The sequence below is a fragment of the Streptomyces sp. WAC 06738 genome (genome assembly GCF_003945505.1).
In the GTDB taxonomy this organism is placed as follows: Bacteria; Actinomycetota; Actinomycetes; order Streptomycetales; family Streptomycetaceae; genus Streptomyces.
This window is the reverse complement of record NZ_CP029618.1, coordinates 6,257,283-6,372,625: the sequence shown is the minus strand read 5'-3', so window position 1 is coordinate 6,372,625 and position 115,343 is coordinate 6,257,283. Positions and strand designations below refer to the sequence as shown.

Here is a 115,343-nt window from a genome sequence, read left to right as displayed (position 1 = left end):
CGGCGGCAGCCGGATGTCGACCACCGCCACGTCCGGCCGCTCGGCGCGCAGCGCCGCCAGCAGCTCGTCCCCGGACTCGACCGCCGCGCAGATCTCCATGCCGTGCGCCTGGAGCAGCCGCGTCAGCCCGTCCCGCAGCAGGTACTGGTCCTCCGCCAGGACGACTCGCACTGTCCCGCTCCTCTCCGCCCCGTCACCCGGGACGGCCGCGCGTCCCCCCGTCAACACCGCTGCGCCGAGCCGGTCTTCCGCCACCGCCGCAGCAGCGGCGGCACCCCGCTCAGACCCAGCGCCACCATCGCCAGCACCGTCGGCCAGCGCAGCGGCTCCGGCATGTACAGCGCCAGGAACCACGACCTGTTGTCCGTGCCGAAGATCAGCAGCAGCCCCGCGACCAGCCCCTGCGGGAACAGCGCGACGGAACACAGTACCGGTGCCAGCGCCGTCAGCCACAGCTCCCCGCGCCCGGCGGCCGCTCCCCGCGCCGCACCCGGAGCGGCGTCGTCCGGCTCGCAGCACTCCTCCCCCAGCGGGCAGGGGATCTCCACCGCGACCGTCGTCGGCCCGCCCTCGGGGCTGCTGATCGCCAGCACCCCGTCGAACGGCTTGATCCGCCGCTCCACGCCCCGCAGCCCGCCACCCGTCACCGGCAGCGCGCCCCCGCGCCCGTCGTCGGTGACCGTCGCACGCAGCACGCCGTCGCGGTGCCACAGGTCGATGTCCACCCGGTCCGCGCCCGCGTGCTTGCCCGCGTTGGCGAGAAGCTCCGCCACCGCGAAGTACGCCGCCGACTGCACCGGGTCCGGCAGTTGCCCGCGCAGGTCGACCTCGACCCGTACCTCCAGCGCGCTGTCCAGCGCCAGCGCCCGTACGGCGTCGCCCAGCCCCCGCTCCGCGAGCACTGGCGGGTGGATGCCCCGTACGAGACCGCGCAGCTCCTGCAGCACCATGGACGACGACTCCTGCGCCTGCCGCAGCAGCGCCTTCGCCGCCGCCGGGTCGTCGTCGACCAGCTCCTCCGCCGCCGAGACCGTCATGCCGAGGGCGACGAGCCGGGCCTGCGGCCCGTCGTGCAGGTCCCGCTCGATGCGCCGCACCTCCGCCGCCTGCCAGTCGGTGGCCGCCGTACGCTTCCGGTCCAGCTCGGCGACCTGCAGCGCCAGCTCGGACGCCCGCGTCGGCGCCAGCAGCATCCGCGTCCAGCGCGCGTGCAGGGCCATCGACCGCGGCCCGGCCCACAGCCCGAGCACGAAGAGCGCCGTGCCCACGGGCACGAGCGCCAGGGCGGTGCCCTGCGAGGCGACCTCGACGCCCGCGTAGTGCCCGAGGGTGTCCCCCGGGTACGACGGGTCCCACAGCAGCGGCAGCGCCATGCCGGCCAGCCCGTAGCCGACGGCGAACAGCGGCAGCGCCGCCATCGCGAACCCGACGACCGGGTCGGCGACCAGCCACAGCGTGTCCCGCCAGGTCGCGCGGTCGGAGAGCAGCCGGTGCACGCGCTCGAAGAACTCCGGCAGGGCGGGGCTGCGGTAGCTGATGCCCAGGTGGCGGTAGCGCCCGTCGGGACCGGGCCGCGGATGCGGCGGCGCGGGCAGGTACGGCGTGGGGATCGGACGTCCCGTCCAGCGGCCGTGCACGGCCCGCGCCAGGTTGGCGACGCCGCGGGTGAGGCCGACGGCCCAGGGGAAGACGAACATCAGCCCCAGGCCGAAGGCGAGCACGAGCGAGGCGAGCATGACGGCCTGCACCAGGGTCACCAGCGGGGCGAGCGCCACCAGCACGAGGGCGCGCCCCAGCGCGGTCGCGTACCGCCGTGGCCTGCCCATCCCGCCTCCTTCTTCCGTCCTCATCATGCCGCCCATCGTGTCCCGGGCGGCAGCCCGGGCACCGCCCCCGCAGCCCCCGGACCAGGGTGGGCCTATCCCCACCCGGTACGCCGGGGGCGTACGCCCCGCGCCTGGCACGATGGGTACGTGCCCGAAGGAGACACCGTCTGGCGCACCGCCCGCCTGCTGCACGAGGCGCTGGCGGGCCGCCGGCTGACCCGCTGCGACCTGCGCGTGCCCACGCTCGCCACGGCCGACCTCACCGGCCGCGAGGTCACCGAGGTCGTCCCGCGCGGCAAGCACCTGCTGACGCGCGTCGAGGGCGGCCTCACGCTCCACTCGCACCTGCGGATGGAGGGCGCCTGGATCACGTACGCGGACGGGGAGCGGTGGCGCGGCGGGCCGGGCCACCAGATCCGGGCCGTCCTCGGCAACGCCGACCGCACCGCGGTCGGCTACCGCCTGCCCGTGCTGGAGCTGCTGCGCACCGCCGCCGAGGACCGGATCGTCGGCCACCTCGGCCCCGATCTGCTCGGCCCCGACTGGGACCCGGCCGAGGCGGAGCGCCGGCTGCTCGCCGACCCCGCCCGCCCGCTCGGCGAGGCCCTGCTCGACCAGCGCAATCTCGCCGGGATCGGCAACGTCTACAAATCGGAGCTGTGCTTCCTCGCCGGCGTCAGCCCGTACGCACCGGTCGCCGCGCTCCCCGAGCCCGCCCGGCTCATGGCCGCCGCGCGGCGGCTGCTGGAGGCGAACCGGGACCGCGTGGCCCGGACGACGACGCCTTCCCGGCGCCCCGACCGGCGGCTGTGGGTCTACGGCCGCGGCGGGCGGCCGTGCCTGCGCTGCGGGACGGCGGTGCGCAAACGGGCGCAGGGGGAGACGGCGGACGAGCGCGTGACGTACTGGTGCCCGCGCTGCCAGCCGGGCGGGTGACCGCGGCCACGGCCCGTACGCCCGCGCACGCAAGCCGAGAGCCCGGCTCCGCCGACGGCGGGCCGGGCTCTCGTGCCAGGCTCTCTACGCTCAGGCCGCGACGGGGTCGGGCTCTTTCGGCGCCTTGATGGTGACTCGCTCGTCGGGCATTCCCGTCACCGAGGTCACGGTGAACGACCGCACGGGGGCGGGAATCGGCTCGGTGGCCGCCGCGGACTGGGCCAGCTCCGCGAGGGCGAGCTCGCCGCTCACCTCGCGCATCAGCTCGGACATCCGGACGTCCAAGGCTTCACAGATGGAGTTCAGCAGCTCGGAGGAGGCTTCCTTCTGACCGCGCTCGACCTCCGACAGATAGCCGAGGGAAACACGTGCTGACGAGGAAACCTCGCGCAGCGTCCGGCCCTGGCGCTGTCGCTGCCGGCGCAGCACGTCACCCAGCAGGCGACGGAGCAAAATCATGCGTGGCTCCCTCCTAGGACCTCGGATCCGGATCCTCTCTGCTCCACCGTACCGCCTCGGACCGTGACAGTGCGGCGACGGAAGTCATCTTCACCGTTCGCCAAGCGAGGAATACGGGGCCTCCTGATCAGGATTTTCCGGGTATTTCCGCCCGTCTTGCCCCTTCGGTGCCGCGTCCAGATGCCGCCGGAGGAGCGTCAGCGCCTCCCCCACGGCCGCCGTGCGGATCTCCGTGCGAGAGCCCGTCAGGTTCAGCGACCGCGTCTCGCTCCGCCCCTCGGGACCGGCCACGGCCACGAAGACGGTACCCGGCTGCTGGCCGTCCTGCGGATCGGGTCCCGCGACGCCCGTCGTCGCCACCGCCCAGTCGGCGCCGAGCCGCCAGCGCACCCCGGCGGCCATCTGCCTGGCGACCTCGCCGTCGACGGCGCCGCGCTGGGCGAGCAGCGAGCTGTCGACGCCGAGCACATCGCGCTTGAGGTCGGTCGCGTACGCGATGACGGCGCCCCGGAACGCCTGGGAGGCGCCGGGCACCGCGGTGATCTCGGCGGCGAGGAGGCCGCCGGTGAGGGATTCGGCGACGGCGAGGGTGATGCCGCGCTCGTCGCAGAGGGCGAGCAGGCCGGCCGCGGCCCCGTCGGTGTTCTGTGTGGTCACTGGACTCTCTGCTCCCGTTCGGCGGCCAGCCCCCTGCGGCGGAGCACGATCGCCTGCTTGACGTAGTCCAGGCCGGTCGCCACGGTCAGGACCACGGCCGCGGCCATGATCCAGAAGCGCAGCGTGGCGAGCGGTCCGGTGAGGGTGAGGATGTACATGCCCACGGCCACGCCCTGGGCCAGGGTCTTGAGCTTCCCGCCCCGGCTGGCCGGGATCACACCGTGCCTGATCACCCAGAACCTCATGAGGGTGATGCCGATCTCCCGCGCCAGGATCACGATCGTCACCCACCAGGGCAGGTCGCCCAGCGCCGACAGGCAGATGAGCGCGGCACCCATGATCGCCTTGTCGGCGATGGGGTCGGCGATCTTGCCGAAGTCGGTGACGAGGTCGTAGCGGCGGGCCAGCTCCCCGTCGAAGAGGTCGGTGATCATGGCGACCGTGAAGGCGGCCCATGCGAACGAGCGCCAGGCCGGGTCATGGCCGCCGTGGGCGGCCATGAGCAGCACGAACGCCGGTACGAGCAGCAGCCGCACCATGGTGAGGACGTTGGCGATGTTCCACAGACCGGCCTGGCCGACGGCCGGGGCGGGGCTCATCTCGCGGCCTCCTCGGCCGGCTCCCCGGGCCGCCGCCGATCGGGCTCACCTATCGGCTCCGCCACCAGGTCCACGCCTTCGCTCGCCACCACCTTGGCGGTGACCAGCGCCCCCGGCGCCGCCTGCCGCGCGGTCCCGCCGGCCAGCAGCGTCACGCCGTCCGTCTCCGGCGCCTGGTGCGCCGCGCGGCCGGCGACCTCCCCGGCGTCCGCGACGGGGTCCGCACCGGGCTCCTCCACCGCGTCCACCAGGACCCGTACCGTCTCCCCCACCCGCTCCTCGGCCCGCTGCGCCGTCAGCTCCTCCGCCAGCCGCGTCATGTGCGCCAGCCGCTCCGCGACCGCCTCCGGCGCGACCTTCGACCCGTACGTCGCGGCCTCCGTGCCCTCCTCGTCGGAGTAGCCGAAGATCCCCACGGCGTCGAGCCGCGCGGCGGTGAGGAAGCGCTCCAGCTCTTCCACGTCCCGCTCGGTCTCGCCCGGGAAGCCGACGATGAAGTTCGACCGCGCGCCCGCCTCCGGCGCCCGGGAGCGGATCTCCGCCAGCAGTTGCAGGAACCGCTCGGTGTCCCCGAAGCGGCGCATCGCGCGGAGCACTTCGGGGGCGGCGTGCTGGAAGGAGAGGTCGAAGTACGGCGCCACCTTCTCCGTCGACGTCAGCACGTCGATGAGCCCGGGGCGCATCTCGGCGGGCTGCAGATAGCTGACCCGGATCCGCTCGATGCCGTCCACGGCGGCCAGTTCGGGCAGCAGCGTCTCCAGCAGCCGCACGTCGCCGAGGTCTTTGCCGTACGAGGTGTTGTTCTCGGAGACGAGCATGATCTCCCGTACGCCTTGCCCGGCCAGCCAGCGGGTCTCGCCGAGGACGTCGGAGGGGCGGCGGGAGACGAAGGAGCCGCGGAACGAGGGGATGGCGCAGAACGTACATCGGCGGTCGCAGCCGGAGGCCAGCTTGACCGAGGCGACGGGGCCCGAGCCGAGCCGGCGGCGCAGCGGCGGCCGCGGCCCGGAGGCGGGGGCGACCCCGGCGGGCAGATCGGCGGGGGCGGCGGCCGCCGCGTCTGCCGGGTCTTCCGGATCGGCCGGATCGGCCGGGTCCGCGGCGCCCGGGTCGCCGTGGCCCGGCAGCGCCGCCGCGCCGCGGGCGGCGGCGTCCTGCCGCTCCGCGGGGCTGATCGGCAGCAGCTTGCGGCGATCCCGCGGGGTGTGGGCGGCGTGGCCGCCGCCGGAGAGGATGGTCTGCAGCCGCGCCGAGATGTCGGCGTAGTCGTCGAAGCCGAGGACGCCGTCCGCCTCCGGGAGCGCGTCGGCCAGCTCCTTCCCGTACCGCTCGGCCATGCAGCCGACGGCGACGACGGCCTGCGTACGGCCGGTGTCCTTGAGGTCGTTGGCCTCCAGCAGGGCGTCGACGGAGTCCTTCTTGGCGGCTTCGACGAACCCGCAGGTGTTCACGACGGCGACGTCCGCGGCGGCGGCGTCCGTGACGAGGTCCCAGCCGTCCGCCGCCAGGCGGCCCGCAAGCTCCTCGGAGTCCACCTCGTTCCGGGCGCAGCCAAGCGTGACGAGGGCGACGGTGCGGCGTTCTGGCATGGGCTCAGCCTACTTCGTCCCGCGCCCGCAAACCGCCGCCGACCAGCCGCCTTCCGCACGCCTGCGCGAAGCACGGGAGAGCGAGGGCACGGACGTACGAGCCTTGCCGCAGGCGGGGCCCGCGCCGCCGCCCGGCGGGGCAGGTCAGCCCGCCTCGGGATCGCCCTTGGTGTACGTCAGCCGCTCGACCTCGCCGGGCTGGAAGTCCTCCGCGATCTGCTTGCCGTTGACGAACAGGTCGACGCCGCCGGCATTGCCGAGGACGAGGTAGATCTTCTCGCTGTCGGTGACGGTGACGGAGTCGCCCTGGGCGAGCACGCCCTCCTCCAGCTCGCGCCCGTCGGCGCCCTGCGCGGAGATCCAGCTCTGCCCGTCCGCCGCGACGATCCGCAGCGTCACCTTGTCCGGCGGGGCACCCGCCACCGCGCTGTCCGAGGGCTGCGGGCTCTGCCTGTCCTCGGCGCCGTCCTTGCCGGAGTCGCGGTCCTTCGGCTTCTCCGATCCCTGCGTCTCCCCGGCCACCGAGGAGCCGTCCGGCTCGTCCTCGTCGCCGCCGCTGAAGACGGTGAACCCCACGAAGCCGACGACGGCGACGATCGCGGCGACCATGGCGGCGGTCCAGTTGGGGCGGCGCGGCTCGGGGCGGATGCGCTCGGCCTCGAACATCGGGGCGGCGGGTGTCGGCTCGGGCCGGCCGCCGTGCTCCGCGTCGTACTGCGCGACGAGGCCCTCGGCCTCCAGACCGACCGCCCGCGCAAGGGTTCGCACATGGCCGCGGGCGTAGACGTCGCCGCCGCAGCGAGAGAAATCGTCCTGTTCGATGGCATGGATGATCGGAATGCGCACACGCGTGGTCAAGCTGACCTGTTCGACGGACAGCTTGGCATCAAGGCGGGCCTGCTGAAGTGCGCGACCGACGGAAGGGCGGTCGCCTGTGGGGGAGTTGCCGAGGGACACGTGGGCGCCTTTCGGGGTGAGCCACCTGCCGGGTGTTCAGTCTAGGGGGGTTGTAAAAGGATCGGCCAACCGGTCGAGCACACTTAATGGGCCATCGGGATAGACGTACTGCCCGACCGCGGGATCACCCGCCCGGCCCATTGATGTGACGCATCAGGCGCCGAACCGGTTGCCCTGGTCGCCGTTACGGATGATCCTGCCCCCGCAACTGGGCGAGCACTCCGTCCATTTCATCCGGTTTGATGAGTACGTCCCGGGCCTTCGAACCCTCACTCGGACCGACGATCCCGCGCGACTCCATCAGGTCCATCAGCCGCCCCGCCTTGGCGAACCCGACCCGCAGCTTGCGCTGGAGCATCGACGTCGAGCCGAACTGCGTGGAGACCACCAGCTCGGCCGCCTGGCAGAGCAGATCGAGGTCGTCGCCGATCTCCTCGTCGATCTCCTTCTTCTTCGCCCCGCCGACCACGACGTCCTCGCGGAAGACCGGCGCCATCTGGTCCTTGCAGTGCTGCACGACCGTGGCGATCTCGGTCTCCTCGATGTACGCGCCCTGCAGCCGGACCGGCTTGTTCGCGCCCATCGGCAGAAACAGCCCGTCGCCCTTGCCGATCAGCTTCTCGGCGCCGGCCTGGTCGAGGATGACGCGGCTGTCGGCGAGGGAGGACGTGGCGAAGGCCAGCCGGGACGGCACGTTCGCCTTGATGAGCCCGGTGACGACGTCGACGCTGGGGCGCTGGGTGGCGAGCACCAGGTGGATGCCGGCGGCGCGGGCGAGCTGCGTGATCCGTACGATCGCGTCCTCGACGTCCCGCGGCGCGACCATCATCAGGTCCGCCAGCTCGTCGACGATCACCAGCAGATACGGGTACGGGGCCAGCTCCCGCTCGCTGCCGGGCGGGGCGGTGGCCTTGCCGGAGCGGACGGCGGCGTTGAAGTCGTCGATGTGGCGGTAGCCGTACGCGGCGAGGTCGTCGTAGCGCAGGTCCATCTCGCGGACGACCCACTGCAGGGCCTCGGCGGCCCGCTTGGGGTTGGTGATGATCGGCGTGATCAGGTGCGGGATGCCCTCGTACGCGGTCAGCTCGACCCGCTTCGGGTCGACGAGCACCATCCGCACGTCCTCCGGCGTGGCCCGCGCCATGACGGAGGTGATCAGGCAGTTGATGCAGGAGGACTTGCCGGAGCCGGTGGCGCCGGCGATGAGGATGTGCGGCATCTTGGCGAGGTTCGCCGAGACGTAGCCGCCCTCGACGTCCTTGCCGAGGCCGACGAGCATCGGGTGGTCCTCGCCGGCCGCGTCCGCGGACCGCAGCACGTCGCCGAGCTTGACCATCTCGCGGTCGCTGTTGGGGATTTCGATGCCGACGGCGGACTTGCCGGGGATGGGGCTGATGATGCGCACGTCGGGGCTGGCGACGGCGTAGGCGATGTTCTTCGTCAGCGCCGTGATCCGCTCGACCTTCACGGCCGGGCCCAGCTCCACCTCGTACCGCGTGACGGTCGGCCCGCGGGTGAAGCCGGTGACGGCGGCGTCGACCTTGAACTCGGTGAAGACCTGGGTGAGGGAGGCGACGACGGCGTCGTTGGCGGCGCTGCGCGTCCGGCCCGGGCCGCCGCGCTCCAGGATGTCGAGGGACGGCAGCGCGTAGGTGATGTCGCCGGAGAGCTGGAGCTGTTCGGCGCGGGGCGGCAGGGCGGCGGGGCCGGGCTCGGCGGCCTGCTTGGTGAGGTCGGGGACCGAGTGTTCCTGCCGGCTCCCGGAGCGCACGGCCTCCTCGGCGCCCGACTCCTCGCGCGCCGCCGGCACGCCCCCGGTGCGCTCGGCGACGCCGTGGGTGAGGTTGGCGAGGAGCGGGGAGGGCTGGACGCCGTGGAGCACGGCGCCGTCGAGGTCGGTGGCCGCGGCGGCGGCCGCGTCGATCGGGTCCATGCCGCCGTAGTCGCGGTCGGCCGCCGCGCGCCGCGGGGGCGCGGGTGCGGCCGGCGCGGCGGGGGCCTTGCGGGTGCGGCGGCGGCGCGGGGGCGGCGGGGGCTCGTCGTCGGGGTCGTCCTCGTCCGTACGCACCAGGCCGTCGCGCCAGTCGTCGTCGAACTCCTCCGCCTTGGCCGCGGCCGCCGGATCGGGCCGCGGCTGTACGAGCCCGAGCCGCACCCCGGCGGAGTGGATCCGGTCCGGGATCGCCGCGACGGGCGTGGCGGTGACGACGAGCAGCCCGAAGACGGTGAGCAGCACCAGCAGCGGCAGCGCGAGCACGTCGCCGAGGGTGGTGACCAGCGGCCGGGACACCGCCCAGCCGACGAACCCCCGGAGTCCCTGATGGTCTGCGTGCCCTCGCCGCGTCCGGGGGTGCCGCAGGCCAGGTGCACGAGCCCGAGCACGCCGATCACCAGCGCGGACAGACCGATGACGATGCGGCCGTTGGCCTCGGTCTGCTCGGGGTGGCGGATGAGGCGTACAGCGATGGTGGCCAGCAGGATCGGCACGAGCAGGTCGAGGCGGCCGAAGGCGCCGGTGATCAGGATCTCGACCAGCTCGCCCACGGGGCCCTTGAGGTTCGACCAGGTCCCGGCCGCGACGATCAGGGCGATGCCGAGCAGCAGCAGCGCGAGCCCGTCCTTGCGGTGGGCCGGGTCGAGCCCCTTGGCGCCGCGCCCTATCCCGCGGAAGAGCGCGCCGACGGTACGGGCGAGGCCGAGCCAGATCGCGCGCAGCAGCCGCAGCACACCGCCGGTCGGCGAGGGGGCGGGCTTCTTGGCCGGCGCCTTGGCCGCGCCGCCGGACTTCTTCTGCGGCGGCTTCTTGGCGGGTGCCTTCTTCGCGGGCGCCTTCTTCGCCGCGGGCTTTTTGGCCGTGCTACCTCCGGACCGCTGCCGGGAGTTGCCGCTGCCAGAGGTACGTGAGGCCATACGTGCGAGGTTACCGGCAGCGCCCGCGCGGGACAGGTAGGACGTGCAGGTACGCGTCCTCCGCGCACCCGCGCCCCGCCGGGCGGGCCCGGCTACTCCGCGTCGGGGCGGGAGCCGGGCTCCAGGGCGTCGATCGCCTTGCGCAGCCCGGTGAGTTTCCGCTCCAGGTGCGCGGCGGTGGCGACGACGGCGGACTCCGCGTTCGCCCCGCTGAGCTGCTTCGACAGCGCCTCGGCCTGCTCCTCCGCGGCGGCGAGCCGGGCGGACAGCTCGGCGAGCAGCCCGGTCTGCGCGGCCCCGTCGCCGTTGCCCTTCTGGGCGCCTTCGAGCTGGAGCCGCAGCAGGCCCGCCTGCTCGCGCAACTGCAGGTTCTTCATGTACAGCTCGACGAAGACCGAGACCTTCGCCCGCAGCACCCAGGGGTCGAACGGCTTGGAGATGTAGTCGACGGCCCCGGCGGCATAGCCCCGGAACGTGTGGTGCGGGCCGTGGTTGATGGCCGTGAGGAAGATGATCGGGATGTCGCGGGTGCGCTCGCGGCGCTTGATGTGCGCCGCGGTCTCGAACCCGTCCATGCCCGGCATCTGCACGTCGAGCAGGATCACCGCGAAGTCCTCGGTCAGCAGCGCTTTGAGCGCTTCCTCCCCGGACGACGCCCGGACCAGGTGCTGATCCAGCGCGGAAAGGATGGCCTCCAGCGCCAGCAGATTCTCCGGCCGGTCATCGACCAGGAGAATCTTGGCCTTCTGCACCATGGCCTGCCCTCCTCGCCCCGGCGGTGTGCCGGTCCTCGTCGCCAAAGACGCGCCCACCGTGCCGCCCGCCCTCGTGCCGGTCATCGTATCCACACCCCGAGACTCGCCACACCCTGTCACCGAGTTGTCACTGCATACACAGCGACAACGCGCCTGCGATCAGTTTGGTTCCCGGAATCCCGCGTTCTCACACGCAATTGGCCACACTGAGTCATCAAAGAGCAGGAATTCACGGCGATTTGATTACTCTCCGCTCATCCAACCGGTCATTACGGCCAGCAATCGGTCGGTATCCACCGGCTTGGTCACATAGTCCGATGCGCCCGCTTCGATGCTCTTCTCCTTGTCGCCCTTCATCGCCTTGGCCGTCAGGGCGATGATCGGCAGCCCGGCGAACTGGGGCATCCGGCGGATCGCCTCGGTCGTGGCGTAGCCGTCCATTTCCGGCATCATGATGTCCATCAGCACCACGGCCACGTCCTCGTGCTGCTCCAGCACCTCGATGCCCTCGCGGCCGTTCTCCGCGTACAGCACCGCGAGCCCGTGCTGCTCCAGCACGCTCGTCAGCGCGAAGACGTTGCGGATGTCGTCGTCGACGATGAGCACCTTCTCGCCGCGGAACGTGCCCTTGAAGCGCGGCGACGCCGACCGCTGCGGCGCCGCCTGCTCGGCGCCCCCGTTCACCGAGAGGGCGCCGGAAAGGGCTCCAGACGCCCCCGAGGCGTCCCGCGCGCCCGTCTCGCCCGTCGTGGGTCCCGCGGGCAGCTCCGGGGCGCCTGAGCGCCCGTCAGGGGACTTTCCCGTACGCCCGGAAGGCAGCGCCTCGACGTCGGCCGCGGCGGCGGCCTTCGCCGCCTCCGCCTGTTCCAGGCCCGCCGCGAGCGCGCCCGTGACGGCGCCGCCCGTGCCCGGCAGCCCGGGGGCCGGCAGCTCGGTCGGGTGCAGCGGCAGGTACAGCGTGAACGTCGAGCCGCGGCCCGGCTCGCTGTCGACGTGGATCTCGCCGCCCAGCAGCCGGGCGATCTCCCGGCTGATCGACAGCCCGAGGCCCGTGCCGCCGTACTTCCGGCTCGTCGTGCCGTCGGCCTGCTTGAACGCCTCGAAGATCACGCCCATCTTGTTCGACGGGATGCCGATGCCGGTGTCCGTGACCGAGAACGCGATCAGCTCGGCGTCCGGGTCGCGCAGCGCGCCCTGCTCGAGCAGTTGCTCCTTGATGGCCTGCGGCACGTCGTCCTTCGCGGTGCGGATCAGCAGCTCCACCGCACCGCTGTCGGTGAACTTCACCGCGTTCGACAGCAGGTTGCGCAGCACCTGGAGCAGCCGCTGCTGGTCGGTGCTGAGCGTCGCCGGCGGGTCCGGCGAGACCCGTACCGAGAAGTCCAGGCCCTTCTCCGCCGTCAGCGGCCGGAACGTCGCCTCCACGTAGTCGACGAGCTGCACCAGCGCGATCCGGGTGGGGCTCACGTCCATCTTGCCCGCCTCGACCTTCGACAGGTCGAGGATGTCGTTGATCAACTGCAGCAGGTCCGAGCCCGCGCCGTGGATCGTCTCGGCGAACTCCACCTGCTTCGGCGTCAGGTTCCCGTCGCCGTTGTCCGCGAGCAGCTTCGCCAGGATCAGCAGCGAGTTCAGCGGCGTGCGCAGCTCGTGCGACATGTTCGCCAGGAACTCGGACTTGTACCGCATCGAGACCGCGAGCTGCTCCGCCCGCTCCTCCAGGCCCTGCTTGGCCTCCTCGATCTCGACGTTCTTGATCTCGATGTCGCGGTTCTGCCGGGCCAGCAGCTCGGCCTTCTCCTCCAGCTCCGCGTTCGACTCCTGGAGCGCCTTCTGCCGCACCTCCAGCTCGCCCTGCCGGTCGCGCAACTGCGCGGCCAGCTCCTGGGACTGGCTGAGCAGCACCTCCGTCTTGGAGTTGACGCTGATCGTGTTGACGCTGGTGGCGATGACCTCGGCGATCTGGCCGAGGAAGTCCTTCTGGATCTGGGTGAACGGCTGGAACGACGCCAGCTCCACCACGCCCAGCACCCGGCCCTCGAAGATCAGCGGGAGCACGATGACGTGCGCCGGCGGCGCCTGGCCGAGCCCCGAGGCGATCTTCAGATAACCCTTGGGGACGTTCTCGACGACGATCGGGCGCCGCTCCTGCGCGGCGGTGCCCACCAGCGTCTCGCCGGGCCGCAGGATGTGTGGCAGCTCGTTCCCGGAGTGCCCGTACGAGCCGATCATGCGCAGCTCGTACGCGTCGTCCCCGCTGGCCGCGCCGATCTCGACGACCGCCTCGGCGCCGGTGCGCTGCACGAGGAAGAACGCGCCGTGCTGGGCGGCGACCACCGGGGTGAGCTCGCTCATGATCAGCCGCGCCACGTCGGCGAGGTCGCGGCGGCCCTGCAGCAGGCCGGAGATGCGGGCGAGGTTGCCCTTCAGCCAGTCCTGCTCCTTGTTGGCGATGGTCGTCTCGCGGAGCTTCACGATCATCGTGTTGATGTGGTCCTGCAGCTCCATCATCTCGCCGTAGGCGTCCACGTCGATCTTGAGGTTCAGATCGCCGCGGGTCACCGCCGTGGCCACCTGGGCGATCTGCCGCACCTGACTGGTGAGGTTGTTCGCCATCAGGTTGACCGACTCCGTGAGGTCCTTCCAGATCCCGGAGACCCCGGGCACCCGCGCCTGCCCGCCGAGGCGGCCCTCGGTGCCCACCTCGCGCGAGACCCGGGTCACCTCGTCACCGAAGGACGAGAGCTGGTCGACCATCGTGTTGATCGTGGTCTTCAGCTCCAGGATCTCGCCCTGCGCGGCCACGTCGATCTTCTTCGACAGGTCGCCGCTGGCCACGGCGGTGGTCACCATGGCGATGTTGCGCACCTGGTTGGTGAGGTTGGACGCCATCGAGTTCACGGACTCGGTGAGGTCCTTCCACGTACCCGAGACGCCCGGCACGCGGGCCTGGCCGCCGAGCCGGCCGTCCGTGCCGACCTCGCGGGCGACGCGGGTGACCTCGGCGGCGAACGACGACAGCGTCTTGACCATGGTGTTGACGGTGGCCGCGAGCTGCTGGACCTCGCCGCGGGCCTCGACCGTGACCGTACGGGTCAGGTCGCCGTTGGCGACGGCGGTGGCGACCTGGGAGATGTTGCGCACCTGGCTGGTCAGGTTCACCGCCATCTGGTTCACGTTGTCGGTGAGGTCCTTCCAGATGCCCGAGACCCCGCGCACCCGCGCCTGGCCGCCGAGCTGGCCCTCCGTGCCCACCTCGCGCGCCACCCGCGTGACCTGCTCGGCGAACGACGACAGTTGGTCGACCATCGTGTTCACCGTCGTCACGAGTTCGAGGATCTCGCCCCGCGCGTCGACGGTGATCTTCTTGGACAGGTCGCCGCGCGCCACCGCGGTGGTGACCTCGGCGATGCTGCGCACCTGGTTGGTGAGGTTGTTCGCCATCGAGTTGACGGACTGGGTGAGGTCCTTCCACGTACCGGAGACGCCCTGCACCTCCGCCTGGCCGCCGAGCTTGCCCTCGGTGCCGACCTCGCTGGCGACCCGGGTCACCTGGTCCGCGAAGGACGAGAGCTGGTCCACCATCGTGTTGATGGTGTTCTTCAGCTCCAGGATCTCCCCGCGCGCGTCCACGTCGATCTTCTGCGAGAGGTCACCGCGCGCGACCGCCGTCGCGACCTGGGCGATGTTGCGGACCTGGCCGGTCAGGTTGCCGGCCATGAAGTTGACCGAATCGGTGAGGTCCCGCCAGACGCCGGCGACGCCCTGCACCCGGGCCTGCCCGCCGAGACGGCCCTCCGTGCCCACCTCGCGCGCCACCCGCGTGACCTGCTCGGCGAAGGACGAGAGCTGATCGACCATCGTGTTGACGGTGTTCTTCAGCTCCAGGATCTCCCCGCGGGCGTCGACCTCGATCTTCTGCGAGAGGTCACCGCGCGCCACGGCCGTCGTCACCTGGGCGATGTTGCGGACCTGACCTGTCAGGTTGCTCGCCATCGAGTTGACGGAGTCGGTGAGGTCCTTCCACGTACCCGAGACGCCCTCGACGCGCGCCTGGCCGCCGAGACGGCCTTCCGTGCCCACGTCCCGCGCCATCCGCGTCACCTGGTCGGCGAAGGAGGACAACTGGTCCACCATCGTGTTCACGGTGTTCTTGAGCTGGAGCATCTCGCCGGAGACGTCCACCGTGACCTTCTGCGACAGATCGCCGTTCGCGACCGCCGTCGTCACCTGCGCGATGTTGCGGACCTGACCGGTGAGGTTGCGGAACGCCGTGTTGACCGAGTCGACCAGGTCCTTCCACGTGCCGGCGGCCCCGGCCACCTGCGCCTGCCCGCCCAGTTCGCCCTCCACGCCGACCTCGCGGGCGACCCGCGTGACCTCGGCGCCGAAGGACGACAACTGGTCGACCATGGTGTTGACCGTGTTCTTCAGCTCCAGCATCTCGCCGGAGACGTCCACCGTGACCTTCTGCGACAGATCGCCGTTGGCCACCGCCGTCGTCACCTGCGCGAACTCGCGCACCTGCCGGGTGAGGTTGGAGAAGGCGGTGTTCACCGAGTCGGTGAGGTCCTTCCAGATCCCCGCCGCGCCGGGCACCTGCGCCTGCCCGCCCAGCCGGCCCTCCGCGCCGACCTCGCTGGCCACGCGCGTCACCTCGCCGGCGAAGGTGCGCAGCGTCTCGGTCATCGTGTTGATCGTGTCCGCGAGCTGGGCGACCTCGCCGCGCGCGCTGACGGTCACCTTCTGCGACAGGTCGCCGTTGGCGACCGCGGTGGTGACCTGCGCGATGCCGCGCACCTGGGCGGTCAGGTTGCCCGCCATCAGGTTCACGCTGTCCGTGAGGTCCTTCCACACCCCGCCGACGCCCTCGACCTGTGCCTGCCCGCCCAGCTCGCCCTCGGTGCCCACCTCGCGGGCCACCCGGGTCACCTCGGAGGAGAACGCGGAGAGCTGGTCCACCATCGTGTTGACGGTGTTCTTCAGTTCCAGCATCTCGCCGTCGACGTGCACGGTGACCTTGCGGGACAGGTCGCCCTTGGCGACCGCCGTGGTCACCAGGGCGATGTCGCGGACCTGGGCCGTCAGCCGGTACGCCATGGTGTTCACGGAGTCCGTGAGGTCCTTCCAGGACCCGGACATCCCGCGCACCTTCGCCTGGCCGCCGAGCTTCCCCTCGGTGCCGACCTCGCTGGCGACGCGGGTCACCTCGTCCGTGAACACGGAGAGCTGGTCCACCAGCCCGTTGACCGTGCGGCCCATCTTCAGCACCTCGCCGCGCAGCGGGTGCGGTGCGCCGTCCTGGCCCTGCGGCCGCAGGTCCATGCGCTGCTGCAGATCGCCTTCCGCCACCGCGGTCAGCACCCTGCCGACGTCGGCCAGGGGGCGTACGAGGTCGTCGACGAGCGCGTTCGACGCGTCGACCGCCGCCGCCCACGACCCCTCGCAGGGTCCCGCGGACAGCCGCTCCGCGAGCTTGCCCTCGCGGCCGACCATGCGCCGCACCCGCGACAGCTCGCCGGTGACGTGCAGATTACGCTCCGCGACCTCGTTGAAGACCTCGGCGATCTCCGACATCACGCCGTCGCCGCCGACCCGCAGACGCTTGCGGAAGTTGCCATCGCGCATCGATTCCAGGGCGCCGAGCAGGCGATACAGCGAGGCCGTATCGACCTGTGTGGTCCCGGAGGGCGTCCGGGAGCGCCCGCCCTTCGTGCGCGGACTCACGCCCGGCGCGCTCGCGTCAGACTCCACTGTGTCCCTCCCGCAGGGTCGACGTTCGCCTCGGGCTCCCTCCGAAGCCTTCCCAGTGTTTCACCCCGGCCCTGGCAGGCCATAACAGTTCGGCGGCTAAGGCGCACTTTCCGAGTGTTAAGAGAAGGATCCGGCATCTGTCCGCAGGGTGAAGGTAAGTACCCTGGCATCCGCCGTCCATCCCTTCAGCCGGGAGAGTGGCACATCGAGAGGAGAGCTGGTGACCACCGCGCGGGCTGCGGCCACCTTCGAGCCGGTCGGGCGCTCCGTCGCCGCGGCCAGGACCTTCGTCCGCGACACCCTCCAGGGCTGGGGCTATCCCGAGGCTACAGACGACGCCGTCGTACTGACCAGTGAGCTTGTGACGAACGCCATAATTCATGCGGGTACGGCCGTAGACGTCCTTTGTGTCCGAATGGCAGACGCGGTACGGGTCGAGGTCGCCGACCGGCACGCCGAGCGCGAGTTGCCGCTGCACAGCCCGCAGCTCCAGCCCACGCCCCTCGACCGCGAAGGCGGCCGCGGCCTGATGCTCTGCGCCGCCCTCGCCAGCCGCTGGGGCGTCGACTACACCGCGGAGCACAAGCGCGTCTGGTTCCAGCTCTCCGTCGCGGAACCACCCGCGGGCACCCGGGCCGCCGGCCCGGAGCTGCCCGTCGACGAGCTGCCGCTGGCCGAGGAGCGCATCCGCGTCGCCGTCGTCCGCATCGACCGCGGCGGCCTCGTCAGCGAGTGGAACGACGACGCCCACGACCTCTTCGGCTACGAACCGGAGAAGGTCATCGGCAAGCCCCTCGGTGACCTCGCCGCCTGGCCGCACACCCCCGGCACCGGCACGGGACTGGTCGAGGCGCTCCAACTCTCCCGCTGGGAGGGCTCGTACGGCATCCGCTGCAACGACGGGCGCGTCACCCCCGTCTACGCCTCGCACATGCGCCTGCGCGACTCGGCCGGCGACCCGTCCACGATCTGCCTCATGGTCCGCGACCGCGAGCGCGCCATCCTGCAGACCCCGCTGCGCGTCCCCGCGGGCGACAGCGCCGGCAGCGAGGGCCACGCCGGGGGCTTCCCCGGCGGCAACTCCTTCGAGGCGTTCATCGGCACCCCCTCGCCCGACGACCTCGACGGCCTGCTCCAGCGCACCGTGGAGCGCGCCCGCGACATGCTGGCCGGCGACGCCGCGTACCTGCTGCTCGCCACCGACGACGAGACCGAGCTGGAGGTACGGGCCTCCACCGGGCTGCCCTCCGCCCGCCAGCGGTTCGCCCGCGTCCCCGTCGAGACCGGCACCGGACGCTACGGCTCCGCCCGCCTCCCGTCCGTCCACGAAGACCTCATGGCCGACCCCGACGCCGTACCGCTGCTGGCGACCACCGGCATGCGCTCCGTCGTCTCCGTACCCCTGAAAGTCGAAGGCCGCCTCACCGGCTCCCTCGGCGTCGCCGCCGAGATGCCCGGCCGCTACACCAACGAGGAGGCGCTACGCCTCCAGTTCGCCGCCGACCGCATCGCGCTCGCCGTCGAGTCCGCCCGCCTCGGCGAGCTGGAGCGGCTGCGGCGCGGCTCCCTGTCCTTCCTCGTCGAAGCCTCCGACCTGCTCGCCGGCACCCTGGACCGGGACCAGACTCTGGCCCTCATGGCCCAGATGATCGTCCCCACACTCGCCACCTGGTGCGCCGTCTACACCCTGCCGGAACAGGCCGAGCCCGAACTCAGCTACGTCCTGCACGAGGACGAGGACCGCATCGACGACCTGCGCGCCCTCCTCTCCCGCATCGACCCGCCCGACGCCGTCCTCGTCCCCGGCGCCCGCCAGTGGCGCGGCCCGGGCGACGCGGCGCACACGCTGGCGATGCGCAGCTCGTTCCTCAGTCTCAGCATCGCGGGCAACACGACCCTCGCCGAGGACGCGGAGACCTCTCTGGCCACGGCGGCGACCGTCGGTGGCGAAACCGTTGTGCTGCCGCTCGTCGCCCGCAACCGCGTCATCGGCATGCTCGTCCTCGGCAAGCCGACCGACGAGCACTTCCGCCAGGAGATCCTCGAACTCGCCGAGGACCTCTCCCGCCGGGCGGCCCTCGCCCTCGACAACGCGCGCCTCTATTCCGAGCGCACCACCATCAGCCAGTCCCTGCAGCGCAGCCTCCTGCCGCCGGGCCTGCCGGACATCCCCGGCGTCGAGGTCGAGGTCATCTACCGCCCCGCGGGTGAAGGCAACGAGGTCGGCGGCGACTTCTACGACCTCTTCGAGATCCGGGACGGCACCTACGGCTTCGCCATCGGAGACGTCTGCGGTACGGGCCCGGAGGCCGCCGCCGTCACGGGCCTGGCCCGTACGGCACTGCGCCTGCTGGCCCGCGAGGGCTTCGGCGGCCCGGCGGTACTGGAGCGCCTCAACGCCGCCATCCTCGACGAGGGCGCACGCGGCCGCTTCCTGACGCTCCTCTACGGCGAACTCTGGCCCCAGCCGGACGGCAGCGCCGTCCTCAAGACCGTCTGCGCCGGCCACCCGCCCCCGCTCCGGCTGCGCCCCGACGGCACGGTGGAACAGGCCACGGAATCCCAGCCGTTGCTGGGCGTCCTGGACGACCTGGAGCTCCACAGCGAAGAACTGGTCCTCGACCCGGGCGACGTCCTCCTGTGCGTCACGGACGGCGTGACGGAACGCCGCGAGGGCACCCGCATGCTCGGCGACGAGGGCCTGATCGACGTCCTCACGACATGCACGGGTCTCACCGCGGGCGCGGTGGCAGCACGGGTGCTGCGCACGGTGGAACGCTTCGCGGCGGAGCCGGCGTCGGACGACATGGCGATCCTGACGATGCGGGTGCCGGGCCAGATGAACGGGAACGGCGAGTAGGAGACAGGGCCCTGGGAAAGGGCCCTGAAATGACTCAACCCCCGGACGGTGTCCGGGGGTTGAGTACTAAAGATTGTTCGGCGGTGACCTACTCTCCCACACGGTCCCCCATGCAGTACCATCGGCGCGGTCGGGCTTAGCTTCCGGGTTCGGAATGAGACCGGGCGTTTCCCCAACGCTATGACCACCGAAACACTATGAAACTATCCCCCACACCCCGTACCAGACCGGTACAGGTTGTGTGGGCGGGTTGTTGTTTCAGAACCCGCACAGTGGACGCAAGCAGCTATGGACAAGCCCTCGGCCTATTAGTACCGGTCACCTCCACCCCTCACAGGGCTTCCAGATCCGGCCTATCAACCCCGTCGTCTACAGGGGGCCTTAACCCCTTCATGGGGGTGGGAGTCCTCATCTCGAAGCAGGCTTCCCGCTTAGATGCTTTCAGCGGTTATCCCTCCCGAACGTAGCCAACCAGCCATGCCCTTGGCAGAACAACTGGCACACCAGAGGTCCGTCCGTCCCGGTCCTCTCGTACTAGGGACAGCCCTTCTCAAGACTCCTACGCGCGCAGCGGATAGGGACCGAACTGTCTCACGACGTTCTAAACCCAGCTCGCGTGCCGCTTTAATGGGCGAACAGCCCAACCCTTGGGACCGACTCCAGCCCCAGGATGCGACGAGCCGACATCGAGGTGCCAAACCATCCCGTCGATATGGACTCTTGGGGAAGATCAGCCTGTTATCCCCGGGGTACCTTTTATCCGTTGAGCGACGGCGCTCCCACAAGCCACCGCCGGATCACTAGTCCCTGCTTTCGCACCTGCTCGACCCGTCAGTCTCGCAGTCAAGCTCCCTTGTGCACTTACACTCACCACCTGATGACCAACCAGGCTGAGGGAACCTTTGGGCGCCTCCGTTACCCTTTAGGAGGCAACCGCCCCAGTTAAACTACCCACCAGACACTGTCCCCGATCCGGATCACGGACCCAGGTTAGACATCCAACACGACCAGAGTGGTATTTCAACGACGACTCCACAACCACTGGCGTGGCCGCTTCACAGTCTCCCACCTATCCTACACAAGCCGAACCGAACACCAATATCAAGCTATAGTAAAGGTCCCGGGGTCTTTCCGTCCTGCTGCGCGAAACGAGCATCTTTACTCGTAATGCAATTTCACCGGGCCTATGGTTGAGACAGTCGAGAAGTCGTTACGCCATTCGTGCAGGTCGGAACTTACCCGACAAGGAATTTCGCTACCTTAGGATGGTTATAGTTACCACCGCCGTTTACTGGCGCTTAAGTTCTCAGCTTCGCCACCCCGAAGAGTGACTAACCGGTCCCCTTAACGTTCCAGCACCGGGCAGGCGTCAGTCCGTATACATCGCCTTACAGCTTCGCACGGACCTGTGTTTTTAGTAAACAGTCGCTTCTCGCTGGTCTCTGCGGCCACCCCCAGCTCCCCGTGTAAAACGGATCACCGGAAGCGGCCCCCCTTCTCCCGAAGTTACGGGGGCATTTTGCCGAGTTCCTTAACCATAGTTCACCCGAACGCCTCGGTATACTCTACCTGACCACCTGAGTCGGTTTAGGGTACGGGCCGCCATGAAACATCGCTAGAGGCTTTTCTCGACAGCATAGGATCATCCACTTCACCACAATCGGCTCGGCATCAGGTCTCACCCTCATGTTGCGCGGATTTACCTGCACAACGGGCCACACCCTTACCCCGGGACAACCACCGCCCGGGCTGGACTACCTTCCTGCGTCACCCCATCACTCACCTACTACAAGCTCGGATCACCGGCTCCACCACACCCATCCTCACCCGAAGGATCAGACAGGGGGCTTCACGGGCTTAGCATCACCTGATTCGATGTTTGGCGCTTCACAGCGGGTACCGGAATATCAACCGGTTATCCATCGACTACGCCTGTCGGCCTCGCCTTAGGCCCCGACTTACCCTGGGCAGATCAACTTGACCCAGGAACCCTTAGTCAATCGGCGCACACGTTTCCCACGTGTGTATCGCTACTCATGCCTGCATTCTCACTCGCGAACCGTCCACACCTCCCTTACAGGGATGCTTCACCCGGCACACGACGCTCCCCTACCCAACAACACACCCGTTAAGGCTATCTGTGCTGCTGACACGACTTCGGCGGTACGCTTGAGCCCCGCTACATTGTCGGCGCGGAATCACTTGACCAGTGAGCTATTACGCACTCTTTCAAGGATGGCTGCTTCTAAGCCAACCTCCTGGTTGTCTCTGCGACTCCACATCCTTTCCCACTTAGCATACGCTTAGGGGCCTTAGTCGATGCTCTGGGCTGTTTCCCTCTCGACCACGGAGCTTATCCCCCGCAGTCTCACTGCCGCGCTCAACTTACCGGCATTCGGAGTTTGGCTAAGGTCAGTAACCCGGTAAGGCCCATCGCCTATCCAGTAGCTCTACCTCCGGCAAGCAACACACGACGCTGCACCTAAATGCATTTCGGGGAGAACCAGCTATCACGGAGTTTGATTGGCCTTTCACCCCTAACCACAGGTCATCCCCCAGGTTTTCAACCCTGGTGGGTTCGGGCCTCCACGACCTCTTACAGCCGCTTCACCCTGCCCATGGCTAGATCACCCCGCTTCGGGTCTAGAGCGTGCAACTCACTCGCCCAGCTAGGACTCGCTTTCGCTACGGCTACCCCACACGGGTTAACCTCGCTACACACCGCTAACTCGCAGGCTCATTCTTCAAAAGGCACGCAGTCACGACCGAAGTCCCCGAAAGAACAACGGCGACGCTCCCACGGCTTGTAGGCACACGGTTTCAGGTACTCTTTCACTCCGCTCCCGCGGTACTTTTCACCATTCCCTCACGGTACTATCCGCTATCGGTCACCAGGGAATATTTAGGCTTAGCGGGTGGTCCCGCCAGATTCACACGGGATTTCTCGGGCCCCGTGCTACTTGGGTGGTTCACAACGAGCCGCACACATTTCGACTACGGGGGTCTTACCCTCTACGCCGGGCCTTTCGCATGCCCTTCGTCTACATGCACGGTTTCTCACTCGCCGACCAGCCGGCAGACCAGTCACGTAAACTCCCACAACCCCGCCTGCGCAACCCCTGCCGGGTATCACACACAAACGGTTTAGCCTCATCCAGTTTCGCTCGCCACTACTCCCGGAATCACAATTGTTTTCTCTTCCTGCGGGTACTGAGATGTTTCACTTCCCCGCGTTCCCTCCACACCGCCTATACATTCAGCAGCGGGTGACAGCCCATGACGACTGCCGGGTTTCCCCATTCGGACACCCCCGGATCACAGCTCGGTTGACAGCTCCCCGGGGCCTATCGCGGCCTCCCACGTCCTTCATCGGTTCCTGGTGCCAAGGCATCCACCATGCGCCCTTAAAAACTTGGCCACAGATGCTCGCGTCCACTGTGCAGTTCTCAAACAACAACCCATAAGAGAAACAGGTGCTTTACGCCCGTACTCTCAGACACCCAACAGTGCGCCAGGCAGAACCCAAAGCTCAGGCTCTGCCGTAATCGATGTTCCACCCATGAGCTGGCCGTGCAAGACACTTGCTTGCATGCGGCGCTGTGCTCCTTAGAAAGGAGGTGATCCAGCCGCACCTTCCGGTACGGCTACCTTGTTACGACTTCGTCCCAATCGCCAGTCCCACCTTCGACGGCTCCCTCCCACAAGGGGTTGGGCCACCGGCTTCGGGTGTTACCGACTTTCGTGACGTGACGGGCGGTGTGTACAAGGCCCGGGAACGTATTCACCGCAGCAATGCTGATCTGCGATTACTAGCGACTCCGACTTCATGGGGTCGAGTTGCAGACCCCAATCCGAACTGAGACCGGCTTTTTGAGATTCGCTCCACCTTGCGGTATCGCAGCTCATTGTACCGGCCATTGTAGCACGTGTGCAGCCCAAGACATAAGGGGCATGATGACTTGACGTCGTCCCCACCTTCCTCCGAGTTGACCCCGGCAGTCTCCCGTGAGTCCCCACCACCCCGAAGAGCGTGCTGGCAACACAGGACAAGGGTTGCGCTCGTTGCGGGACTTAACCCAACATCTCACGACACGAGCTGACGACAGCCATGCACCACCTGTACACCGACCACAAGGGGGACCGTGTCTCCACGGTTTTCCGGTGTATGTCAAGCCTTGGTAAGGTTCTTCGCGTTGCGTCGAATTAAGCCACATGCTCCGCCGCTTGTGCGGGCCCCCGTCAATTCCTTTGAGTTTTAGCCTTGCGGCCGTACTCCCCAGGCGGGGCACTTAATGCGTTAGCTACGGCACGGACGACGTGGAATGCCGCCCACACCTAGTGCCCACCGTTTACGGCGTGGACTACCAGGGTATCTAATCCTGTTTGCTCCCCACGCTTTCGCTCCTCAGCGTCAGTATCGGCCCAGAGATCCGCCTTCGCCACCGGTGTTCCTCCTGATATCTGCGCATTCCACCGCTACACCAGGAATTCCGATCTCCCCTACCGAACTCCAGCCTGCCCGTATCGAATGCAGACCCGGGGTTAAGCCCCGGGCTTTCACATCCGACGCGACAAGCCGCCTACGAGCTCTTTACGCCCAATAATTCCGGACAACGCTTGCGCCCTACGTATTACCGCGGCTGCTGGCACGTAGTTAGCCGGCGCTTCTTCTGCAGGTACCGTCACTCTCGCTTCTTCCCTGCTGAAAGAGGTTTACAACCCGAAGGCCGTCATCCCTCACGCGGCGTCGCTGCATCAGGCTTGCGCCCATTGTGCAATATTCCCCACTGCTGCCTCCCGTAGGAGTCTGGGCCGTGTCTCAGTCCCAGTGTGGCCGGTCGCCCTCTCAGGCCGGCTACCCGTCGTCGCCTTGGTAGGCCATCACCCCACCAACAAGCTGATAGGCCGCGGGCCCATCCTGCACCGCCGGAGCTTTCCACCAACAGGCATGCGCCCGAAGGTACTATCCGGTATTAGACCCCGTTTCCAGGGCTTGTCCCAGAGTGCAGGGCAGATTGCCCACGTGTTACTCACCCGTTCGCCACTAATCCCCGGCCGAAACCGGATCATCGTTCGACTTGCATGTGTTAAGCACGCCGCCAGCGTTCGTCCTGAGCCAGGATCAAACTCTCCGTAAATGCATACAAGACGCAATCACAGAAACGAGTCTGCCTCGCTATAACTGTGTCACTACATCAAACACTTGGCATCGATTACTTGGCACACTGTTGAGTTCTCAAAGAACGGACACTACCTTCAAAACCCTCTCGGGCCTCTCCGGGCGTTTCCCTTCGGTGTGTTCCAACCCTAACAGCTTCCTGTGGGTTGAAATGACCGCCCCTCGGCCCCAGTTGAGCGGGCACGACGGCCCTCGGGCTCATCGGGCGGTGTCGTCAACCTACTGGACGTTCGGTCCTCGTGCAAATCGGCTCCGGCCCCAACCCCCGCCTGGGGCAATGTCCGAGGCGGGGGTTGGGGCCGGGTCGGGGGCAACGGGGCGTCTCCCGTGGGGTGTCAGACCTCGACGACGACCGGGAGGATCATCGGGCGGCGGCGGAAGGTGTCGGAGACCCACTTGCCCACCGTGCGCCGGACCAACTGCTGGAGCTGGTGCGTCTCGGCGACGCCGTCCGAGGCGGACTTGGCGAGGGCTTCCTCCAGCTTCGGGATGACGGCCCGGAACGCCCCGTCCTCGATGCCGGATCCGCGGCTCTGGACGTGGGGGCCGCCCACGATCTTCCCCGTGGTGCTGTCGACCACGACGAAGACGCTGATGATGCCCTCCTCGCCGAGGATGCGGCGGTCCTTGAGCGAGGATTCCGTCACGTCGCCGACGGAGAGGCCGTCGACGTACACGTATCCCGCCTGGACCTTGCCGGAGATCTTGGCGACCCCGTCGACCAGGTCGACGGCCACGCCGTCCTCCGCGATGACGATGCGGTCCGCGCGGACGCCCGTCGCCGCCGCGAGTTCGGCGTTGGCGCGCAGGTGGCGCCATTCGCCGTGGACCGGCATGACGTTGCGGGGTTTGCAGATGTTGTAGAAGTACAGCAGTTCGCCGGCCGAGGCGTGGCCCGAGACGTGGACCTTGGCGTTGCCCTTGTGGACGACGTTGGCGCCCCAGCGGGTGAGGCCGTTGATCACGCGGTAGACCGCGTTCTCGTTCCCGGGGATGAGGGACGAGGCGAGGATGACGGTGTCGCCGGCGACGATGCGGATCTGGTGGTCGCGGTTGGCCATCCGGGACAGGGCGGCCATCGGCTCGCCCTGCGAGCCCGTACAGACCAGGACGACCTCGCGGTCCGGCAGGTCGTCGAGGGTCTTCACGTCGACGACGAGTCCCGCGGGCACGCGCAGGTAGCCGAGGTCGCGGGCGATGCCCATGTTGCGGACCATGGAACGGCCGACGAAGGCGACCTTCCTGCCGTACGCGTGCGCCGCGTCCAGGACCTGCTGGATGCGGTGCACGTGGCTCGCGAAGCTCGCGACGATGATCCTTCGCTGCGCCGCCGCGAACACCCCGCGCAGCACGCCTGAGATGTCCTTCTCCGGGGCCACGAACCCCGGGACCTCGGCGTTGGTGGAGTCCACCAGCAGCAGGTCGATGCCCTCCTCGCCGAGGCGCGCGAACGCGGGCAGGTCGGTGAGGCGGCCGTCGAGGGGCAGTTGGTCCATCTTGAAGTCGCCGGTGTGCACGACGACGCCCGCGGGGGTGCGGACGGCGACGGCCAGGCTGTCCGGGATGGAGTGGTTGACGGAGACGAACTCGCAGTCGAAGGGCCCGATGCGCTCCCTGCCGCCCTCGGCGACCTGGAGGGTGTACGGGCGGATGCGGTGCTCCTGGAGCTTGGCCTCGATGAGGGCGAGGGTCAGCTTGGAGCCGATCAGGGGGATGTCCGCCTTCTCGCGGAGCAGGTACGGCACGGCGCCGATGTGGTCCTCGTGGCCGTGCGTGAGGACGATGCCCTCGATGTCGTCGAGGCGGTCCCTGATGGTGGAGAAGTCGGGAAGGATCAGGTCGACCCCGGGCTGCTCCTCCTCGGGGAAGAGGACGCCGCAGTCGACGATCAGCAGGCGGCCGCCGTATTCGAAGACGGTCATGTTGCGGCCGATCTCGCCGAGTCCGCCGAGCGGCGTGACGCGCAGGGCGCCCTCCGCGAGTGCGGGGGGTGGGCCGAGTTCGGGATGGGGATGGCTCAAAGGTGTCTCCTCACCATGCGCACCGGCCGGGTCCCGGCGGCGGGCCCGGGCGGGGCGCACATGGATGCGTGCGACGGCGGCTTCCCTGAAGCCGCGCCGCGGATTTCTCGGTATGCGGTTGTGACGTCTCTACGGCGGTGAGGACGGCGGTGGTGCGACGCGTACGGCCGGGCGCGTACGGCTACACGTGCACGCCGCCGCCCTTGAGGTCCCGCTTGAGCTGCTCGGTCTCCTCCGGCGAGAGTCCGACGAGGGGCAGCCGCAGCGGGCCGCCGGGCATCTGCCGCAGGGTGAGCGCCGCCTTGACGGTGATGACGCCCTGGGTGCGGAACATGCCGGTGTAGACGGGGAGCAGTTGCTGGTGCAGTTCGGTGGCCTTGGCCACGTCCCCGCCGGTGTACGCCTCGATGAGGGCGACCAGTTCGGGGGTGACGAGGTGGCCGACGACGGAGACGAAGCCGACGCCGCCGACGGACAGCAGCGGCAGGTTCAGCATGTCGTCGCCGGAGTACCAGGCCAGGCCCGTCTGGGCGATGGCCCAGCTCGCGCGGCCGAGGTCGCCCTTGGCGTCCTTGTTGGCGACGATCCGGGGGTGCTCCGCCAGCCGGACCATGGTCTCGGTGTTGATCGGGACGCCGCTGCGGCCGGGGATGTCGTAGAGCATCACGGGCAGGTCGGTGGCGTCGGCGATGGCCGTGAAGTGGGCGTAGAGGCCCTGCTGCGGCGGCTTGCTGTAGTACGGCGTGACGGCCAGCAGGCCGTGGGCGCCGGCGTCCTGGGCGGCGCGGGCCAGCTCGACGCTGTGCCGGGTGTCGTTCGTCGAGGCTCCGGCGACGATGTGGGCGCGGTCGCCGACGGCGTCCACCACGGCCCGTACGAGCTGGGCTTTCTCCGCATCGCTCGTGGTGGGGGACTCACCGGTGGTGCCGTTGAGCACCAGCCCGTCGTTGCCTGCGTCGACGAGGTGGGCGGCGAGTCGCTGGGCGCCGTCGAGGTCGAGGGCGCCGTCGGGGGTGAACGGCGTGACCATGGCGGTCAGCATCCGTCCGAAGGGCGTCTGCGGGGTGGATGTCGGAGCCATGAGTGACACGCTACTCGTAAGAATGCCCGGAGTGCGCGCTTGGGTGGCGTGCGGTTGCGGCAGTCGCGGGAGAACCCGGCACTGCCTGCTCGGGGGTTCAAGCAGTACCGGGTTCGTATCCTCAGCCTAGGCGAACTTCGCGATAACCACCATTCCAGACAATTCGCAGCGCCTTTCGAGCGCCCCCGGCCCCGGCAGCCCGCCGGGTGCCCGCTACGGCCGGGTATCTTTGAGAGGTATTCGGCACATGGCCCTGGATCTGGGCACTTTACGGGACGTTCCGACGTTGCCCGGATGGCAGGAGTCAAGTCGACAAACCCACGAGCCCTGAGGTGGTGCCCCGCATGCTTCGCCGTCGGCGTGAGCCCGTTCCGTTCGCCTTCGTAGCGGAGGCCGACCGCTTCCGCAGCGACGTCCCCGTGCCGCCCCCCGTGAAACGCGCCGGGATCGGCGAGATCGCCGGCCGGGCGCTGGTGGGAGTGCTGATAGTGGCGGGGCTCGTCGGCGCGGTGGTGTTCGGCATCCCGGCCATGGAGCTCACCGACGACCCGGGGTCCGCGCAGCACACCCCCTGACGCCGCCCGCGGCACCCCTGTCACCGTCGTCACGGCCGCCCCGGTTGCCCCGTCCGCACCCCCGGGGTGGTGGGCCCGCCGGGGCCTCGCTAGCCTCGCAGGCGTGCCACTGCCCTTTCTCACCGCCGACCGCGACTTCGGAGACGTCGCCGGCGACGCGCCCCTCCCCTACGCCGACCGCGACCGCTGGCGCCGGCCGTACCGTCCGGGACCCTGGCGGGTGCTCATGGCGGCCATCGAGCTGCTGCTCGCCTCGTATCTCCTCTTCGCGACCGTCATCATGCTGCTCGCGGACTCGGTCACGGGCGCGCTGACCTGCGCGGGCGTGGCGGGGGGCATCATCCTGGCGGCGCTGCGGCTGCTGCGCGTCGGGGTGTGGGTGAGCGCGCACGGACTGCGGCAGGTGCATCTCCTCCGCACCGTCACCCTGGCGTGGGACGAGGTCGCCGCCGTACGGACCGTGCAGCAGCCGGTGAAGTGGCTCGGCCTGCCGCGTACGGTGCAGGGGCAGGCGCTCCTCGTGGTCCCGGGAGCGCGGCGGGGGCGGGGCGGGGACTCGGCGCCGCTGCGGCCGCTGCTGACGGACTCCAACGCCGACTTCCTGAGCCGCCCCGAGGCGTTCGACCGGGCGGCCGACACCGTCGAGGCGTGGGCGACGGAGCTGCGCTGACGCTCCCGTGGCGCCGCCGGCGGCGCCCGCCCGCGTACGGCCCCGCTACCCCGCCGCCCGGCGCAGCCTGATCGCCTGCTGCATCGCCTTGCGCGCCCGCGGGGTGTCGCGCGCGTCGTGGTACGCGACCGCCAGCCGGAACCAGCTCCGCCAGTCCTCGGGCGCCGCCTCCGTCTCGGCCTTGCGGCGGCGGAAGACGGCGTCGGCCGAGTCGCGGTCGATACGGCCGCTCGGGGTGCGCTTCAGCTCGTCGACCGGCAGCCCGCCCTCGGCGTCGAGCTCCCGCGCCAGCGCGCTCGCGGCGCGGGCGAAGGCGGTGGTGTGCCAGAGGAACCAGATGCCGATGGCGGGGAGCACGAGCACGGCGACGCCGAAGGCGACGGTCAGCGGCGTGCCCTCGCGCAGCAGGTACCAGCCGCGGGTGCCGGCGAGGAAGAAGTACACGACCAGCACGGCCGACAGCACGATGTACGTGATCTTCGAGCGCATGAGCGGATTCCCGGAGGCGGCGTCAGCCGAGGTCGAGGAAGTGTTCCAGGCCGACCGTCAGGCCCGGGGTCACGGGCACCCGGCGGGCGGCGAGCAGGATGCCCGGCATGAAGCTGCTGTGGTGCAGCGAGTCGTGCCGGATGGTGAGGGTCTCCCCCGTGTCGCCGAGCAGCACCTCCTGGTGGGCGAGGAGTCCGCGGAGGCGTACGGCGTGCACGGGCACCCCGTCGACGTCGGCGCCGCGGGCGCCGGGCAGGGCGGTGGCGGTGGCGTCGGGCTGCGGCGGCAGGCCGGCCTCGCGGCGGGCCTCGGCGATGAGGCGGGCGGTGCGGGTGGCGGTGCCGGACGGGGCGTCGGCCTTGTTCGGGTGGTGCAGCTCGACGACCTCGGCGGACTCGAAGAACCTCGCGGCCTGCCGGGCGAAGTGCATGGTGAGGACGGCGCCGAGGGAGAAGTTCGGGGCGATGAGCACGCCGGTGCCGGGGCTTTCCGCGAGCCGGGTGCGCAGCGCGGCGAGGCGGTCGTCGGTCCAGCCGGTGGTGCCGACGACGGCGTGGATTCCGTGGCGTACGCAGAAGTCGACGTTGGCGGGGGCGGAGTCCGGGTGGGTCAGCTCGACGGCGACCTGGGCGCCGGCCCGGGTCAGTTCCGCGAGGTCGTCGTCGCGGTCGACGGCGGCGACGAGGTCCATGTCCTCGGCGGCCTCGACCGCCCCGGCGGCCTCGGAGCCGATACGGCCGCGGGCGCCGATGACGCCGACCTTGAGCTGGGTGGTCATGCGCGTACTACCTCCGGTGTCGATGGGTTGCTCCGGGAGGGGGCGTCGCCGCGGCCGCGGGCACGCGCCCACGTTACGCCGTGTCCCCGCGGCACCCGCGCCCCGCTCCCTCAGGCCACCGCCGCCCGCAGCGCGGTGGCCTGGCGGTCCGTGACCGGGCCGATGACGGACAGGGACGGGCGGCGGCCCAGGACGGTCGCGGCCACCTCGCGGACGTCGTCGGGGGTGACGGCGCGGATACGGGCCAGGATGTCGTCGACCGACATCTGCTCGCCCCAGCACAGCTCGCTCTTGCCGAGCCGGTGCATCAGCGCGCCGGTGTCCTCCAGGCCCAGCACCAGGGAGCCGCACAACTGGCCGACGGCGCGCGCGACCTCGTCGTCGGGCAGGCCCTTCTTGGCGACGAGCGCCAGCTCCTCGCGGCAGAGCTTGAGCACGTCGGCGGCCTGCGCGGGGCGGCAGCCCGCGTAGACGCCGAAGAGGCCGCAGTCGGCGAATCCCGAGGTGTACGAGTACACCGAGTAGGCCAGGCCGCGCTTCTCCCGGATCTCCTGGAAGAGCCGGGAGCTCATGCCGCCGCCGAGCGCCGCGGACAGCACGCTGAGCGCCCAGCGGCGCTCGTCGTGCCGGCCGACGCCGGGGGCGCCGAGGACGAGGTGGGTCTGCTCGGTGCGGCGCTCCTGGAGTTCGAAGCGGCCCGCGGTGCGCAGCGCGCGGCTGCCGGCGCGGGGGCCGTGCGGGGCGGCGCCGGTGGCGTCGAGCGCGCCGGCGCGGTCGAAGGCGGCGGCCACCCGGCGTACGACGTCGTCGTGGTCGACGTTGCCCGCGGCGGCGACGACGAGCCGGGTGGGCACGTAGTGGCGCTGGTAGAAGCGGGCGACGCGGTCGCGGGTGAGGGCCGTGACGGTCTCGACGGTGCCGAGGACGGGGCGGCCGAGGGGGGTGTCGCCGAGCATCGTGCGGGCGAAGAGGTCGTGGACGCAGTCGCCGGGGTCGTCCTCGGTCATCGCGATCTCTTCGAGGACGACGCCGCGTTCGGCCTCGACGTCCTCGGCGCGGATGACGGAGCCGGTGAGCATGTCGCAGACGATGTCGATGGCCAGCGGCAGGTCCGTGTCGAGGACCCGCGCGTAGTAGCAGGTGTACTCCTTGGCCGTGAACGCGTTCATCTCCCCGCCGACCGCGTCGATGGGCGCGGAGATGTCGAGGGCCGAGCGCGTCCTCGTGCCCTTGAAGAGCAGGTGCTCCAGGTAGTGCGTGGCGCCGCCGAGCGCGGGGGTCTCGTCGCGGGAGCCGACGTGCGCCCAGATGCCGAAGGTCGCGGAGCGGACGGCGGGCAGCCTCTCGGTGAGCACGCGCAGCCCGCCGGGCAGCACCGTCTTGCGTACGGTGCCGGCACCGTCCGGGCCGGCGGAGCCGCCGGCGCCTGCGAGGAGCGTCGCGGTCGTGGAGCGCGGACGGGGGACGGCCCGCCCCCGGTACGGGGGGCGGGCCGCCTTCCGACTGCTGCGGGGGAGAGTCACTTCGCGGACTCGTCCTCGGACTTCCCGGCGTCGTCGCCGTCCTTCTCCTCGTCCTCCAGGACGGGGATGAGGGACAGCTTGCCGCGCTGGTCGATCTCGGCGATCTCGACCTGGACCTTCTGGCCGACGCCGAGGACGTCCTCGACGTTCTCCACGCGCTTGCCGCCGGCGAGCTTGCGGATCTGCGAGATGTGCAGCAGACCGTCCTTGCCGGGGAGCAGGGAGACGAAGGCGCCGAAGGAGGTGGTCTTCACGACCGTGCCCAGGTAGCGCTCGCCGACCTCGGGCATCGTCGGGTTGGCGATGCCGTTGATGGTCGTACGGGCGGCCTCGGCGGCCGGGCCGTCGGCGGCACCGATGTAGATCGTGCCGTCGTCCTCGATGGTGATCTCGGCGCCGGTGTCCTCCTGGATCTGGTTGATCATCTTGCCCTTGGGGCCGATGACCTCGCCGATCTTGTCCACCGGGATCTTGATGGTGATGATCCGCGGGGCGTGCGGGGACATCTCGTCCGGCCGGTCGATGGCCTCCATCATCACGTCGAGGATGTGCAGCCGGGCGTCGCGGGCCTGCTTCAGGGCCGCGGCCAGCACGGAGGCGGGGATGCCGTCGAGCTTGGTGTCGAGCTGCAGGGCGGTGACGAACTCCTTGGTGCCGGCGACCTTGAAGTCCATGTCGCCGAAGGCATCCTCGGCGCCGAGGATGTCGGTCAGCGTCACATAGCGCGTCTCGCCCTCGATCTCCTTGGAGATCAGGCCCATGGCGATGCCGGCGACCGGGGCCTTCAGCGGCACACCGGCGTTCAGCAGCGACATCGTCGAGGCGCAGACGGAGCCCATGGACGTCGAGCCGTTGGAGCCGAGGGCCTCGGAGACCTGGCGGATCGCGTACGGGAAGTCCTCGCGGCTGGGCAGCACCGGCACGATGGCGCGCTCGGCGAGCGCGCCGTGGCCGATCTCGCGGCGCTTCGGGGTGCCGACGCGGCCGGTCTCGCCGGTGGAGTACGGCGGGAAGATGTAGTTGTGCATGTAGCGCTTGCGCGTCACCGGGTTGAGGGTGTCGAGCTGCTGCTCCATGCGGAGCATGTTCAGCGTCGTCACGCCCATGATCTGGGTCTCGCCGCGCTCGAAGAGCGCCGAGCCGTGCACCCGCGGGATCGCCTCGACCTCGACGGCCAGCGGGCGGATGTCGGTCACGCCGCGGCCGTCGATACGGACCTTCTCGCGGATGACGCGCTCGCGCACCAGCTCCTTGGTGAGCGCGCGGTACGCCGCGGAGATCTCCTTCTCGCGGCCCTCGAACTGCGGCAGCAGCTTCTCGGCGGCGACGTCCTTGACGCGGTCCAGCTCGGCCTCGCGCTCCAGCTTGTTGCTGATGGTGAGGGCCTGGGCCAGCTCGTCGCGCACGGCCTGGGTGAGCGCCTGGAGCACGTCGTCCTGGTAGTCGAGGAAGACGGGGAACTCACCGGTCGGCTTGGCGGCCTTGGCGGCGAGGTCGGCCTGCGCCTTGCAGAGGGTCTTGATGAAGGGCTTGGCGGCGTCCAGGCCGGCGGCGACGACCTCCTCGGTCGGCGCGGTGGCGCCGCCCTTGACCAGCTCGACGGTCTGGTCGGTGGCCTCGGCCTCGACCATCATGATCGCGACGTCGCCGTCGTCGAGGACGCGGCCGGCGACGACCATGTCGAAGACGGCCTCCTCCAGCTCGGCGTGGGTGGGGAAGGCCACCCACTGGCCGCGGATGAGGGCGACGCGGGTGCCGCCGATGGGACCGGAGAACGGCAGGCCCGCCAGTTGGGTGGAGGCGGAGGCGGCGTTGATGGCGACCACGTCGTAGAGGTGGTCGGGGTTGAGCGCCTCGATCGTGGCGACGATCTGGATCTCGTTGCGCAGGCCCTTCTTGAAGGAGGGGCGCAGCGGCCGGTCGATGAGCCGGCAGGTGAGGATGGCGTCCTCGCTGGGGCGGCCCTCGCGGCGGAAGAAGGAGCCGGGGATCTTGCCGATGGCGTACATGCGCTCTTCGACGTCCACCGTCAGGGGGAAGAAGTCGAGCTGGTCCTTGGGCTGCTTGGAGGCGCTGGTCGCCGCGAGGACCATGGTCTCGTCGTCGAGGTAGGCGACGGCGGAGCCGGCGGCGAGCCTGGCGAGCCGGCCGGTCTCGAAGCGGATGGTGCGGGTGCCGAACGAGCCGTTGTCGATGACGGCCTCGCTGTAGTGGGTTTCGTTCTCCACCAGGAAATTCTCCTCGTCTGCGCCCACGCCCGTGTGGCGTGGGCGGTGAGCGGTGGAGCACCCGCGCGGCAGGCTCGGGCCCGGATGAGCGGCTGTAGGCCGGGCCGGTCTTCGATCGAAGCCACCGGGGTGCGCGCTCTCGCGTGCTCCGAAGGCCACTACCGAGGACCGGCGCCCGCTGTCGGCACTGTCCGGCGGCTGCGGGCGGTTGCTCCCCGTATTCACTCTGTGCTGATGTCCTGCCGACCAGAGTACAAGTCCCCCTGGCGGCGTCTCGACGGCTGGCTGGCAACCGTTCGGTAAGGGTCCGTACGGACGGACCGGCCCGGCGTCCGGGCGAAACCGGAGCGCTGCGGGCATACGCCGAGGGAGCGGCTCCCGGTGCGGGAACCGCTCCCTCGTACGGGGCTAGCGGGCGCCGGCGGCGCCGCGGCGGATGCCGAGGCGGTCGACCAGCGTACGGAAGCGGGCGATGTCCTTCTTCGCCAGGTACTGCAGCAGCCGGCGGCGGCGGCCGACGAGCAGGAGCAGACCGCGGCGCGAGTGGTGGTCGTGCTTGTGGGTCTTCAGGTGCTCGGTGAGGTCGCTGATGCGCTGGGTGAGCATCGCCACCTGGACCTCGGGCGAGCCGGTGTCGCCTTCCTTCGTGGCGTACTCGGCCATGATCTTCTTCTTCGTCGCGGTGTCGAGCGACATGCTTTCCCACTCCTCGGATCGGCGCCGCCGAGCGCCCCTGGTTTTGGTCACAGGGAATCTGCGGTGACTCGGCAGGCGGGGCGGTCGCGGCGCCTCACCCGTGGGATACGGGGGCGCTCACGCGAACCGTCCGTCAGCCTATCAGCCGCACGGCGGCCCGAGGACCGCCGTCCGGCGCCGCCCGGCGGGGCCGGGGGTGCGGGTCAGATCTTGACGCCGTGCTTGCCGAGGAACGCGACCGGGTCCACGGCGGAACCGTAGTCGGGGGTGGTGCGGACCTCGAAGTGCAGGTGCGGGCCGGTGGAGTTGCCGGTCGTGCCGATCTTGCCGATCAGCTCCTTGGCGTTGACCTTCTCGCCCACGTTCACGTCGATCTTGGACAGGTGGGCGTACTGGGTGTAGACGCCCTCGCCGTGCTTGATCACGATGTTGTTGCCGTAGGCGCCGCCCCAGCCGGCCGTGACGACGGTGCCGTCGCTGGCCGCCTTCACCTTCGTGCCCGTGGGGGCGGCGAAGTCCTGGCCGCTGTGCTTGGCGGCCCAGCGGGCACCGCCCTGGTTGTACTGGCCGGTGACGTCGTAGTCGGCCGTGACGGGCTTGACCCAGTCGGGCTTGCTGTCGGCCGTGGCCACCCCGGAGCCCAGGGCGAGAACCATGCCGCCGCCGGCGGCGAGCATCGCGGTGGTGGCTATGGGGGCGGTGAACTTGGCGTGCTTGAACATTCTCTGAATTCCCTCCAGAAAGGTTTCGACCCCGGCTGCGCTCCGAGGTCGCATCACCTTGGTAACGCGTCGGATCGGGACGGACAAGGACCCTTGGTACGAGCCGGGGTCGTAGCGGCGAGTCGGGTTTTTCTGCCCCTTGCGGACGTTCCGAGAAGGCCCGGGAGAACGCCCCCGGACGGCGCACGGGAGGGCTGCCGTAGGCCATATATGCAGGTCAGAGCGGTTCGCGTGGGCCGTGTCCACAAGTCCGGCGGACTCCCCTGCCAAAAGTCAGGTGACTACAGGGGCTAAAGTCCCGGACCCTCGTCAGATTCCGCTACTACCGCTTTTAGGATTCCTTCAGAGGCATGTGGTGCACGCCACTTCCCGATAAGAATCCGCGGCGCTCGCGCGGGACTTTCTCCCCTGCCGCGCGGGACCAATTACCCCCCGCCCGGCACGGAGCCCGGCCGTCCCCGGTAGGCTGCGTGCGGCCAGTTCCTAGGAGGGGGTATGGAACCGCTGCGACTCGACGACCCCGAGCAGTTCGGGGCGTACCGGCCGGTGGGGCGTCTGGACACGGACGCGGGCGAGATGCGCGCGCCGGCCGCGCGCTACATCGCGCAGGCACCGGGCGGCGAACGCACAGTATTGATCACCGCACCGCGCACCGAGGCGACGGCCGCCGACCACGGCCACGCCGGGCGCTTCCACGCCGCCGCCGCCGAGGCCCAGCGCCTCGGCGGTACGGGCGGCCCGTGGCTGGCGCCGGTGAGCGAGCTGTCGACCGCGGGACCGCCGTGGTGGGCGATGCCGTACCGGCCCGCGCTGCCGCTGCCCGCCGCGCTGGACGCCCAGCAGGGCCCGCTGCCCGAGCGCACCGTGTACGCCGTGGGCGCCGCGCTGGCCGAGACGCTGGCCGCGCTCCACGCCGCGGGCATGGCGCACGGCGGGCTCGACCCGACGGCCGTGCTGCTCACCGGTGACGGGCCGCTGCTCACCGGCTACGGCACGGTGAGCGCGGCGGGCGCCGACGGCAGCCCGCGCGAGAGCCTGGCCGGGCTGATACCGGAGTTCCTGCCGCCGGAGCAGGCGGCGGGCGGGCGGCCGCGGCCGCTGGGGGACGTGTACGCGCTGGCCGCGGTGCTCCTGTACGCCGCCACCGGGCTGCTTCCCGGCGACCAGGCGCAGGCCGCGGACCCGCAGGCGGGGGGCTTCGGCGACCCGCTGACGGACCCGCTCACCGGCGATCCCGGATACGGCCCGGACCCGTACGCCGCGGACCCGTACGCCACCGGCGCCTACGGCACCCCCGCGAACCCGCTGGACCTGCTCCAGCCCCCGCTCCGCGCCGTCCTGGAGCCCTGCCTCCACCCCGACCCGGCCCGCCGCCCCACCGCCGCCGCGCTGCTGCCCGAACTGCTGCACGCCGCGGCACCCGGCCACTCCGCGGCCCCCGGCATGGGCGCGGCCGCCCCCGGGACCGTGCTCGACGCGGCGACCACCCGCTCCGGTGCCGCGCTGGCCCCCGGCTGGCTGCCCCGCCGGGTCAGCGCCGCGCTCGCGCTCCAGGCCGCCGACGTGCTCGCCGCCGAGACCGAGCCGGACCCCGCCTTCCTCGCGGCGCCGGCCCCGGGCCCCGGCACGCCGGACCCGGTCGGCGGCACCACCGTCATCGGCCGTCCCGCCACCCGCCGCGCCCTGATCGCCGGCATCGCCGGCGGGGCGGTGGGCGTCGCGGCCGGCGGCGCCGCCGCCTGGGCCGCGACCACGGAGGACCCGCCTCCGCCGCCGACCACCGCGGAGCGGCTGGCCGCACGCACCACCGGCAGGAAGCGGCTGAACGGCGCCCCGCCCCCCGTGCTGTGGGGCAAGGGCCTCGGCAAGGTGGAGCCGGTGGGACCGCCGGCCGTCGCCGCGGGCACCACCGCGCTGGTCGTCGCGAAATCCGGCGTCTTCGCGCTGGACCTGCGCACCGGCGAGGAGCTGTGGGAGCAGTCGGACGTCCGCGCGTCGGCGCCCGCGGTGCCGCTCGCCGACGGCATGGTGCTGGTGCCCGGCAAGGACCTGACGGTGCTCGACGCCGCGAGCGGCTCGGTGGCGTGGACGTCGGAGAAGTTCCGCCGCGGCGGCAAGACGCCGTACGGCGCGCTGCTCGGCGTGGCCGGCGACACGGCCGCGTTCACCGTCGAGGAGGGCGGCGAGCTGACCGTCGTCGGCTTCGACCTCGCCGAGCGCCGCGAGCTGTGGCGCTCGCCCGGCTCGGCCGCCGCGACCGCCGCGCTCTTCCTCGGCGGCTCGGTCGTCCTGGTGCCCGAGGCCGACGAGGACGCCAGGCACCGCGACAAGCCGGCCGCGGTCTCCGCGCTCGACCTCGGCAGCGGCGAGGAGCGGTGGGCGCAGGAGTACGCCGGGATGGCGGGCGGCCACTGGGCCGCGGCGGGCAAGGACCTGCTGGTCGCCACCGCCGGCAAGACGATGCGCGGGTACGACGCGAGCGGCGGCGACGAGGTGTGGAGCGTGACCGCGGAGCCGTGGGACGAGGACATGGAGAGCACCAACCCGCAGAACTTCGGCCCGCCCGCCGTACAGGGCGAGATAGTCCACGCCCTCGACACCTTCCGCGCCGTGCACTCCGTGGCGCGGGACTCGGGCGAGGAGCAGTGGAAGCGCAACCCGCAGCTCGCCTACGTCGGGGTGCTCGTCCAGGCGCCGCCGCTGCACGTCACGCCCGACGAGAAGGTCCTCATCGCGGGCGACGACACGCAGGTGCTGGCGTACGACGCGGACGGCGGCGACCTGCTGTGGCGGTTCACCGACATGCGGCCGGGCAAGCCGAAGTACGCACACCGGCGCCGGGTGGCGGTCGGCAAGGACACGGCCGTGATCGCGAGCGGGAGCAGCGTGTACGCGCTGCCGCTGGACTGAGCGCGCGGCGGCAAGGGGGATTGTTCGTATGCAGACGTTGACCGGCTCAGGCGGTCACACCGGCGGCGCGACCGGCACCACCGTCGGCGGCCAGGAGAGAGTGGGCCCGCACCGGATCGTCGCGCCGCTGGGCACGTCCGGTCCCGAAGGGGGGTCCGCCGCCGACGGGCCGCGGTTCCATCTGGCGTACAGCGAGCCGCTCGGCCGGGTCGTGGTGCTGATGACGCCGCCCGAGGCGCTCGCCGCCGACCCGGGCTTCCGGGTCCGGTTCGCCTCCGAGGCCGGCACGTCCGCGCGGCTGGCCGGTCCTGCCGCCGCGCCGGTGGCCGGGGTGGCGCCGCAGGACGAGGAGCCGTGGGTGGCGTACGACTGCGCGCCCGCACTGCCGCTGCCCGCGGCGCTGGCGGCGCAGGGCGGTCCGCTGCCGGTGCCGTACGTCTGCCAGTTGGGCGTGTCGCTGGCCGCCGCGGTGCTCCAGGCGCACACGCAGGGCCTGGTGTACGCGGGGCTGACGCCCGCCGCCGTGCTGCTGACGGCGGCCGGGCCGCGGCTCGTGGCGTACGGCGCGGTACGGGCCGCGGCGCCGGGCGACGGGCCCCGTACGGCGGTGCCCGGGCTGCCGCCCGCGTGGCTGCCCCCGGAGCAGCACGCCGGCGGGGTGCCGCGACCGCTGGGCGACATCTACGCGCTGGGCGTGGTGCTGGCGTACGCCGCCACCGGCGCCCACTCCCCCGACCCGGCCGCGCTGCCCGAGCCGCTGGCCTCCGTCCTCGCCGGCTGTCTGGCCCAGGATCCGGCGCAGCGCCCGCGCGCGGACGCGCTGCTCCAGCAGCTCCAGCAGGCGCAGCAGGCCCTTCCCGCGGAGCCGGGGCAGGAGCAGGTGCCCGGCGCCGTCGCCGCGGCGCTGACCGCGCAACTGCCGTCGCTGCCCGCGCAGGGCCCGCTCACGCCGCCACCGGGCCCCGGCGAGCCCGGCGGCCCAGGCGGGCCGCCCGCCCCCGGGCAGACGCCGGAGACGTCGGCCGGGGCGGGCGCCGGGGAGACCTCCGTGCCCCCGCCGCGGCCGGGCCGCCGCGCCCTGCTGCGCGGCCTCGCCTTCGGCGCCGCGGGCCTCGCGGTCGGCGGGGGCGGCGTCTACGCGTACCGCCGGGCGACCGAGGAGGATCCGCCGGTCTACCGCACCACCCCCGCGAAGGGCGCCGCGCCCACGCCGCTGTGGCACTACTCGCTGCAGGGCCAGGAGGCCGACTCGGTCAGCCTCGTCGGCAAGATCGCCGTCGTGGAGACGATGGGCGCGCTCACCGCGGTGAACGTGCGCACCGGCAAGAAGGCGTGGGACTCCGACGTCTTCGCGGACGGGGGCCTGATCGATCTCGGCCGCGGCCAGGTGCTCCTGATTCCGACGTTCGGCGCCATGGAGGTCGTCGAGCTCGCCGGCGGCAAGTCGAAGGGCGCCGTCGAGGACTACTCGGCGAACAGCAAGCTGTCCTTCCAAGCAGCCGTCGGCGCGGTCGACGGGATCCTCTACTTCCTGGCCACGCGGGGCTCCGACATGGAGGAGTTCTCCATGGTCGCGTACGACACCCGCAAGCGCGCAGAGGTGTGGAACAAACCGCTGCCCAAGGGCTACGGCGCCTTGGGCGACCCGCTCAGCGACGGCGAGAAGATGAAGGTCCGCGGGCGCGAGCTGCTCATCCCCAGCGCCCCCACCTCCGGCTCCGCCTTCACCTACCTCGCACTCGACCGGCGCAGCGGAGAGAAGGCGTGGGAGCAGAAGTACGAGGGGATCGAGGACTACGACGGCCCCAGCACCTTCCTCACCGAGGCCGGGATACTCGTCAGCCCCAGTAACGACGCCGACATGCTGCGGGGCTTCGAGACGCGCGGCGCCAAGAAGGTGTGGGAGCAGCCGATGAAGGAGCATTTCTTCTCGGAGCTGACCGACACGCGCTCGCGCGTGCTGTACGGGACGCAGGGCGCCGAGGTGACGGCACTGTCGGTGAAGAACGGCAAGCCGGTGTGGCGCACACCGGTCTACTCCGGCGGCCGGTTCGACGTCACCAACGTCGTCCTCAGCGGCACCGGCGGCACCCTCTTCTACAGCAACGACGCCGAGGTACAGGCGTTCGACACCCGCGACGGCGCCCCGCTCTGGCGGTTCGCCACGGTCAGCGAGGGCGGCGGCTCCTCCGGCGACGGCACGGGCATCTCCGGCCGCGTGCTCGCCGCGGACGACGGCATCGCCCTCGTCCTGTCCAAGGACGCCCTCTACGCACTCCCGGTGGACTGATCCCATGGCTACGCCCCTCACCCACGACGATCCGCAGCAACTGGGCCCGTACCGGCTGGTCGCCCGCCTCGGCAGCGGCGGCATGGGCACCGTCTACCTCGCCCGCTCCGCGGGCGGGCGCACCGTGGCGCTCAAGACCATGCACGCCGACCTCGTCAGCGGCGAAGCCGGCACCGCGGGCGCCGAGTTCCGCACCCGCTTCCGGCTGGAGACCGACGCCGCCCGGGTCATCGGCGACCACTACGGCGCCGAGGTCGTCGACGCCGACCCGCTGGCGGAGACGCCCTGGCTGGCGACCGAGTACGTGCTCGGCCCGCCGCTGGACGAGGCGGTGGCCGTGTCGGGGCCGCTGCCCGAGACGACGACGCGCGCGCTGGGCGCCGCGCTCTGCGAGGCGCTGGGGCAACTGCACCGCTCCGGCGTCGTCCACCGCGACCTGAAGCCGTCGAACATCCTGCTGACGGCGGCCGGGCCCAAGGTCATCGACTTCGGCATCGCCCGCGCGGCGGGCGACGACCACCTGACCCGTACCGGCACCGCCGCGGGCACGCCCGCCTTCATGTCGCCCGAGCAGGCGTCCGGCGTCGAACACACGCCGGTCGGCGACGTGTTCGCGCTCGCCGGGGTGCTGGTCTTCGCCTGTACCGGCCACGGCCCCTTCGGCGGCGGGCAGGCCGCGGACCTGCTGTACCGGGTGCGCTACGGCGAGGCCGACCTGTCCGGCGTGCCCGCCGGGCTGCTGCCGCTGCTCCAGCGCTGCCTGGCCAAGGAGCCCGAGACCCGCCCCGGCACCGACGAGCTGGCGATGCTGCTCGCCGAGGGACTGCCGGACGGTACGGCCGACTTCGCCGACCACCTCCCGGACGCGCTGCACGCCGACATCCTGCGCCGTGCCGCCGTCGCCTGGCAGCCGCAGCCGCCGCGGCTGCCCTCGCCGCATCAGGCCGCCATGGAGACCGAACTGGGCGCAGGCTCCGGCCCGTCGCGGCGCAAGGTGCTGGCGCTGGCGGGCGCGGGCGCGGTGGCCGTCGGCGGCGCGGGTGTGGGGGCGTGGGCGTACCTCCGCGACGACGAGAAGGAGCCGGCGGCCAAGCCGAAGGCGAAGAAGCCGAAGGCGCCGAAGGAGCTGTGGACGCGCCCGGTCGTCGGCGGCGGCGGCGCGTTCAGCCTGGCGACCGGCGGGAACTACGTGCTGCTCCTCACGACCACGGGCGGCGGGCAGTTCGTCGACGCGCGCAACGGCAAGCTGCGCGGCGTCAGCCAGGTCCTCAGCCCGTCGCTCGGCATCATCGGCGACGACTCCGGGTTCTACACCGTCGGCAGCCGCAGCGTCTCGGGCGAGGGCACGCACGCGCTCTTCACCAACGATCCCGAGACGGGCGACTCCGAGGAGGACGTCGTCCTCAACGGCGCGGACGTCAGGGGCACGGCCATCGAGGCCGCCGAGAACGGCATCGTGCTGCTGCGCGCAAGCACCCGCTGGGTGACCCGCGTCTACCGCGACAAGAAGACGAAGAAGAAGATCGTCGAGAAGACGCCGTGGACCTCGCAGTTCGTGGCGGCGGACATGAAGACCGGCGAGCTGCTGTGGGGCTTCGACAACAAGTCCCCCGACACCGGCCCCTCGTACGCCACCGCGCTGACGAAGAACGAGGCGCTCATCCGCGTCGAGTCCACCCTGACGTGCATCGACGCCAGGAGCGGCGAGGTGCGCTGGACCTGGAAGGCGCCGAAGGAGGACCGCGAGTCGCTGGCCGGGCTGCAGCAGTTCCCGACCGCGAAGGGCCACGTCCTCCTCGGCCTGCGCGATCTCACCGCGCTGCGGCTGTCGGACGGCGAGGTGGGCTGGTCCGTCGGCGAGGGCCGCGAGGCGCGCGCCGCGCTCGGCCCGGACACCCGGCTCTACGGCACCCCCGCGGTCAAGGACGGCAAGGTCTACGTCGTCGAGAACGGCAACGGGCTCATCGCCATCGACGGCGCCAGCGGCGAGGTCGAGTGGGAGGCCAAGGCGGACTGGGCCGGGCCGCAGGCGTTCATCGTCGCGCCCGTGGTCGGCGAGAAGTACGCGTACGTGGGCACCGGCGGGCGCGACTGGGTCCGGGCCGTCGACCTCGAGGAGCACAAGACGGCCTGGTCGTACCGGGGGCCCGAGGACAACGAACGCCCCATGGTCCTCGCCCAGGACGACGCCAAGGTCGTCCTCGTCGTCACCGCGGCCGACGTGCGCGGGCTTCCCCTTCAGTAGGAACTTCCCCCAGGAGCGGTACGTCCATGAAACCCCTCGGCACCGGAGACCCGCTGCGCCTCGGCCCGTACCGCCTCATCGGCGTGCTCGGCGCCGGCGGCATGGGCAAGGTGTACCTCGGCCGCGACTCCTCGGGGCGGCCCGCCGCGATCAAGGTGCTCCGGCCCGAGCTGGCCCACCAGTCGAACCTGGCGCAGCGCTTCGTCCGCGAGGCGCACGCCGCGCAGGCGGTGCAGAGCCCCGGCGTGGCGCGGGTGCTGGGCGCCGAGACGGAGGGCGGCCGGCCGTGGATCGCCTGCGAGTTCCTCGCCGGGCCGACCCTCGCCGAGGCCGTCGAGCGGTACGGGCCGCTGGACGGCACGGCGCTGCGGGCGGTCGGCGCGGCGCTGGCGAACACGCTCACCGACATCCACGCGGCGGGCCTCGTCCACCGCGACGTCAAGCCGCCGAACATCGTGCTGACCGCGACCGGGCCGCGCATCATCGACTTCGGCATCGCCCGCCCCGAGCACGGCCTCACCCTCACCAGCACCGGCGAGGCCCCCGTCACGCCCGGCTACGGGCCGCCGGAGCAGGTGCTCGGGCAGCGCGTGGGCCCGCCCGCGGACGTCTTCGCGCTCGGCGCGGTGCTCACGCTGGCGGCGACGGGGCAGGCGGCGTACCAGGGCAGCCACGTGGCGGCCGTGCAGTACGAGGTGGTGCACGGCGAGCCGCGGCTCGAAGGGCTGCCGCCCGACCTCTACCCGCTGATCGCGCCGTGCCTGGCCAAGGACCCCGCGTACCGGCCCACTCCACCGCAGATCGCCGCCGCCCTCGCCCCACCGCCCGGCGCGGCGGCCGTCTGGGAGCAGGGCCCGCTCGCGCAGGACATCGGGGGCCGCGAGCAGGAGGCGGCGCGCCTCGCCGCGCTCCCCGCGGCCGGCGACACCCAGGTGCCGGGGCCCTCGCGGCGGCGGCTGCTCGTCGGGCTCGGCGCCGGCGGCGCGGTGCTGGCCGCGAGCGCGGGCACGGCGGCCTGGTGGTGGCTGGGCAAGGACGACGGCGGTACGACCGCGGCGCCCCAGCGCGACCCGTGGGCGGCGCAGCCGCTGAAGAGCTACAGCTCCGACAACGCCCCCGCGGCGCTCTGGGGCCCGGTCGGCGGGCTCAACTCCGATATGCCGATGCTGCTTCCGCTGCGCGAGACGCTGGTCGCCGCGATGGCCGACGGCAGCATCGCGGGCCTGGACATCCGTACCGGCAAGGAGAAGTGGCGCCAGAAAGACGCCACGGCGGCGTCCCGCGCGGCGGCGCTCGACCAGAACACCTTCGCCGCGGCGGACGCCGAAGGGGTGCTGTACGGGCTGCGCGGCCGGGACCGGCGCGAGCAGTGGTCGGCGCCGGACGCCCGGGCGGCGGTCGTGCTCGCGGGCGACAGGCAGGGCGCGTACGTGACGACGAAGGACGGCGAACTGCGCGCCGTCGGCACGGACGGCAAGGAGCGGTGGACGGTCCCGCTGCCGGTCAAGTCGACCGTCAGCAAGCCCGCGTGGGCCACGACGGCCGACGGCATGCTGCTGCTCTCCGGCTCGGACGGCAAGCTCGCGGTCGTCGACACCCGGGACGGCACGAAGGTGTGGGACACCCCGCAGCGCAGCTCGTACGCGCTGCCGTGCGCGGTCGGCGGGGGCTTCGTCTACGCGGGCGGGGACGGTCTGACGGCGTACGCGCTGAAGGGCGACGGAAAGGTCGAGTGGAACGAGGACCCGAAGGGCGAGTACATCTGGAGCGCACCGGCGCTGGCCGGCGGCCTGCTCTACGCCGTGAACGACAACCAGCTCACCGTGAGGAACGCCAGGACACGGGAGATCGAGTGGACGGCGGACGCCGGGTCCGTCGCGCTGAAGTACCCGCCGGTGGTCCAGGGGAACTCGCTGTGGGCCGGGACGACGTCGAGCGTCGACCCGGACGCGATCAAGGTCTACGACATCGACAAGGGCAGGCTGGCCTGGGACGACCGCCGCACGTCGCGCGAGCGGGACGACTGGACCCTGACCGCCGCGAACAACAGGGTGTTCGTCCTCTACACAGGGTCGCTGACCGCAAACCCCGTGTTCTGACCGGCAGTCGGGCGGACGGTCCCGCGGGGTGCGCCGTGGCCCGAGCGGGGCCGGTGTTCTGAACGGTGACACTTCCGTTGCCGATTGCGACAGTCCGGCCTGCCGGTGCGCTCCGTACTCCCCTTAGGGTGGGAGAAGCACACGGCACCGGGCAGGCGCCGGCACGACCGCCGTGGTGCGAGGGGATCTGGGAGGCACAGTGAGCAGCGATCGGGACGAGAACGGCGCGGGCCGGACCAGCCCCGATGTCGAGCGGTCCGCTACGGAGCCGGAGGGTACGGGCGAGTTCACCAGCAGCCCGGCGCCCGCGGCCTGGTACACGCAGGGCGTGCCGCCGCCGAGCACCGGACAGGACGAGGAGGCGGGCACCGGCTCGTCCCACGCCGGCTCGGCGATGCCTCCGTTGCCCAACGGCTTCACCGCGGCGCACGCACCGGCCCCGGGGCCGGTGCCGGAGTCGATGACGCCGCCGCCGTTCCTGCTGACGCTGCCGGACGAGCCGCCGGAGCCGCCGCCGGTCCCGGAGCCCGCGACACCGCCCGAGCCGGAGGCGGCCCCCGTGGCCCCCGCGGCCGCCGAGCCGGCCGCGGACCGGGACGACGAACGGGACGACGGCCGCGACGACGATCAGGATGAGCCGTACGCGGACGAGGACGACTCCCCGCCGCTGACGGCGGCGACGGACCCGGCCGCGGTGGCGTTCGCGGCCCTGCCGGCGGCCCCGGCGGCGCCGGAGGCCGGGACCGACGGCGATGGGGACACCGGGACCGACGACGGCGCCGCGCCCGCGGCGGAGGCCGAGGAGTTCACGTCCTCCCCGGTGAGCGCCCCGAGTTGGTACGGAGGCGGCGCCTCCGCGACCCCGGCGGGCCCCGAGGCGCACGACGAGCAGGAGACCGCCTCCGAGGCGGACGAGGAGCCCGCGGGCGCCACGGCCCAGTCCGCCGACGCGGACGACGACAGGGACAGCGGCACCGACTCGGCCACGACCGCCGAGACGTCCGGCGAGGACGACGGGACCGGCACCGACCGGCCGCCCCTCCCGGAGGCGACTCCCGCCGCGCAGACCGATGACGACTCCCCGTCGTCCGGCGCCGACTGGCCCTCCCCTCCTGAGTCGGACCCCGCCGCGCAGGCCGCCGAGGACGACCGGGACGACGACACCTCCTGGCGCAGCAGCGAGCCGGAGTCGGGGTGGCCCTTCCCGTCCGCGGACGCGGCCGGGGAGCGGGCAGCGGACGACGAACCGGCCGCGGCGGCCCGCACCGACGAAACCCCGGAGGCGGAGCCCGAGGCGCCCGGCACCGACTGGCAGAGCGGCACCGACTGGCACAGCGCCGCCGCGCCCGCCGCGGACGCGGGCGAGGCGTCCGGATCGGACGCGTCCTGGCCGTTCCCGGCCGCCTCCCCGGCGGCGGACGAGGAAGCCGCCGAGGCGCAGGAACCGGCCGGCACCTCCTCCGGCACCGACTGGCAGGACACCGCGGCCGGCGAGTCCGCCGGGTCCGGGTCCGCGTGGCCCTCGTTCGCCGGCGGGCAGGAAGCCGCGGACGACGGGACCGACGCGTCCGGCGAAGGCCCCGAGGCGCCGGAGGCGGGGGCCGCGTGGCCGCCCGTGCCCGGTACGCAGCCCGCCGCGGAGGCGGACGACGAAGCGCCCGCGGCCGGCGTCTCCGCCTTCCCCGCACCGCAGTTCGCGCCCCCGCCGCGGCCGGACGACGACGAGGCGGGTACGCCCGCCCCGTACCGCGACGACGCCACGCGCACGCTGACCCCGCTCGTCGCCCACGCCGCGCCCGGCGCCGCCGCGCAGGCGGACCAGGACCAGGAGCAGGGCCGGGACGACGACGCGGCGCAGGACGAGCCGGACAGGGGCGACGTGGTGAGCGGCGCGACCATGCGCTTCTCGCCCGCCTCGCTGCGCGCGCAGGCCGCGGAGGTCCAGGACCGTACGCCCGCGGACGACGAGCCGAACGACGCCGTGCCCGCCGCCGCCGAGGTACAGGACCGGGTGCCCGCCGACGCCGCGCCCGCCCGCGACGACGAGCCGCAGGACGCGCCGCCGCAGGCCAGCCCGTACGCGACGGACAGCGCGCCCGCGGGCGCGAACCCGTGGGCGCCCGCGCCCGCGCCGGACGAGTCCGCCTCGCCCACGGCGCTGCCGCCGCTTCCCCCGCAGTTCCCCGCCGCCGAGCAGCAGCGCCTCCAGGCCGCGGACCTGCCGTCCGGGCCGCCGCCCGCCCCGGGCGCGCCCTGGCAGTCGCCCGCCCCGCAGCCCGCGCCTGAGCAGTCCGCGCCGCAGCCCCCCGCGGCTCCCCCGGCGGCGCCCTCCGCTCCGCCCGCCGCGGCACCGCCGCAGCAGCCGTACCCCGGCCTGCCCGCTCCCGGCGCCGCACCCGCGGCGTCCGCCCAACCGCCCGCTGCCCCGGCCGCGCCCCCCGCCGGCGCCGAGGCGCCCCGCTCCGGGCCCGCCGCCGAGCCGCCGCCCGGCTGGACCGTGGCGTCGCCCTCCGGCGTGCCCGTGGCACCGGCCGCCCAGCAGCCCGACTCCGGCGCCCCGCAGGGTGGTTACGGCTGGCCCCAGCCGCCCGCCGCCCAGCAGAACCAGCCGGGACGGCAGGGAGAACAGGGTCAGCAGGCCACCCCCGGGCAGCAGGGCCGACCGGGACAGCAGCCCGGCCCCTACCCCGGCCTCCCCGCACCGCCCCCGCAGCAGGCCCACCCCGGCCAGCAGCCCGGCCACCAGGCCCAGCCCGCTCAGCCCGGCCAACTCCCCGCCCAGCCCGCCCAGCAGCCCCCGGGTCTCCCGCCCGCCGGCGGCGCCCAGACCGGTGCCCCGGGCCAGGGCGCGCTCTCCCCGGCCACCTCCCCCGCGCCCCCCGCCCAGCCCGGCGGCGACCCGCGATCCGGCGGCTGGCCCGACGTCACGCCCGAGCAGCGCCGCCAGCCGGTGCACAACGCCCCGCTCGGCTACACCGCGGCCGTCGAGCTGTCCTCCGAGCAACTGCTGCACGACAAGCACAAGCCGCAGCGCAAGTCGGAGCGCGGCGGCCTGTCCCGCTTCAAGCTCGGCGGCAAGGCGGCCGAGGAGGAGCGGCAGCGCAAGATCGCCCTCGTCCGCACCCCGGTGCTGTCCTGCTACCGGATCGCCGTGATCTCCCTCAAGGGCGGCGTCGGCAAGACCACGACGACCACCGCGCTCGGCGCGACCCTCGCCGCCGAGCGGCAGGACAAGGTCATCGCGATCGACGCCAACCCGGACGCCGGCACGCTGGGCCGCCGGGTGCGCCGCGAGACCGGCGCGACGATCCGCGACCTGGTGACGGCGATCCCGTACCTCAACAGCTACATGGACATCCGCCGGTTCACCTCGCAGGCGCCGTCCGGCCTGGAGATCCTGGCCAACGACGTCGACCCGGCCGTCTCCACGACGTTCAACGACGAGGACTACCGCCGCGTCATCGACGTGCTCGGCAAGCAGTACCCGGTGATCCTCACGGACTCGGGCACGGGCCTGCTCTACAGCGCCATGCGCGGCGTGCTCGACCTCGCCGACCAGCTCATCGTCGTGGCCACGCCGTCCGTCGACGGCGCGTCCAGCGCCAGCACCACCCTGGACTGGCTGCACGCCCACGGCTACGCCGACCTGGTCTCGCGGAGCATCACGGTCATCTCCGGCGTCCGCGAGACCGCCAAGATGATCAAGATCGACGACATCGTCAACCACTTCAAGCAGCGCACCCGCGCGGTGCAGGTGATCCCGTTCGACGAGCACCTGTCGGCGGGCGCGGAGCTGGACCTGTCGATGATGCGGCCGAAGACCAAGGAGGCGTACTTCAACCTCGCCGCGCTTGTCGCCGAGGACTTCACCCGCGCCCAGCAGGCGCAGGGCCTGTGGACCGGCGAGGGCGGCCAGCAGCCGCCGCACGCGATGCCGCCGCTGCCCGGCCAGGCCGGCGGCGCGGGCGCCCCCGGCGGCTACGGCGCGGGCGGGGGGTACCCGGGCGGCGGCGGCTATCCGGGTGGCGCGCCCGGCACCGGCCCGTCGCAGGCGCAGTCCGGCCCGAGCCCGTACGGGTGACGCCCCGGGCGGATCCGCCGGCGGCCCCGGTCGCCGGCCGCCCCGGGTCCGTACCGGCGGGCCGGCCAGCGCAGACGCGCGCACGCGAGCGCGCGGCGAAGTGCCTCGCGCCGCCGGCCCCGTCCGGCCGCCCGCCCGGCCTGCCGCCATTGGGTTGAACCAATGAGGCCCGCAGCCTTTTTGAAGGCGCGGGCCTCATTCGCGTTTCAGCCGGGTATCGCCCTCGTACAGGCCGGTCACGATCATTGACATGTTTAGACCAACCTCGCTAGACAGACCCGACCCCCAGGCCGGTCAGCCGGCATCCCGCCCCCTGAAGACCGCGAGGTGTCATGCAGCCCACCGACGACAACGCCCCGACGCCCGGCCCACTGAGCCGGCCGACCCCCGCCGCCCGCCCAGGACGCCGGCTGCGCCGCGCGCTCTGCGCGGGCGCCGCGGCCCTCGCGCTGCTCGGCGCCGCCACCGCTGGACCGGCCGCGGCGACCTCCGCCCAGGACGACGGCGGCGACGACGGCGACAAGACGGTCCTCACGGCCGCCGTCGCGCAGTCCGTCGACTCGCTCAGCCCGTTCCTCGCGGTCACCCTCGTCGCCACGAGCCTGAACCGGCTGATGTACGACTCCCTCGTCAACTACGACGTCAAGACGCAGGAGCCCATCCCGGGGCTGGCCGAGAAGTGGGAGCCCTCGAACGCGGGCAAGACGTGGACGTACACCATCCGCGACGGCGTGAAGTGGTCCGACGGCAAGCCGCTCACCGCGGAGGACGCTCGCTGGACGTTCCACACGATGATGACCGACGAGGCGGCGGGCGCGGCCAACGGCTCGTACGTCGCCAACTTCGCGAAGGTCTCGGCGCCCGACGCGCGCACGCTCGTCGTGGAGCTGAAGGAGCCGCAGGCCACGATGAACTCGATGGACCTGCCGATCGTGCCCAAGCACGTCTGGCAGGACGTCGACGACCTCGGGAAGTTCAACAACGACTCCGACTTCCCGGTCGTGGGCAGCGGCCCCTTCGTGCTGACGGGCTTCAAGACCGACTCGCACGTCACCTTCGAGCCGAACGAGAACTTCTGGCGCGGCAAGCCGAAGTTCGACGAGGTGACCTTCAAGTACTACAAGGAGACCGACGCCGCTGTCGCCGCCCTGCGCAAGGGCGAGGTGTCCTTCGTGCCGGACCTGACGCCGGCGCAGGCCGCGTCGCTGAAGGGGCAGCCCGACATCAAGGTCAACGACGGCCAGGGCCGGCGCTTCTGGGCCATCGCCACCAACCCGGGGGCGCGGGACGCCGAGGGCCGCAAGTTCGGCGACGGCCATCCGGCGCTGCTCGACCCGCGGGTGCGCGAGGCGCTCTTCCTCGCCGTGGACCGCAAGGCGATAGTGGACAAGGTGCTCCAGGGGCACGGCGTCGAGGGCGAGGGCTACATCCCGCCGCGCTTCGCCGACTACCACTGGAAGCCGTCCGCCGAACAGAAGATCGGCTACGACCCGGAGAAGGCGGCGCGGCTGCTGGACCGGGCGGGTTACGAACTGAAGGACGGCAAGCGCGTCGGCAAGGACGGCAAGCCGCTGAACTTCCGGATGCTGTGCCACGCCACCGACCCCAAGGACAAGGCGGCGGGCAAGTTCCTGGAGGAGTGGTGGGGCGAGCTGGGCATCGGCCTGGACCTGCAGTGCCTGGACAACGTGGGCGACCCGTGGGTGGCCGGTGAGTACGACCTCGCCTTCGACGGCTGGTCGGTCAACCCCGACCCGGACTTCGTCCTGGCCATCCACACCTGCGCCGCGCTGCCGGAGTCCAAGGACGTGGTGGGGCAGACGGACAACTTCATCTGCAACAAGGACTACGACCGGCTCTACGCCGAGCAGTTGGCCGCGTACGACGACCCGGCCAGGCGCGCGGAGATAGTCCGGGAGATGCAGTCGGTGCTCTACGACACCGGGTACATGAACGTGCTGGCGTACCCGAACTCCGTGGAGGCGTACCGCACCGACCACATCGAGTCGATCACCGCGATGCCCGCGGGCAACGGCAACATCTGGGGCCAGGACGGCTCCTGGAGCTGGGCCACCGCGGTCCCCGCCGCGAAGGCGTCGGACGACGGCGGCTCGGCGATGGGCGTGGTGCTCGGCGGCGGCGCGGCGGTCGTCGTGGTGGTCGCGGCGGGCGTGTTCTTCACGCTGCGCCGCCGGGCCACCGCGGAGGACCGCGAGTAGCCCGTACGCACCCTCGCCACCCGGGGTGTCCGGCGCCGCGGCGCCGGACACCCCGCCCCCTCCACCGCCCGAGACCCCCGCCCCCAGTCGCACTCCACCCCGGCGCGGCACGCGCGCCCCGCACCCCGGACGGCACCCCAGCAAAGCGAGGGCCATGTCTACGGCAGACCCATCCGTCACCCCCGCCGCCGTGAAAACGGCGCCCGACGCCCGCGGCTCCGCGGGCAGTTCCCGCCGCGCCTACCTCAGCTACGTGGCGGGCAAGCTCGCCGGCGCCGCGGTCTCCCTCTTCGCCATCCTCGTCACCAGCTTCTTCCTCTTCCGGATCATCCCCGGCGACCCGGTCAAGACGATGACGCACGGCCGCAAGGTCGACGCCGAGCAACTCGCCGCGCTGCGCCGGCAGTACGGGCTCGACCTGCCGCTGTGGGAGCAGTTCACGCACTACGTCGGCGACGCGCTCACCGGCAACCTCGGGGACTCGTACCAGTTCAACAAGCCGGTCCTCGACCTCATCTGGGAGCGCGTGCCGGCCACCCTGCTGCTCACCGGGACCGCCGTGGTGCTCTACAGCGCCCTCGGCCTCTGGCTGGGCACGCGCGCGGCCTGGCGGCACGGCGGCCTCGGCGACAAGGTCAACACGAGCATCGCGCTCACGCTCTGGTCGGTGCCGCACTTCTGGCTCGGGATGCTGCTCATCATCGTCTTCTCCGTCGGCATCGGCCCGGTCCCCGGGCTCTTCCCCACCGGCGGCATGGAGTCGGGCGACGAGCACGGCGTCGCGTACGTCGTGGACGTGATCCACCACATGTTCCTGCCGGTGCTCACCCTCGTGGCGGCGTGCTACGCGCAGACGCTGCTGGTCATGCGCTCCTCGCTCCTCGACGAGATGGGCAGCGACTATCTGACGGCCGCCCGCGCCAAGGGGCTGCGCGACGACCTCGTACGCCGCCGGCACGCCGTGCCGAACGCGATGCTGCCGACGATCACGCTCGTCTTCGTCAACCTCGGCTTCATCGCGGCCGGCTCGATCCTGGTGGAGACGGTCTTCTCCTGGCCGGGCCTGGGCGGGCTCTTCTACCAGGCGCTCAGCATTCCCGACCTGCCGCTGATCCAGGGCCTGTTCATCGTCTACGCGGGCTCGATGATCCTGGCGAGCGTGGTCGCCGACCTGATCTATCCGCTGTTCGATCCCCGGGTGGGCCGATGAGTACGGAAGCACTGGGCGAGGAGCCGGGCTTCGAGCCCAAGGGCCCGCCCGCCAGCCAACCCCCTGCCTCGGAGCCACCCGCCTCGGAACCCCCGGCGGAGCCCTCAGCCGCCGATCCGCGGGCGCTGGCCCGGGCGCGCCGGCGCCGCTCCGCGGCCCGCTTCTGGCGCGCCTACCGGAAGCAGCGCGCGGGGCTCGTGGGCCTCGTCGCGCTCGTCGTCATCGCGTTCGTGGCGCTGGCCGCGCCGCTGCTCGCCGGCTCCGACGCCGACAGCGTGACCGACGCGCCGGGCACCGCGCTGGAGGACCCCAGCACCGAGTTCCCGCTGGGCACCGACCAGTTCGGCCGCTCGGTGCTCGACCTCCTCGTCCACGGGGCGCGCATCTCGCTCACCGTCGGGCTGCTGGCCGCCGCGCTGACCGTCGGCATCGGCACCCTGGTCGGCATGGTCGCGGGCCACTACGGCGGCTGGCTCTCCGGCGTGATCATGCGCGTGACCGACTTCTTCCTCGTCATGCCGACGCTGGTGCTGGCGATCGTGCTGGCCACGGTGATGTCCCGGTCGGTCACGACCGTCATCATCGCCATCGGCGTGGCCGCCTGGCCCAAGACCGCGCGGCTGGTGCGGGCGCAGACGCTGGCCATCGAGGCCCGCCCGTACGTCGAACGCGCCCGGGCGCTCGGCAGCGGGCACACGCACATCATGCTCCGGCACGTGCTGCCGAACGTGATGCCGCTGGTCCTCGCCCAGACCACGCTGGTCATCTCCGAGGCCATCCTCACCGAGGCGACGCTCGCGTTCCTCGGCCTCGGCGACCCGCAAGTCATCTCCTGGGGCGGCATGCTCCAGGACGCCCGCGAGGCGGGCGCGATCAGCTCCGGGCACTGGTCGTTCCTGGTGCCGCCGGGCATCGCCATCGCGGTGGTCGCGCTCTGCTTCACACTGTCGGGGCGGGCGCTGGAGTCCGTGCTCAATCCGAAGCTGGGGGTGGCGAAGTGACGCTCCTCGAACTGCGCGACCTGCACGTGACGTACGGTACGGGCGCCGACGCCGTCCCCGCGGTCCGCGGCGTGGACCTCAGCCTGGCCGCCGGGCAGAAGCTCGGCCTGGCGGGCGAGTCGGGCTGCGGCAAGTCGACCCTGGCACTGGCGCTGCTGCGGCTGCTGCCCCGCTCGGCGCGGCTGACCGGGGAGATCCTGCTCGACGGCGAGGACGTGCTCACCATGTCCTGGGGGCGGCTGCGCGCGGTCCGCTGGGCGGGCGCGTCGATCGTCTTCCAGGGCGCGATGCACTCGCTCAACGCCGTCCACCGCATCCGCGACCAGATCGCCGAGCCGATCCTGCTGCACCGGCTGGAGACCTCCCCCGGCGCGGCCCGGCGGCGGGCGGAGGGACTGCTGGAGCAGGTCGGGCTGCCGGCCGCCCGCGGCGGCGCGTACCCGCACGAGCTCTCCGGCGGCCAGCGGCAGCGGGTGATGATCGCGATGGCGCTGGCGTGCGACCCGCGGCTGATCGTCGCCGACGAGCCGACGACGGCGCTGGACGTCATGATCCAGGCGCAGATCCTGCGGCTCATCGAGCGGCTGGTCGCCGACCAGTCCATCAGCCTGCTGATGATCAGCCACGACCTGGCGGTGCTCTCCGACACCTGCGACCGGCTGGCCGTCATGTACGCGGGCCGGATCGTCGAGGAGGGCCCGGCGCAGACGGTGTTCACGGCGGCGGAGCACCCGTACAGCGGCGCGCTGGCGGCCGCGTTCCCGACCGTCGGCCGCGCCGCCGACCGCCGCGCCCCGCAGGGCCTCCCCGGCGATCCGCCGGACCCGGCCCGGCTGCCGCCGGGCTGCGCGTTCCACCCGCGCTGCCCGGTGGCGCTGGAGACCTGCGCATCGGCGGACCCGCGGCTGCGGGAGGCGGGCCCGGGTCGGCGGGCGGCGTGCGTACACGTGGACAGCGTCAAGGAGGCACGGTGAGCGGGGAGTCGGCGGAGAAGGCGAAGGACGCGGGTGAGCCCGCGGTCGCGGGGAGGGAGTCCGCGAACGGGACCGCGGCCGGTGCCGGAGGCCCCGGGTCCCGCAAGTCCGAACCCGCGGCCGTAGGCGGTGAAGACGCCCGCGCCGCCGGGCCGCTGCTCGCCGCCGACGGGCTGCGGGTCGTCTTCCCCGGGCGGCACGGCGCACCCGCCGCACGGGCCGTCGACGGCGTGAACCTCGCCGTCGGCCAGGGCGAGATCGTCGCCCTCGTCGGCGAGTCGGGATGCGGCAAGACCACCCTGGCCCGCGCGCTCCTCGGCCTCGTCCGACCCAGCGCGGGCACGGTGTCGTTCCGCGGCTCCCCGCTCGCGTACGGCAGCCGGGCGCTCAAGGCGTACCGGCGGCGGGTGCAGCTCGTGCTCCAGGACCCCAGCGGCTCGCTCAACCCGCGGCACACGGTCTACGACGCCGTCGCCGAGGGCCTGCGCATCCACGGCCACCGCGGCGACGAACGCGCCGTCGTGGCCTCCGCGCTCGCCCGCGCGGGACTGCGGCCGCCGGAGCGGTTCTTCCTGCGCTACCCGCACGAGCTGTCCGGCGGGCAGCGGCAGCGCGTCGTCATCGCCGGTGCCCTGGTGCTCGACCCGGAGCTGATCGTCGCCGACGAGCCGGTGGCCTCGCTCGACGCCTCGGTGCGCGGCGAGATCCTGGCGCTGCTGCTGCGGCTCCGCGACCAACTGGGGCTGTCCGCGCTGGTCGTCACGCACGACCTGGGGCTGGCGTGGAACATCGCGGACCGGGTGGCGGTGATGTACCTGGGCCGCATCGTGGAGGCGGGTCCGGTGGAGGAGGTGCTGACGGCGCCGCGGCACCCGTACACGAAGGCCCTGCTGTCGGTGCTGCCGGAGTCGGGGACGGCGCCGGTGGTGCTGACGGGCGAGCCGCCGGATCCGGCGCGGATCCCGGGCGGCTGCCGGTTCCACGTGCGCTGTCAGCAGTTCGCCTCCGGCGAGGCCGCGTCGGCGGGCGTCGCCGACGCCTGCCGCGGCACGGACCTGCCGGTGCTGGACGGGGCCCGGCCGGGGGTGGCGTGCCACCTGGCCGGGACGGCGGCGGCCCCGCCCGCGTAGGACGGCGGGCGGCGCCGGCCCGGGGCGGCCCCGGGCGGCGCCGTCAGCGGCCCGCGGTCAGCTCGCGGCAGGCGTCGACGTCGCGGCGCATCTGGGCCTTCAGGTCCTCGACCGTGTCGAAGCGCTCCTGGCCGCGGACGAAGGCGAGGAAGTCGACGGCCACGTGCAGCCCGTACAGGTCGAGGTCGTCGCGGTCGAGCGCGTACGCCTCCACCGTCCGCTCCGTGCCGTCGAACTGCGGGTTCGTGCCGACCGAGATCGCCGCGGGGAGCCGCTCGCCCGCGGCCTCCAGCCAGCCCGCGTACACCCCGTCGGCGGGGACCGCGGTGTGCGGCAGCGTCTCCAGATTGGCGGTCGGGAAGCCCAGCTCGCGGCCGCGCTGCGCGCCCCGTACGACGACGCCCTCGACGCGGTGCGGCCGGCCCAGCACCTCCGCCGCCTCGGTGACGTCGCCCTCGGCGATCAGCCGCCGGGCGAGCGTGGAGGAGAACGGCTCGCCGCCGCCCGCGGCGCCGCTGACCTGGAGGTCGACGACGTCCACCGTGTAGTCGTACGTCTCCCCGAGGGAGGCGAGGAACGTGACGTCGCCTGCGGCCTTGTGGCCGAAGCGGAAGTTCGGGCCCTCCACCACCGCGCGCGCGTGCAACTTGTCGACCAGCACCTTCACCACGAAGTCCGCGGGCGCCAGCTTCGAGAACTCCGCGGTGAACGGCAGGATCAGCAGCGCGTCCACGCCGAGGTCCGCCATCAGCTCCGCCCGCCGGTGGTGCGCGGCCAGCAGCGGGGGGTGGCTGCCGGGGCGGACGACCTCCGTGGGGTGCGGGTCGAAGGTCACCACGACGGACTGCACGCCCAGCTCCCGGGCCCGCTCCACCGTCCGGCCGATGATGAGCTGGTGGCCGCGGTGCACGCCGTCGAACGAGCCGATGGTGACGACGCTGCGCCCCCACCCCTCGGGGATGTCCTCCAAGCCACGCCAGCGCTGCACTCTGCCCGCTCCTCGGTCCGCCGTTGTCGTGCCTGCCCCGTACAGGATTGTGGAACACAAGACTGCCATGCCCGCGGCCCGGGGCAGGACCCGGGCGCCGGTCGGCCCGGCGGGACGGCCGGTTTCGTGCGGCGGTACGGGCGGTCCGTACCGACTCCGCCGTCTTCGGGCGCCCGCCCGGGGCTCAGGACGCGCGCCGCGGGTGCGCCGTGCCCACGGCGAGCTGCGCGCTCGGCCCCAGCAGCACGGCCCAGCCGTCCCGGTCCGCGGCCAGCCAGCCGCGCAGTTGCGCCGCGAACGGGGGCAGCTCGGCGGCGAGCGCCACCAGCCGCCGGTCGAAGACCGCCGCCCCCTCCGGGGTACGGGAGAGCAGCAGCCCGATGCGCCGGACGAGGTCCCGGGTGGCGCACTCCGCGCGCCGGCCGGTGGCGCGGCCGACGGCGGCGAGGAGGGCGTCGAGCACGGCGGGCTCGCGCTCGCGGTCCAGGAGCACGGCGAGCAGTTCGCGGCGCAGCGCGCCGGAGGCGCGGGTGCCCGGGTCCGCGACGACGGGCGCGAGCGCGCGGCGTACCACGGGCGAGTGCGCGGTCAGCAACTCGACGGCGAGCGGGAGGAGCACGGCGCGGTCGCCCTGCCCGTGCTCCAGCCGCCGGTCCACGAAGTCGGCGGCGGCCGCGGCGCCTTCGGGGTGGTGGTCGACGTACTCGCGGACGAGGTCCGCGGCGCCGCGCGCCAGCGCGGGGGCGGGGGCACGGAGGCGGGCGAGGGTGCGCAGCACGTCGGCGGCGCCGTCGCCGGGCCGGTGGAGGCGGTCCCGGAAGGCGTCGAGCACGGGCCCGGGGTGGGTGGCGAGGGCGGGGGCGAAGTCGGCGGGGCCGAGGCGCGGGTCGTCGGCGGCGAGGAGCGCGAGGGCGCGGTCGAGGTGCGCGGCGCGGCTCTCGGGGTCGCGGAGGAGCACGGCGAGAGCGGGGCCGTGGAGGGAGTCGTCGCCGGTGCGCGCGAGCAGGGCCCGCGCGGCGTAGCGCAGCAGCGCGCGGTCCGCGGCGCCGCGCGCGTGCCGGGCGGTCTTCTGCGCGTACGTCGCGGCGGCCGCCCGCCGCTCGGGACGGGGGTCGCGCGCCCAGCGGTCCACGGCGCGGCAGAGGGCGGACGGCTCGTCCTCGGCGAGCGCGGCGAGGAGTTCGCCGGCCCGCGGGTGGGCGGTGGCGACGAGGGCGTCGGCGAGGTCGTCCACCGCGCGGGCACGGTGGGTGTGAAGGAGTGCCTGGGCGGCGTCGGCGACGGTGGCACCGTCGGCGGGCAGAGGGCGCTCGTCGCCGAACCAGCCGGTGAGGAGCGGCTGCACGGTGGCCGGGTCGGCGTGCAGCAGCTCGCCCGCGGCGGTCAGGTACGCGGACGGGCGTCGGGTGTCGGCGGGCACGAGGCGGCGCAGCAGGTCGAGGCGGTCGGCGAGCGGGAGGGGCAGCCGGGTGAAGAACGACGGGCCGAAGGGGGCGAGCACGGCGGGGAGCCCGGCGGTGCCGCCGAAGCGGGCCGCGTGCCCGGCGAGGCAGGCTGCGAGGCGCCGGAGCAGTTGCAGGTACGGACGGGCGTCGGGCACCCGCAGCAGGGTCTCGCCGAGCAGATGGGCGGCCCACCAGCCGCCGTCGGCCTCTGGGGGCGTGCCGGGGCCGGGCTCGGGGAACGCCGTGCGGCGGCTGACCGCGGCGTCGGCGGCGGCCAGCAGGTCCGACAGCCGGCGGCCCAGCTCCGTACCTCCGTGCCGGCGCTCCAGCAGGAGCAGCGCCTCGACGCACGCCCCGATCCGGTGCGGCGGCACCGGCAGCGCGCGCCGCGCGGCGCCGCCGTCCGCGGAGGACGGCAGGTCGCCGGGGCGCCAGCGCTCGGAGGTGCGGTGGACGAGCACGGCGAGGGCGGCGTCGACGTCGAGGTGCGCGCCCTGCAGCCAGTCGGCGAACTCCTCGTGCGCGAACCGGTACCCGGCGCCCGCGGGCACCAGCAGCCCCTCGGCGAGCACCGCGGAGGCCCACCCGGTGAGCCCGGCGAGGTGGTCCGGCACCCGCCAGGGAAACAGCTCCTCGAACGCGGCCCGCTCCAACTCCCCCTGTCCGGGCCCCAGACACCGCCGCGCCGCCTCGTGCGCCTGCCCGGCCACGTACACGGCCAGCCTGCCGAGGGCGGCCCCCCGGGGCCCGGCGGGTCCGGCTTCCCGGGCGAGCCGCTCGGCGATGCGCAGACAGACCACCGCGAGATACGACTCGAACACCTCCCACCGCCGCGCCCCGGGTCCACCCGGCGACCCCGTCCCGGTGTCCCGCGGCAGCGCCGCGCGGACCTCCGCCAGCAGCCGTAGCGTCAGCGGGTGGCGGGCCTCCGCCCCGTGGAGTGCGGTGGGCGGGATGCCGTAGTGGGTGCGCGCCTGTGCCGCCTGTTCCGGGGTGAAGTCCTCCAGCGGGACGCACGGCGGCAGCGTGTCGGGACCCGACCGCCCGGCATGCGGCATCCCCGCGGGGAAGAGCGCACCCGCCCGCTCCCAGAACTCCGGCCGGCACGCCAGCACCAGCCGTACGCCGTGCTCGCCCAGCCACTCCGCCGTGTGCGCCGTCCACTCCCCCAGCGCCGCCGCCAGCACCGGCGGCATCTCCTCCGGGCCGTCGAGCAGGACCAGCAACGGCCGCCCCGCGACGTGCGCTTGCGCGGCGACCGCCTCCGGGGTGGCCGACGCCGGGTCGCCCGCGCAGCCGGCGGCACCCGCCGCCGCGGCCACCGCCCGCGCGGCGTCGCGCAGCGCCCGGGCCACGGCATCCCGTACCCCCGCGTCCGCGACTTTCAGATCCGCGCCGCGCAGGCGTACCGACGGCGCGCCCTCCGCGGCGCGGCGGGCCGCCAGCCCGGCGAGTTCGGTGGACCGCCCGGTGCCGGGCCCGCCGACGAGCGCGAGTACGTGCGCCCCACCGCCGAAGAACCGCCCGAACTCCGCCCCCACCTCGCGCCGCTCCACGGCCGGACCCCACACCGGCCCGGACCCGCCGCACCCCGCAGCCGCCGTGCCGGCACGTCCCCCGTCCCGCGCGACCTCCCCTCCGCCCGCCCCCGCCGCACGGCGGGCGAACGCGGCCGCACCACCGCCCGCCGCCCCCAGCTCCACCGCCCCGGCCAGGTTCAGGTCCCTGCCGTACGCGGGCACCTGTGCCCCGCCCCGGTCCAGCGCCGCGCCCAGCGTCCCCGCCGCGTCGTCCGCCGCCCCGCGCAGCGGCACCGCGTGGGCCACCCCGCCACGGTCCGCGTGCAGCGCGGTGCCGACCACCGCCACCACCGCCCCGCTCGCGGCGTCCACGACCGGCGCCCCGCTCGCCTCGCCGCCCGCGCGCAGCGACTCGTGCGGGGCCAGGGCGAGTTGCAGCACCCCGTCGACGAGGTGGTAGCGGTCGGTCGCGGTGTACGTGGCCGTGGCCGCGGCCACCACCCGCCCCGGCACCCGCGCCCGGGGCAGCGTGACGGCGACCTCCGTGCCGTCGTCGGGCACCGCCGCGGCGAGTGCGAAGGCCCGGGCGCCGGCCAGCCCCGGGGCCCGTACGACCGCCAGGTCCGCACCCGGCAGCGAGGCGACGTCCGCGGACTCGACCAGCCAGGTCTGCGCGTCGCCGGGCGCGTGCAGCACGAGCCGGGCGAGCCCGTCCACGGCCTCGTGACTCGTGAGCACCGTGCCCTCGGCGTCCACGAGGAATCCGGTGCCGCGCGGGCGGCCGGCCAGGTCGCGGATGCGTACGACGGTGCCGGGCGCGCGCGGCGGCGGCGATGAATACGGCAACGGCCAGCCTCCCCGGGTGAGCCCCAGGGCATGGCTTGCCACCGCCTGATCACGGGAAACGACGAATGGCGCGATGCGCCCCCCGGGGCACCCGTTCGGCGGAATCCACGCCACCGCGGCCGACCGGGGCACCGGTCACGTACCCCCGCGCGACCGCACCGCGGCCCGGCGGACCACGCGACCGGCACCGCGGACTACGCGAACACCGCCAGCGCCTTGGCCCGTCCCCCGGCCGGCTCCACCAGCGCCAGGAACCGCCCGTCCGGGCCGAACACCGCGTGCGGCTCCTCGGCCAGCCCCTCCGGGACCGCCACCCGCACCCCGTGCGACAGCAGCCGCGCCTGCTCGGCGTCGACGTCCCAGCGCGGGAAGGCCGCCGCCGCGGCGTCGCCGATCGGCAGCACGTCGAGCCGCTCCTCCAACTGCTCCAGCGTCCGCGCCCCGTCCAGCCCGTACGGGCCGACGCGGGTGCGGCGCAGCGCGGTGAGGTGGCCGCCGACGCCGAGTCCGGCGCCGAGGTCGCGGGCCAGGGCGCGGATGTACGTCCCGGAGGAGCACGCGACGGTGACGTCCAGGTCGGTCACCCGGGTGCCGTCCGCGGCCGTCGCCGCCCGCACGTCGTGCAGCACGAACGTGCTGACGGTCACCGGCCGGGCCGGCAGCTCGACGGCCTCGCCGTCGAGCACCCGCTTGTACGACCGCTTGCCGTCCACCTTGATCGCGCTGACGGCGGACGGCACCTGCATGATGTCGCCGGTCAGTCCGGCGATGCCGGCGTCGACCGCGCCGGGCGGCAGGTCACCGGCGTCGGCGGTGGCGGTGACGTCGCCCTCGGCGTCGTCGGTCACCGTCGTCTGACCGAGCCGGATCGTCGCCCGGTACTCCTTGTCGGTGAGCGCGAGGTGGCCCAGCAGCCGGGTCGCCTTCTCCACGCCGACGACGAGCACGCCCGTCGCCATCGGGTCCAGCGTCCCGGCGTGGCCCACGCGCCGGGTACGCGCCAGCCGGCGGAGCCGGCCGACGACGTCGTGCGAGGTCAGCCCGGCCGGCTTGTCGACGATGACAAGGCCGTCCGGGCCGGTCGGCTTCCCCTTCATGCCCCCGCCGGGCCCCCGTCCTTATCGCCGCGCGCCGCGCCCGGGTCCGTCTCGCCGTCGTCCTCGCCGTCCTCGTCGCGGTCCCGCTTGTACGGGTCCGCCCCCGCCGCGTACTCCGCGCCCGCGGCGGCGCTGCGCACCTGCTCGTCCTGGAGCCGGGCGCGCTCCAGGACGTCGTCGATGTTCTTGGCGTTCTCGGGCAGCGCGTCCGGCACGAACGCGAGCGTGGGCGTGAACTTCACCCCGGCGGCGGCGCCGACCGCCGAGCGCAGCACGCCCTTGGCGCTCTCCAGCCCCTTCGCGGCCTGCGCCCGCTCCTCGTCGTCGCCGTACACCGTGTAGAAGACGGTCGCCTCCCGGAGGTCCCCGGTGACGCGCGTGTCGGTGATGGTCACCCGGGAGCCGAGCCGCGGGTCCTTGATCCCCCGCTGCAGCTTCTCGGCCACGACCTCACGGATGAGGTCCGCCAAGCGCTTCGCCCGTGCGTTGTCGGCCACTGGTCCGTCTCCTTGCCCACTTGTCTACTCGTCGTCTTCGTGGTGGATCCGCCGCCGTACGGACAGCAGCTCCACCTCCGGCCGGGCGGCGAGCATCCGCTCGCACCGGTCCAGGATGTCGGTGAGGTGCCCGGCGTCCCCGGAGATGGTCGCCAGCCCGATCACGGTCCGGCGGTGCAGATCCTGGTGCCCGACCTCCGCGGCGGTCACCGCGTACTTGCGGATCAGCTCCGCGACGATCGGGCGGACGACGGAGCGCTTCTCCTTCAGCGACCGTACGTCGCCGAGGAGGAAGTCGCAGGACAGCGTCCCTACGTACACGTGTGTCCGGATCACCCGCCGGTACGGGATATATGGAAGGGAAGGCGGCGCGGGGGCGGCCCTTCGCGAAAGGGCCGCCCCCGGCCGGCGGTGCTGCTGATCAGGCGCGCGGCTTCTCGCGCATCTCGTACGTCGCGATGACGTCGTCCACCTTGATGTCGTTGTAGTTTCCGAGGTTGATACCACCCTCGAAGCCTTCGCGGATCTCGGTGACGTCGTCCTTGAAGCGGCGCAGCCCCTCGATGTTGAGGTTCTCCGCGACCACCTTGCCGTCGCGGATGACCCGGGCCTTGGTGTTGCGCCTCACCTCGCCGGAGCGGATGAGCACACCGGCGATGTTGCCCAGCTTGGAGGAGCGGAAGACCTCGCGGATCTCGGCGGTGCCGAGCTCCACCTCCTCGTACTCCGGCTTGAGCATGCCCTTCAGCGCGGCCTCGATCTCCTCGATGACCTGGTAAATCACCGAGTAGTACCGGACGTCGACGCCCTCGCGCTCGGCCATCTGCGTCGCCCGGCCCTCGGCGCGGACGTTGAAGCCGATCACGATCGCGTCCGAGCCCGTGGCCAGGTCGATGTCGGTCTCGGTGACCGCACCGACGCCGCGGTGCAGCACGCGCAGGTCGACCTCTTCACCGACGTCCAGCTGCATGAGCGAGGACTCCAGCGCCTCGACGGAACCCGCCGCGTCGCCCTTGATGATGAGGTTGAGCTGCTGCACCTCGCCGGCCTTGAGCACCTTGTCCAGGTCCTCCAGCGACACCCTGCGGGTGCGCTTGGCGAAGGCGGCGTTGCGCTCGCGCGCGGCGCGCTTCTCGGCGATCTGGCGGGCCGTACGGTCCTCCTCGACCACCAGGAAGTTGTCCCCGGCACCGGGCACGCTGGTGAGACCGAGCACCTGGGCGGGGGTCGAGGGACCGACCTCGTCCAGGGGGTTGCCCAGGTCGTCGAGCATGGCGCGCACGCGGCCGTAGGCGTCGCCGACGACCATCGTGTCGCCGATCCGCAGCGTGCCGCGCTGGACCAGCACGGTCGCCAGGGCGCCGCGGCCGCGGTCGAGGTGGGCCTCGATCGCGATGCCCTCGGCGTCCTGCTTCGGGTTCGCGCGCAGGTCCAGGCTGGCGTCCGCGGTGAGGACGACGGCCTCCAGCAGGTCCTCGATGTGCAGGCCCTGCTTGGCGGAGATGTCGACGAACATCGTCTCGCCGCCGTACTCCTCGGCCACCAGCCCGTACTCGGTGAGCTGGCCGCGCACCTTGGACGGGTCCGCGCCCTCGACGTCGATCTTGTTCACCGCGACGACGATCGGCACGTCGGCCGCCTTGGCGTGGTTCAGCGCCTCGACCGTCTGCGGCATCACGCCGTCGTTGGCCGCGACCACCAGGATCGCGATGTCGGTCGCCTTCGCACCGCGGGCACGCATGGCGGTGAACGCCTCGTGACCCGGGGTGTCGATGAAGGTGATCCGGCGCTCCTCGCCGTTGACGTCCGTCGCCACCTGGTACGCGCCGATGTGCTGGGTGATGCCGCCGGCCTCGCCCTCCAGGACGTTGGTCTTGCGGATCGCGTCCAGCAGGCGCGTCTTGCCGTGGTCGACGTGACCCATGACGGTGACCACCGGGGGCCGCGCCACGAGCGCTTCCTCGCCGCCCTCGTTCTCGCCGAACTCGATGTCGAACGAGTCGAGCAGCTCGCGGTCCTCCTCCTCGGGGCTGACGACCTGGACGGTGTAGTTCATCTCCTCGCCCAGGAGGTGCAGCGTCTCGTCGGAGACGGACTGCGTCGCGGTGACCATCTCGCCCAGGTTGAACATCACCTGGACCAGGGACGCCGGGTTGGCGTTGATCTTCTCCGCGAAGTCGGTGAGCGACGCGCCGCGGGAGAGACGGACCGTCTCGCCCTTGCCGCGCGGAAGCATCACGCCGCCGATGGACGGCGCCTGCATCTGCTCGTACTCCTGGCGGCGCTGCCGCTTCGACTTGCGACCGCGGCGCGCGGGACCGCCCGGACGCCCGAAGGCGCCCTGCGTGCCACCGCGGCCACCGGGACCGCCGGGACGGCCGCCGAAGCCGGGACGGCCACCGCCGCCACCGCCGCCGGGACGGCCGCCGAAGCCGCCGCCACCGCCGCCACCGCCGCCGGGACGACCGCCGAAGCCGCCGCCACCGCCGGGACGACCGCCGCCACCGCCGCCGCCACCGGGACGACCGCCGGGACCGCCGCCGCCCGGACGGCCACCGCCGCCGGGACGACCGCCGGCCGGGGCGCCGGGGCGCCCGCTGGGCGCGGGACGCTGCGGCATCATGCCGGGGTTCGGGCGCGGGCCGCCGGGACGCGCGCCGCCGCCCTGGCCGCCCTGCGGCCGGGGCATACCGCCCGGGGTGGGCCGGGAGCCGCCCGGCGCCTGCGGGCGCGGACCGCCGCCCTGCGCACCGCCCTGACCGCCGCCGGGGCGGGGGGCCTGCGGGCGGGGGGCCTGCGGGCGGGCCATGCCGGTGGAGCCGCTGGACGTGAACGGGTTGTTACCCGGGCGCGGGCCCGCGGGCCTGCCGCCGGGACGCGGACCGGGCGCACCGGAGCGCCCGCCGCCGGGACGGCCGCCGCTGTCGGGCCGGCCGCCGCCCTGACCGCCGCCGCGCGCGGGGGCGGGCGGGCGCGGGCCCGGCTTCACGCCGGGCTTGGGGGCGCCGCCGCGGTCCGCGGCGGGCGGTGCGGTGAACTCCGGCGCCTCGGGCGCCGGGGCCTTCTGCGCCGGGGGGTCGGGCCCGGAGCCGGGCGGGGGCCCGGACCGGGTGCGGGCCTGCCGGCGTCGGCGCCGGGGCGCGGCGCGGGCTTGCGCTCCGCGGCCTGCTCGGGCTTGACGGGGGCGGGCTTCGCCGCGGGTGCGCCGGGGACGCCGGGCTTGGCGGCGGCCTTCTTCGGCGCTGCGGGCTTGCCGGCGGGCTTGGCCGCAGCCGAGCCGTTGCCGGACTGGAATGCGTCAGTCAGTTTGCGTACGACCGGCGCCTCGATGGTCGAGGACGCCGAGCGGACGAATTCGCCAAGTTCTTGGAGCTTGGCCATGACGACCTTGCTCTCGACTCCGAACTCCTTGGCGAGTTCGTATACCCGGACCTTAGCCACTTCGCTCCTTCTGGTCCGGGGGTGTCCGCCGGACCGTCGCTACTTCTGCATGGGCGTACTCATCGCGTACTCATCGAGTGCTCATCGCAATCTCGACCCACTTCCGACTCGCGAGGTACCTGGCCGCGCGGGGTTCCGCGCGGCGCTCGTGTTCTCCGTGCTCATGTCTGCCTCCACGGCCTGCTGCTCCACGAAACGGTCCACGTCCGCGGTGCCGAGCGGGCCGCGGGCCCGCAGGGCCCGGACGAACGCCCGGCGGCGGACCGCCAGGTCGAGGCATGCCTTGACGGGGTGCAGATAAGCGCCCCGGCCGGGCAGCGTACCGCGGGGATCAGGGACGCACGCGCCCCCGGCCTCCACCACACGCAGCAGATCGCCTTTGGCCGCACGCTCCCGGCACCCCACGCAGGTGCGCTCGGGGCAGGCCCGGGCGCGCGTCCGGCCAGACACGCTCAAGTCTACCTCCACGGCCGACAGGCACCGCCTCGGGGTACCGATCGAACGGCTGTTTTCGCTCACGGCAGGGCACAGCCCACGGCGGGGCCGACGATACGTGATCTATGCCCGGCGGTGCGACCCGGTTTTCGCGGGCCGGCCGCCGGGCCCGGGAGCCGGGCGCGGGCGGCGCCGGGGCCGCGTACCGGGCCCCGGCGTCAGTCCGCCGGCTGCTCGGTGTCGGGGCGGATGTCGATGCGCCAGCCCGTCAGCCTGGCTGCCAGGCGGGCGTTCTGGCCCTCCTTGCCGATCGCCAGCGAGAGCTGGTAGTCCGGCACCGTCACCCGCGCCGAGCGGGCCGCCAGGTCCACGATGTCGACCTTGGTCACCCGCGCCGGCGAGAGCGCGTTGGCGACCAGGTCGGCCGGCTCGTCGGACCAGTCGACGATGTCGATCTTCTCGCCGCCCAGCTCCGCCATCACGTTGCGCACCCGGCCGCCCATCGGCCCGATGCAGGCGCCCTTCGCGTTCAGCCCGGAGCGCGTCGACCGCACCGCGATCTTCGTGCGGTGCCCGGCCTCGCGGGCGATGGCCGCGATCTCCACCGAGCCGTCGGCGATCTCCGGCACCTCCAGCGCGAAGAGCTTCTTCACCAGGTTCGGATGGGTGCGCGACAGGGTCACGGACGGGCCGCGTACGCCCTTGGTCACCCGCACCACGTACGTGCGCAGCCGGGTGCCGTGCTTGTACTCCTCGCCCGGCACCTGCTCCTGCACCGGCAGGATGGCCTCCAGCCGGCCGATGTCGACCAGCACGTTGTTCGGGTCCTTGCCCTGCTGCACGACGCCCGTGACGATGTCGCCCTCGCGGCCCGCGTACTCACCGAAGGTGACCTCCTCCTCGGCGTCCCGCAGCCGCTGGAGGATGACCTGCTTCGCGGTGGTGGCGGCGATCCGGCCGAAACCCGACGGGGTGTCGTCGAACTCGCGCGCCTCCCCGCCCTCCGGCACGTCGTCCGGGTCCTCCTTGGCCCAGACCGTGACGTGCCCGGTCTCCCGGTTCAGCTCCACGCGGGCCTGCTGGCGGCTGCCCTCGGTGCGGTGGTACGCGATGAGGAGGGCCGACTCGATGGCCTCGACCAGCAGGTCGAAGGAGATCTCCTTCTCCCGCACCAAGCCGCGCAGCGCGCTCATGTCGATGTCCACGGCTACGAACCCTCCTCGTCCTTCGTCACCTTGCGGTTGAACTCGATCTCGACCCGGGCCGTGGCGATCTCGCCGAACTCCAGCCGCCGGGCGGTGGGCTTACGACCCTTCACCCCCGGCACCTCCAGGTCCAGTCCCGCGTCGTCCACCGCGGTGATGCGTCCCACGACCTCGCCGCCCTCCCTCAGCTGCACCTTGACCAACCGGTCCGCCGCACGACGGTAGTGGCGCGGCAGGGTCAGCGGGCGGTCCGTACCCGGAGAGGTGACTTCCAGGACGTACGGGCGGTCGCCCATGGCGTCGGCGGCGTCCAGCTCCTCTGCGATGCGCCTGCTCAGGTCGGCGCAGGTGTCGAGACCCACGCCGCCGTCCGCGTCGACCACGACCCGCAGGACACGCCGCCTGCCCGCCGGGGTGAGCACGATCTCCTCGAGATCGAGGTCGCGCTCCTTGACGAGCGGCTCCAGCAGATCCCGCAGCCTCTCGTTCTGGGTGGTGCTCATCCGGGTGACTCCTCGGCCGCGTGTGCTGTTGTGTGACGTCACGTGTCCGGTCAAAGCGTATCCGCTCCACGACCTGTGCGTTGCCCACCGGTACGCTCGGCTCGTGCGGATCAAGGGACTCCCGGCGAGAAGGACCGTGCTGGCCGGTGCCGCCCTGCTGGCGGCGACAGGCACCACCGCGGGCTGTTCCGGAGACGGCGGCGGCGACGGGGATCCCGACCCCGCGCGCACCGAACGGCTCCGGCGCCGCGCCGCGGACGAGTCGCGCTTACTGCTGCGGCGCTACGACGCGACCACGGCGGCCCACCCCGGCGTGGCCGACGCGCTCGCTCCGCTGCGCGCGGAGGTGGCGCAGCACGTGGCCGCCCTGGCCCGGGGCCTGCCCGCGGACACCCGCGCCGCCTCCCCGGAACGGGGGGCGGAAGGACCCGGCGACCGCGCGGACGCCGCTCCCCCGCCGCCCGGGAAGAAGCGCGGCGGCGAGCCGGTGGCCGCGGAACCGGCGCGGGCGGTCGCCGAGTTGGCCGCCCTCGAGAAACGCACCGCCGACGCCCACACCGCCGCCCTGGCCACGGCCCCGGGGGAGCTGGCGGGCCTGCTGGCCTCGGTCGCCGCGGCGGGCGCGGCCCACGTCTACCTCCTCGGGGCGATGGCGTGAGCGCTACGGGACCCGCCCCCCGGCGCCGCGGCGGGCGCCGTACCCAGCGCGGCGGCCGGGCGGGCCGCCCCCGGTCCGTACCCCAGGAGGCACCGTGAGCGAACCGTCCGACGAGGCCCGCGCCGCGGCGCAGCGCGCGCTGGCCGCCGAGCACGCCGCCGTCTACGGCTACGGCGTCGTCGGCGCCCGCGCCGGCGGCCTGGCCGACCAGGCGCGCGCCGGCTACGACGCCCACCGCGCCCGCCGCGACGCCCTCAGCCGCGTCGTCAGCGACCTCGGCGACCGGCCGCAGCCCGCGGCCGCCGCGTACGCGCTGCCGTTCGCGGTGCCGGACGAGGCCGCCGCCGTACGGCTGGCGACCGAGCTGGAGGACCGGATCGCGGGCAGCTACGCCGACCTCGTCCGCGCCGCGGAGGGCGAGCTGCGCCGCGACGCGGCGGCCGCGCTGCGCGAGGCGGCGGTCCGGGCGGCACGCTGGCGCGGCGGGAGCGTAGCCTTCCCTGGGCTGGCCGAACGCACGCCCGACACCGCACCCGCGGGCCGGCAGGAGGGCGCCGGCCGCCAGGACTGACCCCGCCGCCAGGCCCGACCCAGCAAGAGGACACCGCCCGTATGGCATCTGCACCGCAGTACAGGGCCGAGCCGCCGGAGCGCCTGGTGCGCCACGTCTCCGCCCACGGCGACCCGGGCCACGCCTGGCTCGCGGGGCTGTCCGGGCTGGTGGAGGGGTTGCTGCGGCGCTGGGAGCTGACTCCGGAGCGGGTGCACGCGCCGGGCGGCAGGACCAGCGTCCTCGTCCTCGTACGGCAGGAGGACGGCACTCCGGCGGCGCTCAAGGTCGCGTACGAGCCGGAGCGCATCGCGGCCGAGCAGCGCGCGCTGGAGCACTGGAACGGCGTCGGCGCCGTGCGGCTGCTGCGCGCCGAGGCCGCGTCGGGGGCGCTGCTGCTGGAACGGCTCCAGGCGGACGTCAGCCTCCGCTCGCTGGCGGAGGCGAAGGCGCAGTTGGAGGCGGCGGCGACGCTGCAGCGGCTGTGGACCGCGCCGCCCGCGGGCCACCCGCTGCCGACCGTGGCCGAGCACACCGGGCGGCTCGCGGAGCGGCTGCGCGCGCTGCGCGCCGAGCCGTACGCGGAGCTGGTCGACGCGGCGCTCGACCGGCGCGAGGCGCTGCTCGGCGACCGGGCGGCGGCGGGGCCCGACGTGCTGCTGCACGGCGACTACCACCAGGGGCACGTGCTGGCCGGCGAGCGGATGCCGTGGCTCGCGGTGGGGCCGCGGCCGCTGGTGGGCGAGCGGGCGTACGACCTGGCCTGGCCGGCGCGGGACCGCGTCGACACCCTGGTGGCCGCGCCGGGCGCGGCGGCGGCGACGAGGCGGCGGCTGACGAAGCTGGCGGACGCGCTGGATGTCGACCGGGACCGGCTGCGGGACTGGACGCTCTTCCGCTGCGTCGCGACGGGCGTGACGGCCCTGGCCCGCGGCGACCGCAACGGCGGCGAACTCCACTTGGAGTACGCGGGCTGGCTCTGACCGCTCCCGGGCCGCCGGCGGCGGCCGACGGCCGTCCGCGGACGGCCTGTTGGCGCCCCCTGGGCGGCGGGGGCGACGCCCTAGGATGCCCGCATGGATCCGGCCCCGCCCTCGCGCACACGGTCCCAGTGGGCCCTGGTCGCCGGGGCCGTACTGGTCGCGGCCGGGGTGCTGGCCGCGACCTTCGCGTACGTGCGGGGCGGGGACGACGCCGCGGCCGACGCGCAGGAGGGGGTGCGGGCGTACGTGGCCGCCTGGGCGCGCGGCGCGAACGAGGAGGCCGCGCGCCACACCGACCGGCCCCGGGCCGCCGCCGACCTGCTGGACTCCGTCCACCGCGGGCTGGACCCGAAGGACGTGTTCGTCTCCCTCGACGACGCCGAGAAGGGCGACGACGGCACGTACACCGTGCCGTTCTCCGTCCGGCTGCGGCTGCCCGCCTTCGGCACCTGGGAGTACGAGACCCGCGCGGTGGCCCTGCCCCCGTCCCACGGCGATGACGGCGGATCCGGCGGCGACGGGCCGGGCGGTGACGGGAGGGGCAGTGGCTGGCAGGTGCGCTGGGAGCCCCGGCTGGTGCACCCCGCGCTCCGCCGCCACCAGACCCTCGTGACCACCACCCGGCGCGCCGAGCGCGCCCCGATACTCGCCGCCGACGGGTCGGAGCTGGCCGGCGACGCCACGGTGTGGGCCGTCTCCATCTGGCCCGCGAAGCTGTCGGACCCCGGCCGCGCGTACGCCGCCCTGGCCGACCCCGCGCTCGGCGCGGACCTCGACGTGCCGCGGCTGAAGAAGCGCGTGGCCGCCGCGGACCCGGACGAGTCGGTACCGGTGGTGACGCTGCGGGACGAGGTCTACCGGCAGCACCGCGACCGGCTGCTGGCCGTCCCCGGGCTGCAGTTCGCCGACTCCCGCCAGCCCGTCGCGCACCTGGCCCGCTCCCTGGTCGGCGCCGTCGCGCCGGACTCCGGCAGGGGCACCTCGGCGCTGCAGGCGCGCTACGACGAGCGGCTGTACGCGGCGCCCGGCGCCGAGGTCGTGATCGCCGACCGGGCGACGGGCGCCCCGGTGCGCACCCTGGCCCGCAAGCGGCCGGGCGCGGGCAAGCCGGTGCGCACGACGATCGACCCGGGTGTGCAGCGGGCCGCGGAGGAGTCCGTCGGCGGGCTCGGCAAGAGCGCCTCGATCGTCGCGATCGACCCCGGTACGGGCCGGGTGCTGGCCGTCGCCGACAGCCCGGACACCGGCGAGAGCCACGCGCTGACCGGCCGCTTCCCGCCCGGCTCCACCTTCAAGACGGTCACCGCCGCCGCGCTCCTGGACGGCGGTCTCGCCGCCGGGGACCGGGTGCCCTGCCCGGCGGCGGCGCACGTGGCGGGGCAACGCTTCGAGAACCAGGGCGAGTTCGATCTCCCGCCCGGCGCGACCTTCGCGGAGGCGTTCGCGCAGTCCTGCAACACGGCCTTCGTGGGCCTGCGCGACGACCTGGACGAGCGGACCCTGACGCGCACCGCCCGCGCCTTCGGCATCGGCGGCACCTGGCAGGTCGGCGCGGCCACCTTCGACGGCAGCGTGCCGGCGGCCGAGGGCGAGAACGACAAGGCGGCGGCGATGATCGGGCAGGGCCGGGTGGAGGCGAGCCCGCTGGTGATGGCGTCGGTGGCGGCGACGGTGAAGGACGGCCGGTTCCGGCAGCCGGTGCTGGTGCCGGACGCGGTGGACGAGCCGTACCGGGCGCCGGAGACGCTCGACGCGCGCACCTACGGCCAGTTGCGCTCGCTCATGCGCGACGTCGTCACCGAGGGCTCGGGCTCCGCGCTCGCGGGGCTCCCGGGCCGGCCGCACGCCAAGACGGGCACCGCCGAATTCGGCACCCGGAACACTCCCCCACAGCGCGCCGGGCGCGCGCGGGAGGTGCCCCCACGCACCCACGCCTGGATGATCGGCTATCTGGAGGGCGCCGACCTCGCGTTCAGCGTGCTCATCGAGGACGGGGGCTCCGGCGGCAAGGACGCGGGCCCCGTCGCCGCCGACTTCCTCCGCGCGGCCGCGCCCGCACAGGGCGGCTCCGGCCGCTGACGCCGCCACCCGGCCGCGCGCCGCCCCCACGGCGGCGGCCCGCCGCCGGTCAGCTCCGCCGGTTCTCCGCGGCCGGTGCCGCGGCTCTCACCCCGCCGCCGTCAGCCGCGCCAGCGCCTCGTCCACCGGCAGTTCCTCGCGCTCGCCGGTGCGGCGGTCCTTCAGCTCCACCACGCCCTCACCCGCGCGCCGCCCGGCGACCAGGATCTGCGGCACCCCGATCAGCTCGGCGTCGGTGAACTTCACGCCGGGCGACACCGACGCCCGGTCGTCCACCAGTACCCGCACGCCCGCGGCGCCCAGCTTCTCCGCAAGCTCCAGCGCCAGCTCCGTCTGCTTGGCCTTGCCCGCCGCGACGATGTGCACGTCCGCCGGGGCCACCTCGCGCGGCCAGCAGAGCCCCAGCTCGTCGTGCGTCTGCTCGGCGAGCGCGGCGACGGCCCGGGAGACCCCGATCCCGTACGAACCCATGGTCACCCGCACCGGCTTGCCGTTCTGGCCGAGGACGTCCAGCTCGAAGGCGTCGGCGTACTTGCGGCCGAGCTGGAAGATGTGGCCGATCTCGATGGCCCGGTCCAGCTCGATGCCCGCGCCGCAGCGCGGGCAGGGGTCGCCGGGCTCGACGACGACCACGTCGAGGTACTGGTCGACCTCGAAGTCGCGGCCGCACACCACGTTGCGCGCGTGCGAGTCGGGCTTGTTGGCGCCGGTCACCCACGAGGTGCCCGGGGCGACCCGGGGGTCGGCGAGGTAGCGGAACGCCTTGCCGGCCATGCCCTGCGGGCCGACGTACCCCCGGACCAGGTCGGGGCGGCCGGCGAAGTCCTCGGCGGTGACGACCTCGACCTGGGCCGGGGCCAGGTGCTCGGCGAGCTTGCCCAGGTCCACCTCGCGGTCGCCCGGCACGCCGACCGCGGTGATCTCGCCGTCGACCTTCACCAGCAGGTTCTTCAGCGTCGCGGACGCGGGGATGTCCAGGTGCGCGGCGAGGGTCTCGATCGTCGGGGTGTCGGGGGTGTCCAGCTCCTCGACCGGCGGGTGGCCGTCGGCCGGGGAGGGCGCCACCGTCGTCGTCAGCGCCTCGGTGTTCGCGGCGAAGCCGCAGGAGGGGCACTGCACATAGGTGTCCTCGCCGGCGGCGGCGGGGGCCAGGAACTCCTCGCTGGCCGAGCCGCCCATGGCGCCGGAGACGGCGGAGACGATCCGGTAGTCGAAGCCGAGCCGCTCGAAGATCCGCTGGTACGCCTCGCGGTGCAGCCCGTAGGCGGCGGCCAGGCCCTCGTCCGAGGTGTCGAAGGAGTACGAGTCCTTCATGTGGAACTCGCGGCCGCGCAGCACGCCGGAGCGGGGCCGCGCCTCGTCCCGGTACTTGATCTGGATCTGGTAGAGGATCACGGGCAGGTCCTTGTAGGACGAGCACTGATCCTTGACGACCTGGGCGAAGAGCTCCTCGTGCGTGGGACCCAGCACATAGTCCACGCCCTTGCGGTCCTTGAGGGAGAAGAGCAGGTCGCCGTACTCCTCGGCGCGGCCCGTCGTCTCGTACAGCTCGCGGGGCAGCAGGGCGGGCAGCAGCACCTCCTGGCCGCCGATCGCGTCCATCTCCTCGCGGACGACCCGCGCCACGTTCTCCAGGACCCGCTTGCCGAGCGGCAGCCACGTCCACACCCCGGCGGACGAGCGGCGGACATAGCCCGCGCGGACGAGCAGCTTGTGGCTCGCGGTCTCGGCGTCGGCGGGGTCGTCGCGCAGCGTCTTGAGCATCATCCGGGACATGCGCTGAACGTGGCTGTGCTGGCTCATGCCCCGGACTCTAGCGCCGGACGCGGGCCCGCCGGTAATTCGTCCGCCGAAGCTGTGGACAACTCGCCGGTTGTGGACAACTCAGCGCAGCAGCGGCAGCTCCGCGCCCATCACCACGTACGGACTGGGGGCGCCGGGGAAGACCACGCGGCGGGCGAGGTCGCGGTAGCCGAGCTGCCGGTAGAGGTGGCGCGCGGGGCTCTCCACGTCGATCGCCGAGAGCAGGCTCCTGGGCTCCGCGGCGGAGTCGGTGATCCGCGTGATCAGCTCGCGGCCGATGCCGCGCTGCTGGAAGGCGGGGTGCACGTGGAGTTCGGTGATGACGAAGGCGTCGTCGAGCCAGCGGTCCTCGCCGGCGGCGCGCAGATAGGGCTGGACGACGGTGGACCACCAGTACACGCGGTTGTTCGGCATGCCGTAGACGAACCCGACGAGCCGGCCGGCCGCGGTGGTGGCGCCCAGCGCGCGGGCGCCCGTGTTGGTCAGGTGCCGCAGCACGACATGGCGGCGGACGGCGATCTCGTCGTCGGTGAGCCCGAAGGCGACGGCCTGGACGGCAAGCGCGTCGTCCACGCGGGCGGCGAGGTCGAGAGGGCCGACGACGACGTCATCCATGGCTGCGCACCCTACCCTGCGCCCGCGGCCCGTCGGCCCAACCCCCGTGGCCCCGCCCCGCCGCGACGCCGGAAGGCCGCGGACCCGGCGCGCCTACGCACCCCGCGCTGCTCCGCGCCGCCGCGGACCCGGCTCTCAGAACAGCACGCTCATGAACGCCCCGACCTCGCGGAAGCCCACCCGGCGATACGCCGCGCGCGCCACCGTGTTGAAGTCGTTCACGTACAAGCTGACCACCGGCGCCACCTCGCGGAGCGCGTACCGCAGGACGGCCGCGAGGCCGATCTCCGACAGCCCGCGCCCGCGGTGCCCGGGTGCCACCCACACGCCCTGGATCTGGCACGCGTGCGCCGTCGCCGCGCCGATCTCCGCCTTGAAGACGACCTCGCCGTCCTCCACGCGCGCGAAGGACCGGCCGCCGCCCACCAGTTCCGCGACCCGCGCCTGGTACAGCAGCCCGCCGTCGCCGGCGAGCGGCGAGATCCCGACCTCCTCGGTGAACATGGCCACGCACGCGGGCATGATCAGGTCCATCTCGTCCTTGCGGATGCGGCGGACCAGCGGGTCGGGCATGACCTCCGCCGGCATCGAGGTGGTGACCATCAGCGGCTGCCGCGCCCGCACCTCGCGCGCCGGTCCCCAGGCGGGCTCCAGCAGGGACCACAACTCGGCGGTGGGCTCGGCCGGGCCGACGATCGAGGAGCAGCGGCGCCCCGCGCGCCGGGCGCGCTCGGCGAAGCCGCGGACCGCCTCGGGGGTGGCGCAGACGGGCACGAGGTTGGCGCCGGCGTAGCAGAGGGACTCCAGCCGCCCGCCCGCGTACCAGCCCCACAGCTCACCGCCGAGCCGCCAGGGATCGAGCCCCGCGACGGCGACGCGGGAGGCGACGAACGCGTTGGCGACCGGTTCGCGGTCGAGCACGGCGCGGGCGGCGTCGAGCTCCGCGGGCTCCAGCAGCCGGGTGGTGGTGGTCGTCAACACAGCGGCACTGTACCCGTGCGGGCGTCCGCCCGCTTCCTGCGGGTACGCGCCGTGCCCGGCGGTCAGCCGACGGTGACCTCCGGCTCGCCGGCGGCGGCGCCGTCGGCCTCCATCCGGTCGGCGATCTTCATCGCCTCCTCGATGAGCGTCTCGACGATCTTCGACTCGGGGACGGTCTTGATGACCTCTCCCTTCACGAAGATCTGGCCCTTGCCGTTGCCGGAGGCGACGCCGAGGTCGGCCTCGCGGGCCTCGCCGGGACCGTTGACGACGCAGCCCATGACGGCGACGCGCAGCGGCACCTCCATGCCGTCCAGACCGGCGGTGACCTCGTCGGCGAGCTTGTAGACGTCGACCTGGGCGCGGCCGCAGGAGGGGCAGGAGACGATCTCCAGCCGGCGCTCGCGCAGCCCGAGGGACTCCAGGATCTGGATGCCGACCTTGACCTCCTCCACCGGCGGGGCGGAGAGGGAGACGCGGATCGTGTCGCCGATGCCCTCGCCGAGGAGCGCGCCGAAGGCGACGGCGGACTTGATGGTGCCCTGGAAGGCGGGTCCCGCCTCGGTGACGCCGAGGTGCAGCGGGTAGTCGCACTGGGCGGCGAGCTGCCGGTAGGCGTTGACCATGACGACCGGGTCGTTGTGCTTCACCGAGATCTTGATGTCCGTGAAGCCGTGCTCCTCGAAGAGCGAGCACTCCCACAGCGCGGACTCGACCAGCGCCTCCGGGGTGGCCCTGCCGTACTTCGCGAGCAGCCGCCGGTCGAGCGAGCCCGCGTTCACCCCGATACGGATGGGGGTGCCGGCGGCGGAGGCCGCCCGGGCGATCTGCTTGACCTGGTCGTCGAACTTCTTGATGTTGCCCGGGTTCACCCGGACCGCGGCGCAGCCGGCGTCGATCGCGGCGTAGACGTACTTCGGCTGGAAGTGGATGTCCGCGATGACGGGGATCTGCGACTTCCTGGCGATCACGGGCAGCGCGTCGGCGTCGTCCTGCGTGGGGCAGGCGACCCGGACGATCTGGCAGCCGGAGGCGGTCAGCTCGGCGATCTGCTGGAGGGTGGCGCCGATGTCGGAGGTGCGGGTGGTGGTCATCGACTGGACGGAGACCGGCGCGTCGCCGCCGACGGCGACGGAACCGACCTGCAGCGTACGACTCGCCCTGCGCTCAGCCATCTTCAGCGGAACGGACGGCATTCCCAGCGAAACGGCAGTCATCTGGCGGCAACCCCTGTTGTACGGATCATGGCCCCCGCCGGATGAGGGCCCGGCTACCGAGATTACGGCACCCGTGCGCCGGGCCGCGGCCGGTGCCGGGGTGGTCACCGGAAGTGTCGATAAACCGGCACCGTACGTTTACCGCACGGTGCGCCGGATGCGCGGCCCGGCCGCGCCGCGCGGACCGGCGCGGGCGCCGGGAGGCGGCGGGCGGGCGCGTACGGCCTGGTCCGCGCCCCGCTCCGCCGCCCGGGTCAGCCCGTGAGCTTCACCGGGTTCACCACGTCCGCGACGAGCACCAGCAGCGTGAAGCAGATGAACACCCCGGCGACCACGTACGCCACCGGCATCAGCTTGGCGACGTCGAAGGGCCCGGGATCGGGTCGCCGGAAGACCCGCGCGAACGCGCGCCGCACCGACTCCCACAGCGCCCCCGCGATGTGGCCGCCGTCCAGCGGCAGCAGCGGCAGCATGTTGAAGAGGAAGAGCGACAGGTTGAAGCCCGCCACCAGCAGCAGCATCGACGCCACCCGCTGCTCCGGCGGGATGTCGAGGTTCAGCACCTCGCCGCCGACCCGGGCCGCGCCGACGACGCCGACCGGCGAGTCCTCCTTGCGCTCCTCGCCCTGGAACGCCGCGTCCCACAGGTCGGGGACCTTGGAGGGGAGCGCGATCAGCGCGTCGAAGCCGTTGACCACCATGTCGCCCATGCGGTCCACGGACTGGCCGAAGTCCTGCTTGACCACGCCGGTGGCGGGGGTGAAGCCGAGGAAGCCGGCCTTCACGTACTCGCCGTCGACGTAGCCGCCGTCGCCGTCGCTCTTGCTGACCGTGTTCTCGGTGAGCGTGGGGTGCAGGTCGACGCGCTTGCCGTCGCGCTCGACGGTGACGGTGGCCGGGCCGATGGTCTCGCGGATGCTCTTCTGCAGGGTCTCCCAGTCGCCGACCGGGCGGCCGTTGAACGCCACGATCCGGTCGCCGCGCTCCAGCCCCGCCTTCTTCGCGGGCGCGGCGGGGTCGGCGTCGCTGCACTTGCGGTCCGGGTTCTCGGCGACCGACTCGGCCTTGATCACGCAGTCGGAGACCGAGCCGACGGTCGTGGTCTGGGTGGCGATGCCGAACGTCATCATCACGCCGACGAACACCACGACGGCCAGCACCAGGTTCATGAACGGCCCGGCGAACATCACGACGACCCGCTTCCACGGGGCCCGCGTGTAGAACAGCCGCTTCTCGTCGCCGGGCTCCAGCTCCTCGTACGCCGCCTGCCTGGCGTCCTCGATCATCCCGCGGAACGGCGAGGTGGAGCGCTGCTGTACCCGCCCGTCCTCGCCCGGCGGGAACATCCCGATCATGCGGATGTAGCCGCCGAGCGGGATCCACTTGATGCCGTACTCGGTCTCCCCCTTCTTGCGGGAGAACATCGTGGGGCCGAAGCCGACCATGTACTGCGGGACGCGGATGCCGAACATCTTGGCCGTGCTGAGGTGGCCGAACTCGTGCCAGGCGATGGAGACGAGGAGCCCGAGGGCGAAGACGACGATGCCGAGAATCGTCATGAGTGTCGTCATGGGCGCACCTTCGTCATCAGTTGTCGATCGTCACTTGTCGTGCTGGTCGGCAGGCAGCCCGGCCAGCTCCCTGGCCCGGGCGCGCGCCCAGGTCTCGGCTTCGAGGACGTCCGCGACCGTCAGCCGGGTTCCCGGATCGTCCGTGCCGTGTTCCGCGACGACCTGGCTGACCGTGTCCATGATGCCAAGGAACGGGAGCTTGCCGGTGAGGAAGCCGTCGACACACTCCTCGTTCGCCGCGTTGAAGACCGCCGGGGCGGTGCCGCCGAGGGCGCCGACGTGGCAGGCCAGCGGCACGGAAGGGAACGCCTTCTCGTCGAGCGGGAAGAACTCCCAGGTGGCGGCGGCCGACCAGTCGAAGGCGGGCGCGGCGTCCGGCACCCGGTCGGGCCAGCCCAGCGCCAGCGCGATCGGCATCCGCATGTCGGGCGGGCTGGCCTGGGCCAGGGTGGAGCCGTCGGTGAACTCGACCATCGAGTGCACGTAGGACTGCGGGTGGACGACGACCTCGATGCGGTCGAAGGGCACGTCGTAGAGCAGGTGCGCCTCGATGACCTCCAAGCCCTTGTTGACCAGGGTGGAGGAGTTGATGGTGACGACCGGGCCCATGTCCCAGGTGGGGTGGGCGAGCGCCTGCTTTGGGGTGACCTCCGTCAGCTCCTCGCGCGTCCGGCCGCGGAACGGGCCGCCGGATGCGGTGACGAGCAGCTTGCGGACCTCGCCGCGGGTGCCGCCGAGCAGGGCCTGGTAGAGGGCGGAGTGCTCGGAGTCCACGGGGACGATCTGGCCGTGCCTGGCCACCTCCTTCACCAGCGGACCGCCGACGATCAGCGACTCCTTGTTGGCCAGCGCCAGCATCCGACCCGCCTTGAGGGCGGCGAGCGTGGGCGCGAGGCCGATGGAGCCGGTGATGCCGTTGAGCACGGTGTGGCACTCGTCGGCGGCGACCTCGGTGGCCGCGTCGGGACCCGCCAGCACCTCGGGCAGCGGCTCCCCGGCCCCGTACCGCGCGGCCAGCGCCTCGCGCAGCTCGCCCGCCTTGTCGGCGCGGGCGACCGCGACGCGGCGTACGCGCAGCTTGTGCGCCTGCTCGGCCAGCAGCTCCACCCGGCCGCCCGCCGCGGACAGGGCGGTGACCCGGAACCGGCCGGGGTTGCGCAGCACGATGTCGATGGCCTGGGTGCCGATGGATCCGGTCGAGCCGAGGATGACGATCTCGCGGGGGCCGTCGTCGGCGGTCGCGGGACGCAGGTGCGGATCGGCGAGCGGGGCAGCAGAGGTCTCGGTCATCGCCCCATTGTGTCCGCTCACACTTGGCGCGGAGCAGATGCCCTCTCGATGCCGTCCGCCGGTGGCTCACCCGTCGATTCGCCGTCCACCGCCGGGGCTCCGGCGGCGGCCGTCGCGGGCCGCGGGCGGCGGGCGCGGCTGCTGATCACGGCGTACGCGGCGAGCACGGCGCAGGCCGGGACGATGACGGTTTCCGGCACGTGCACCAGGGAGAGGCCGGTGGCGAGCAGGATGATCGCCAGCACCCAGCGCAGCACGGCGCCGGGGGCGCGGGTGGAGAGCACGGCGCCGACGAGCACGCCGGGGATGGCGCCGAGGAGGAGCACGGCCGCGAGCCCCAGGCTGGCGTCGCCGACGAGGAAGTGTCCGCCCGCGGCGGCGGCGACGATCGGGATGGCCTGGACGAGGTCGGTGCCGACGAGGTGGTTGGCCTTGAGCCGGGGGTGCACGAGCATCAGCATCACGATGATCAGCGAGCCGGAGCCGACCGAGGTCATGCCGACGACGAGGCCGCCGACGAGCCCGATGACCAGCGTGGGCACGGGGCGTACCGGCACGTGCGCGTCCTCGGTCTCCTCGCCCTGCGCGGCGCGCCGCCGGTCCAGCCACATCCGGGCGAGCATGCCGGTGACGGCGAGCAGCAGCGCCGCGCCGATGACGATCTTCACCCGGCTCTGCAGGTCGTCGCCCTCGCCGAGGAACTGCAGGAGAAAGGCGCCGCAGAACGCGGCCGGCACCCCGGTGGGCAGCAGCCAGCGCACCACGTCCCAGCGGACGGTGCCCGCCTTCTGGTGCACGGCGGCGCCGAAGGGCTTCATGAAGACCGAGGTCGCGAGGTCGCTGCCGATGGCCTGGGTGGGGTTGACACCGAAGACCGTCACCATGATGGGGGTCATGAGGGCGCCGCCGCCCATGCCCGTGAGCCCGACCATGCAGCCCACGAGGGCTCCGGCCACGACCATCGACCACGAAAATTCCATAGACATCGATACTAGGGATTTCCTATCGGGATGCTAGGGATAGCCTTCTGCGATTTTCACACCCGAACCGTGAGCTCCGCCACTCGACGACCCCGCCTTGACAGGCAACCAATTGGTTGCCAATCTGGGCGACCGAGGTGGTGACCATGGACGACGTCTTCCGGGCGCTCGCCGACGGCAGCCGCAGAGAGCTGCTCGACCGCCTCAACGAGCGGAACGGCCAGACCCTGCGGGAGCTGTGCACGGGACTGGAGATGAGCAGGCAGGCGGTGAGCAAGCACCTGGCGGTGCTGGAGTCCGCCGGCCTGGTCACCGCCGTGCGGCACGGCCGGGAGAAGCTGCACTACCTCAACCCCGTGCCGATCCACGAGGTGGCCGACCGCTGGATCGGCCGGTACGAGCGCGGGCGCCTCACGGCCCTGTCCGCGCTCAAGCAAGCGTTGGAAGGAAATCCCTTGAAGAAGCCCGCGTTCGTCTACACGATCTACATCGAGACCACGGCCGAGAAGCTCTACGAGGCGCTGACGACGCCGGAGTTCCTCAAGCAGTACCACGGCGGCTGGGCGCCCCGCTCCGACTGGCAGGCCGGCTCGACCGTCTACTGGCCGCTGGAGGAGAACGGCGAGCCCCTGGACCTGGGCCAGCGGGTCCTGGTGGCCGAGCCGGGCAGGCGGCTGGTGTACACCTGGCACACGCTGCAGCCGATGCACCAGGAGATGCTGGGCATGTCGGACGCGGAGTTCGCCGAGGCGAGCAAGGAGCGCTCGCAGGTCGCCTTCGACATCGAGCCGGCCGAGATCCCGAAGCTGGGCGTGAAGCTGACCATCACCCACGACCACTTCGACAGCGCGGAGAGCAGGATGCTGGAGAGCGTCAGCGGCGGCTGGGTCATGCTCGCCTCGCAGCTCAAGTCGATCCTGGAGCGGCAGCCTGCCTGACCGCGGTGCGCGGACGGCCCGCACCGCCGTCCGCGCGACCGCCGTCCGCTAGCCGATCGGCCGGTGCAGGTTCGGCTTCTTCGCCGGGCCCGGCTCGGCCTCGGCGATCCACGGGCCGTCGCCCGACGGGTCGACGATGCCCTCCTCCAGCCAGGTGTACGCGTCGTCCAGCACCTGCCTGACCACCCTGCGGTCCAGGTCGTCGGTGTTCGTCCAGAGCCGGCCGAACAGCTCCTCGACCCGGATGCGGGCCTGCCGGCAGAAGGCGTCGGCCAGTTCGTACGCCTCCTTGCCGTGCCCGCCCCGGCCGGGGGCGGCGCGCAGCATCTCGGCCCGTACGCACGCGGCGCTCATCGCGAACAGCTCCGCGCCGATGTCCACCACCCGGCCGAGGAAGCCCTGCTTGGTCTCCATCCGTCCCTGCCAGCGCGACATCCCGTAGAACGTCGAGCGCGCCAGCCGGCGGGCGCCGCGCTCGACGAAGCGCAGGTGGGTGGAGAGGTCGCGGTGCCCGGGCGGGTGGAACTCGCCGTATGTCCGCGGCACCTGCCCCTTGCCCGCGACCAGCTTCGGCAGCCAGCGGGCGTAGAAGCCGCCGGCCCGCGCGCCCGCGCGCGCCTTCTCGGAGAGGTTCTTCTGCGGGTCGATGAGGTCGCCGGCGACCTTCAGGTGGGCGTCCACCGCCTCGCGGGCGATGAGGAGGTGCATGATCTCAGTCGAGCCCTCGAAGATCCGGTTGATCCGCAGGTCACGGACGATCTGCTCGGCCGGGATCGCCTTCTCGCCGCGGGCGGCCAGCGACTCGGCGGTCTCGTAGCCGCGGCCGCCGCGGATCTGGATCAGCTCGTCGGCCATGAGGCTGGCCATCTCCGAGCCGTAGAGCTTGGCGAGGGCGGCCTCGATGCGGATGTCGTTGCGGTCCTCGTCGGCCATCTGGGACGACAGGTCGAGCACCGCCTCCAGCGCGAACGTCGTCGCCGCGATGAAGGAGACCTTCGCGCCGACTGCCTCGTGCTCGGCGACCGGCCGGCCCCACTGCTCGCGGGCGCCGCTCCAGCCGCGGGCGATCTTCAGGCACCACTTGCCGGCGCCGACGCACAGGGCGGGCAGGGAAAGCCGCCCGGTGTTGAGGGTGGTCAGCGCGATCTTCAGGCCCGCGCCCTCCGGGCCGATGCGGTTGGCGGCGGGGACGCGCACCTGGTGGAAGCGGGTGACGCCGTTCTCGATGCCGCGCAGACCCATGAACTGGTTGCGGTTCTCCACCGTCACGCCCTCGGAGGCGGCCTCGACGACGAACGCCGAGATGCCGCCCCGGTGCCCCTCCGACTTCGGCACCCGCGCCATCACCACGAGGAGGTCGGCGACGACGCCGTTGGTGGTCCAGAGCTTGACCCCGTCGAGCAGGTAGTCGGCGTCGGGCCCGTCGCCGTCGGGGACGGCGGTGGTCGCCAGCCGGGCCGGGTCGGAGCCGACGTCGGGCTCGGTGAGCAGGAAGGCGGAGATGTCGGTACGGGCGCACCGGGGCAGGAACTCCTCCTTCTGCTCCTCGGTGCCGAAGATCTTCAGCGGCTGCGGCACGCCGATCGACTGGTGCGCCGAGAGCAGCGCACCGACGGCGGGGCTCGCGGTGCCGACGAGGGCGAGGGACTTGTTGTAGTAGACCTGCGTGAGGCCGAGACCGCCGTACTTCCGGTCGATCTTCATGCCGAAGGCGCCGATCTCCTTCAGCCCGCGCACGGTCTCGTCGGGGATCCGCGCGTCGCGCTCGATCACGGCCCCGTCGATGCTCGTCTCGCAGAAGTCCCGCAGCCGGGAGAGGAACTCCTCGCCGCGCGCCACGTCCTCGGCGGCGGGCTCGGGGTGGGGGTGGATGAGGTCGAGGCGGAAGCGGCCGAGGAACAGTTCCTTGGCGAAGCTGGGCTTGCGCCAGTCCTGCTCGCGTGCGGCCTCGGCGACCTCCCTGGCTTCCTTCTCGGAGACGGACGGCCGTGTGGATGGTGCGGTCATGAGGGGACTCACCTCGCCGCTGCGTAGGGGTTACCAGCCGGTCTACTTGTGCGTATGTACCCGATTCGGCCGGGCGACACCACCCCGCGCGCGCCAATCGGGTGCCCCCGCACCCCGTCGCACGCCCCCACGCCCCCGTCCCGGGCCCTCCCGCGGGCGTTCCGCTGGCCTTCCGCGGCTCCGTGCGTGGGCCTTCTGCCTGCCTTGCGCCGGCCTGCCGCCGGCCTTCCGCCGGCCTTCTGGCGGGCCTCCCCCGCCCTCTCCCCGCACGCCCGCCCCAGGCTAGGCCGCCCCACCGACAAGATCACCCGGGCGGCGGCCGGGCCCGGCGCAGACCCCCGCGTCCCGTGCCGCGGCGGCCCCCGACCCCGTACCCTCGGCCCCGGCGGCCCGTGCGCGCACCGGCGGGCCGCGGGACCCCGCCCCCGGCGCCGCACCCCCGCGCCGCCCCACCCTTCCGTCGCGTAGCGCCGCACGAGCGGAGTGCTACGCGCCGGACAACGCACCCTGCCCCGCCGACCGCCTACGGTGGGCAGCAGAGGTACTTGCACTCTCCGGAGGGACTCTGCCGTGACTTCCACACAAGCGTTCTGGCTCGCCGGCCGGCAGGCGACCGGCGAGGACACCCTAGACGTCACCTCGCCCTGGGACGGCCGCAAGGTCGGCACGGTGAGCATTCCCACCGACGCCCAGATCGAGGAGGCCGTCGCCGCCGCACACGCGGTGAAGGACGAGCTGGCCGCCACCCCCGCGCACGTGCGCGCCGCGGCGCTCGACCATGTGACCAAGCAGATCGCCGCGCGCGCCGAGGAGATCGCGCGGCTGATCTCCGCCGAGAACGGCAAGCCGCTGAAGTGGGCCCGCGGCGAGGTCGGCCGCGCCGTGTCCACGTTCCGCTTCGCCACCGAGGAAGCCCGCCGGTGGGGCAGCGGCGACGGCCAGCGGCTCGACACCGACCCGGGCGGGGCCGGCCGGCTGGCCTTCACCCGGCGCTTCCCGTACGGCCCGGTCCTCGGCATCGCGCCGTTCAACTTTCCCCTGAACCTCTGCGCCCACAAGGTCGCCCCGGCCCTGGCCGTCGGCGCCCCGATCATCCTCAAGCCCGCCCCCGCCACCCCGCTCTCCGGTCTGCTGCTCGGCGAGCTGCTGGCGGAGACCGACCTCCCGGCCGGTAGCTGGAGCGTGCTGCCGGTGCCGAACGACCGGATGCCCGCCCTCACCCAGGACGAGCGGCTGCCGATCATCTCCTTCACCGGCTCGGACAAGGTCGGCTACGACATCCTCAACTCCGTCCCCGGCAAGCGCGTCACCCTGGAGCTCGGCGGCAACGGCGCCGCCGTCGTCCTGGGCGACTACTCCTCGGATGCCGACCTGGACCACGCCGCGCAGCGGATCGGCACGTTCGCCAACTACCAGGCGGGCCAGTCGTGCATCTCCGTCCAGCGCGTGATCGCCGACGCCTCGGTCTACGACCGCCTGGTGCCCAGGGTCGTCGCGGCCGTCGAGGCGCAGGTGACCGGCGACCCGGCGGACGAGGCCACCGACGTCGGCCCGATGGTGAGCGAGGCCGCGGCCCAGCGGCTGGAGTCGTGGGTCGACGAGGCCGTCGGCGCCGGTGCCCGGGTGCTGACGGGCGGCAAGCGGGACGGTGCGTCGTACGCGCCCACGGTGCTGACGGACGTGCCGGGCGGCGTGCGGCTCTCCCACGAGGAGGCGTTCGGGCCGGTCGTGACGGTGCAGCGGGCGGACGACGAGGACGCCGCGTTCGCGGCCGTCAACAACTCGAAGTACGGCCTCCAGGCGGGCGTGTTCACGCACGACGTGCAGAGCGCCTTCCGGGCGCAGCGGAAGCTGGAGGTCGGCGGCGTGATCGTCGGCGACGTCCCGTCGTACCGCGCGGACCAGATGCCGTACGGGGGCGTGAAGCGCTCCGGCGTGGGGCGCGAGGGCGTGCGGTACGCGATGGAGGACTACACCTACGAGAAGGTCATGGTCTTCACGGGGCTCGACGCGCTCTGACGACGGCCGGCCGGAAAGGCGAGGACCCCCGGGATGTCCCGGGGTCCTCGCCTTTCAGCCAACCCGGGAATAACTACGAATTATTCGATGACAGGCTCCTGACAAGCTTGTGCTCCGCCCTCTAGGGTGCTCGGCGACCCGCCAACTTCCAGGCACCCAGGGGGGATTCACCACATGAGACGCATACGCGCCTGGCGGCCCGCGGGCGTGGCCGCCGTCCTGCTCTCGCTCACCGCGACGCTCGTCTCCGGCGCCACCGCCGCCGAGCCGCAGGCGCGGGAACCCGCGGCCACGGCACGGCCCGCCGCGGCACCGGGCGCCGCCGTCGCGAAGCCCGTCATCAACGGCCCGGTCTTCAACGACCCGCTCGGCACCGCCGCCCAGCGCGGCGCCGTCTTCACCCAGCTCATCGCCCTCATCGACGCCACCCCCGCCGGCCAGACCATCCGCGGCTCGGTGTTCGAGCTGGAGGACACGGCCGTCGCCGACGCCCTCATAGCCGCCCAGCGCCGCGGGGTCGCGGTCAGGCTGATCGTCGACGACAACACCCGCGACAAGGGCAGCGCCGCCTGGACCTCGCTGCGCGGCGCGCTGGGCACGGACGACACGAAGACGTCGTGGATCGTCGTCTGCGACGACCGGTTCGAGGACCCCGGCCAGGACAACGTGCAGCGCGGCTGCCTCCCGGTTCCGCCCCCGGGGCCCGCCTACAACCACAACAAGTTCTTCGTCTTCACCCGGGTCGGCCCCTTCGACGACGGGACCGCCTACGACAAGGTCGTCTTCCAGTCGTCCTCCAACCTCAACGACTGGTACAAGAACGAGTCGTACAACGACGCCGTGACCTTCACCGACGCCACCGTCCACGACGGCTACGCGAAGTTCCACGAGGACCAGCGCCGCCTGCGCCACTCGGCGGCCGGCGACAGCACCTACTACTGGTCCACGCCCACGGGCTCCCCCTACCGCGCCTTCTTCTTCCCGCGCGGCGACGCGAACTACGGCAACCCGGCCACCGACACCATCGTCAACGCCCTCGACGAGGTGGCATGCGCGTACACCGGCACGGACGGCAAGCGGCACCAGACCGACATCCGCGTCGCCATGTTCCAGTTCCTCGGCTCCCGCAAGCAGGTGGCCCAGAAGCTGGCGCAGAAGCGCGCGCAGGGCTGCTGGGTCGACGTCGTCTACAGCGAGGGCGACGCGACGGTCGAGGGCATCCTCGACGCCGCGGGCATCCAGCGGCAGTTCTGCAACTTCCCCAACGGCCCGGGCATCGACGTGCGGACGCACACGAAGTTCTGGCTGCTGGACGGCGACTACAACGGCAGCATCACGCCGCGCGTCTACACCGGCAGCCACAACTGGACCGGATCCGGCCTCCGTTCCGCGGACGAGGCAATGGTACGGATCACGAGTGCGGACTACCACGCGAAGTACCTGTCGTACTTCTACAAGATCCGCGACACCTGCAAGGCCCGTACGCCGTGACTCCCCGCCGCCCCGCCGGCCGGCGGCCGGCGGGGCGGCGGGCCCCCGCTACGCCTTGAGGGCCAGCCACAGCTCCATCCGCGTGTCCGGGTCGTCCAGCGAGCGCCCGAGGATCTCCTCCACCCGCCGCATCCGGTAGCGCAGCGTGTGCCGGTGCACCCCCAGGTCGGCCGCCGCCGCGTCCCACTGCCCGTGCCGCGACAGCCACGCCCGCAGCGAGGCGACGAGGTCGCCGCGGCCCCGCTCGTCGTGCTCGCGCAGCGCCCGCAGCGTGCCGTCCGCGAACGCCTGCACGGCGTCGTCCGCCAGCAGGTCCACCACCGAGCCAGCCGTCACGTCCTCGTGCTCCACCAGCACCCGGCCGCGCCGCCGCGCCACCGACAGCGCCTGCTCGGCCTGCTTGTACGCCACCGTCACCACCGCGGGGCCCGCCGGCGCCGACACCCCGGCGACCAGCGGCAGCGTCCCCTGCCCCGCACCGGACCCGCGGGCCTGCCCCACCGCGCCCGGGTGCGCCGCCTCGACCCGCCCCGCGTGCTGCACCGCCGCCTCCGCGACCGCGCCGCCGTCCGTGGCCAGGACCACCAGCCGGCCGGCGTCGGGAACCGCGAGGAACGCCTCGCCCGACCCGGTGGCAGCGGCGTCCAGCGCGTCCGCCAACTCCCCCAGCGCCTCCGGCAGCGGCTCCGGTTCGCCCTCCCCCACCGGCGCCACCGGCGCGGCGGCCTCGGCGACGAGGAGGCGTACGGGCGCGTCCAGCAGCCCCCCGTACAGCGGCCCGGCGACGGACCGCGCGTGGTCGGGCTGGCCGGCGAGGAGCAGCCGCAGCACGGCGGTGCCGAGGCGCTGCTCGGCGGCGGAGAACGCGCTGGAGCGCTCCGTGACGAGGGTGAGGAGGGAGACGGCGGCGTGCACGGCGTAGCGCTCGGCGGGGGCCAGCTTGCCGTGGGTCCCGACGGCGAGGACGCCGCAACAGCGGCGGCCGGAGCCGAGGGACTGCAGCTCGACGCGGTCCTCCGCAGGTCCGGCGCCGTCCCGCGCCGGGCGGTCGGGGGCGTGGCCGGCCCGACGGGCGGCATCACCTGCCCGGCCGCGAGCAGCCTCGGCCGCGGCCTCCGGCACCGCGCCCGCGGCACCGTCCGATGCGGCCCCGTCCGCCGGCGGCCCTTCCGCCGCCGCTCCTTCCGCCGCCGTCCCCTCCGCTACGGCCCCTCCGCCGCCCGCGTCCACCGGCCCGGCCGGCTCCGCGTCCGCCGGCTCCTCGGCCCGTACGCCCGCCACCACCGCGCTCGCCGGCGCGGGCCGCCGACGCAGCCGCGCCACGTCACCCTTCAGCGCCTCCGCCCGCGCCGCCGCCCCGGCCGGGGAGACCGCGAGCACCTCCCCCGCCGTGTCGTACAGCGCCGCCCAGCCGCGGACGTGCGCCGCGAGCCGGCTGACGACCGTCGCCGGTCCCTCCGCGCCCAGCGCCGCCCTGGTCAGGTCGCGCTGCGCCTCGAAGCCGCGGGTCAGCGACCGGTACTGGTCGGCGGCGATGGCCGCGGAGACCACCTTGGAGATGGCGATGAACGGCGTCGTCCGCGGCACCTCCAGCAGCGGCACCCGCGCCTCCCTGGCCGCCGCGAGCAGCGCCTCCGGCACCGTCTCGACGTTCACGCCGACGCCGAAGCCCACCCCGACCACCCCGGCGTCCGCGAGCCGCCGCATGTAGCGGCGCATGGCCTCGGCGTCCTCGACGTCGAGCTTGAGCGCGGTGGTGAGGATCAGCTCGCCGCCTTCGAGGTACGGCACGGGGTCTATCAACTCACTGGTCTGCGCCCAGCGCACGGCCACGTCCAGCTCGTCCGCGCCGGTGAGGACGGAGAGCTTGAGGGTGGGATGGCGGACGAGCGAGGCGAGCGTGGGCATGGCACCTTCTGGCTGCTGCGGCGGCCGGGGCCGCCAGGCTGTTCGTGACCGTCTGCGCGACCGCCCAGGCCGGACCGGTCCGCTGCGTACGCGACCGGTCCCGACCGCCCCCGTCCGGCCCCGGTGGGCCCGCAGGCCCTCCGGAGTCCGGCGATCCGCACCGTCCTCCGACCGTCGCGGAGGTATCCGACCGCTTTCAGACTGTCGCTCTGCTTACGCCGCTCCGTATGAACGGCTGTTGCCATTGTGCCTCAGTGGTGCAAGTCGACCAGCACCGGAGGCGTCCGCTCGCCGTCCACGGTCGTCACGGAGAGCACCGCGTGCCCGGGCGGCAGCGTGTTCGCCAGCTCCGAGGCCGACCAGCGCTCCCGCTCCACGGTGCGCACCGTCACCGAGCGGCTCATGGCTTTCGTACCCGTGAAGACCTGCCGTACCCACCTCAGCAGCTTCCGGATGAGACCGCCGGAGACATCCGGGACATGTGTGACGTCCTCCGCCTCCACCCACTCCGCGCCCCACGCCTCCGCGAAATGCCGGCCGTCCCAGGTGCTGACGCCGGTGAGCGCCATCCGGCAGCCGACCGCGGCGAGCAGCGGCCCGCGCACCGGCTCCGCGACGTCGTCGAGCCCGCGCAGCCCGAGGATCACGCCGGCGTGCGCGGCGCGCAGCCTCCCGATGGCCCGTACGGACTCGGGGCTGGCGGTGCGGGCGGCGTCGTCGAGGACGAGGGCGGCGAAGAGGGAGCGGTCGGAGCGGGCCGGGGCGGCGGCGGTGAACTGGGCGAGGAGGAGCCGGGCCAGCACCCGGGACGCCTCGGCGTGCGTACGCTCCGGCAGCACGATCCGTACCCGCATCGGGTGCTCCAGCGCCCGCATGGAGAACTGGCGGCCGCGGCCGCGGGTGTCGAAGAACCGGGCGAAGACCGGGCGGTCGAGCACGGCGAGCCGGCCGGCGAGGAGGGCGCCGACGTCGCCGGGGCGGGAGAGCTGGCGCTCGCGGGCGTCGAGCTCGCGGAGGGCGGCGGCGGCGCGGTCGGCGGCGAAGGGGTCGGCACCGTCCTCGGGCGTGCCCTCGGCGACGGCGGTGCAGTCGCGCCGCAGGGCGGCGAGGGCGGCGCGGTCGCCGTCGAGGAGGCCGCGCAGCTCGGCGACGCCGGGAAAGGCGCCGTACGCCGACTGGTAGGCGCCGATGAGCTGGCCGAGGGCGGTGACGGCGGGCCGGGCGTGCGCCCAGTCGGCCTCGTCGCCGCCGAGCAGGGCCTCGGCGAGCAGGGCGGCGGCCTCGTCGGGGTCGGCGGTGCCGCCGTAGAGGTCGAGGTCGTGGGGGGAGGAGGGATCGGCGATGCGGATGACGACGTCGTACGCGTCGTCGTCGCCGAGCGGGGCGCCGGCCGCCCCGACGACGACGACCGCGGCCTGCCCGGCGAGCGCCTGGAGGCAGAGCAGCTCGGCGACGGGTCCGGTGACGCGGTCGCTGACCACGTTGCCCGCGGGGCCGACGGCGAGTAATCCGGTGCCGAGGAGGGCGGGTTCGAGGGCGATGCCGCCGCCGCGGTAGGCGTAGGGGTTGCGCTTGTCGTCGGGGGCGGCGCCGATGCGGACCTGGCCGGTGACGAGGTCGTGCCGGTACGCGCGGCGGCCGATGTCGCGGAGCCCGGAGGGGTGCGGGCAGGCGGCGGGGCCGTCGCGCCGTACGGAGTCGGCGAAGGCCCGCAGCCGCTCGGGCCGGGCCCGTACGGACTCCCAGGCCCGCGCTATCCGCGCCAGATCGACGTCGTTCATCCCCCCGCCCCGAGCGGCCCCCCCGAGCACCTCGGCCTCCCCCACCAACCCGGCAGCCCGCAACTCGGGCCACGCCACGGGATCCTCGGCCTCGGCGTCCTCCTGGGTCCGGTCGGGCTGCTGGGAGCTGAGGACGGGCTCCAGGAAGCGGGTCCACACCTCGCGCCACCGCCCGATGCGGCCGAAGACGTAGACGAGCAGCAGGATGAACAGGCCGTAGTAGAGGTAACCCGCGGCGACCATGGCGCCCGTGTCCCGCCAGGCGTCCAGGGTGACCCAGTCGAGCGGCCAGAGCCAGATGGTGATGACGCCGTTCCAGCAGAGCGACCACACGATCAACCCGCTGATCAGCGCGAGCGCGGCGCCGCCGAGCAGTTGCCGGTCGGACATCCGGTCCGCCTCGTCAGGCGGCCTGGGCACGTGCCCGAACCGCCAGATCCCCGGCCCTGCCTCCGGCCGCGGCGTGCGCATCCAGCGGACGAACGGGTTCTCCCACGCCTCGGTCCCGCCCTGCCCGGCTCCGGCCGCCGCACCCGGCGCCGCTCCCCGGGACTGCGGCGGCACCGCGGGGCCGATGGGCGGCTGCGTGGGCCGCGCGGGATGCCAGGGCCGATCCCCGTGCTCCGGACCCGACTTCCGCGGCCCGCGTCGGCCGTCCTCGCCCATGTTCTGCTCTTCCTTCCGCTGGTCCGGCCCCCGTTGCGGGGGCCGGGCCCGATCCTGCGTTCCTGCGCCCCGTCCGCCGCCGGCCGGCAACTCGGCGCCGTCCCGCCCAACTTAGCGCGTGCCGCCCACCGACCCGGTGCCCGTCCGCGGCACGCGTCAACCACCCCCGTACGCCCACCCGCACCCCGGAGTCACACATCCGCGCCCCGCGTCGTCCTGAGGGCATGAGAAACACCACCTCCGGGGCACCACTCCCGTCGACCGCCCAGGCCAGCCCGCGAAGGAGGCGGTGAGCGTGCCGCACGACGACGATCTCGCCCAGGCCTTCGAGCACGAGCGGCCCCGGCTGCTGCGGGTCGCGTACTCCACCACCGGCTCCCTCGCCGAGGCCGAGGACTGCGTGCAGGAGTCCTGGCTGCGGTTGCGCCGCGTGCCGGATCCCGGAGCGATACGCGACCTGCGCGGCTGGCTCACCACCGTCGTCGGCCGGCTCGCGCTCGACGCGCTCGGCAGCGCCCGCGCCCGGCGCGAGCGGTACGTGGGCACCTGGCTGCCCGAGCCGCTCGTGGAGCCGGCCGGGGCCGTCCGCCCCGCCGACCCGGCCGACCCGGCGGAGCAGGTGACGCTCGACGAGTCGGTGAGCATGGCGCTGCTCGTCGTGCTGGACGAGCTCTCGCCCGCGCAGCGCACCGCCTTCCTCCTCCACGACGTCTTCGGCCTGCCCTTCACCCAGGTCGCCGAGGTCGTCGGCCGCACCCCGGCCGCCGTGCGCCAACTCGCCTCCCGCGCCCGGCGGCACGTCGAGCGGAGCCGCCCGCACGAGCCCGCGCCGCGGGCGGAGCAGTGGCGGCTGGTGCGCGCGTTCGCCGCCGCCTGCCAGGAGGGCGATCTGGAGGGGCTCGTGCGGCTGCTCGATCCGGAGGTGACGTGGCGCGGGGACGGCGGCGGGCTGGTCTCGTCCCTGCCGGGGGTGGTGCGGGGCGCGGAGCAGGTGGCGCGCGGGCTGGTCGCGTTCGGCGGCGGACCGCTGCCGCCCGGCACGATGCGCGTGGTCACCGTCAACGGGGCCGCCGGGCTGGTGCTGTACGGGCCGGAGGGGGACGTGTCGGTGGCGGCGTTCACGGTGGACGGGGGGCGGATCACGGCCATCGACGTGCAGCGCAATCCGGAGAAGCTGACGTCGGTCCGCTTCCCGGAGGGCTAGGGCCCCACCGAGGGCTGGGGACGGGGTGTGGGCCCGTACGCCGTCCGCGGGCGTTGCGGTGCGTGCGCCCGGCGCCCCCGCCCGTACGCCGTACGCCCGCCCCCACTCCGCCGTACGCCCGCGCCCCGCCTGCCGTGCGCCCCCGCGTTTCCGCAGCTCACCCGCCCCCTGTCCACCGTGGACAAAGCGACACGGCAGACCGCTCCCCCGCGTAGCATGCCCCCACCCCGCGCCCGGCCCTAGCCTGCGAGGGAGAGCATCGTCGTCCGGACCCGGAGGAGATCCCCCATGACCAGCGCTTCCGCCACCGCAGGCGCCGCGCTCCCCCAGGAGCGGCGGCTTGTCACCCCGATCCCGGGGCCGAAGTCCCAGGAGCTGATGGCACGCAAGAACGGCGCCGTGGCGCAGGGCGTGGGCACGGTGATGCCCGTCTTCGCCGCCCGCGCCTCCGGCGGTGTCGTCGAGGACGTCGACGGCAACCGGTTCATCGACTTCGGCGCCGGCATCGCCGTCACCTCCGTCGGCAACAGCGCCGAGGCCGTCGTCCGCCGCGCGTCCGCGCAGTTGGCCGACTTCACGCACACCTGCATGATGGTCACGCCCTACGAGGGCTACGTGGAGGTCTGCGAGCAGCTCGCCGAGCTGACCCCCGGGGACCACGCCAAGAAGTCGGCGCTCTTCAACTCCGGTGCCGAGGCCGTGGAGAACGCCGTCAAGATCGCCCGTTCGTACACCGGCCGCCAGGCCGTCGTCGTCTTCGACCACGGCTACCACGGGCGGACGAACCTCACCATGGCGCTCACCGCCAAGGACATGCCGTACAAGCACGGCTTCGGCCCCTTCGCGCCGGAGATCTACCGCGTGCCCGTCGCCTACCCCTACCGCTGGCTGACCGGCCCCGAGAACTGCGCCGAGGAGGCCGCGGCGCAGGCCATGGACCTGATCACCAAGCAGGTCGGCGCCGAGAACGTGGCGGCCATCGTCATCGAGCCGATCCTCGGCGAGGGCGGCTTCATCGTGCCGGCGCCCGGCTTCCTGCCGCGGATCGCGCAGTTCGCGAAGGACAACGGCATCGTCTTCGTCGCCGACGAGATCCAGTCCGGCTTCTGCCGTACGGGCCAGTGGTTCGCCTCCGAGGCGGAGGGCGTCGTCCCCGACCTCGTCACCACCGCCAAGGGCATCGCCGGCGGGCTGCCGCTGGCCGCGGTCACCGGCCGCGCGGAGATGATGGACGCCCCGCACGTCGGCGGCCTCGGCGGCACGTACGGCGGCAACCCGGTGGCGTGCGCCGCCGCGCTCGGCGCCATCGAGACGATGCGCGAGCTGGACCTGAACGCGAAGGCCCGGCGCATCGAGGAGATCATGAAGGCCCGGCTGCTCGAACTGCAGGGCAAGTACGACGCCATCGGCGACGTCCGCGGCCGGGGTGCGATGCTGGCCATCGAGCTGGTCAAGCCCGGAACGAAGGACCCCGACCCGCAGCTCACGGCGGCGCTGGCCAAGACGTGCCACACGGAGGGGCTGCTGGTGCTCACCACCGGGACGTACGGGAACGTGATGCGCTTCCTGCCGCCGCTGGTGATCGGCGAGGACCTGCTGGCCGAGGGGCTGGACATCCTGGAAGGGGCGCTCTCGCGGAACGCGTGAGGCAGGCGGTACGGGCACGGCGCGCCCCGCGCCGGCCGGCGGCGCGGGGTGCGGAACGGGCACAGGAGCCGGCGCAGGCGCCGCCGCTACGGCGGTGGGCGGTCGCGGCGTGGGCCGTCCTCGGCTGCGCCGTGCTGTACGGGCTGCTGGCCTGGCAGGTCGCGGTGGACGGGCCGGTGCGCGAGCTGGACGAGCGCACCGGCCCCGCGCTGTCGCGGCACGCCCTGCCCGGCGCGGAATTCCTGGCCGACCTGGGCGGGGTGGGCGTGGCGCTGCCGGTGCTGGCGGCGGCGATGCTCTACGCGGTGTGGCGCACGCCGGTACGCGCCGGGGCGGCGCCCGGGGGCGCGGAACGTACCGCGACCGCCCCCGCGCGCCACGGGCCCCTTCGCCCCCTTCACCGCCTGCACCCCCTTCGTCTTCTGTATCCCCTTCACCGCCGCGTCCCGGCCGCCGTCCGTATCCCGCTGCTCGCGGGGGCCGCCGCCTTCGCCGTGCTGCCCGCCGTCGTCCTGCCGCTGAAGTCCGTGCAGGCCCGGCCGGGTCCCAAGGGCCCGCTCGCCGACGACTACGCCGGCTTCTTCCCCTCCGGCCACTCCACCACCGCGGCCGTCGCGTACGGCGCCGTCGTGCTGCTCCTGCTGCCGCTGCTCCGCTCCCGCGCCGCCCGGCGGCTGCTGGTGGCCGCGGCCGGGGCGGTCGTGCTCGGGGTCGGGGCGGGGCTGGTGTGGCGGGAGTACCACTGGCCGCTGGACGTGGTGGCCGGGTGGTGTGTGGCGGGGGCGCTGCTCGCCGGGTGCCAGTACGTAGCCGCCCGGCTCACGGCGTACGCCGCGGCTCGCGTCATTCCCCGGCAACCGGACCGCCCCCGCCGCCCGTAGCACCGGCAGGACCCGCGGGTCCCGTCCCGCCGGGACCGTCCGCGAGGTACGCGGCCGCCTCGTGCATCGCCAGTTCCAGCACCACCGGATCCGTCAGCCGCCCGCTGCCGTCCGGCGGCACCAGCCACCGCACCGCGCCGGTCGACCGCCCCGGGTAGGGCACCACGATCCACGTCCCGTGCCCCGCGCTCCGTACGCCCGTACCGACCCACCGCCCCGCCGTCCCCGGCGGCACGAAGAACCCGAGCCGCGCGTCCGTCATGTCCGCGAGCACCGGGCCCGGCGGGCCGGTGATCCGGGTGATCACGTCGAGCGCCGGCCGCCCCAGCTCCCCCGGCAGGATCAGCACGTCCCACAGCCGCCCGGCGGGCAGCAGCGCCACCCCCAGCGGGTTGCGCTCCCACTCCCACTTGCAGCTCTCGGGTTCGGGCGCCGCCGAGACCAGCCACTCCACCGCGGATTCCGCTCCCGCACCAGCCATCACGCTCATCCCTCGTCTCCCCTCGGACCGGTCCTGCTAGACCGGCTGTCAACTGGGGAGAGAGGGCAGGGCCGCAGCTCTTATGCGGCTTTACGGAAATGGCTCAAGTGGTGTGGATCACAACGGTCAGCAGGGGCGCACGCCGGAGCGCGCCGCGGGGTGCGTGGTGCGTCAGGCTGGCTGTTCGTCGCCAGTGCCGTCGACGTCCGTCCACCAGTACGCGTACTCGTACGGCCCGCCCGGCGAGACCTCGAACTCGATGTCGTCCGGCCCGTCTTCCAGTACGAAGTGGTAGACGGCCGTGACGGACCGGTCCTCGCCGAGGGTCAGGGGCAGCGCGTCGCCGAACGCCTGCTCCAGGTTCCCGCCGTCGGAGCCGATGGGGTACGCGCTCACCTCGCTGCTCGCCAGGGCCACCATCTCGCCGGTGCGGTTGTCGATCCGCACGCGCACCTGGAGCAGGTCGCCCCCGGTGCGACGCGCGTCGAGGGTCACCTCCAGGCCGTCGTCGTACGTGATGGTCTCGCCGGCCTCGACCGCGCTGTCCGTCCCGGGCGAGACGGGGGCGAACCAGTCGACCGCCAGGACGACGAGCAGGATGCTCATGCCGATACCGACGACCGCCGCCACACCGCCGAGCCAGATGCCCGACAGACCCGATCCCCTGTTGCGCGCCTCGCCGCGCCGCACCCGGCGGAGGGTGACGATGCCGAACCCGATGGCGAGGCCGCCGAGGATGACGGCGAGCGGGCTGAGGAGGAGCGTGAAGGAGAGCACGGCGCCGATGACGCCGAGGATCATCGCCGCGATCCCGGAGCCGTTGCGCGGCCCGGCGGGCGGCACCCAGGCGTAGGGGCCGGGGAGGTAGGGCTTCGGGCCGTACGGACCGGGGCCGGGACCCGGCCGCGGCCGCTGCCACCCGGGCGCGAGCGGCACGGGCGGACCGCCGTCGGGCGAGGGCAGCAGGCCGGCGCCCGGAGCGGCCGGGAGGTCCTTCCCCCCGCCGGACACGGGGTCCGCGGGGCCGGCGGCCTGACCGTCCGTCACCCCCGCGCCCCGGTCCCCCTCCGGCTCCTGCTGCGCAGGCGCACCGTGGTCCGCACCGTCGCCGGCGGACCCGTCCGCACCGGCGTCCGCGGGCGCGGCCGCGGACCCGTCCGCCTCCGCGCCCGCCCCGGCGGGCACCTCGGCGGGGTCCCCCGCCTCCCGGCCCGCCTCCACGCGGAGCGCACCTCGCCCCGCCGCGTCGTCCCGCCGGTCCGTATCCATGGGCTCAACTGTACGAGCCGCCCGTAACCCCTCGGACCGGCTCACCCGGCGCCGCCGCCCGGCCAGGACAGCGTCCCCGACCGGTCCGCCATGACCTGCACGCGCTGCCCGTCCCGCCGCTCCGCGGGCTTCTCCTCCTCGTCGTCGTCCCCGGAGAAGATCACGCCCGTCAGCGTCAGCACGATGACCGCCGCCGCGACCGCGAAGGCCACCGCGCCCGTCGCGATGCCGATGACCGCGTTGCGCCCGGCGGCCGCCCCTTCGCGCCGCGCGCGGCTCCGCGCGACCAGGCCGAGCACCAGCGCCGCCGGGCCCAGCAGCACCGAGAGGACGATGCCGTAGACCGTGGGCAGGAGCGTGACGCCGACGATGCCGCACACCATCGCCTTCGTGCCCAGTCCGGCCGGTCCCTGTCGCGCCCCGGCCGCGGCCGGGGCGGGTGGACTGCTCGCCGCCATGTGCGCTCCCTCCGCTGCCCTCGCGCACCGCGCGCACGCGCGTTCGCACATGCTACGGAGCCGGGGCGGCGCCGTCAGTCCGTTGGCCTACGATGATGCGATGGCCGATCTCGACTCCTTCATCGCCGGTCTGCCCAAGGCCGAGCTCCATGTCCACCACGTGGGCTCCGCGTCGCCCCGCATCGTCGCCGAACTCGCCGCGCGGCACCCGGACTCCGCGGTGCCCGCGGACGCCGCCGCGCTCGCCGAGTTCTTCTCCTTCCGCGACTTCGCCCACTTCATCGAGATCTACCTGTCCGTCGTGGACCTCATCCGCGACCCCGAAGACGTGCACCTGCTGACGTACGAGATCGCCCGCGACATGGCCCGGCAGCAGATCCGGTACGCGGAGCTGACCGTCACGCCGTACAGCTCCACGAGCCGCGGCATCCCCGACCGCGCCTTCCTCGACGCCCTGGAGGACGCCCGGCGCAGGGCCGAGACCGAGCTGGGCGTCGTGCTGCGCTGGTGCTTCGACATCCCGGGCGAGGCGGGGCTCGCGGCGGCCGAGGAGACCGCGCGGATCGCGATGGACATCGGCTGCGAGGGGCTCGTGGCCTTCGGCCTGGGCGGCCCCGAGATCGGCGTGCCGCGCGGGCAGTTCAAGCCCTACTTCGACCGGGCCATAGCGGCCGGGCTGCGCAGCGTCCCGCACGCGGGCGAGACGACCGGGCCGCAGACGGTCTGGGACGCGGTCACGGAGCTGCGCGCCGAGCGCATCGGGCACGGCACGAGCGCGGCGCAGGACCCGAAGCTGCTGGCGCACCTCGCGGAGGCGGGGATCGCGCTGGAGGTCTGCCCGACGTCCAACATCGCGACGAAGGCGGTGGCTTCGCTGGACGAGCACCCGCTGCGGCAGATCGTGGACGCGGGCGTGACGGTGGCGCTGGGCAGCGACGACCCGCCGATGTTCGGCACGGACCTGAACACGGAGTACGGCGTGGCCGCCCGCCTCCTCGACCTCGACGAGGCGGGGACGGCGGCGCTCGCGAAGAACTCGGTCACCGCGTCGTTCATGGACCCGGCCGCGAAGGCGGCGCTCACCGCCGAGATCGACGCGTACCTCGCCGCCTGGCCCGCGACCGCCGCCGGCGGCGCTCCCGGGGCCGCGACCCCGCCCGCCCGGTGACGGGCGCCGCCCCCGCCGTGCTGGCGGTCGCCCACCGCGGCGATCCGTACGTCGTCCGCGAGAACACCCTCGGCTCGCTGCGCTCCGCGGTGGCCGCGGGCGCGGACGCGGTGGAGTTCGACGTCCGGCTGACGTGGGACGAGGTGCCGGTGCTGCTGCACGACCGGACGCTGCAGCGGCTGTGGGGGCAGGAGGTGAACCTGGCGTCGCTGACGTACGCCGAGGTCCAGGAGCGCTCCGAGGGCGGCATCCCGACGCTGCGCGAGGCGCTGAAGGTCATGGCGGACAGCCCGGGCGTCCGCTCGTTCATCGACCTGCCCGACCCGGCGGCGGCCGAACACGTCGTCGCCGAGGTGCTGGAGTCCGATGCGGCGGCGCGTACGTACTACTGCGGCGGCACCGCGGCGCTGCTCACCATCCGCGCCGCGGACCCCGACGCCGAGATAGCGCTGACGTGCTCCTCGCCCGTCCCGTACCGCGCGGGCCTGCTGCGGCGCCTGCGGCCGCAGTGGCTCAACTACCGCTTCGGCCTCCTCGACGAGGCGACGGTCCGCGAGGACCAGGAGGCGGGCTACAAGGTGTCGTGCTGGACGGTCGACTGGCCGCGCAACTGGCGCCGGCTGACGGCCATGGGCGTCGACGCCATCACCAGCAACCGCATCGCGGCCCTCCGCCGCCACCTGGGCTCCTGAGGGCGGCTCGACGGCGGGCGCGGCAACGACGGGTGGGGCAACGACCGGCGCCGTGACGGCGGATGCCGCGTGGCGAGGGCTCGACTCCCCCGCCACGCGGCTCTCTTCCGCTCCCGTGCGCCGGCTGTCCAGGACGGCGTACGGGCCTCAGCGGCCGGCTTCCGCCGGTACCGGGGTCTCGTCCCGCGCGGGCGGAGGCTCGGGTGCGGCCTCCGGCCCCTCCTGCGCGGCGCCCGCGGCGGGCACGCGGCGGAGCAGGGTCGCCGACAGGACCGCCGCCGCGACCGCCAGCCCCGCGGCGAGCGCCGCCGCCACGTTGAGCCCGCTCGCGAACGCCTCCTTGGCCGGCGCCAGCACCGCGTCGCCCAGCGCCGCCGGCAGGCTCTCCGCCGCGCTCAGCGCGCCCGGCAGGGTGTCGCGGGCGGCGGCGTCCGCGCCCTCGGGGACGCCGGCGGGGACCGCGTCCGCCATCTCGCCGCGGTAGACGGCGGTGCCGACGCTGCCCAGCAGGGCGATGCCGAGGGCCACGCCGAGGTCGCTGGCCGTGCTGTTCACCGCGGACGCGGCGCCCGCCTTCTCCGGCGGGGCGGAGCCGATGACCAGGTTGGTGGCCAGGGCCATCACCGGCGCGATGCCCGGGTAGAGCAGGTAGAAGCCGGTGATCAGCAGCGGCAGCCCGCCCACGCTGTCGACCTGGGTGAGCACCAGGTACCCCGCCACCGACAGCAGGCTGCCCGCCGCCACGACGTACCCCGGCCGCACCCTGCGGGCGATCACCGGCGACAGCATCGAGACGACCACCAGCATCACCGCCGCCGGGAGGATCCACAGCCCCGCCTCCAGCGGCGTCAGCCCCTCGACGAGCTGCAGGTACTGCGTGAAGAGCAGGTACACGCCGCCGAGCGCGACCGCGCTGAGGAGGAAGACGGCCAGCGAGCCGCTGAAGGTGCGGTTGCCGAACAGCCGCATGTCCAGCAGGGGGTCGGTCAGCCGGAGCTGCCGCCGTACGAACACGGTGGACAGCACGACGCCGAGGACGAGCGCGACGATCGCCTCGGCGTTCACGCCGTGGGCGGCCATCTCCTTCACCCCGTAGACGATGGGCAGGATGGTGACCACCGAGAGCGCCACGCTCGGCAGGTCGAGCCGCCCCGGCTGCGGCGCCCTGTACTCGGGCACCAGGAACGGCGCCGCGAGCAGCACGAGACCCATCACCGGCGCGCCCGCCAGCAGGGCGGCGCCCCACCAGAAGTTCTCCAGCAGCAGCCCGCCGACGAGCGGGCCGACGGCCACGCCGACGGACACGGACGCCGCCCACAGGCCGATGGCGGTGGCACGCTGCTTGGCGTCCTGGAACATGTTGCTGATCAGCGAGAGCGTCGACGGCATCACCGCCGCGGCGCCCAGGCCCATCACGGCGCGCGCCCCGATCAGCGCCTCCGCGCTCGGCGCGAACGCGGCGGCCGCGGACGCCGCGCCGAAGGCCACGGCGCCGAAGAGGAGGATGCGGCGGCGGCCGATGCGGTCGCCGAGGGTGCCCATGGCGACGAGCAGGCCGGCCATCATGAACCCGTAGATGTCGTTGATCCACAGCAGTTGGCCGCTGCTGGGTTCGAGGTCGGCGGCGATGTCGGGGGTGGCGAGGAAGAGCACGGTCATCGTGACGAAGAGCAGGATCGTCGGCGCGAGCAGCACCGCGAGGCCGAGCCACTGCCTGGGGCCCGCGCGCAGCGCGGGGGCCTCCGGGGCGATTGCGGACATGATTCTTCTCGTTTCGGGGTTCGGGGACGGTAGGGATCAGAAGGGGTACGGGGTGCGGGCGCGTGCGGTGCGCAAGGCGCGGGCCCACCAGATGAGTTCGTCGAGGGCGTGGTCGGGGCAGTCGGTCTCGTGGACGGTCAGCGCGTGTGCCTCGGCGAGGTCCGCGCGCAGGGTGCGCAGCGCACGTGCGGTTCCCTCCCCCGCGCGTACATGCAGCGCCACCGGCCGCGCCTTGAACGCCTCGGCGCACCACACCAGCGCGCGCTGGAGCGGCCCTGCGGAGTGCTGCCCCGCGGGGGACTGCCCTGCGGGATGCTGCCGGGCCGCGGCCGGGGCCACGACGACGAACCCGTCGGCCGCGTCCAGCCACGGCCGCAGCTCCCGTACGGCGGGCGGCTCCGGCGCGTCGCCGGGCAGCACGCCGGGGCAGGGCTCCGGCAGACAGGCGGCCGCGAGGTCGATGAGGTCGACCTCCAGCCGGGCCCGCCGGCCCGCGAGCCCGGCGAGCCGCCGGGCCTCGGCACCCGCCGCCCGGCCGGGTCCGAGACCGCCGAGGACGGTCAGCCGCAGCGTGACGTCCGTGCTCATCCGGGGCCTCCTCCCACTCGCCGGCGACGACGTGGACCACGGTCGGGCAGAGCGCTCCAGGTCTCCTTCCGATCCGCTTCAGATCCGCTGCGGGTACGGCCCCGGCCTGCGGCGACGGGCGCTGTCGGTGCGCTGGGTTACCGTGAACGCATGCGCTTCGGGGTGCTCGGTCCGCTGGCGGTGTGGACGGCCGGCGGCCAGGCGGTCCGCGTACCGGAGGTGAAGGTCCGCAGCCTCCTGGCCGACCTGCTGATCCACGCCGGCCGCGCCGTGCCCGCCGACCGGCTCGTGGACGACCTGTGGGGCGACGGCCCGCCGGCGAACCCCGCGGGGGCGCTGCAGACCCGCGTCTCCCAACTGCGCCGCGCGCTGGAGGACGCCGAGCCCGGCGCCCGCGCGCTCGTCGTCTCCCGCCCGCCGGGCTACCTGCTGGACGTCGGCCCCGAGGCCACCGACACCGGCCGCTTCGCCGCCCTGACCGCCGCCGCCCGCCGCGCGGAGGACCCCCGGGCGCGCGCGGCGCTCCTCGCGGACGCGCTCGCGCTGTGGCGGGGCGAGGTGCTGGCGGACTTCGCCGACGAGGAGTTCGCGCGCGCGGAGATCGCCCGGCTCGACGAGCTGCGGCTGACGGCCCTCGAAGAGCAGGCGGAGGCCCGGCTCGAACTCGGCGAGCACGCGCTCCTCGCCGACGAGCTGGGCGACCTCGTCGCCCGCCACCCGCTGCGCGAGCGGCTGCGCGCCGCGCAGTTGCGCGCGCTGTACCGCGCGGGGCGGCAGAGCGAGGCGCTGGCGAGCTACGGCAGGCTGCGCACGCAGCTCGCGGAGGACCTGGGCCTGGACCCGGGCCCCGAGCTGGTCGCGCTGCACCAGTCGATCCTGGAGCAGGACGCGGCGCTCGGCCCGCCGCAGCGGGAGGAGACGGCGGTACGGGGCAATCTGCCGGCGCCGCACGGCGACCTGATCGGCCGCGAGGAGTCGGTGGCGGCGGTCCGGGCGCTGCTGGCCACGGGCCGGCTGGTGACCCTGACGGGCCCCGGCGGGGTGGGCAAGACCCGGCTGGCGCTGGAGACGGCGCGAGGGCTGCCGGGGTCGTTCCCGGACGGCGTGTGGCTGGTGGAGCTGTCGGCGCTGGCACCGCCCCGGCCGGAATCGGCGCCGGAGGACGCCGCCCCCGACGCCGACAAGGCGGCGGAGGTCGTGGCCGCGGCCCTGGGCGTACGGGACGAGACCGCCGGCGGCGGCCTGCTGACCGGCGCGGGCGGCACGCCCCCCGCGGAGCGGCTGGCCGAGGCGCTGCGGACGAAGCGGGTGCTGCTGGTCCTCGACAACTGCGAGCACGTCGTCGACGCGGTCGCCGCGCTCTGCGCCCGGCTGCTCGCGGCGGCACCGGGCGTGCACGTGCTGGCGACGGGCCAGGAGCCGCTGGGCGTCGGCGGCGAACACCTGTGGCCGGTGGCGCCGTTGGACGTACCGCCGCCGGCGACCGGAGCGCCCGCGGCCGGGGCGGACGGCGCGGCACCCGGCCTCGCCGCGCTCCGTGCCTCCGGGGCCGTGCGGCTCTTCGCCGCGCGGGCCGCCGCCGTCGCCCCCGGCTTCGCCGTCGACGCGGGCAACGCCGCCGCCGTCGCGACCGTCTGCCGCCGGCTCGACGGCATCCCCCTCGCGCTGGAGCTGGCCGCCACCCGCGTACGGGCCCTCGGCGTACACGAGTTGGCCGCCCGGCTGGACGACCGGTTCCGGCTGCTGTCCGCGGGACCGCGCGACGCGCCAGCCCGGCAGCGCACCCTGCGGGCGATGCTCGACTGGAGCTGGGAGCTGCTCACCGGCCCCGAGCAGGCCGTGCTCCGCCGCCTCTCCCTGCACGCGGACGGCTGCACGCTGGGCGCCGCCGAGGCGGTCTGCGCGGGCGGCGGCATCGCCGAGGACGACGTGCTCGGCCTCCTCGCCCGCCTCGTCGACCGCTCACTGGTCATGACCACCCCGGGCGACGGCGTGTCCCCCGCGCGCTACCACCTGCTGGAGTCCGTCGCCGCCTACGGCCACGAAAAGCTCTGCGAGGCCGGCGAGTTCACCTCCGTCCGCCACCGGCACGCCGCGTACTACGCCTCCCTCGCCGCCGAGGCGGAGCCCCAGTTGCGCGGCCCCGCCCAGCGCCAGTGGCTGCTGCGCCTCGACGCCGAGTCCGCCAACATGCGCGCGGCGCTGGAGGACGCGGTGCGTACCGGCGCCGCGGCCACGGCGCTCGGCCTGGCCTGCGACCTGGCGTGGTACTGGGTGCTGCGCGGCCGCCTCGGCGAGGGCCGACGCTTCCTCACCACCGCCCTGGCCATCCCCCCGACCGCCGACGCCGCACGTCCCGCGGCCGACGCGGAGAGGGAGCGCGCGGCCCGTACCACCGCCCTCACCTGGCGCGCCGCCATGACCCTCCGCCTCGGCGAGACCCTCGCCCCCGACGCCCTGCCCGCCGTCCGCCCGGCGCCCCCCGCCACCCTCCCCGACCTGGCCGCCGGCGCCCGCGCCGACGCCTTCCTCGGCCTCACCCGGCTCGGCCTCGGTCCGCTGCCCGGCGGCGGCGACCCGCTGGCCCGCGCCGAGGAGGTCTTCCGCGCGCTCGGCGACCAGTGGGGCACCGCCGCGGTGTCCAGCACCCTCGCCCGGCAGGCGGTGCTCCGCGGCGACCTGCCGGCGCTCGCGGAGTACGGGGAGCGCAGCATGGCGCTCTTCGCCGGACTCGGCGACCGCTGGGGCCAGTTGCACGCGACGTACGCCCTCGGTACGTACGCGGAGATCACCGGCGACTACGCGCAGGCCGCCCGGCTGCACCGCGAGGGCCTGCGGATGGCGGAGGACCTGGGGCTGTGGTCGGAGGTGTCGGACAAGCTGTCGATGCTGGGCCGGGTCGCGCTGCTCACGGGGGACGTCGCGCAGGCCGACGACCTGCACGGCCGGGCCGCGCGGCTGGCCGCGGAGCAGGGGTACATGGTGGGCGAGGAGTTCGCGGGCATCGGCCTGGCGCTGGGCGCCCGGCGGCAGGGCCGGCTGGCGGAGGCGGAGGCGCATCTGCGGCGCTGGCTGGACTGGGACCGGAAGATCGAGTCGGACGTGGGCACGGCCCTGATCCTCGCCGAGCTGGGCTTCGTCGCGGAGCTGGCGGGAGACGCGGAGCAGGCCCGCGCCCACCACCGCGAGGGCCTGGCCTCCGCCCGCCCCACCGGCGACCCCCGCGCCCTCGCCCTGGCGCTGGAGGGCCTGGCCGGCGCGGAGTCCCTGGCCGGCGACGCCACGGCGGCCGCCCGCCTCCTCGGCAGGGCAGAGGCCCTCCGCGCCTCAGCGGGCGCCCCCCTCCCCGAAGCCGAACGCGTCGACACCGACCGCATCATGGGGCGCCTGCGGGCGGCTCTGCCGCCCGACGCCCTCGCCGCCGAGATCGCCGCGGGGCGGGAGGCCGAGGAACCGTGACCCGTTGATCAGGCGTCTTCGGACGAGATGTGGTGGTGACGGGGGTGGCGCATGGGGAATCGTCCGACGGACTGGCACGTACTCGACCTGGATGACGACCCGACGCCGGGTGATCCGGAGCGGGTCAAGCAATTGGCGCGTGAGCTGCATGATTTCGCCGATGACGTGGCGGATGCGTTGCGGCAGATCAAGGGCATGGCCGGTGAGGACGCCCTCCTTCGCTGGGCGGGGAAGACGGCGAAGGCGTTCCAGGACGAGTTCGAGGAAGTCCCGAAGAATCTCAAGAAGCTCCAGCGCTCCTACGACCTGGCGGGCGATGCCCTGGCGGCGTACTGGCCGAAGCTGGAGCGCGCGCAGTCCCTCGCGGACAAGGCGCTGGCGAAGGGCCGTGAGGCGCAGAGTGATCTGACCGCCGCGAACGGGCGGCTGGACTCGGCGAACTCGTGGGTGGATCGGGCGACGAAGAAGACCGAGGAGTACGACGAGAAGGAGGGCAAGGAGAAGCCCGACGAGTCCGAGGTACGCGCCGCGACCCGCAACGCCACCGACGCCAAGTCCGCCCGCGCCTCCGCACAGACGGCCGTCGACAACGCGCAAGGCGGCCTCGAAGCCGCCAAGAAGATGGCCGCCGACGCCAAGAAGATGCGCGAGGACGCCGCCTCCGAGGCCAAGGACAAGCTCGAAGAAGCCTCCGACGCCGGGATCCAGAACCGCAAGTGGTGGGAGAAGGCGGTCGACTGGGTCAAGGACAACTGGGACACCATCGTCACCGTCTGCAAGGTCATCGTCGCCGTCCTCGGCATCGTCGTCCTCATCATCGGCGGACCGCTGGCCTGGGTCGTCCTCGCCGCCGCCCTCGTCGTCCTCGCCGACAGCCTGATCAAGTACGCGAACGGCGAGGGCTCCCTCTTCGACGTCGCCATGGCCGCCCTGGACTGCATACCCGGCATGAAGGGCCTCACCTCACTGGCCAAGCTCGGCAAGGGCCTGAAGAGCCTCAAGGGCGGGCTGGCCGGGCTGCGCGGCATGAAGAACGCCGTACTCGGCCTGGCCAAGCGGGGCCGCACGATGATCGACGACGCCGCACAGGGCGCCACGACCCGGCTGAAGAACATCGTCTCGAAGTTCACCGACCCCGTGGACCTGGCCACCGGGGCGATGTACCTGCCGCAGGAGGACATCGAACTGCCCGGGAACCTGCCCCTGGTCTTCTCCCGCCGGCTGGGCTCGACCTACCGGGCCGGCTGGTGGTTCGGCCCCACCTGGGCCTCCACCGCCGACCAGCGCCTGGAGACCGACGACCGCGGCGTCGTCTTCGTCACCGAGGACGGCCGGCTCCTCGCCTATCCCCACCCCGCCGGTTCGGACGTGCTGCCCGAGCAGGGTCCGCGCTGGCCGCTGGCCCGCCTGGAGAACGGCGGCTACACCGTCACCGACCCCCTCACAGGCCACACCCGTACCTTCGCCCGCCCGGACGCCGACGGCCTCGCGCTGCTGGAACAGATAGCGGACCGCAACGGCCACACTCTGACCTTCACTTACGACGACGACGGCGCCCCCACCGGCATCTGCCACTCCGGCGGCTACCACCTGGCTCTCACCACCGACGCCGACCTCGGCCGCATCACCGCCCTCTCCCTCGTCGGCGCCGCCGACGACGGCACCGACATCGTCGTCAAACGCTTCGGCTACGACCCCGGCGGCAACCTCACCGAGGACATCAACTCCTCCGGGCTGCCCTTGGTCTTCACCTACGACGACCGCCTGCGGGCGACCTCCTGGACCGACCGCAACGGCCACCGCTACGACTACACCTACGACGACCGCGACCGCTGCACCGCCGAAGGCGGCGAAGCCGGCCACCTCGCCCTCACCCTCGACTACGACGGCACCGACCCCGCCTGGCCCGGGGCCGCGATCACCACCCTCACCACCGCCGAGGGCGCCGTCACCCGCTTCGTCGTCGGCGACAACTGCCAGATCACCGCCGAGATCGACGCCCTGGGCCACACCACCCGCACCGCCTACGACGAACACCACAACCTCATCGCCGAGACGGATCCCCTCGGCCAGCGGTTCGCCTACGCCTACGACGGCGACGGCAGCCTGCGCACGCTCGTCCGGCCCGACGGCACCACCACGACGCTCGAGTACGCCGCTCCCGGACTGCCGAACCGGGTGACGGCGCCGGACGGAGCCACCTGGGTCCAGTCCTTCGACGCCGCCGGCAACCGCCTCTCCGTCACCGACCCGTCCGGCGCGACCACCCGCTACCACTACGACGACCGGGGCCGCCTCCGGGCCGTCACCGACGCCCTGGACCACACGGTCGGCATCGAGAACAACGCGGCGGGCCTGCCCGTCAGAACGGTCGACCCGCTGGGCGGCACCACCCGCTACGAGTACGACGCCTTCGGCCGCGTGCGCACGGTGACCGACCCCCTCGGCCACACCACCCGGGCGACCTGGAACACGGAGGGCCTGCTCACCTCGTACACGCTGCCCGACGGCACGACCGAGTCCTGGGCGTACGACGCCGAAGGCAACTGCCTCGCCCACACCGACGCCGCGGGCACCTCGACCACGTACGAGTACACGCACTTCGACCAGCTCAGCGCCTACACCGCGGCCGACGGCGCGCGCTATGAGTTCACCCACGACGCGAGCCTGCGGCTCACCGAAGTGCGGGACCCCCTCGGCCGCCGCTGGCGGTACGCGTACGACCCCGCCGGCCGTCTCGTGTGGGAGACCGACTTCGACGGCAGGACGAGCGAGTACGTCCGGGACGCGGCCGGCCGGATCGCGGTGTCCGTCACCCCGCTCGGCGAGCGCATCACTTACGAGTACGACCCGCTCGGCAACATCGCGCGCAAGAACGCGGGCGGCGCGGTGACCCGGTACACGTACGACGCCGCCGGACGGCTGCTCACCGCCGCCGGCCCGGGCTCCGTCGTCACCTGCGAACGCAACGAGCTGGGCCTGGTCACGCGGGAGGACGTCGACGGCCGCAGCCTGTCGTTCCGCTACGACGCCCTCGGCCGCCGGATCGGCCGCGTCACCCCCTCCGGTGCGCGGACGGCGTACGACTACGACGCCGCGGGCGCCCGCGAGGCGGTCACCGCGTCGGGACACACGCTGCGCTTCGAGCGGGACGCGGGCGGTCGCGAACTCAGCCGCCTGCTCGACGGCTCGCTCGCCATGGAGCGGCAATGGGACCCGGTGGGCCGACTCCGTGCGCAGACCGTGGCCGCCGGGGAGCACACCGTCCAGCGGCGCACGTACACCTACCGCGGCGACGGCCACCTCACCGCCGTGCACGACCGGCTGGCCGGGACGAGCCGCTTCGACGTCGACGCCGCCGGCCGCGTCACCGGCGTCGCCGCAGGCGACTGGCGGGAGGCGTACGGCTACGACGCCGTCGGCAACGTGACGCGGGCCGCCTGGCCCGACCACCACGCCGGCGCGGCGGCCACGGGCGAGCGCCGCTACGAGGGCACCCGCGTCCTGGGCGCCGGCGCCCTGCGCTACCAGCACGACGCCGCCGGCCGGCTGGTGGCCCGGACCCGCAAGCGGCTCTCCCACAAGCCGGACACCTGGCGCTTCTCCTGGGACGCCGAAGACCGCCTGACGCGGGCCACGACCCCGGACGGCACCGTGTGGCGCTACCGCTACGACCCGCTCGGCCGCCGGACCGCGAAGGAGCGGCTGACGGCCGAGGGCGAGGTGGCCGAGCGGATCGAGTTCACCTGGGACGGGGCCGTGCTCGTCGAGGAGACCACGCGCTCCGCGGAGCTGCCGCACCCGGTGACCCTGACGTGGGAGCACGAGGGGTTCAGCCCGGTCTCCCAGGCGGAGCGCATCACGGACGACACCGACCAGCGGGAGATCGACTCCCGGTTCTTCGCCATCGTCACCGACCTCGTGGGCACGCCGCGGGAGTTGGTCGACGCGGACGGGCACGTGGCGTGGCACGCCCGCAGCACCATCTGGGGGGCCACCGCCTGGTCCGCCAGGAGCACGGCGTACACGCCGCTGCGGCTGCCCGGGCAGTACGCGGACCGGGAGACCGGGCTGCACTACAACCTGCACCGCTACTACGACCCCGAACTCGCCCGCTACGCCACGCCGGACCCGCTCGGGCTGGCGCCCGCGCCCAATCCCGTGGCGTACGTGCACAACCCGCTGACGTGGTCGGACCCGCTGGGGCTCTCCCCGTACAGCAGTCGCAAGCTGGGCCTGAGCGACTCGGCCCAGAACGCGATCCAGAAGCTGGAGAACATCAAGAAGGACCCCATCGGCAGGATCAACAGCATGCCGAACCACAACCACTACTCCGCTGCCCGCCGCGAGGCCGCGGGCGAGGTGGTGGCGGTCAAGCAGAACGGCGTGCCCTTCGACCACATCGCCGACCTGACGAACGCCAGGAACGGTCTGGAGAACGTGCGCAAGGTGCTGGTGAAGGAGATGGACGTGCTGCCGGAGGGACTGACGGAACGCGGCCTCGACGTGCTCATCAAGAAGCACGACGAAACGGTCTACCATCTCGACCGGCTGAACGGCTTCCTCGGGTCCATCGGCCACCGTTGAAGGGCGCACGAAAGACCGGAGGATCATGGACGACGCACACGACCAGCGGATCGCCGAGGACCGGCGCCGCTGGAGCACACCGGCCGGCACGGCCGCCGCAGAACGCGTCCTGCGCGCCCTGCGGGACGGAACGGACTGGCGGGACGTCTCCGCCGAGTTCTCCGGGCTGGGCGACCGCAGGGACCTGCGGGGCATCCCGCTGGCCGACGCCGACCTGCACGGGGCCGACCTGCGGGACGCCAACCTCAGCCACGCCGTGCTGCGTGCGGCCCGGCTCGACGGGGCCGACCTGTCGGAGGCGCATCTCGCCGGCGCCGACTTCACCGGGGCGTCGCTGCGCGGCGCGGTGCTCACCGGGGCGCAGGCGGGTGCCGCGACGTTCTCCGGCTGCGACCTCTCGGAGGCGCGCATGGACGGCGTCGGGCTGATGCGGGCGGCGCTCGACGGGGCGGTCCTGCGGGGCGCGTCGCTGCGGCGGGCGAACTTCGCCGCGGCGAACCTGCGGGACGCGGACTTCGAGAGCGCGGACCTGGAGGACGCGGTGCTGATGAGCGCGAGGACGGAGGGCGCGAGCTTCGACGGAGCCCGGATGACGGGAGTACGCGGCGGGCGGCTGGCACCGTAGGAGCCGGCCGCGGCGGGCCGCTGGGCGCACGGCGGCAGAGCCGGTGGCGTACGGGGCGCGCGGGGAGCCCGGACGGGTCCGGGCTCCCCCCGGGTCAGCCGCCTTCGCGGAGGGCCCAGGGGGAGCCGTAGGACGTGAGGAGGTCCAGGAACGGCTTCGGCGGGAGGGCTTCCGGGCCCAGGACGCCCGCCGCGGTCCACTCCCCGGTGGCGAGGAGTTCCAGGGCTATCACCGGGTTGATGCCCGTCTGCCAGACGACCGCCTGGACGCCGTCGAGGGCCATCGTCTCCTCGTTGTCCGCCACGTGGTAGAGGTACACCTCCCGCGGCCCGCCGTCCTTCGTGCCGCGGACCCACGTCCCCGCGCAGGTCTTGCCGCGCATCCGGGAGCCCAGGGTCGCCGGGTCCGGGAGGCACGCGGCGACCACGTCGCGCGGCGAGACCTTCGCGTCGCCGACCGCGACCGGGGCGGTGCGGTCCAGGCCCAGCTTGTGCAGGGTCTTGAGAACGTCGATGAACTCCTCCCCCAGCCCGTACTTGAAGGTGACCCGCTGCGCGTCTATCCAGCGCGGCACGAGCAGCACCTCCTCGTGCTCGACGTTGACGCACTCCACCGGACCGATGCCCGCCGGGAAGTCGAAGACCTCCGGTTCGCTGAAGGGCTCGGTGGTGTGCCAGCCGCGGCCGGCGTCCCAGATGACGGGCGGGTTGAGGCACTCCTCGATCGTCGTCCAGATGGAGAACGACGGCGCGAAGTCGTAGCCGTCCACGGTGAGGTTCGCGCCGTCGCGTACGCCTATCTCCTCGACGGTGTCGAAGAGTTCGTCGGCGGCGTAGCGGGCGAAGACGTCGGAGAGGCCGGGTTCGACGCCCATGCCGACGAGGGCGAGCCGTCCCGAGGTGGCCCAGCGGTCGGCGGCGGCGAACTGCTCGTCGCCGAGCTTCACGCCGCACTCCTCGTACGGGCGCACGGGGTGCGGGCGGGACAGGGACATCGCCATGTCGACATAGGTGGCGGCGGTGTCGTACGCGGCCTCGAAGAGCGGCATGACGAAGCGCGGATCGGTGGCGTTGAGGAGCGCGTCGCAGCGGTGGGTACGCAGCAGGGCGGTCACCGCCGTACGGTCCCCGGCGTCCACCCGCGCCGCGGTGAACCGGGCGCCGGAGGGCCCCGGGTGGGCGGCCCGTACGTGGGCGACCGCGGCCTCCGCCCGGCCGAGGTCGTAGTCCGCGACGACCATCGCCTCGAAGAAGTCGCGGCGCGCCGCGATCCGGGTGATCGCCGTGCCGACGCCGCCCGCGCCCACCAGCAAGATGCGCATCTGCCCACTCCCCGCGTCCGTCAACTGTCGAAGCCCATGCCCATGCGGTCCAGCGCCCTGAGCCACAGGTTCCGCCGCCCGCCGCCCGCGTCGGCCCGCGCCAGCGACCACCGCGTCAGCCCGATGCCCGCCCACGCCAGCGGCTCCGGCGGGAACGGCAGCGGCTTGCTGCGCACCATCCGCAGTTCCGTGCGCTCCGTGCGCTCCCCCGCGAGGAGGTCGAGCATCACCTCGGCGCCGAAGCGGCTGGCGCCGACGCCGAGTCCGGTGTAGCCGGCGGCGTACGCGACGCGGCCGGCGTGGGCGGTGCCGAAGAAGGCGGCGAAGCGGGAGCAGGTGTCGATGGCACCGCCCCAGCGGTGGGTGAAGCGGACGTCCGCGAGCTGCGGGAAGCAGCGGTGGAAGTGGCGGGCGAGCTTCAGATGGGTCTCGGGGCGCTGGTCGTACTCGGCGCGCACCGCGCCGCCGAAGTGGTGCACGGCGTCGTAGCCGCCCCACAGGATGCGGTGGTCGGCAGTGATGCGGAAGTAGTGGAACTGGTTGGCGCTGTCGGCGAGCCCCTGGCGGCGGTGCCAGCGCACGGCGTCGCGCTGCGCGGCGGAGAGCGGCTCGGTCATGAGCGCGTAGTCGTAGACGGGGGTGAGGTAGGGGCGGACCCGGCGGACCAGGTTCGGGAAGGCGTTGGTGCCGAGCGCGACATGCGGCGCGCGCACCCGCCCGTACGGGGTGCGCACCTCCATCGCGCCGCCGCGCCCCCGCACGCCCGGGGCCCCCGCGGAGCGGAACGCCCCGCCCCCGCCGCCTCCTCCGCCGGCGGGGGCGAGGGCGAGCCCCGGGGTGTGTTCGTAGATCCGTACGCCCGCCTCCAGGCAGGCCCGTTTGAGGCCCCAGGCCAGCCGCGCGGGGTGGACCATGGCGACGCCGTCGCGGTCCCAGAGCCCGCCGAGGAACGTCGGCGAGTCGACCTCGGCGCGGACCGCGTCCCGGTCCATGAGCAGCAGCCCCTCGCCGAGCCCGTGGCGCGTCGCCTCCTCGGCGAACTCGCTCAGCTCGTCGAGCTGGTACGGCTCGGTGGCGACCGTGATCTCGCCGGTGCGCCGGAAGTCGCAGTCGATGCCGTACCGGTCGACGGCCGCGCCGATCGCGTCCAGGTTCTCCGCGCCCAGCCTCTCCAGCGTGCCGATCTCCTCGGGCCAGCGCTCCAGGCCGTTGCCGAGGCCGTGGGTGAGCGACGCGGCGCAGAAGCCGCCGTTGCGCCCGGAGGCGGCCCAGCCGCACTCGGCGGCCTCGATGAGGACGACGTCGCGGCCGGGGCCGCGCTCCTTGGCCAGCAGCGCCGTCCACAGGCCGCTGTAGCCGCCGCCGACGACGAGCAGGTCGGCCTCCTCGGCGCCGGTGAGCGCGGGCAGCGCCGCGGGCCGTTCCGGGTCGTCGAGCCAGTACGGCCGCGGGGCGGCGGACGCCAGGGAGCGTGCGGGGTCCGTCATGCCCGCGACCTCCGCCGCGCCCCGACGACCTGTCCGGCCACCACCAGCGCCAGCGCGGCCACGAACATCGCCGTGCCGATGACGTTCACCTGCACCGGGATGCCGCGCTGCGACGCGCCCCAGACGTACATCGGGAACGTGACCGTGGAGGGTCCCGCGTTGAACTGCGTGATGATGAAGTCGTCCAGCGAGATCGCGAAGCTCAGCATCGCCCCGGCCGCGATCCCCGGCGCCGCCAGCGGCAGCGTGACCCGCAGGAAGGTCTGCAGCGGCCCCGCGTACAGGTCCCGGGCGGCCTCCTCCAGCTTCGGGTCCATGCTCGCCACCCGCGCCTTGACCGCGACGACGACGAAGCTGAGGCAGAACATGATGTGCGCGATGAGGATCGTCGTCACACCGAACTCGACCCGCATGTTGAGGAACAGGGTGCCCAGCGAGGCGGCCATGACGACCTCGGGCATCGCCATCGGCAGGAAGATCAGCGAGTTGCCCGCGGCCCGGCCGCGGAAGCGGTGCCGGGCGAGCGCGAAGGCCGCCAGGGTGCCGATGACGGTGGCGGCGACGGTCGCGGCGAGCGCGATCCGCAGGCTGAGGCCGACGGAGTCGCACATGCCGGCGACGCCGCAGGGGTCGGTCCAGGCGTCGGTGGAGAAGGACTGCCAGGTGTAGTTGTAGCGGCCCGCGGGGTCGTTGAAGGAGAAGACCAGCACGACGACGTTGGGCAGCAGCAGGTAGACCAGCGCGAGGGTGCCGGCGATGACGACGAGGTGGCGGCGGATCCAGCGCATCAGACCAGCTCCTCGGTGCCGGCCCGGCGGATGTAGACGGTCACCATGATCAGGATGGCGGCCATCAGCAGGAACGACATCGCCGCGGCGGTCGGGTAGTCGAGCACGTTGAGGAACTGCTTCTGGATGGCGTTGCCGACCATCTGCTCCTTCGGCGAGCCGAGGAGCTGGGCGTTGATGTAGTCGCCGGAGGCGGGGATGAACGTCAGCAGCGTGCCGGCGACGACGCCGGGCATCGACAGCGGGAAGGTCACCCGGCGGAAGACGGTCAGCGGCCGGGCGTAGAGGTCCTGCGCGGCCTCGTGCAGGCCCGGGTCGATGCGCTCCAGCGAGGTGTACAGCGGCAGGATCATGAACGGCAGGAAGTTGTACGTCAGTCCGCACACGACCGCCAGCGGGGTGGCGAGCAGCCGGTCGTCGGTGGTCAGGCCGAGGGTCGCGGTGACGTCGAGGACGTGCAGGGTGTCCAGGGCGCCCACCAGCGGGCCGTTGTCGGAGAGGATCGTCTTCCAGGCCAGCGTCCGGATGAGGAAGCTGGTGAAGAAGGGGGCGATGACGAGGACGAGGAGCACGCCCCGCCAGCGCCCGGCGCGGAAGGCGATCATGTACGCGAGCGGGTAGCCGATGGCGAGGCAGAGGACGGTGGCCACGGCGGCGTAGCCGAAGGAGCGGGCGAAGTGCTCGGCGTACTGGTCGAGCGCGTCGGTGTAGTTGGCCCACCGCCAGGTGACCTCGAAGCCCTCCTCGAAGGAGCCGGACTGCACGGAGGTCGACGCCTGGTAGACCAGCGGTGCGGCGAAGAAGACCAGCAGCCAGAGCGCGGCGGGCAGCAGCAGCCAGTACGGCGTGAGCCGGCGGCGCGGTGGCGGGGGCCCGGGCGCGTCGGGCTTCGCCTCCGGCGGGGCGGCGAGCGCGGTCACAGGGCCTCCTCACCCGTACCCGCGTCGATATCCTGGTCCCCGTCGAGCCCGAACGTGTGCGCCGGGTTCCAGTGCAGGACGACCTCCGCGCCCGGTACGAGCCCGGGGTCGCGCTCGACGTTCTGCACGAAGACCGACAGCTCGGGGCAGACGGGGCTGTCGACGACGTACTGGGTGGCGGCGCCGGTGAAGGAGGCGTCGACGACCGTGCCGGGTATCCGGTTGCGGCCGTCGGGGACGGTGTCCGCGGCGGCGTCGCGGTGGGTGAGGGAGATCTTCTCCGGCCGCATCCCGGCGAGCACCCGCGTGCCCACGGCGGTGGACCGGGCGCGGCACCGGGCCGCGGGCAGCGCCAGCTTGACGTCGCCGGCGGCGGAGAGCAGCAGGTCCGCGCCGGCGGTGCCGGCTATCTCGGCGGCGATCAGGTTGGACTGGCCGAGGAAGTTGGCGACGAAGGAGCTGGCGGGGTCCTCGTACAGCTCGACGGGCGCGCCGAGCTGCTCGACCCGGCCCGCGTTCATCACGGCGATGGTGTCGGCCATGGTCATGGCCTCCTCCTGGTCGTGCGTGACGTGCACGAACGTGATGCCGACCTCCGTCTGGATGCGCTTGAGCTCCAACTGCATCTGCCGGCGCAGCTTCAGGTCGAGCGCGCCCAGCGGCTCGTCGAGCAGCAGCACCTCGGGCCGGTTGACGACCGCGCGGGCCAGCGCCACGCGCTGCTGCTGGCCGCCGGAGAGCTGGTGCGGCTTGCGGCGGGCGAGGTGGCCCAGCTCGACCAGCTCCAGCGTCTGCTGCACGTCCTTGGCCACCGACCGGATGCCGCGGCGGCGCAGCCCGAAGGCGACGTTGTCGCGGACGTCGAGGTGGGGGAAGAGGGCGTAGCTCTGGAAGACGGTGTTGACCTTGCGCCGGTGGGGCGGCAGGGCGGTCACGTCCTCGTCGCCGAGGCGTACGGTGCCGGTGGTGGGCCGCTCCAGGCCGGCGATCATCCGCAGCGTGGTGGTCTTGCCGCAGCCCGAGGCGCCGAGGAGGGCGAAGAACGAGCCCCGGGGGACGGTGAGGTCCAG

73 protein-coding genes, 3 rRNA genes and 3 pseudogenes (2 of these 79 cut by a window edge) are annotated in these 115,343 nt (G+C 73.3%); 29 read left to right on the top strand and 50 right to left on the bottom strand.

The genetic code is table 11. From position 1 onward, the window contains the following. Window positions 1-171, bottom strand: partial view of a response regulator transcription factor gene (locus DMB38_RS27970; protein WP_047018428.1) — the beginning only. Its footprint begins 483 nt before the window's first position; 171 of the gene's 654 nt are visible here — the first part of the coding sequence; its start codon is at window positions 169-171; its stop codon lies off the left edge, out of view. A 50-nt stretch (window positions 172-221) separates the two neighbouring features. Continuing rightward, complete coding sequence (locus tag DMB38_RS27965) at window positions 222-1,826, bottom strand: sensor histidine kinase (protein ID WP_125937466.1); 1,605 nt, start codon at window positions 1,824-1,826, stop codon at window positions 222-224. Between the two features lie 147 nt (window positions 1,827-1,973). Here DMB38_RS27965 and DMB38_RS27960 point away from each other — a divergent pair, with 147 nt between their 5' ends. Continuing rightward, a complete protein-coding gene (locus DMB38_RS27960; RefSeq protein ID WP_125937465.1) occupies window positions 1,974-2,762 on the top strand; it encodes a DNA-formamidopyrimidine glycosylase family protein in 789 nt (262 codons plus the stop codon). A gap of 90 nt (window positions 2,763-2,852) precedes the next feature. Here DMB38_RS27960 and DMB38_RS27955 read toward each other — a convergent pair whose 3' ends face one another. From DMB38_RS27955 to DMB38_RS27920, 8 genes and pseudogenes are all read right to left on the bottom strand, one after another. After that, window positions 2,853-3,221, bottom strand: a complete 369-nt coding sequence (locus DMB38_RS27955) for a helix-turn-helix transcriptional regulator (protein WP_018838068.1) — start codon at window positions 3,219-3,221, stop codon at window positions 2,853-2,855. Between the two features lie 90 nt (window positions 3,222-3,311). Continuing rightward, window positions 3,312-3,878 carry a nicotinamide-nucleotide amidohydrolase family protein gene (locus DMB38_RS27950; RefSeq protein WP_125937464.1) on the bottom strand — a complete coding sequence of 189 codons (567 nt, stop codon included), beginning with the start codon at window positions 3,876-3,878 and terminating at the stop codon, window positions 3,312-3,314. Beyond that, entirely contained in the window at window positions 3,875-4,477 is a 603-nt protein-coding gene (gene pgsA, locus DMB38_RS27945; RefSeq protein ID WP_047018425.1) for a CDP-diacylglycerol--glycerol-3-phosphate 3-phosphatidyltransferase, read from the bottom strand. Before pgsA ends, DMB38_RS27950 begins: the two co-directional genes overlap by 4 nt. Then, window positions 4,474-6,066, bottom strand: coding sequence for a 30S ribosomal protein S12 methylthiotransferase RimO (gene rimO / locus DMB38_RS27940; protein ID WP_125937463.1), 1,593 nt, complete (start codon window positions 6,064-6,066; stop codon window positions 4,474-4,476). Before rimO ends, pgsA begins: the two co-directional genes overlap by 4 nt. A gap of 144 nt (window positions 6,067-6,210) precedes the next feature. Next, complete coding sequence (locus tag DMB38_RS27935) at window positions 6,211-7,023, bottom strand: helix-turn-helix domain-containing protein (RefSeq protein ID WP_125937462.1); 813 nt, start codon at window positions 7,021-7,023, stop codon at window positions 6,211-6,213. 184 nt (window positions 7,024-7,207) lie between these two features. Then, window positions 7,208-9,933 (bottom strand): annotated as a pseudogene (locus DMB38_RS27930) (DNA translocase FtsK). A 92-nt stretch (window positions 9,934-10,025) separates the two neighbouring features. After that, a complete protein-coding gene (locus DMB38_RS27925; protein ID WP_018838062.1) occupies window positions 10,026-10,688 on the bottom strand; it encodes a response regulator in 663 nt (220 codons plus the stop codon). 243 nt (window positions 10,689-10,931) lie between these two features. Then, complete coding sequence (locus DMB38_RS27920; protein WP_125937461.1) at window positions 10,932-16,316, bottom strand: HAMP domain-containing protein; 5,385 nt, start codon at window positions 16,314-16,316, stop codon at window positions 10,932-10,934. Between the two features lie 346 nt (window positions 16,317-16,662). Here DMB38_RS27920 and DMB38_RS27915 point away from each other — a divergent pair, with 346 nt between their 5' ends. Next, window positions 16,663-19,302: a SpoIIE family protein phosphatase gene (locus DMB38_RS27915; RefSeq protein WP_125937460.1), complete on the top strand. Its 2,640-nt coding sequence runs from the start codon at window positions 16,663-16,665 to the stop codon at window positions 19,300-19,302. 75 nt (window positions 19,303-19,377) lie between these two features. On the opposite strand, the gene rrf is transcribed toward DMB38_RS27915, so the two are convergent. From rrf to dapA, 5 genes are all read right to left on the bottom strand, one after another. Next, a 5S ribosomal RNA gene (gene rrf / locus DMB38_RS27910) occupies window positions 19,378-19,494 on the bottom strand. A 96-nt stretch (window positions 19,495-19,590) separates the two neighbouring features. After that, a 23S ribosomal RNA gene (locus tag DMB38_RS27905) occupies window positions 19,591-22,720 on the bottom strand. Window positions 22,721-22,912: 192 nt separating this feature from the next. Next, window positions 22,913-24,440: ribosomal RNA gene (locus tag DMB38_RS27900) — 16S ribosomal RNA — on the bottom strand. Together the 16S, 23S and 5S rRNA genes form the textbook arrangement of a ribosomal RNA operon. Before the next feature lie 376 nt (window positions 24,441-24,816). Then, window positions 24,817-26,502 carry a ribonuclease J gene (locus DMB38_RS27895; RefSeq protein WP_125937459.1) on the bottom strand — a complete coding sequence of 562 codons (1,686 nt, stop codon included), beginning with the start codon at window positions 26,500-26,502 and terminating at the stop codon, window positions 24,817-24,819. A gap of 181 nt (window positions 26,503-26,683) precedes the next feature. Then, window positions 26,684-27,583: a 4-hydroxy-tetrahydrodipicolinate synthase gene (gene dapA, locus DMB38_RS27890; RefSeq protein WP_125937458.1), complete on the bottom strand. Its 900-nt coding sequence runs from the start codon at window positions 27,581-27,583 to the stop codon at window positions 26,684-26,686. A gap of 344 nt (window positions 27,584-27,927) precedes the next feature. On the opposite strand from dapA, the gene DMB38_RS27885 reads away from it, so the two are divergent. Beyond that, on the top strand, window positions 27,928-28,158 hold the full coding sequence (locus DMB38_RS27885; RefSeq protein ID WP_125937457.1) for a hypothetical protein: 231 nt from the start codon (window positions 27,928-27,930) through the stop codon (window positions 28,156-28,158). 103 nt (window positions 28,159-28,261) lie between these two features. Then, the gene (locus DMB38_RS27880; protein ID WP_125937456.1) at window positions 28,262-28,828 is read left to right on the top strand and encodes a hypothetical protein; all 567 of its coding nucleotides are present in this window, start codon (window positions 28,262-28,264) and stop codon (window positions 28,826-28,828) included. 45 nt (window positions 28,829-28,873) lie between these two features. Here DMB38_RS27880 and DMB38_RS27875 read toward each other — a convergent pair whose 3' ends face one another. The 6 genes from DMB38_RS27875 to DMB38_RS27850 all read right to left on the bottom strand — a co-directional run bounded on the left by DMB38_RS27875 (window position 28,874) and on the right by DMB38_RS27850 (window position 35,264). Further along, a complete protein-coding gene (locus tag DMB38_RS27875; RefSeq protein WP_047018417.1) occupies window positions 28,874-29,317 on the bottom strand; it encodes a membrane protein in 444 nt (147 codons plus the stop codon). A 22-nt stretch (window positions 29,318-29,339) separates the two neighbouring features. Next, window positions 29,340-30,095, bottom strand: a complete 756-nt coding sequence (gene dapB, locus DMB38_RS27870; RefSeq protein WP_125937455.1) for a 4-hydroxy-tetrahydrodipicolinate reductase — start codon at window positions 30,093-30,095, stop codon at window positions 29,340-29,342. 110 nt (window positions 30,096-30,205) lie between these two features. Further along, entirely contained in the window at window positions 30,206-31,618 is a 1,413-nt protein-coding gene (locus DMB38_RS27865; protein WP_125937454.1) for a pitrilysin family protein, read from the bottom strand. Continuing rightward, window positions 31,615-33,846, bottom strand: a complete 2,232-nt coding sequence (locus DMB38_RS27860) for a polyribonucleotide nucleotidyltransferase (RefSeq protein WP_125937453.1) — start codon at window positions 33,844-33,846, stop codon at window positions 31,615-31,617. The genes DMB38_RS27865 and DMB38_RS27860 overlap by 4 nt, the downstream gene beginning before the upstream one ends. 408 nt (window positions 33,847-34,254) lie before the next feature. Beyond that, the gene (rpsO, locus tag DMB38_RS27855; protein ID WP_027743620.1) at window positions 34,255-34,542 is read right to left on the bottom strand and encodes a 30S ribosomal protein S15; all 288 of its coding nucleotides are present in this window, start codon (window positions 34,540-34,542) and stop codon (window positions 34,255-34,257) included. Window positions 34,543-34,745: 203 nt separating this feature from the next. Continuing rightward, complete coding sequence (locus tag DMB38_RS27850) at window positions 34,746-35,264, bottom strand: M23 family metallopeptidase (protein ID WP_125937452.1); 519 nt, start codon at window positions 35,262-35,264, stop codon at window positions 34,746-34,748. Window positions 35,265-35,759: 495 nt separating this feature from the next. Here DMB38_RS27850 and DMB38_RS27845 point away from each other — a divergent pair, with 495 nt between their 5' ends. The 10 genes from DMB38_RS27845 to DMB38_RS27800 all read left to right on the top strand — a co-directional run bounded on the left by DMB38_RS27845 (window position 35,760) and on the right by DMB38_RS27800 (window position 55,423). After that, a complete protein-coding gene (locus DMB38_RS27845) occupies window positions 35,760-38,174 on the top strand; it encodes a PQQ-binding-like beta-propeller repeat protein (RefSeq protein WP_125937451.1) in 2,415 nt (804 codons plus the stop codon). Window positions 38,175-38,202: 28 nt separating this feature from the next. Further along, window positions 38,203-40,464 carry a PQQ-binding-like beta-propeller repeat protein gene (locus DMB38_RS27840; protein WP_125937450.1) on the top strand — a complete coding sequence of 754 codons (2,262 nt, stop codon included), beginning with the start codon at window positions 38,203-38,205 and terminating at the stop codon, window positions 40,462-40,464. 4 nt (window positions 40,465-40,468) lie between these two features. Beyond that, complete coding sequence (locus DMB38_RS27835) at window positions 40,469-42,709, top strand: serine/threonine-protein kinase (protein WP_125937449.1); 2,241 nt, start codon at window positions 40,469-40,471, stop codon at window positions 42,707-42,709. Window positions 42,710-42,735: 26 nt separating this feature from the next. Beyond that, the gene (locus tag DMB38_RS27830; protein WP_125937448.1) at window positions 42,736-44,808 is read left to right on the top strand and encodes a protein kinase; all 2,073 of its coding nucleotides are present in this window, start codon (window positions 42,736-42,738) and stop codon (window positions 44,806-44,808) included. Between the two features lie 199 nt (window positions 44,809-45,007). Further along, window positions 45,008-48,889, top strand: a complete 3,882-nt coding sequence (locus DMB38_RS27825; RefSeq protein WP_125937447.1) for an SCO5717 family growth-regulating ATPase — start codon at window positions 45,008-45,010, stop codon at window positions 48,887-48,889. Between the two features lie 332 nt (window positions 48,890-49,221). Next, window positions 49,222-51,108, top strand: coding sequence for an ABC transporter substrate-binding protein (locus DMB38_RS27820; protein ID WP_125937446.1), 1,887 nt, complete (start codon window positions 49,222-49,224; stop codon window positions 51,106-51,108). A 154-nt stretch (window positions 51,109-51,262) separates the two neighbouring features. Beyond that, window positions 51,263-52,318, top strand: a complete 1,056-nt coding sequence (locus tag DMB38_RS27815) for an ABC transporter permease (protein WP_164716131.1) — start codon at window positions 51,263-51,265, stop codon at window positions 52,316-52,318. Continuing rightward, window positions 52,315-53,319 carry an ABC transporter permease gene (locus DMB38_RS27810; protein WP_125937445.1) on the top strand — a complete coding sequence of 335 codons (1,005 nt, stop codon included), beginning with the start codon at window positions 52,315-52,317 and terminating at the stop codon, window positions 53,317-53,319. Before DMB38_RS27815 ends, DMB38_RS27810 begins: the two co-directional genes overlap by 4 nt. Further along, a complete protein-coding gene (locus DMB38_RS27805) occupies window positions 53,316-54,293 on the top strand; it encodes an ABC transporter ATP-binding protein (RefSeq protein WP_125937444.1) in 978 nt (325 codons plus the stop codon). The genes DMB38_RS27810 and DMB38_RS27805 overlap by 4 nt, the downstream gene beginning before the upstream one ends. Window positions 54,294-54,448: 155 nt before the next feature. Beyond that, window positions 54,449-55,423, top strand: a complete 975-nt coding sequence (locus DMB38_RS27800; protein ID WP_240662764.1) for an ABC transporter ATP-binding protein — start codon at window positions 54,449-54,451, stop codon at window positions 55,421-55,423. Window positions 55,424-55,466: 43 nt separating this feature from the next. Here DMB38_RS27800 and DMB38_RS27795 read toward each other — a convergent pair whose 3' ends face one another. The 9 genes and pseudogenes from DMB38_RS27795 to rimP all read right to left on the bottom strand — a co-directional run bounded on the left by DMB38_RS27795 (window position 55,467) and on the right by rimP (window position 67,400). Further along, window positions 55,467-56,411: a bifunctional riboflavin kinase/FAD synthetase gene (locus tag DMB38_RS27795; RefSeq protein WP_125937442.1), complete on the bottom strand. Its 945-nt coding sequence runs from the start codon at window positions 56,409-56,411 to the stop codon at window positions 55,467-55,469. Window positions 56,412-56,595: 184 nt separating this feature from the next. Further along, the gene (locus DMB38_RS37220) at window positions 56,596-60,222 is read right to left on the bottom strand and encodes a trypsin-like peptidase domain-containing protein (RefSeq protein ID WP_125937441.1); all 3,627 of its coding nucleotides are present in this window, start codon (window positions 60,220-60,222) and stop codon (window positions 56,596-56,598) included. Window positions 60,223-60,416: 194 nt separating this feature from the next. Continuing rightward, the gene (gene truB / locus DMB38_RS27785) at window positions 60,417-61,319 is read right to left on the bottom strand and encodes a tRNA pseudouridine(55) synthase TruB (protein WP_125937440.1); all 903 of its coding nucleotides are present in this window, start codon (window positions 61,317-61,319) and stop codon (window positions 60,417-60,419) included. Continuing rightward, window positions 61,316-61,816, bottom strand: a complete 501-nt coding sequence (rbfA, locus tag DMB38_RS27780; protein WP_125937439.1) for a 30S ribosome-binding factor RbfA — start codon at window positions 61,814-61,816, stop codon at window positions 61,316-61,318. Before rbfA ends, truB begins: the two co-directional genes overlap by 4 nt. A gap of 24 nt (window positions 61,817-61,840) precedes the next feature. Further along, window positions 61,841-62,137 carry a DUF503 domain-containing protein gene (locus DMB38_RS27775; RefSeq protein ID WP_125939320.1) on the bottom strand — a complete coding sequence of 99 codons (297 nt, stop codon included), beginning with the start codon at window positions 62,135-62,137 and terminating at the stop codon, window positions 61,841-61,843. A 100-nt stretch (window positions 62,138-62,237) separates the two neighbouring features. Next, window positions 62,238-65,257 (bottom strand): annotated as a pseudogene (infB, locus tag DMB38_RS27770) (translation initiation factor IF-2). 183 nt (window positions 65,258-65,440) lie between these two features. Then, a pseudogene (locus tag DMB38_RS27765) lies at window positions 65,441-65,707 on the bottom strand (YlxR family protein); the annotation flags it as partial. A 203-nt stretch (window positions 65,708-65,910) separates the two neighbouring features. Then, the gene (gene nusA, locus DMB38_RS27760; protein WP_125937438.1) at window positions 65,911-66,897 is read right to left on the bottom strand and encodes a transcription termination factor NusA; all 987 of its coding nucleotides are present in this window, start codon (window positions 66,895-66,897) and stop codon (window positions 65,911-65,913) included. 2 nt (window positions 66,898-66,899) lie between these two features. Continuing rightward, window positions 66,900-67,400, bottom strand: coding sequence for a ribosome maturation factor RimP (gene rimP, locus DMB38_RS27755; RefSeq protein WP_125937437.1), 501 nt, complete (start codon window positions 67,398-67,400; stop codon window positions 66,900-66,902). 103 nt (window positions 67,401-67,503) lie between these two features. Here rimP and DMB38_RS27750 point away from each other — a divergent pair, with 103 nt between their 5' ends. The 4 genes from DMB38_RS27750 (at window position 67,504) to DMB38_RS27735 (ending at window position 71,670) form a co-directional block, all read left to right on the top strand. Next, on the top strand, window positions 67,504-68,058 hold the full coding sequence (locus tag DMB38_RS27750) for a hypothetical protein (RefSeq protein WP_240662504.1): 555 nt from the start codon (window positions 67,504-67,506) through the stop codon (window positions 68,056-68,058). A 94-nt stretch (window positions 68,059-68,152) separates the two neighbouring features. Continuing rightward, complete coding sequence (locus DMB38_RS27745; protein WP_125937436.1) at window positions 68,153-68,629, top strand: DUF4439 domain-containing protein; 477 nt, start codon at window positions 68,153-68,155, stop codon at window positions 68,627-68,629. A 41-nt stretch (window positions 68,630-68,670) separates the two neighbouring features. Continuing rightward, entirely contained in the window at window positions 68,671-69,591 is a 921-nt protein-coding gene (locus DMB38_RS27740) for an aminoglycoside phosphotransferase family protein (protein ID WP_240662503.1), read from the top strand. Between the two features lie 93 nt (window positions 69,592-69,684). Then, window positions 69,685-71,670: a penicillin-binding transpeptidase domain-containing protein gene (locus DMB38_RS27735; RefSeq protein WP_125937435.1), complete on the top strand. Its 1,986-nt coding sequence runs from the start codon at window positions 69,685-69,687 to the stop codon at window positions 71,668-71,670. A gap of 87 nt (window positions 71,671-71,757) precedes the next feature. Here the strand turns inward: DMB38_RS27735 and DMB38_RS27730 are convergent, their stop codons facing one another. The 7 genes from DMB38_RS27730 to DMB38_RS27700 form a co-directional block, all read right to left on the bottom strand. Beyond that, window positions 71,758-73,473, bottom strand: coding sequence for a proline--tRNA ligase (locus tag DMB38_RS27730; protein WP_125937434.1), 1,716 nt, complete (start codon window positions 73,471-73,473; stop codon window positions 71,758-71,760). A gap of 81 nt (window positions 73,474-73,554) precedes the next feature. After that, complete coding sequence (locus DMB38_RS27725) at window positions 73,555-74,088, bottom strand: GNAT family N-acetyltransferase (RefSeq protein ID WP_125937433.1); 534 nt, start codon at window positions 74,086-74,088, stop codon at window positions 73,555-73,557. 135 nt (window positions 74,089-74,223) lie between these two features. Continuing rightward, a complete protein-coding gene (locus DMB38_RS27720) occupies window positions 74,224-75,069 on the bottom strand; it encodes a GNAT family N-acetyltransferase (RefSeq protein WP_125937432.1) in 846 nt (281 codons plus the stop codon). A 62-nt stretch (window positions 75,070-75,131) separates the two neighbouring features. Continuing rightward, on the bottom strand, window positions 75,132-76,286 hold the full coding sequence (ispG, locus tag DMB38_RS27715) for a flavodoxin-dependent (E)-4-hydroxy-3-methylbut-2-enyl-diphosphate synthase (protein ID WP_125937431.1): 1,155 nt from the start codon (window positions 76,284-76,286) through the stop codon (window positions 75,132-75,134). Window positions 76,287-76,540: 254 nt separating this feature from the next. Further along, on the bottom strand, window positions 76,541-77,857 hold the full coding sequence (locus tag DMB38_RS27710) for a site-2 protease family protein (RefSeq protein ID WP_047018388.1): 1,317 nt from the start codon (window positions 77,855-77,857) through the stop codon (window positions 76,541-76,543). Between the two features lie 30 nt (window positions 77,858-77,887). Then, entirely contained in the window at window positions 77,888-79,147 is a 1,260-nt protein-coding gene (gene dxr / locus DMB38_RS27705; RefSeq protein WP_125937430.1) for a 1-deoxy-D-xylulose-5-phosphate reductoisomerase, read from the bottom strand. Between the two features lie 17 nt (window positions 79,148-79,164). Next, window positions 79,165-80,127: a sulfite exporter TauE/SafE family protein gene (locus DMB38_RS27700; RefSeq protein ID WP_240662502.1), complete on the bottom strand. Its 963-nt coding sequence runs from the start codon at window positions 80,125-80,127 to the stop codon at window positions 79,165-79,167. A 146-nt stretch (window positions 80,128-80,273) separates the two neighbouring features. On the opposite strand from DMB38_RS27700, the gene DMB38_RS27695 reads away from it, so the two are divergent. Then, the gene (locus DMB38_RS27695; protein ID WP_125937429.1) at window positions 80,274-81,065 is read left to right on the top strand and encodes a metalloregulator ArsR/SmtB family transcription factor; all 792 of its coding nucleotides are present in this window, start codon (window positions 80,274-80,276) and stop codon (window positions 81,063-81,065) included. A 48-nt stretch (window positions 81,066-81,113) separates the two neighbouring features. On the opposite strand, the gene DMB38_RS27690 is transcribed toward DMB38_RS27695, so the two are convergent. Further along, entirely contained in the window at window positions 81,114-83,072 is a 1,959-nt protein-coding gene (locus tag DMB38_RS27690) for an acyl-CoA dehydrogenase family protein (RefSeq protein ID WP_125937428.1), read from the bottom strand. A 570-nt stretch (window positions 83,073-83,642) separates the two neighbouring features. Here DMB38_RS27690 and DMB38_RS27685 point away from each other — a divergent pair. Both DMB38_RS27685 and DMB38_RS27680 read left to right on the top strand, forming a co-directional pair. Further along, window positions 83,643-85,091 carry an aldehyde dehydrogenase family protein gene (locus DMB38_RS27685; RefSeq protein WP_125937427.1) on the top strand — a complete coding sequence of 483 codons (1,449 nt, stop codon included), beginning with the start codon at window positions 83,643-83,645 and terminating at the stop codon, window positions 85,089-85,091. Window positions 85,092-85,265: 174 nt separating this feature from the next. Then, on the top strand, window positions 85,266-86,582 hold the full coding sequence (locus DMB38_RS27680; RefSeq protein WP_125937426.1) for a phospholipase D-like domain-containing protein: 1,317 nt from the start codon (window positions 85,266-85,268) through the stop codon (window positions 86,580-86,582). A gap of 48 nt (window positions 86,583-86,630) precedes the next feature. On the opposite strand, the gene DMB38_RS27675 is transcribed toward DMB38_RS27680, so the two are convergent. Beyond that, window positions 86,631-88,490, bottom strand: a complete 1,860-nt coding sequence (locus tag DMB38_RS27675) for a PucR family transcriptional regulator (protein ID WP_125937425.1) — start codon at window positions 88,488-88,490, stop codon at window positions 86,631-86,633. A 251-nt stretch (window positions 88,491-88,741) separates the two neighbouring features. Next, a complete protein-coding gene (locus tag DMB38_RS27670) occupies window positions 88,742-90,937 on the bottom strand; it encodes a hypothetical protein (RefSeq protein ID WP_240662501.1) in 2,196 nt (731 codons plus the stop codon). A gap of 295 nt (window positions 90,938-91,232) precedes the next feature. On the opposite strand from DMB38_RS27670, the gene sigJ reads away from it, so the two are divergent. From sigJ to DMB38_RS27655, 3 genes are all read left to right on the top strand, one after another. Beyond that, entirely contained in the window at window positions 91,233-92,141 is a 909-nt protein-coding gene (sigJ, locus tag DMB38_RS27665; protein WP_125937424.1) for an RNA polymerase sigma factor SigJ, read from the top strand. Window positions 92,142-92,429: 288 nt separating this feature from the next. Next, window positions 92,430-93,788, top strand: coding sequence for a 4-aminobutyrate--2-oxoglutarate transaminase (gabT, locus tag DMB38_RS27660; protein ID WP_125937423.1), 1,359 nt, complete (start codon window positions 92,430-92,432; stop codon window positions 93,786-93,788). Beyond that, the gene (locus tag DMB38_RS27655) at window positions 93,785-94,669 is read left to right on the top strand and encodes a phosphatase PAP2 family protein (RefSeq protein WP_125937422.1); all 885 of its coding nucleotides are present in this window, start codon (window positions 93,785-93,787) and stop codon (window positions 94,667-94,669) included. Before gabT ends, DMB38_RS27655 begins: the two co-directional genes overlap by 4 nt. On the opposite strand, the gene DMB38_RS27650 is transcribed toward DMB38_RS27655, so the two are convergent. From DMB38_RS27650 to DMB38_RS27640, 3 genes are all read right to left on the bottom strand, one after another. Then, complete coding sequence (locus DMB38_RS27650) at window positions 94,632-95,150, bottom strand: hypothetical protein (RefSeq protein ID WP_125937421.1); 519 nt, start codon at window positions 95,148-95,150, stop codon at window positions 94,632-94,634. The two genes, DMB38_RS27655 and DMB38_RS27650, sit on opposite strands and share 38 nt — an antisense overlap. A 171-nt stretch (window positions 95,151-95,321) precedes the next feature. Beyond that, window positions 95,322-96,419: a DUF4190 domain-containing protein gene (locus tag DMB38_RS27645; RefSeq protein ID WP_125937420.1), complete on the bottom strand. Its 1,098-nt coding sequence runs from the start codon at window positions 96,417-96,419 to the stop codon at window positions 95,322-95,324. 41 nt (window positions 96,420-96,460) lie between these two features. Further along, a complete protein-coding gene (locus DMB38_RS27640) occupies window positions 96,461-96,877 on the bottom strand; it encodes a hypothetical protein (protein ID WP_240662500.1) in 417 nt (138 codons plus the stop codon). A 100-nt stretch (window positions 96,878-96,977) separates the two neighbouring features. On the opposite strand from DMB38_RS27640, the gene DMB38_RS27635 reads away from it, so the two are divergent. Both DMB38_RS27635 and DMB38_RS27630 read left to right on the top strand, forming a co-directional pair. After that, complete coding sequence (locus DMB38_RS27635; RefSeq protein ID WP_125937419.1) at window positions 96,978-98,045, top strand: adenosine deaminase; 1,068 nt, start codon at window positions 96,978-96,980, stop codon at window positions 98,043-98,045. Beyond that, a complete protein-coding gene (locus DMB38_RS27630; RefSeq protein ID WP_125939313.1) occupies window positions 97,988-98,737 on the top strand; it encodes a glycerophosphodiester phosphodiesterase in 750 nt (249 codons plus the stop codon). Before DMB38_RS27635 ends, DMB38_RS27630 begins: the two co-directional genes overlap by 58 nt. A 147-nt stretch (window positions 98,738-98,884) precedes the next feature. On the opposite strand, the gene DMB38_RS27625 is transcribed toward DMB38_RS27630, so the two are convergent. Together DMB38_RS27625 and DMB38_RS27620 are read right to left on the bottom strand one after the other, a co-directional pair. Then, window positions 98,885-100,498 (bottom strand): MFS transporter, encoded by a 1,614-nt coding sequence (locus DMB38_RS27625; RefSeq protein ID WP_125937418.1) that lies wholly within the window; start codon window positions 100,496-100,498, stop codon window positions 98,885-98,887. A 36-nt stretch (window positions 100,499-100,534) separates the two neighbouring features. Next, window positions 100,535-101,086, bottom strand: coding sequence for an NAD(P)H-dependent oxidoreductase (locus DMB38_RS27620; protein WP_125937417.1), 552 nt, complete (start codon window positions 101,084-101,086; stop codon window positions 100,535-100,537). A 150-nt stretch (window positions 101,087-101,236) separates the two neighbouring features. Here DMB38_RS27620 and DMB38_RS37560 point away from each other — a divergent pair, with 150 nt between their 5' ends. The 3 genes from DMB38_RS37560 to DMB38_RS27605 are packed head-to-tail and all read left to right on the top strand — an operon-like array spanning window position 101,237 to window position 109,757. Further along, window positions 101,237-104,545 (top strand): BTAD domain-containing putative transcriptional regulator, encoded by a 3,309-nt coding sequence (locus DMB38_RS37560; RefSeq protein ID WP_125937416.1) that lies wholly within the window; start codon window positions 101,237-101,239, stop codon window positions 104,543-104,545. 51 nt (window positions 104,546-104,596) lie between these two features. Then, window positions 104,597-109,132 carry a polymorphic toxin type 28 domain-containing protein gene (locus DMB38_RS27610; protein ID WP_125937415.1) on the top strand — a complete coding sequence of 1,512 codons (4,536 nt, stop codon included), beginning with the start codon at window positions 104,597-104,599 and terminating at the stop codon, window positions 109,130-109,132. A 25-nt stretch (window positions 109,133-109,157) separates the two neighbouring features. Beyond that, window positions 109,158-109,757 carry a pentapeptide repeat-containing protein gene (locus DMB38_RS27605; protein WP_125937414.1) on the top strand — a complete coding sequence of 200 codons (600 nt, stop codon included), beginning with the start codon at window positions 109,158-109,160 and terminating at the stop codon, window positions 109,755-109,757. A 94-nt stretch (window positions 109,758-109,851) separates the two neighbouring features. Here DMB38_RS27605 and DMB38_RS27600 read toward each other — a convergent pair whose 3' ends face one another. The 5 genes in view from DMB38_RS27600 to DMB38_RS27580 are tightly spaced (at most 20 nt apart) and all read right to left on the bottom strand, a layout consistent with a single transcriptional unit that may run on beyond the window. Further along, entirely contained in the window at window positions 109,852-111,078 is a 1,227-nt protein-coding gene (locus DMB38_RS27600) for a saccharopine dehydrogenase C-terminal domain-containing protein (protein ID WP_125937413.1), read from the bottom strand. Window positions 111,079-111,098: 20 nt separating this feature from the next. Continuing rightward, entirely contained in the window at window positions 111,099-112,565 is a 1,467-nt protein-coding gene (locus DMB38_RS27595) for an FAD-dependent oxidoreductase (RefSeq protein ID WP_125937412.1), read from the bottom strand. Beyond that, entirely contained in the window at window positions 112,562-113,353 is a 792-nt protein-coding gene (locus DMB38_RS27590) for an ABC transporter permease (RefSeq protein WP_047018367.1), read from the bottom strand. The genes DMB38_RS27595 and DMB38_RS27590 overlap by 4 nt, the downstream gene beginning before the upstream one ends. Continuing rightward, complete coding sequence (locus DMB38_RS27585) at window positions 113,353-114,273, bottom strand: ABC transporter permease (protein ID WP_047018366.1); 921 nt, start codon at window positions 114,271-114,273, stop codon at window positions 113,353-113,355. The genes DMB38_RS27590 and DMB38_RS27585 overlap by 1 nt, the downstream gene beginning before the upstream one ends. Beyond that, window positions 114,270-115,343: the 3' portion of an ABC transporter ATP-binding protein gene (locus DMB38_RS27580; RefSeq protein WP_125937411.1), read on the bottom strand. It continues 84 nt past the right edge of the window; 1,074 of the gene's 1,158 nt are visible here — the last part of the coding sequence; its start codon lies beyond the right edge, outside the window — the gene reads right to left on this strand; its stop codon occupies window positions 114,270-114,272. Before DMB38_RS27580 ends, DMB38_RS27585 begins: the two co-directional genes overlap by 4 nt.

Excerpts from the sequence above, each read along its gene's own strand:
- DMB38_RS27965 (WP_125937466.1), bottom strand. The coding sequence starts at position 1,826 with ATGGGCAGGCCACGGCGGTACGCGACCGCGCTGGGGCGCGCCCTCGTG.
- DMB38_RS27955 (WP_018838068.1), bottom strand. The coding sequence starts at position 3,221 with ATGATTTTGCTCCGTCGCCTGCTGGGTGACGTGCTGCGCCGGCAGCGA.
- pgsA (WP_047018425.1), bottom strand. The coding sequence starts at position 4,477 with ATGAGCCCCGCCCCGGCCGTCGGCCAGGCCGGTCTGTGGAACATCGCC.
- rimO (WP_125937463.1), bottom strand. The coding sequence starts at position 6,066 with ATGCCAGAACGCCGCACCGTCGCCCTCGTCACGCTTGGCTGCGCCCGG.
- DMB38_RS27925 (WP_018838062.1), bottom strand. The coding sequence starts at position 10,688 with ATGGTGCAGAAGGCCAAGATTCTCCTGGTCGATGACCGGCCGGAGAAT.
- DMB38_RS27920 (WP_125937461.1), bottom strand. The coding sequence starts at position 16,316 with ATGCGCGATGGCAACTTCCGCAAGCGTCTGCGGGTCGGCGGCGACGGC.
- dapA (WP_125937458.1), bottom strand. The coding sequence starts at position 27,583 with ATGGCTCCGACATCCACCCCGCAGACGCCCTTCGGACGGATGCTGACC.
- DMB38_RS27885 (WP_125937457.1), top strand. The coding sequence starts at position 27,928 with ATGCTTCGCCGTCGGCGTGAGCCCGTTCCGTTCGCCTTCGTAGCGGAG.
- DMB38_RS27875 (WP_047018417.1), bottom strand. The coding sequence starts at position 29,317 with ATGCGCTCGAAGATCACGTACATCGTGCTGTCGGCCGTGCTGGTCGTG.
- dapB (WP_125937455.1), bottom strand. The coding sequence starts at position 30,095 with ATGACCACCCAGCTCAAGGTCGGCGTCATCGGCGCCCGCGGCCGTATC.
- rpsO (WP_027743620.1), bottom strand. The coding sequence starts at position 34,542 with ATGTCGCTCGACACCGCGACGAAGAAGAAGATCATGGCCGAGTACGCC.
- DMB38_RS27850 (WP_125937452.1), bottom strand. The coding sequence starts at position 35,264 with ATGTTCAAGCACGCCAAGTTCACCGCCCCCATAGCCACCACCGCGATG.
- DMB38_RS27845 (WP_125937451.1), top strand. The coding sequence starts at position 35,760 with ATGGAACCGCTGCGACTCGACGACCCCGAGCAGTTCGGGGCGTACCGG.
- DMB38_RS27840 (WP_125937450.1), top strand. The coding sequence starts at position 38,203 with ATGCAGACGTTGACCGGCTCAGGCGGTCACACCGGCGGCGCGACCGGC.
- DMB38_RS27835 (WP_125937449.1), top strand. The coding sequence starts at position 40,469 with ATGGCTACGCCCCTCACCCACGACGATCCGCAGCAACTGGGCCCGTAC.
- DMB38_RS27830 (WP_125937448.1), top strand. The coding sequence starts at position 42,736 with ATGAAACCCCTCGGCACCGGAGACCCGCTGCGCCTCGGCCCGTACCGC.
- DMB38_RS27820 (WP_125937446.1), top strand. The coding sequence starts at position 49,222 with ATGCAGCCCACCGACGACAACGCCCCGACGCCCGGCCCACTGAGCCGG.
- DMB38_RS27815 (WP_164716131.1), top strand. The coding sequence starts at position 51,263 with ATGTCTACGGCAGACCCATCCGTCACCCCCGCCGCCGTGAAAACGGCG.
- DMB38_RS27810 (WP_125937445.1), top strand. The coding sequence starts at position 52,315 with ATGAGTACGGAAGCACTGGGCGAGGAGCCGGGCTTCGAGCCCAAGGGC.
- truB (WP_125937440.1), bottom strand. The coding sequence starts at position 61,319 with ATGAAGGGGAAGCCGACCGGCCCGGACGGCCTTGTCATCGTCGACAAG.
- rimP (WP_125937437.1), bottom strand. The coding sequence starts at position 67,400 with ATGAGCACCACCCAGAACGAGAGGCTGCGGGATCTGCTGGAGCCGCTC.
- DMB38_RS27740 (WP_240662503.1), top strand. The coding sequence starts at position 68,671 with ATGGCATCTGCACCGCAGTACAGGGCCGAGCCGCCGGAGCGCCTGGTG.
- DMB38_RS27735 (WP_125937435.1), top strand. The coding sequence starts at position 69,685 with ATGGATCCGGCCCCGCCCTCGCGCACACGGTCCCAGTGGGCCCTGGTC.
- DMB38_RS27730 (WP_125937434.1), bottom strand. The coding sequence starts at position 73,473 with ATGAGCCAGCACAGCCACGTTCAGCGCATGTCCCGGATGATGCTCAAG.
- DMB38_RS27725 (WP_125937433.1), bottom strand. The coding sequence starts at position 74,088 with ATGGATGACGTCGTCGTCGGCCCTCTCGACCTCGCCGCCCGCGTGGAC.
- ispG (WP_125937431.1), bottom strand. The coding sequence starts at position 76,286 with ATGACTGCCGTTTCGCTGGGAATGCCGTCCGTTCCGCTGAAGATGGCT.
- DMB38_RS27710 (WP_047018388.1), bottom strand. The coding sequence starts at position 77,857 with ATGACGACACTCATGACGATTCTCGGCATCGTCGTCTTCGCCCTCGGG.
- dxr (WP_125937430.1), bottom strand. The coding sequence starts at position 79,147 with ATGACCGAGACCTCTGCTGCCCCGCTCGCCGATCCGCACCTGCGTCCC.
- DMB38_RS27700 (WP_240662502.1), bottom strand. The coding sequence starts at position 80,127 with ATGGAATTTTCGTGGTCGATGGTCGTGGCCGGAGCCCTCGTGGGCTGC.
- DMB38_RS27695 (WP_125937429.1), top strand. The coding sequence starts at position 80,274 with ATGGACGACGTCTTCCGGGCGCTCGCCGACGGCAGCCGCAGAGAGCTG.
- DMB38_RS27690 (WP_125937428.1), bottom strand. The coding sequence starts at position 83,072 with ATGACCGCACCATCCACACGGCCGTCCGTCTCCGAGAAGGAAGCCAGG.
- DMB38_RS27680 (WP_125937426.1), top strand. The coding sequence starts at position 85,266 with ATGAGACGCATACGCGCCTGGCGGCCCGCGGGCGTGGCCGCCGTCCTG.
- DMB38_RS27675 (WP_125937425.1), bottom strand. The coding sequence starts at position 88,490 with ATGCCCACGCTCGCCTCGCTCGTCCGCCATCCCACCCTCAAGCTCTCC.
- DMB38_RS27670 (WP_240662501.1), bottom strand. The coding sequence starts at position 90,937 with ATGGGCGAGGACGGCCGACGCGGGCCGCGGAAGTCGGGTCCGGAGCAC.
- gabT (WP_125937423.1), top strand. The coding sequence starts at position 92,430 with ATGACCAGCGCTTCCGCCACCGCAGGCGCCGCGCTCCCCCAGGAGCGG.
- DMB38_RS27650 (WP_125937421.1), bottom strand. The coding sequence starts at position 95,150 with ATGGCTGGTGCGGGAGCGGAATCCGCGGTGGAGTGGCTGGTCTCGGCG.
- DMB38_RS27645 (WP_125937420.1), bottom strand. The coding sequence starts at position 96,419 with ATGGATACGGACCGGCGGGACGACGCGGCGGGGCGAGGTGCGCTCCGC.
- DMB38_RS27640 (WP_240662500.1), bottom strand. The coding sequence starts at position 96,877 with ATGGCGGCGAGCAGTCCACCCGCCCCGGCCGCGGCCGGGGCGCGACAG.
- DMB38_RS27635 (WP_125937419.1), top strand. The coding sequence starts at position 96,978 with ATGGCCGATCTCGACTCCTTCATCGCCGGTCTGCCCAAGGCCGAGCTC.
- DMB38_RS27625 (WP_125937418.1), bottom strand. The coding sequence starts at position 100,498 with ATGTCCGCAATCGCCCCGGAGGCCCCCGCGCTGCGCGCGGGCCCCAGG.
- DMB38_RS27620 (WP_125937417.1), bottom strand. The coding sequence starts at position 101,086 with ATGAGCACGGACGTCACGCTGCGGCTGACCGTCCTCGGCGGTCTCGGA.
- DMB38_RS37560 (WP_125937416.1), top strand. The coding sequence starts at position 101,237 with ATGCGCTTCGGGGTGCTCGGTCCGCTGGCGGTGTGGACGGCCGGCGGC.
- DMB38_RS27610 (WP_125937415.1), top strand. The coding sequence starts at position 104,597 with ATGGGGAATCGTCCGACGGACTGGCACGTACTCGACCTGGATGACGAC.
- DMB38_RS27605 (WP_125937414.1), top strand. The coding sequence starts at position 109,158 with ATGGACGACGCACACGACCAGCGGATCGCCGAGGACCGGCGCCGCTGG.
- DMB38_RS27600 (WP_125937413.1), bottom strand. The coding sequence starts at position 111,078 with ATGCGCATCTTGCTGGTGGGCGCGGGCGGCGTCGGCACGGCGATCACC.
- DMB38_RS27595 (WP_125937412.1), bottom strand. The coding sequence starts at position 112,565 with ATGACGGACCCCGCACGCTCCCTGGCGTCCGCCGCCCCGCGGCCGTAC.
- DMB38_RS27590 (WP_047018367.1), bottom strand. The coding sequence starts at position 113,353 with ATGCGCTGGATCCGCCGCCACCTCGTCGTCATCGCCGGCACCCTCGCG.